This is a genomic window from Frigoribacterium sp. CFBP 8754, assembly GCF_014841815.1.
In the GTDB taxonomy this organism is placed as follows: domain Bacteria; phylum Actinomycetota; class Actinomycetes; order Actinomycetales; family Microbacteriaceae; genus Frigoribacterium; species Frigoribacterium endophyticum.
The window spans coordinates 1-84828 of the sequence record NZ_JACYUO010000007.1 but is presented as its reverse complement, the minus strand read 5'-3'; the positions used below and the strand labels follow the sequence as shown (position 1 = coordinate 84828).

Sequence of the window (84828 nt, the reverse complement as noted above, 5' to 3'; positions counted from 1 at the left end):
CCCGCACCACGACGAGGCCCCCCGCAGCACCAACTGCAGGGGGCCTCGCCCGTCCTCCCGCACCGGTCGGGCCCCGAGGCGTCAGGGCGCCGACACTGCCTGCCCGTCGAGCCAGGCGCCGACCTCGTCGGCCCGGAGGGCGTCGCCGAGCGACCGCACCCCCTCAGGGTCGAGCGAGACGTAGGACTGGCCGTCGTCGGAGACTCCTCCGCCCGCGGTCGGCACCGTCGTGGTGCGGATGCCCGACGGCGACAGGTCGCGGAGCCCCCAGCCGATCTCGACGAGCCGCCGCGGCGTCAGGCCCGGGTCGACGGCGAGGTGCTCAGTGGCCACGCCGACGAAGCCGCTCACCGCCACCGGGTCACTGAGCGTGCCCCGGTCGAGCAGCCCGCTCACGAGCCCGCGGACGAAGGCCTGCTGGTTGCGCGCCCGCTGGTGGTCGGCGTCGGCGAAGGGCGCCCGGGCCCGCACGAAGTCGAGCGCCCGGTCGCCGGCGAGGTGGTTCACGCCCGCGTCGAAGTCGTGGCCGCCGGCCGAGAACGAGCGCTCGGAGACGACGTCGACCCCGCCGAGCGCCTCGCTCATGCCGGCGAAGCCCTCGAAGCCGACCGTCGCGACGTGGTCGACCCGCACCCCGAGCAGGGCCTCGACCGTCTCGACGACCAGCGGCACCCCGCCCCAGGCGTGGGCGGCGTTGATCTTGGCGGAGCCGTGGCCGGGCACGTCGACCCACGAGTCGCGCAGCACGGACAGCACCACCACCTCGCTGCGGTCGGCCGGGACGCGCACGAGCATCACGGTGTCGGTGCGGGAGGCGGGGGTCGCGACGCCCGGAGCGGCGTCGGTCGGCGACGTGCCGGCCGAGTCGGTGCCGAGCAGCAGGACGGTCAGGGCGCCGCTCTCGTCGACCGGCGGCCGTCCGAGCTCGGAGGGGAACGCCCGGTCGATGGTCGTCGCCCGGTCGTCGAAGGTCGAGACCAGGTGCGCGGCGAACCCCGCGACCACGAGGGCGACGACGGTCGGCACGCCGACCAGCACGGCCGCGGCCGCGGCGAGCGCCGTGGTCCAGGGGCGGCGCGGCGGACGCGGAGCCCGACCGGTGCGCGGCACCCGGGGTGCACGGGGCGCGCGGGGTGCGCGGGCAGGCCGCGCCGCGCGGCGCGACCCGCTCACCGGGTCACCTGCTCGGCCGCGTAGGCGTCGCCCAGCACGGTGGTGACGAACTCGGGGAAGGTCTGCTGCGACGCGTCGAACAGCTCGCCGTTGACGAGCACGGTCGGCGTGCCGCGGAGCGACTCGAGGTCGTCGGTCGGCAGCGGCCCCGCGAAGGCGCGGGCCGTGGCGGCGCCGACCCAGGGCACGAAGCGCCGCTCGTCGATGCACTCGGCGAGCGCGGCGGCGTCGTCGACCCCGTCGAGGCCCGTGACGAGGGCGGCGAGCTGCTCGTCGGTCAGACCACGGTCGCCGGGGGCCGGCTGGGCGAGGAAGAGCGTGTCGGAGGCGCGCCAGAACTGGTCGGGCGACAGGTCGGCCACGCACAGGGCCGCCCCCGCCGCGCGCGACGCGTAGCGGGCCCCGCGCGACGAGCCGTCGGTGATCGCGACGGGGTGCACGCGGACGGTCGCGGCCCCGGTCGTGACGAGCTGCTCGAGGTAGGCGGCGTTCTCGAGCTCGAAGTCCTTGCAGGCGGGGCAGTGGTAGTCGACCCAGACCACGACGTCGGCGACGTCACGGGCGGCCGGCGCCGGCTCGGCCGAGGGGGCCTCCCCCGCCGGGCGCGGCGCGCTCCGCTCGACGAGCATGCCCGTGCCCACGCGCACCCCGTCGTCGGCGACGTTCGCCGGCACGGCCGTCGCGGGGGCCGGGCCGACCGCGGTCACGAGGGCCAGGGCCGCGGCGGTGACGAGCGCGACCCCGCCGGCGAGGACGCCGGCGCGCACGAGCAGCGTCCCGCCCCGCTCACGACGCTGCTCGCGGAGGCGCACCTCGCGCGCCTTGGCCCGCAGCGCCTCGCGCCGGGCGGCGTGGCTGCTGCGTCGGGCGCTCGGGCCCCGGGGAGTCGCGGTGCCGGCGGCGCGGTCGGGCTGCGGGCCCCGCCGAGGGTCGGGTCGGGCGTCGGGAAGAGGGTCGGGGTGCGGGTTCTCGCCGGGCATGAGGGCCTTCCAGGAGCGGATCGATCCTCACATCGTATTTCACATGGTTCACGTCAGCAACCACCACGTCAGCACCTCGTACGTCAGCACCCCGCACGGCAGCACCCCGCACGGCAGCACCCCGCAGGCGACCAGCGGCACGGGAGCACCGCGTGCCCCGACGACGACGCGGGAGGCACGGGCCAGCCGACCCGCGCCTCCCGCGCTCCGTGCTGCACGGCGACGCCCCGGCACGAGGCGCCGCCGCGGTCTCAGTCGGCCGAGCTCCGCTCGAGGCCGTTGGCCCGCGCGACGCCGCCGTACCAGCGGGCGCTCGGCTTGGGGGTGCGCTCGAAGGTGTCGCGGTCCCAGGCGATCAGGCCGAAGGTGGGGCGGAAGCCGCTGGCCCACTCGTAGTTGTCGAGCGCGCTCCAGTGCTGGTAGCCCAGCACCTCGACGCCCTCCGCGATGGTGTCGTGGACGCCCTCGAGGGCGCCCTGCGTGTACGCGATGCGCCGGGCGTCGTCGGCGGTCGCGATGCCGTTCTCCGTCACCATGACGGGCACGTGGCCGCTGAGCTCCCACGCGCTGCGGATGCCCTCGGCGGCGGCCGGCGGCCAGAACTCCCAGCCGGTCAGCGTCGTCTCGAGCCCCTCGGCGACCGGGCGCGGCCCCTCGGGGCCGACGAAGGTCTGCGTGTAGGCCTGCACGCCGACGAAGTCGTCGCCCGCCGCCATCTCGCTGTACCAGTCGTCGCGCACGTAGCCGTACTCGCGGGTGGCCTCGGCGGCGCCGGGCTCGTCGACGGCCTTGAACGCCTGCGTCGCGACCGTCCAGCCCGACTTGAGGCCGTCGACCTGCGACAGCACCTCGCGACTGCGCTTGTGCGAGGCGAGCAGCGCGTCGGCCACCTGCAGGTCAGGATTCGGCAGGCCGTAGGCCACGAGGTTCGCGGCGTCCTCGCCGCCGGCGAGCATGGCGGCGATGTTCGGCTCGTTGATCGTGCAGACGTAGCGCACGCCCTCGCTGACGACCGGCAGCGCCAGCTCCGTGTAGCGGGCGAAGAGGTCGGCCGCGTCGGGGGCGCGCCAGAAGCCGTCGCGCTCGAACCAGCGCGGCACGGTGAAGTGCATCAGCGTGACGATCGGCTCGATGCCGAACTCGTGGCACGTCTCGACCATGCGGCGGTAGTGCGCGATCTGGGCCTTGCTGACGAACCCGCGCTCGGGCTCGATGCGCGCCCACTCGATGCTGAACCGGTAGCTGTTCAGCCCCAGCTCGGCGAGCAGCCGGATGTCGTCGCGGAACCGGTGGTAGCTGTCGGCCGCGTCGCCGCTCGGCTCGACGATGGTCGTGCCGGGCGTGTGCTCGTGCTGCCACCAGTTCGACGCGACGTTGCCGCCCTCGATCTGGTGGGCGGCGGTCGCGGCGCCCCAGAGGAAGCCGTCGGGGAAGGTCAGCACAGGGTGGTTCCTTTCGAGGGGAGGTCAGGAGGCGCGGGTCAGCGACCCGAGGACGCGCGACCCGAGGACGCGCGCGCCGCCGCGGCCGCCGCGTGGGTCCGCCGCGGGTTCGGCACCGCGTCGAGCAGCTGGATCGTGTACGGGTCGGTCGGTCGCTGGAGCACCTCCGCCGTGGCCCCGCGCTCGACGACGGCGCCGTCGTGCAGCACCATCACGTGGTCGGTGATCAGCCGCGCGCTCAGCAGGTCGTGGGTGATGTAGAGCAGCGAGACGCCCCACTGCTCGCGGAGGTCCTCGAGCAGCGCGAGCACGCCGGCCCGCAGCGAGACGTCGAGCATCGAGACCGGCTCGTCGGCGATGATCACCTGCGGGTCGCTCGCGAGCGCCCGGGCGATGACGACGCGCTGCCGCTGCCCGCCGGAGAGCTGGTGCGGCAGCTTCGCCGCGAACTGCTCGACCGGCGTCAGGCCGACCGTCTCGAGCAGTTCGAGGACCCGGCCCCGCGCCTCCTGCCCCCTCAGCCCGGTGAAGTTCACGACGGGGCGCGTCAGCGTGTACTCGACGGTGTGCAGCGGGTTCAGCGCGGCGTACGGGTCCTGGAAGACCATCTGCACGTCGCTGCGGAAGCTGCGCAGCGCCCTGCCGCGCAGCGACGTCACGTCGGTGTCGCCGAACGTGACGCTGCCGCTGGTGGGCGCCTCGACGCCGGTGACGAGCTTCGCGATCGTGCTCTTGCCCGAGCCGCTCTGCCCGACCAGGGCCAGCGACTGCCCCGGCTCGAGTGTGAACGACACGTCGCGGACGGCCCGCACGGGCTCGTCGCCACGGCGGGGAGGCGCGTAGGTCTTGCTGACGCCGCTCACGACGATCGCGCTCTGGGCGACCTTCGTGCTGCGCGTGCTGACGCTCGGCACGCTCGTGGTCGTGTCGACGCGCCGCTCGCCCCGGGCCCGGCGCAGCGAGCGGTCCTCGAAGCCGGGCAGCGACACCGTCTCGGCGCGCGGGTCGGCGTAGTGCGAGAGCAGCATCCGCGTGTACTCGTGCTGCGGGGCGGCGAGCACGTCGGCGCTCGTGCCGTCCTCGACGATGCGGCCCTCGTGCATGACGAGCACGCGCTCGGTCGCCTCGAGCACGATGCCGAGGTCGTGGCTGATCAGCACGGCCGTGAAGCCCTCGCTCTGCTGCAGCGAGATGATCGTGTCCATCACAGCGTGCTGCACGAGCACGTCGAGCGCCGTCGTCGGCTCGTCGAACACCATCAGCTGCGGCTCGAGCGAGAGGGCCAGGGCGATCGAGACGCGCTGGCGCATGCCGCCCGACAGCTCGCCGGGGAAGCGCGCCAGCACGCCGGGGTCGAGCTCGACCTTGGCGATCAGCTCGGCGGCCCTGCTGTGCCAGCGGTCGCGCGGCACGTGGCCGTGGGCCTTGAAGACGTCGACGAAGTGGTTGCGGATCGTCCGCACCGGGTTCAGTGCGTTCATGCCCGACTGCAGCACCATCGCGAAGCCGCCCTGCCGCTGCTGCCTCAGGGCCTCGGTGCCGAGGTCGCGCACGTCGGCGCCGTCGAACCAGATGCTGCCGCCGTTCGTGCGGGCCGGGGGCTTCTGCAGCCGCGTCAGCGCGTAGCCGAGCGTCGACTTGCCCGAGCCGGACTCGCCGACCAGGCCGACGAACTCGCCGCGGCGCAGCTGGAACGACACGTGGTCGACGGCCTGCACCGGCTCGGCGCCGGCGCTCTCGTAGACGACGCTGAGGTCGCGGACGTCGAGGAGCACGTCGCCCGAGGTGGACGAGCCCGAGGACGGTCCGGAGGCGGTGGGCTGGTTCGTGAGGTCCCTGACGGTCATGCGCGCGCCTCCTTCTTCTCCTGCTTCGCGCCTTCGCGGAGCCGGGGGTTGCCGACGGCGTCGACGCCGAAGTTGATCAGGGTCAGGCTCATCGCCAGCAGGGCGATGCAGAGGCCCGGGGCGAACAGCAGGATCCACTGCCCGGTGAGCAGGGCGTTCGAGTTCTGCGCCCAGTAGAGGATCGTTCCCCAGCTGACGATCGACGAGTCGCCGAGCCCCAGGAACTCGAGGCCGGCCTCGGCGAGGATCGCACTGGTCGCGGCGCCGAAGAACGAGCCCGTGATCAGCGACGTCATGTTGGGCAGGATCTCGCGGAACACGATGCGCCCCGAGCTCTCGCCCGAGAACCGCGCCGCCGTGACGAAGTCTCGCGAGCGCAGCGACTGCGTCTGGCTGCGCAGCACGCGCGCGCCCCAGGCCCAGCCGGTGATGACGATCACCGCGAGGATCACCGCGATGCCGCCGTTCTGCAGGTACGCCGCGATGACGATCATGAGGGGCAGGCCCGGGATCACGAGGAACAGGTTCACGATGAACCCGACGACGTCGCCGCCGAAGCCCTTCATGTAGCCCCAGCTGAGCCCGATCGCGACGGCGACCAGCGTCGACAGCACCCCGGCGACGACCCCGACGAACACGCTGATGCGGGCGCCGTGGATCAGCTGGCTGAGGACGTCCTCGCCGGCCGCCGTGGTGCCCATCCAGTGGGCCCAGCTGGCGTCGGCGTTGCGCTCGAAGCCGTTCTCGCTGCCGCCGTAGGGGGCGAGCAGCGGGGCGAAGACCGCGACGAGCACGAACACGCCGAAGATGACGACGCCGATCTTCGCCTTGGGGTTCGACCAGATGGTCGCGGCCATGCGGCCGACGGTGAGCCAGCGACTGGGCGCCTTCTGCTCGGCGGGGCCGGTGGGAGGCGCGCCCTCGGGCAGGTGGACGGACACGGTGGAGGTCATCGGCGGGTCCTTGGGTCGAGCACGCCGTACAAGATGTCGACGAGGAAGTTGGCGACGAGCACGCTGACCGTGATCATCAGGAAGAGGGCCTGCATCAGCGGGTAGTCCTGGCCGATGACGGCGTTGAACAGCAGGTAGCCGATGCCGGGGTAGCCGAAGACCTGCTCGACCAGGATCGACCCGCCGACGACGCCGCCGAGGGCGAGGCCGAAGCCGGTCAGGTTGGGCAGGATCGCGTTGCGGGCGGCGTAGCGCACGGCCACGGTGCGGCCCTTGAGGCCGTTCGCCTCGGCGAAGGTGACGTAGTCGTCGCCGAGCGTCGAGATCATCGCGTTGCGCATGCCGAGGATCCAGCCGCCGAGGCTGGTCAGCAGGATCGTGATCGCCGGCAGCACGGCGTGCAGCAGCGCGTCGCCGACGAAGGCCGGCGTGAACCCGGGCGTCGTCGTCGCGCCGTAGGCGCCCGTGGTCGGGAACCAGTGCAGCACGTAGCCGAGGAAGAAGAGCAGCAGCAGGGCCGTCCAGAAGTACGGGAAGGTGCTCATGAAGCTGCCCGACAGGGTGGGCAGCGAGTCGAGCCAGGTGCCGCGCTTCCACGCCGCCGCGACACCGATCAGGGTGCCGAGCACGAAGGCGATGACCGTGCAGACCCCGACGAGGATCAGCGTGAACGGCAGCGCCTGGCCGACGAGGTGGCCGACCGTCTCGGGGAAGAACGTGTAGCTCGTGCCGAAGTCGAGACGCACGACCTGCCCGAGGTACGCGACGTACTGCTGCAGGACGTTGCCGGTCGGGACGCCGAGCTGGGCCTCGATGGCGGCGCGGGTAGCGTCGGAGACGGGGCCGTTCTGCGAGAGCTTCGCGATCGCGGCGTCGGTGGGGCTGCCGGGCATGAGCCTCGGCAGGATGAAGTTGAGCGTGACCGCGGCCCACAGCGTGAGCACGAAGAGTCCGAGCTTCTGGGCGACGTACCTCACTGGTCGCTGCCTTCCTGGTCGACGCGCTTCAGCTTCGTGAAGATCAGCAGCGGTGCCTGGTCGTAGTTCTGGGGGGCCATGTACGGGTCGTCGGCGCTCGGCCAGCCGGTGAACTTCGCGTCGTTGAAGAGGCCCCAGAGGCCGCCGTAGTAGAGGCCGATCACGGGCATCTGGTCGTAGACGACGTTCTGCAGCTCGTGGCTGAGCCGCTGCTGGTCGGCCGGGTCGGTCGAGGCGCGCCACTCGGCGAGCAGCTCGTCGACCGCGGGGTCGCTGAACCGCTCGAAGTTGTTGGCGGTGGTCTCGCCGACCGGCGTCGCGAAGTCGCTGTTCAGCAGGTTGTTGAACGCCTGGTACACGTTGCCGTTGCCCATGCCGCCCATCGCCATGTCGAACTCGCCGTTCGCGATGGCCGATTGGTAGCCGGCGGGCTGGGGAGCCTGCACCTGCACGTCGATGCCGATCAGCCCCAGCTGGCGCCGCACCTCCTGCACGGCCCGCAGCCAGTCGGTGTAGCCGTTGGCCGTGGTGATCGTGATGCGCAGCTGCTGGCCGTCGGGCCCGACGAGCTGGTCGCCCCGCAGGGCGTAGCCGGAGGCGGCGAAGGCGGCGAGGGCCGCGTCGCGGTCCTGCTCGATGACGCCGCCGTTGGGGATGCTCGGGTCGAGGTCGTCCTGTTGGTTCGGCAGGATGAGCCCGGTCTGGCCGGCCGGCTCGAGGTAGCCCTGGGTGGCGGTCTCGGCGATGCGGGCCCGGTCGAGCGCCAGGGCGATGCCGCGGCGCACGTTCACGTCGTCGAACGGCGCCTTGGTGAGGTTCGGCACGAGTCCGATCACGCCGCCCGGCGGGAACCAGAAGGTGTTGTCGGGGCTGGCGGCGCCCCAGGTGCCCTCGACGTCGCTGATGAACGAGTACGACCAGTCGTAGCCCCGCGTGACGGTGTCGAGCTGGTTGTTCGTCGCGGGCAGGATGAGGTGGCCGATCTCGATCTTCTCCGCCTGCCAGTAGGTCTCGTTCTTGTCCATCGAGTACTGCTGGGGCGAGTAGTTGCCGAGCGTGAAGGGGCCGGTGCCGACCGGGTCGGGGTTGCGGAAGGTCGCCGGGTCGTCGACCTGCGACCAGAGGTGCTCGGGCACGATCGTCGTCTGGCCGATGATCTCCATCGCGGGCACGTCGTCGGTCTGCAGGTGGAAGACGACGTGGTCGCCCTCGGTCTCGATCGACTCGATGTGCTGCCAGGCGCCCTTGATGTCGAGCGACGGGGCCGCCTTGATCAGGTCGAACGTGTAGACCACGTCGGCCGGCGTCATCGGCGTGCCGTCGGACCACTCGACGCCGCTGCGGATCGTCATGTCGACCGTGCGGGCGTCGGGCAGCGTGGTCTCGCTCGCGAGCCACGGCGTGATCTCGCCGTCGAGCGGGTTGATCTCGAGCAGCGGCTCGTAGATCCAGGTGGAGGCGGTGCGCTTGTTCGTGAGGAACGGGTTGAAGTTCCGCTCGAACTGCGGGTTGCCCTTGTCGGCGTTGATCAGCATCGTGTCGGCGCCGATCGTCGGGTCGGGCTGGCTGCGGATCTGGATGCTGCAGCCGGCCAGCAGCGCGGTGGCCGCGAGGGCGGCGACCGCGGTGCGCACGAGCGTGCGGGGTCTTGACGTGAGCTTCATCGCCACGGGTCTCTCATTCGTCGTCGAGGTGAGCTCCGCCAGTGTAAGCGCATACATGACGCGGATGCAACGGGACTGGTCGGTCCCGGACCGGACGCGCGGTGCCGAGTGGTCGCGATCTGCTGCTCCCGGGCGGGCGGGGCAGCAGATCGCGACCACTCGGCGGGGCGGGAGGGGCGGGAGGCGGGGCGGGAGGGGGGTGGTTCGAGGTCGAGAGAGGGGGAGGCGCGCGGCCGGCCGGCCACGCCATGATCGGAGGGTGCGCGGATGACGCGCACCGCGCCTCCCGCGGTCGTCGCCTCCTGGCCGCCGGGGCACCGGGCGTGCCGATCGCCCGTGGGAGCCCCCGTGATCACGTCGTCGCACCTGACCGCCCTGCGCTCCACGCTGCCGCTCGTCGAGGCGCGCGCCGCGGCGATCGCCGACGACTTCTACGCCCGGCTCTTCGCCGACCGGCCCGACCTGCTCCGCGACCAGTTCAACCGCGGCGACCAGGCCCAGGGGCGGCAGCAGCGCGAGCTCGCCCTGACGATCGTCACCGTCGCCCGCGACGTGGTGGGGACGCAGGTGGGCAGCGGGCCGGCGGGCTCGGCGACCGGCCCGGCCGTGCCCGTCGCGCCGTGGGCCTCGCCGGCGCCGAGCCCCTGGGCCGTGCGGGTCGCCGCCCGCGAGACCCTGTCGCGCCTCGCCCAGCGGCACGCGGCCATCGGCGTCACCCGCGACGAGCACGACGTCTTCGAGCGGCACCTCCGCGACGCCTTCGCGGCCGCCCTCGGCGACGACTGGACGGGCGTCGTGGTCGACGCCTGGCTCGCGCTCTGGCGGCAGACCCGCGACGAGCTCGTCGCCGCGGTCGAGCGCACCTACCGCGCCGCCGACCTCGAGCCCGGGGAGGACTGGCGCGAGGCCCTCGTGACCGAGCGCCGCGTCGAGGCGGAGGACGTCGTCGCCCTCACCCTCGTCTCGGCCGACAGCGAGGCGCTGCCGACCTACCGCGCCGGGCAGTTCGCGTCGATCCAGGTGACGCTGCCCGACGGGGCACGGCAGATCCGGCAGTACAGCCTGCGCGGCGGCTCCGACGAGCAGTGGCGGGTCAGCGCCCGCGTGCTCGGCGGGGTGCCCGAGCTCGGCCTGCCGCCCGGCGAGGTCTCGAACCACCTGCTCCGGCACGTCGCGGTCGGCGACGTCGTCTCGGTCTCGCCGCCGATCGGGTCGCTGACGATCGACGAGCTCGACGACTCCCCCCTGGTCTTCGTCTCGGCCGGCATCGGCTGCACGCCCGTGCTCGGCATGCTCGACCACCTCGTGCGCACCGACCCCCGGCGGCAGGTGACGGTGCTGCACTTCGAGCGCACGCCCGAGCGGCACGCGCACCGCGCCGAGCTGGAGGCGCTGGTCGCGGCCATGCCGGCCGGACGCCTCCGCGTCAGCTACACCCAGGGCAGCCTGAGCGCCGTCACGGCGCTCGCCGAGGCGTCGCTCGACGGGCCGGGCGTCTACCTCGACCCGATCGACCTCGACACCGTCGACCTGACCACTCAGCACCGCGTGTTCCTCTGCGGGCCGGTGCCGTTCATGGCGATCGCGCGGAACGCCCTCATCGCGCACGGGGTGCCGGCCTCGCGGGTGCACCACTTCGTCTTCGGGCCCGACGACGGGAGCGTGACCGGCGTCGACACCGGGCAGCGCGGGGCGCGGGGGCGGTAGCGGGGCGGCGCCGCAGCGGCGCGGCTCGGCGGCGGCGTTCTCCGCCCCGACCGTCCCACCGAACCACCGACTGATCAATGAACCACGTCACGACGTGGTTCATTGATCAGTCGGTGGTTCGGGGTGCAGCCTGCGCGGGGCGGGGCGGGGCGGGGCGGGGTGCGGGGGCGGCGCGGCCGCGGCGCGCGGCAGCGGCGCGGCGCGCTCAGACCGCGGGGCAGCTCTCGCGGAGCAGCACCTCGACGGGCAGCGTGACGCGCTGCGGAGGTGCACCGGGGTCGGTCAGCCGGGTCACGATGCTCCGCACCGCCACACGGCCGAGGTCGCCCATCGGCTGGCGCACCGTCGTCAGCCGCGGCGTCGAGAAGCGCCCGGCCTCGATGCCGTCGAAGCCGGTGACGAGCACCTGCCCGGGCACCGCCACCCCGTGCTCGGCGAGCACCTCGAGCAGGCCGAGCGCGGTCTGGTCGTTGGCGCAGACGACCGCGCGCGGGAGCGGTGCGCCCGACGCGAGCAGCGACTCCCCCGCCCGTCGCCCCCCGTCGCGCGAGAAGTCGCCCCGCTCGACCCGGACGGCCACGGGCTCCGGCGCGGCCGCGACGGCCTCGTCGAAGCCGCGGTGGCGGTCGGCCTCGTCGGGCGAGTCGGTGGGCCCGGTGACGTAGGCGACGTCGCGCACCCGGTGCCCCTCGAGCACGAACGCGGTGAGCGCCCGCATGCCCGCGACGTTGTCGACGCTGACGTGGTCGAGCTGGTCGCCCGGGCGGGAGTCGGCGAGCACGACCACGGGGATCCGCCGCGAGACGTGCGCGAGGAGGTCGTCGGGCACGGTCTGTGCCAGGACGGCGAGGCCGTCGACCCGGCCGGCGATGTCGTTCAGCATCACCTCGCGGCTCGAGCCGCGGCCGGCCGCGACCATGAGGGCGAAGCCGCGGCGCCACGACTCGACCTCGGCCCCGCGCAGCACCTCGTCGAAGTAGAGGGTCGCCGGGCTGGGGGTGGACGACGTCGGGGCGTCGACGCGGAGGGCGCCCCGGCCCGCCGAGTCGTCGACGAGCGGGATCCGGCCGGGGTCGACCACGCGAGCCCAGTCGGGCTCGGGCTCGTCGATGCCGTCGTGCCCGGGCAGGAAGAGGCCCAGCACGCCGTGCCGGCGCCCGGCGAGGCCGCGGGCGGCGCCGCTCGGCACGTAGCCGAGGCTGCGGACGGACTCCAGCACGCGGGTGCGGGTCTCGGGGCGGACGTCGTCCGGCCGCCGCAGCACCCGCGAGACCGTCGCGATCGACACGCCCGCGTGGGCGGCCACGTCGTAGACGGTCGGGGCCTTGGTCACGGAGTCCTTCCGACGGTGGCGGGCACCGGACCATCCTAGGTCGGGGGTCGGCTCCCGGGCCGGGCCCGCGCCTCCGCCCGTCCTGCTCGCTCGCTCGCTCGCTCGCTCGGCGAGGCGACGCCTCCCGGGGCCCGCCCCGCCGCCCGGCCCCGGGACGAGTCGTCTCGTCGGGCCCGGGCGGGAGGCGCGGCGTCAGACGGCGGGGAGCTGCAGCACCTGCCCCACCTCGATGCGGTCGGGGTCGGGCACCGTGTCGAGGTTGGCTCCGGCGAGGGTCACCCAGCCGCCGGGGATCGCCCGCTCGGTCGCGATGGAGTCGAGGCTCTGGCCCGCCGCCACCGTGTAGGTCTCGCCGCTCGTCGGCACGGCCGCGATCGTCGGGGCGGGCGGCGCCGCGGGCGCCGCGGGGGCGGCGGCGCGCGACGAGCCGCTGCCCGACGCCGAGCCCGACGACGGCGCAGCCGCCGCGGCCCTCGGTGCGGGTGCGGGGGCGGGCGACGCGGCCTGCGGGGCGGCGCCGCTCGTGCCGTTCAGCCCGAGCTTCGCCGAGCAGGAGGGCCAGGCGCCCCAGCCCTGGGAGGCGAGCACGCGCTCGGCGACGGCGATCTGCTCGCCCTTGCTGGCGGAGGCGGCGCTGCCCGAGCCGCCGTAGGCGGACCAGGTGCTCGGGCTGAACTGCAGCCCGCCCGAGTAGCCGTTGCCGGTGTCGATCGACCAGTTGCCCCCGCTCTCGCAGGCGGCGATCGCGTCCCAGGTGGAGACGTCGGCGGCGCTCGCGGGCGCGGCGGCGAGGCCGACCCCGCCCCCGGTCAGGGCGACGAGGGCCGCCCCGCCGAGCAGGGCGCGGGCCCGGCCGACGCGACGCGGCGCGCGGGCGGCGGGGCCCGCCACGGCGGCGGGGTCGCCGGGCGAGGTCGAGGTGGTGCGGGAGGCGCGGGTGCTGCGGGTCGTGCGTGTCATGTCGTTGCTCCGGTCGAGGTCACCCCGGCACGGCCGCGCGGACACGGCCGCCGCTGCCCGCCTCTGGTCAGATCAGGTCCGTCGGCGGCGTCCGCTCGCAGGGCAGCGGGGGTGACGAGCGGCGCCGTGTGGCCTGCGCCGCCCCGATCGGGCCGACGCACCACGTGCCCCTGAGCGGGACGGTCGCCCACGGTAGCCACGCCCGCGACGGGGTCCAACTCCGACGGGGCGGTCTGCCCCGGGGGCGCGGGCGGTTCTCCACAGGCCGATCCGCGCCTCCCCGGGGATCGCCCCGCGACCCTCCGAGGTCGCTGGGCGTCCGCCCCGACGACGGTGCCGGCCCGTTACGCGACGTGACGGGCTCCCCGGTGGCGGTCACCGCGCCTCCGTACGCTCGTCACATGGCCACCGGCGACACGATCTCGAACCTGCTCGACGAGCGACGCACCTTCCCCGCCCCGGCGGCCCTCGCGGCGACGGCGAACGTCACGAGCGCCGAGCACGCGCGCGCCGCGGCCGATCCGGTCGCCTTCTGGGAGGAGCAGGCGCACCGCCTCGACTGGGAGACCCCCTGGCACACCGCCCACACCTGGCGCCCGGTCGAGGAGCTGCCCGACGGCGGCCTCACCGTGCCCGAGGCGACCTGGTTCGCCGGCGGCCGCCTCAACGTCGCCGTCAACTGCGTCGACCGGCACGTCGCGGCCGGCCGCGGCGAGAAGGTCGCCCTGCACGTCGAGGGCGAGCCCGGCGACCGCCGCGACGTCACCTACGCGCAGCTGCAGCGCGAGGTCGTGAAGGCCGCGAACGGGCTCCGCAGCCTCGGCGTCGGGAAGGGCGACCGCGTCGTCGTCTACCTCCCCGTGATCGCCGAGACGATCGTCGTCACGCTCGCGATCGCCCGGATCGGGGCGATCCACTCGCTCGTCTTCGGCGGGTTCTCGGGCGAGGCGCTGAAGTTCCGCGTCGAGGACACGGGGGCGAAGCTGCTCGTGACCACCGACGGGCAGTTCCGTCGGGGAGGCGCGGTGCCGGTCAAGGCCGCCGCCGACCACGCGGTGAGCGGCGAGAACCAGGTCGAGCACGTGCTCGTCGTGCGGCGCACGGGCGACCAGACCCCCGACGTGCCGTGGACGGAGGGCCGCGACCTGTGGTGGAACGACCTCGTCGACGCGCAGCCCGACACCGACGAGCCGGAGGCGTTCGACGCCGAGACCCCGCTCTTCATCATGTACACGAGCGGCACGACGGGGAAGCCGAAGGGCCTCGTGCACACGAGCGGCGGCTACCTCACCGCCGCGAGCTGGACCCACTGGGCCGTCTTCGACGCGAAGCCCGACGACGTGCACTGGTGCACGGCCGACCTCGCCTGGGTCACCGCCCACACCTACGAGATCTACGGCCCGCTGTCGAACGGGCTCACGCAGGTGATCTACGAGGGCACCCCCGACACCCCGCACCCCGGCCGGCACCTCGAGATCATCGAGCGCTACGGCGTGACCACCTACTACACGGCCCCGACGCTCGTGCGGACGCTGTCGTCGTGGTTCCCCGACGGCCTGCCCGACACGTGGGACCTCAGCACCCTGCGCCTCCTCGGCACCGTCGGCGAGGCCATCAACCCGGAGGCGTGGGTCTGGTTCCACGAGCAGCTCGGCCGGGGCGAGTGCCCGATCGTCGACACCTGGTGGCAGTCCGAGACCGGCGCGGCCGTGATGGCCCCGCTGCCGGGCGTCGACACGCTCAAGCCGGGGTCGTCGCTGCGGGCGCTGCCGGGCGTCGCGACCGCGGTCGTCGACGAGCACGGCCATCGCGTGCCGAACGGCTCGGGCGGCTACCTCGTCGTGCAGCAGGCGCCGCCGTCGCTGGCCAGGACGGTCTGGGGCGACCCCGAGCGGTACCGCGACAGCTACTGGACGCAGTTCCGCGAGCAGGGCTGGTTCGCGAGCGGCGACGGGGCCAAGTACGACTCCGACGGCGACATCTGGGTGCTCGGCCGCGTCGACGACGTCATCAACGTGTCGGGCCACCGGCTGTCGACGATCGAGGTCGAGTCGTCGCTCGTCGCCCACCCCCTCGTCGCGGAGGCCGCCGTCGTCGGGGTCGCCGACGAGCGCACCGGCCAGGCGATCGCCGCGTTCGTCGTGCCCGCGGCACGGCCCGAGGGAGGCGCGGTGCGCGACGCCGGCTCCGCCGACGAACCGCAGGTCTGGGCCCCGCTCTCGGGGTCGCTCTCCGCCGCGCTGCGGGCGCACGTCGCCGAACAGATCGGCCCGATCGCGAAGCCCGCGACCGTCGTCGTCGTGCCCGACCTGCCGAAGACCCGCTCGGGCAAGATCATGCGCCGGCTGCTCGGCGACATCGTCGACGGCCGGCCGCTCGGCGACACGACGAGCCTGCAGGACTCGACGGTGCCCGACCGCGTCGCGGCCGTCCGCGCGNCGTGGTTCGTGGGCGCGGCCGGGCGGCGAGCCCGCCCGGCTGTGCCCGTCTCGGCGTCAGGCCGAGCGGCGGCGCCTGAGCGCGAGCAGCAGCCCTCCGGCGGCGAGCAGCAGCACGCCGAGGCCCCCGGCCGCGAGGAGTCGCGGGTCGGCTCCCGTGAACGCCAGCGGGTCGTCCGCACGGTCGCGCGGCGTCGTCGCGGCGGGTGCCGCCGTGCCGGGGCGCGGTGCCGTGCCCGAGGTGGGACCGGCGCCGGGAGCGACCGGCATCGCGCCTCCCGCACCCGGAACCGTGGGCAGCTCGGGCGCGCCCGGCGTACCCGGATCGCCCGGGGCCCCGGGGGTGCCCGGGTCGACCGCCGCGGCGACGACCGTGAGGGTGCTCACGCCCGATCGAGACTGGGCCCCGTACGGGTCGGTGACCGTGACGAACCAGCCGAGGCTGCCGAGCGGTGCGTCGGGCCAGGCGAGAGAGGCCTCGGTGCCGCTCGCGACGTCGGCGACGCTCCCGATCAGCTGAGGCGTCTGCACCTCGGCCGTGAAGGAGTTCGTGCGCAGCGTCTTGGTGCGCGGGTCGATGCCGGCCGTGGCGTAGGGCACCACGAACTCCTGGTGCACGGGCTCGAGCGAGGGGTCGTCGCTGTCGTAGTCGTCGAGCGACGGCGAGTACGTGCGCACCGTGATCTGCTCGCCGACGTTGTCGAAGTGCATCAGGCGCAGGTAGCCGAGACCGCCCTCGGGCAGGCCCTGGTAGTCGAAGAGCATCTGCGTCACGGTGCGCTCGGCCACGCCGTCGCCGTCGTCGTCGAACTGGTCGTAGCGCGTGAAGGCGTCGTGGTAGTGCCCCGACATCACCATCATGACGTTGGGGTTCGTCGCGACGACCTCGTCGTAGATGCGCTGCGGCACGGGGCCGAGGCCGCCGGTCGTGAGCATGTACTCGTGCAGGTTGATGATCGCCTTGCGCTCGGGGTACTGCGCGAGCACCTCGTTCATCCAGGCGATCTGGGCGTCGCCCGGCGCCCAGCCCATCGACAGCACCAGCAGGTCGACGCCGCCCGTGCTGACGAGGTCGTAGTGCCCGCGGTTGTCGAGGTGGCCGCCGCCGTACCAGGGGTTCGCCGCGTACCGCTGTTCGCCGAACCACTGCGAGTAGTACGTGTAGTCGTCGTTCTTCTGGTCGACGTCGTGGTTGCCGGCCAGCACGCCGTAGGGCAGGCCGGCGGCGTCGAGCCGGTCGTACTGGGCGTCGGCCCGCTGCCACTGCTCGGGCACGGTGCCGTCGTCGACGATGTCGCCGGTGTGGAAGAGGTACTGCAGGTTGAGGTCGTCGCGCTCCTCGAGCAGGTAGTCGTGGATCGCCACCTGGTGCTTGTAGTTCGCCGGGTCGGCGTTGTAGTACTGCGTGTCCGACTCCCACGCGAGCGTGAAGTCGTAGGCCGAGCGGGGGGTGTCGGCGGCGTTGCGGGGCGTGACCGGGGTGTCGCGCGTCGAGCGGGGAGCCCCGGCGAAGCCCTCCGAGTGCTGCACGAGGACCGTCATCGCGCCGTCCGCCGCCACGTGGTCGGCGGAGGCGACCGTGGCGGTGAGGGCGAACTCGACGTCGTCGGGGTCGGTGGTGACCACGCGGTCGACCTCCTCCCAGGCGCCGGTCGTGACGTCGCGCACGTACATCAGCACCTTGGCGCCGGTGTCGGCCGAGCCCGTCCAGGTCAGCCTCGTCTGGTGCTCCGGGCCGGCCTCGGCCGGCACCGCCACGTCGAAGACCTGGTACGGCAGAGCCGTGTCGGAGCTGATCTCGGTGTCGACGCCGTCCACCCCGCCGATGGCCTCGACCTCGGCCGTGCTGAGGGCACGGGCGCCCGCCGCGGCGGCCGGGGTCTCGCCGTCGACCTGCGTCGCGACGTCGGTCGTGCCGACGCGGCTCGTGACGCCGCCGTTCGCCGCGTCGAGCTCCCAGCCGCGCGAGAAGTCGACGCGCAGGGCGTCGCCGCTCGGGTCGTCGACCCGGGCTCGCAGCTCCACCTCGCCCTCGGTCACCTCCGCGCCGTCGACCGGCAGCACGGGCTGGCCCGACGGCTGCTCGACCGGCGTCGTGAACGGCACGTCGGTGCGGGTGACGTTGCCGACGGCGTCGGTCGCCGTCAGCGAGAGCAGGTGCTCGCCGCCGGGGAGGTCGACCGAGGAGGCGCGGAACGGCAGCTGCACCGCCTCCCCGTCCAGCGTGGTCACGAACGTCGCCACGCCCGAGCCGGTGTCGGTCGCCGTGCCGGTGAGGAGGAACTCGCCGCGGTACTCGACGCCCTGCTGCACGTCGGTCGCGACCGCGGGCGCGGTGTTGTCGACGAGGACCGTCCTCGAGAGCGAGCCGCCGCCTCCCGCCGTCGTGGCCGTGACGACGTGGGCGCCGTCGGCGACGCCCGTGGTGTCCCAGTCGTGCGAGAGGGCGCCGAACGCGTCGTCGGGCACGGTGAAGACCGCGTCGAACGAGTCGAGCTTGCCGGCGCTGTCGCCCATCTGCAGCACGCGGGCGGGGTCGTCGTAGCCGGCGGGGCGGAGCGTCCTGCCGTCGGGCAGCACGAGCCGGAGGCCCTGGATCGTGAAGTCGTCGTTGTTCTCGGGGCTGATCTCGGGCGCGGCCTTGGTGCCGGCCCAGACGCTCAGTGTCAGGGGCTCGCCGGGGCGCACGGCGTCGAGGGGCACCTTCGTGGTGATGGTCTCGGTGCCCTCGAAGATGCCGTCGTCGAAGATCGTCAGCACCTCGCTGCCGAGCAGCACCCCGTTGCGGAAGTAGGTGTTGACCCCGCCCGCCTCGAAGGCGAAGTACGCCTCACGCTCGAGCGCGCGCTCGACGTCGACGACCGGAGCGCCGTCGATCTGGAGGGCCACGTCGGGCGGCGTCGCCGTGCCGGCGGCGGCGATCGGCACGGTGCCCCGGAGGCCCTGGCCCTCGGCGACGTTCAGCCGCACCGGTGCGTCGTCACGACCGCCGATCGTCACGGTGCGGACGGGCGTCGTGGTGGTGTTCGAGCCGTCGGTGACCTCGAGCGAGTACCGCAGCCAGCTCTTGCCGTACAGGTCGACGCCCGGCACCGACCAGGTGTAGGTGTCACGGGGCCCCGCGGTGGCGGCGGGGTCGGCCCGGGTGCCGACCAGGTCGACGACGACGGGCTCGGCGTCGACGTCGTTCTCGGCGGTGAGGCGGGCCGAGAGCACGCCGGAGTCGTCGGTGACGGTGAAGGTCACGTCGAACGGCTGCGTCGGGTCGTCGACGGAGGCGGCGGTGCCGTCGACGACGACCGGCGCGACCGTGTCGACGGGCGTCACGACGAGGCCGGCGGGCACCTGGTCGGCGGTGACCGTGCCGGGGCTCGCGGGGGCCTTCCGCAGCAGCACCTGCTTCGTCGGGTCGGCGGCGTCGGGCCCGTACTGGATCCCCTGGTCGGGGTCGACGTCGTCGCGCCCCGCCACGAGCCCGTAGTGCGCGCGGTTGAGGGCGACGCCGCTGTTCGTGACGACCTCCATGCCGCGGGCCGAGCCGTTGGCCATGCCGGCCGAGGCGACGTCGAGCAGCTGGCCGTCGCGCAGCGACGAGCCGAAGTGGGAGTTGAAATCGGCGCGCGTGAGGGCGGCGTTCTGCCCGTTGCGGACCCACAGCACGAGGGTGTCGCCGGGGGCGATCGTCGCGGCGCGGGGCGTCGAGGGCCAGAGCACGGTCGACGAGTTCTGCGCCTCGTCGATCGGGTACAGGTAGCGCAGCGAGTAGTCAGACCAGTCGATCGGGCGGTCGGTGCCGTTGTAGAGCTCGACGTACTCGTAGCCGTCGGCGCTGCCGACGTTCGTGGAGTCGGGCAGCAGCTCGGTCACCTGCAGGGCGGCCGCGCGGATTCTCGGGTCGGGCTGCGGGGTCGGTGCGGGAGCCGGGGTGGTCGGCTCGGGCGTGGGCTCAGGGGCCGGGGGCTCGGGCGACGGCTCGGGAGCGGGCGTGGGCTCGGGGGCCGGCGTGGCCGGGCCGCCGAGCTGCGCGGGGTCGACCGTGCCGGGCGTCGGGGCGGCCTTCGAGCCGACGAGCAGAGCGCCGGGCTGACCGGCGTCGGCGGGGCGCGCGAACTGTGCGACGGTCCCCGCCGAGACGGAGCCGGTCGGGTAGAACGACCACGAGACGGCCGTGCCGCCGGCGTCCACGACCCGGACGCCGCGGCCGCCGCCGTTCGCCATGCCGGCCTGCCCGGTGACGCGCACCACGGGGTACGACGTGGGCGCGCCTCCCGTGCCTGCCCACGCGGCCCGGAACTCGTCGACGGTGCGCGCCGTGCTGTCGACGGCTCCCGAGGCGTAGCTCAGCCACAGCACGACCGGCACGCCGGGGGGCAGCACCGTCCCCGCCGGGGCGACGAGGGGCACGTCGCGGGCACGGTCGTCGGAGTCGACGTACGTGTAGGCGAGCGAGACGCCGCCGTCGCCGAGCACCACGTCGGACGCGGTCGTGTTGACGACCTCGACGTACTCGAAGTCGTCGGCCCCGACGCCGTCGGGGGCGATCTCGGTGACGAGCACGTCGCCGACGGGAGGCGCGGCCTGGGCCGGCACCGCGCCCCCGGCGACGAGGGCCGCGGCGAGGGCGGCAGCGGACAGTGTGGCGAGGCGACGACGCATCTGTGGAGTTCCCCTGGATCGACTGGCAGTGCGCCATGACCCTAGGGAGGCCGATCGACGGGCGGGTGAACGACGGGTGTCGCCTCCGTGCGCGGCGATGTCGGAGGCCTCCGCCAGGCTGGTGACAGCGAGACGGAGGACGAGATGGCTGACGGGGAGAACGTGGGGCGCCGGTTCGACGACCGCACCGGCGAGGTGGTGCTCGACGCGGTCATGAGGTGGCCAGAGTGGGTGCACCGGCGCGTCGAGAGCGTCCAGCCGCTCGAGGGGGACCGAGGGCGCATCCGCCACTCGATCGACTGCACGCCGCCCCCTGACCCTCGTCTCGCGTACGACCCGGGCGACCGGCGGCGACGGCTGAGCCGCGTCGAGGGTGACGCCCTGGTGCCCCTGGCGATGGTGGCGAAGGGGCCGATGCGGCAGTTCGACGCCGTCGGGAGCGACGGTGCGGCCCTGCCGCTGCTGACGATGAGCGACGGCCGCGAGATCGCTCTCCACGTGCTCCGGTGGGCTCTCGGTCGTGAGGGGATCCTGCCCGGCCCCTCGATCGACAGGGCGCTGAGAGCGATCGTCGGTCCCCGAGGGCCGCGGCTCACGGCCCAGATCGACGCCCTCGTCACCGGGGGCCGCTGGGGCGCCGACAGGCTCTGGGGCGACGGCGCCGTCAGCCTCGAGCTCAGTGACCTCATCCGCGACCTCGGCAGCAACTTCCTGCTGGTCGCACTCGTGCCGGCCACGCAGCTGGGCCGACGCCAGGTCGTGAAGTTCTCCTTCCACTGGAGCGTCCAGCTCCCCGCCGACGCCTCGGTGGGCGCCCGTCTCGCCCGCCCCCTGGCGGCGTTCGGGCTCAGGACGACGACCCTCGCCGTGCCCATGATGAACGCCTCGGACACGGAGTCCTACCACCTGGAGTTCCGGACACCTCCCGAGCTGGACTGCATCTCCCTCTCGCTCGCCGGGTCGTCGTCCGAGACCGCCACGGACACCTCGGGTCAGGCGATCGCCCACGCACACGGTCGGTTCGAGACCGGACACGCGGCCACCGCGGAGGTCGAGCTGCTGGTGCGACGGCGCGGAGCCTGGCGTGCCACGTGGGGGGCCGCCGTCGTGACCGCGATCGTCTCCGTCCTCGCCGTGGCGCTGCCCGGCGCGGCCGAGGTCCTCCGTGACAGCGGCAACGGGGGGTCGGCGCTCATGCTGGCGGCTCCTGCACTCCTCATCGGGCTCGCGGCCGCACGCCGGGAGAGCTCGCTGTCGTCGTGGTTGCTGAGCCCGCTGCGGTCGGTGACGATCGGCTTCGCGCTCGGGCTCTTCGCGATGGCGGGCAGCATCGTCGGTGGCCTCACGTCCCCGTGGATCGACCTGCTCTGGTGGGCGATGGCGGCCGTCTCGTCGGTCGTCGCGCTCGTGCTGTCGTACGGTGCGGTCTCTGCCTCCGCTCGGCGTGCACGAGCGGTCGCGAGGTACCCTGTCCCTGACCACGAACGCACCCCCGAGGGAGAACGACATGTCGACCGCTGACGCTCGCACGCCCCAGCCGCAGAAGTCCGGCCCGTCCGTTCGGTGGGGAACGGTCAGCAGCATCGCGGGTGCCCGCACCGGCACGACCTCACAGTCCACGAGCGCAGCGGCGGCGAACCTCCGCAGCACGTCGTCGCGCGTCGGCAAGGGCCGCAGGGGCTGACTCCGACTCGTCGGGGCGTCCGCGGAGCTGCTGCGCGCCTCCTGACCGCCCGGCCGGGGGCTGGTGCCGCCCAGCCGGGGCTGCTTGGCTGGGGGGCATGTCCATCTCCACCACGGCCGAGAAGGCCGACCTCCTCCGCTCGCTGCACGTGCCGGGCGACCCGCTGATCGTCACGAACGTCTGGGACAGCATCACCGCCCGCGTCGTGGCCGGCGCACCGGGCGTGAAGGCCCTGGCCACCGCCTCCCACTCGATCTCCGAGGCGCACGGCGTCGAGGACGGCGAGGGGCTCGACGTCGACGAGATGCTCGCCGCCGCCCGGATCATCGTCCGCTCGGTCGACCTGCCCGTCTCGGTCGACTTCGAGAAGGCCTACGCGACCGACGCCTCCGGCACCTTCGACAACGTGTTCCGCCTCATCGAGGAGGGCGCCGCCGGCCTCAACCTCGAAGACAGCATCGGCCAGGCCAAGGCCCCGCTCTACGACATCGACACCCAGGTCTCGAAGGTCGCCGCGGCCCGCCGCGCCGGTGACCGCGCGGGCGTGCCGATCGTCGTCAACGCCCGGGTCGACGCCCTGGCCGGCGACCCTGACAGCTTCGACGACGCGGTCACCCGCGCCAACGCCTACCTCGACGCGGGAGCCGACTGCGCCTTCGTGCTCGGCCTCGGCACGGAAGACCTCGTGAAGCGCGCCCTCGACGAGATCCACGGGAAGATCAGCGTGATCTCGGGGCCGACGTCGGTGCCGCTCGCCCGCCTCGCCGAGCTCGGCGTCTCGCGCGTGAGCTTCGGGCCGATGTCGATGGGCCTGACGCTGTCGCACCTCCGCGACGCGGCGACACGCCTCACCGCCCGCGAGGAGTACCCGGCGGAGCTCGGCTTCTCGTTCTGAGCCGCGCCCAGACCGGGTGACGCCCGGGAGGGCTGATCCACTCCGGAGTGGATCAGCCCTCCCGGGCCCGACGCCGTCGCACCGCGAGCACCGCGACCGCGACCGCTGCCACGCCCCCGAGCAGCACCAGCACGACCACACCGGCCGGCGACCCCGCCACCGAGCCGACGACCGCCCAGAGCACCGCGAACCCGACGGTGGCGTAGATCAGCGCCCACGCCGCGCACCCGGGCAGCATCGCGACGAGGTACACGGGCCACCGCATCCTCGACGCCCCCGCGGCCGCGTTCATCACGGTCTGCAGCCCCACGGTCAGGAAGCTCAGCGTGACCGCGGGAGGCCCCCAGCGGGCCAGCACCCGCGACGCCCGCGCGACGCCCGGCCCGTCGACCCAGCGGCCCCACCTCGTCGAGGCGGCTCCTCGTCGCGCGCCCCGCGCCAACCAGTAGGTCGCCTGGGCCCGGCAGACGACGATCGCGAACAGCGCCGCCACGAGCCCGCCGAACGGCAGGCCGGCCAGGCGCTCGAGCACGGTGCCCCCTCGGGTGACGCGGTCAGGTCAGGTCAGTTCGCGCCTGGTCTGTCCAGGTCACGTCGATGCTAGGTCGACCCGCCCGGGAGGCGCCCGGGACGGACGACGACCGAGGGCCCCTGCACGACAACTGTCGCTCAGAGGCCCTCGGTCGAGAGAGATCGGGCACCGGTCACGCCGGCCCGGGCGCCTCAGCTCCGGTCGCGCCGCTCGCGGCGCTCCTTCCCGTCGGGCAGGGCGTCGGCGTCGGCGTCGGGCCGGTCGTCGTCCGCGGGGCGCTCGCGGCCCTCGCGACGCTCGCGCGCCTCCTGCTCGGCGATCGACGCGGCCGCGGCCTGCCGCAGGCGCATCCCGTCGAGCTCGTCCTGCGCCTCCTGGGCCTTCTTCTTGTCGCTCTGCTTCGTGTCGCGCGGCGGCAGCAGGATGTCCTTCTCCGCCTCCATGCCGGCCTGCAGCTCACGGCCGCGCTCGATCTCGGCGTCGAACTCGGCGCCGAAGAGCAGGGCGTTGTTCGTGATCCAGAGCCAGAGCAGGAAGACGATGACGGCACCGAGCGAGCCGTACGTCTTGTTGTAGTTCGAGAAGTTGCTCACGTAGAAGCCGAAGCCGACGCTGGCGATCATCCAGATGGCGATGGCGAGCAGCGAGCCCATGCTGATCCAGCGGAACTTCGGCTGCTTGACGTTCGGCGAGAAGTAGAAGAGCACCGCGACGACCACCACGATGATGACGAGCAGCACCGGCCACTTGACGATGCCCCAGACGAAGACCGCCGTCGAGCCGAGGCCGATCACGTCGCCCACGGCCTGGGCCACGTCGCCGCTCAGCACGAGGATGAGGCCCGCGACGACGACGAGCACGACCGTGACGGCCGTGATCGCGAGGTTCGTGGGGCGCAGCTTCCAGATCGGTCGGCCCTCGTCGATCTCGTACACCCGGTTCATGGCACGGCCGAAGGCCCCGACGTAGCCGGACGCCGACCAGAGGGCACCGAGCACGCCGACGACGAAGGTGATCCCCGCCGCGGGCGACATGGTCACCTCGCGGATCGGGTCGCGCAGCGTCTCGGCGACCGAGCCGCCGCCGAGCTGGGTGAGCAGCTGGAGAACGGTGTCCGTGGTCTGCTCAGCCTGGCCGAAGAGGCCGAGCACCGACACGATCGCGAGCAGCGCCGGGAAGAGGGCGAGCACGGCGTAGTAGGTGAGGGCCGCCGCCAGGTCGGTGCACTGGTCGGAGGTGAACTCGCGGAGGGTCTTCTTGAGCACGTAGCCCCACGAGGGCTTGTGCAGGTCGTTGGGGCTGTCGGGCTTGCGCGCGTCGTCGGGGTCGGGAGCCTGCTGCTCGCGCTCGGTGCTGCTCTGCGCCATGGTGTTGTCCTTCGTTCTGGGGGACGCCCTGGGGTGAGGGGTGCCCACCAGCGCGACGGGGCAGCCGTCAGGCGGGGGGCTGGAGGTGGGGTGGGGGAAGGAGAGGGAGATGCTGGAGTCGCGGCGCCGGTCAGCGCCGCGACTCCCGCACCCGGGGCCCTAGCGTCGAGCGATCCGCACGACGCCGGCCACGACCGAGGCGAGTCCGACGACCCCGGCGACGCCCGCGGCCACCACGGGCCGCGGGTCGTCGTGCCAGCGCCGGGAGACGCTGTCGCGGAGGCGGCGGGCGTGCGCCGGCACGCTCAGCTTGTCCTCGATCGCGTCGAGGGTGCGGGCGAACTCCTCGCGGGTGCGCGCCACGTCGAGCTCGAGCTCGGGGATGCTCGGGGCGGACTCGTCGGAGCCCGCACCGTCGCCGAGGCGACCGTCGCGGCGGTCGCCGGAGTCGTCCCGGCTCACGAGCCGGTGCCCTTGAGCGCGGCGACGTCCGCCTTGACGTTCTCGACGGTCTTCTCCGGCACGGGCGGCACGCCCTTCTTCAGCGCCTTGACTCCGAGCAGCGCGAGGACGGCCGTGACGACCAGCAGCACGCCGGCCACGATCAGGGCGGCGAGCCATGGGGCGACGACCGTCGCGAGGCCGAGGATGCCCGCGGTGATGAGCACGGCGAGCAGGAAGAAGCCGAACAGCGCGGCCCCGACCAGCAGGCCCGCGCCGACGCCGGCCTCCTTGAGCTTGGTGGCGAGCTCCTTCTTGGCCAGCGCGATCTCGCCGCGGATCAACCGCGAGATGAGGTCGGGCAGGCTGCCGAGGAGCGACCCGAGCGACCGCTTGGTGCTCTGGTCAGGTGCCTTGAGGTCACTCACCGGCGTTCACGCCCGGGAGCGGGCCCGAGCCGGGCTCGCCCTTGCCCTTGGCGCCACGACCGGCGTCCTTGACCGCGTCGGCAGCGTCCGAGGCCTTGGACTCGGCCTTGTCGGCCAGCGCGCCGACCTTGTCCGCGACGTCGGAGTCGCCCGACTTCGAGGCGACCGACTTGGCCTTGGCGGCCGCGTCGCCCGCGACCTCCTGGATCTTCTTGCCGACCACGGGGGCGTTCTCCTTGACGAAGCCCTCCGCCTGCTGGACGGTCTTCTGCACGTTCGGGTTCTCCCACAGGCTCTCGGCCTGCGACTTGATCTTGACGTACGCGCCACGGCCCGCGCGGGCGCCGAGGACGTAGCCGACTGCCGCTCCGGCGACGAAGAGGATCTTGCCCTTCATGAGTGCTCCTTGGGTCAGACCCGCTCACGGCGGGTGTCGAGATGTCTGGGGACCACGCTGGCACGTTCGCGCCCGGGCCGACCAGATCCGCGACTCCTACCGCTCGTGGTCGAGCACCCGGGCCTCGGTCGCGACGCCCGCGGCGACGCCCCGGTCGGGCGGGAGCAGGCCGAGGGCGCGCCGGAGGGTCCAGCCCGGCAGCCCCGCCGCGGCGAGCGCCGCCTCCATCAGCCGGACGACGCACCAGCCGAGCAGCGCGACGACGATGGCGTTGCGCGCCGCGAGCGCCAGCACGGCGGCGGGCTGCAGGTCGATCAGCTCGCGGTACATCACCGGGAAGACGAGGGTCGTGAGTCCGGCCGCCCACGCGGTCAGGCGGGCCGGCACGCGGAAGAGGTCGGGGCGCTGCGCGAGGCCGACGGCCACCACCGGGGCGATCCAGAGCATGTACTGCGGCGAGCCGACCTTGTTGAACACGACGAAGGTCGTCGTCAGGGTCAGGGCGCCGAGCAGCACGAGCTGGACCTCGTCGCCCGAGGTCGAGCGGCGGGCCCCCGGCAGTCCGAACGCGGCGACGGCGAGCAGGGCGAGCAGCGCCAGCACCACCCCGAGCATGAGCTCGGTGCTGCCGTTGATCGCCCAGGTGTCGCCCGGCCCCATGACCTCCCGGGTCGCGAGGGCGACGTTCTGGTAGACGGACGCCCCCGGCACGCGGAGCATGGCCATCCACACCCACGGGGTCGAGAGCGGCGCCTCGAGCTGGAGGCCGCGGCTCGACTGGGTGCTGATGAACGTGTCGATCCGGCTCAGGCCGCCGCCGAGCGCGACGGCCGCGGCGACGCCCGCCGTCACCAGGAGGGCGGAGCGCACGACCGTCGAGCGGCGCCGCGAGGCGACCATGACCGCCGCGATCACGGCCGCCGGCCAGACCTTTATCCACGTCGCGCCGGCGAGCAGGAGGCCCGCGACGCGGGGGCGCCGGGCGAGCAGCACCAGGGCCATGAGCACCATGGGCGCGCTGAACCCCTCGAGGCGGAGGAAGGCCACCGGGCTGAGCAGGAAGAGCACGAGCAGCCACCACCAGGCGGCCGGGGTCTCGACGGTGCGGCGGCCCCGGTCGGTCAGCACCCAGAGCGAGACGCCGTTCAGCAGCGTCAGCATCACCAGCCAGACGAACTGGTACATCGACTCGCCGAGCACGTTCGGCAGCACGATGGGCAGCAGGGCCCCCGCCGGGTAGACCCAGGTGAAGTCGAGCACCGGCCACGACCCCGAGCTCAGGGCGTCGGTGGCCCAGGTGCGGTACAGCGGCAGGTCGCCGCTCACGCCGCCGGAGAGCATGAGGGGCGTCAGGGCCAGGAAGAGCGCGGCGTGCAGGGCCACGAACGTCCACCACAGCCCGTGCGGGTGCTGACGCACCCACCGCCGCCGGGACGCCAGCCGGCCGGCCAGGTCGCGGAGGGCGCGCGCGGGCCGCCGGCGCTCGGGGGTGCGGGAGGTCTGCGTGCTCACGGGCCGAAGATACGGCCAGGACCTTTCGCCCGGGTGAACTCGGGGCCACATCGGTCCGATCTCATCCGCGCGACGGAGCGGCCCTCCGCCGATCGGCCGTCCGACCCCGCGGGTCGGCGACGCCGCCGGTCGGCCGAGCCCCCGGGGAGTCGCGGGTCAGCCGAGCGCGACCCACCAGATCAGCAGCATGGTCACCACGAACCCCGACACGAAGTTCAGCGTCAGGAACCGCTTCCACCCCCGGTTGACCCCCTCCGCGTCGGCGTCGGCGACGTTCCACCACGGCGCGCAGCTGATCGCGTAGGCGACCGGGAGGAGCGCGGCGAACGGCCCCGGGGTGTCGGTGAAGGTCATCAGCAGCGCCGCGAGCAGGTACGCGACGACCGAGAGCCGCACGGTCGTGCGGGCGCCGAAGACCGTCGCGATCGACGCGATGCCGCCCTCGCGGTCGGCGATGACGTCCTGCACGGCCCCGAAGGCGTGGCTGGCCGTGCCCCAGAGGAAGAACGCGCCGAGCAGGGCCCACAGCGCGGGCGTGACGTCGGCCCCGGCGAGCACGAGGCCGTAGACGGCGGGGCTCACGAAGTGCGTGCTCGAGGTGACCGAGTCGACGACCGGGCGCTCCTTGAAGCGCAGGCGCGGGGCCGAGTAGGCGACGACGGCGAAGACGCTGACCGCCAGCACGAGCCAGCTCAGCGGACTGCCGACGGCGACCAGGAAGACCAGGAAGGGCACGTTCGTGACGACCGCCGCGACCAGCGTGGGCCGGTGCATGCTGCGGTCGAGCAGCGCCCCCTCGACGCCGCCCTTGCGGGGGTTGCGCAGATCGCTCTCGTAGTCGAAGACGTCGTTGATGCCGTACATCGCGAGGTTGTACGGCACGAGGAAGTAGACGGTGCCGACGATCGCGACGAGCCACGGCACCGCGGTGACGTCGTAGCTCGTGCCGCCGTCGGGCGTGCTGCTGCTCGCGGCGCTCAGCAGGTAGGCGGCGGCGAACGGGAACGCGGTGTTGATCCAGCTGAGGGGTCGCGACGACCAGGCCAGGGCGCGCAGGGTGGCGATCACCGCGACTCCTCCGGTCCTGCGGCGGGCTGGGCCGGCCGCACCGGCCCAGCCCGTCGGGCCGGTCGCTCGAGCGACGGCTCGCGGGCCGGGCGGCGGCCGCCGAGCAGCGTCCAGACGCTCGGCAGCAGCACGAGCGCCGCGACGGAGTAGGCGAAGTCCTCGAGCGGGGCGACGCCGAGCTTCGCGCCGCTGATGCGGGACTCGTCGTAGCCGACCAGGCCGACGCCGATCATGACGTTGTCGAAGACGGCTGTCATCACGAGCAGCACGACGGTCGTGAGCCCGGCGGCGCGGACGACCTCGGCGCGGTCGCGGGCCCCCGAGGAGGCGCGCCCCCGTGCCCGGAGCCGGTGCAGCAGCAGCGCCGCGGCCGCGGTCACGGCCACGAGCCCGAGGAAGACGGCGTTCACCGCCCAGTACGTCACGCGCGCGCCCCCTCGCGGCGGGCGGCGAGCGCCCCGAGCGCGAGGCGCGCCCCGGAGTGCAGGTTCATCGTCAGCCAGCAGAGCAGCACGAGGAAGAAGACCTCCTCGAGCGGCAGCTCGGGCGCCAGCTGCACGCCCGTCATGAACGACGTCTCGCCGCGGAAGAAGATGCCGAGGTCGATGCCGACGACGTCCCAGACCAGGAAGAAGGCGACGCCGACGAGCAGCGTCACCGCCGCGCGCCAGCCGTCGCGCCAGAAGAACAGCGTGAAGCGGCGGTCGAGCGCCGCCATGCCGGCGAGCGAGATCAGCAGGGCGACGAGGTAGGCGGCGCCCATCAGGCCGTTCCGGCGGCGGCCGGCGCGGCGGGGGCCCCGGCCTCGGCGGCGGGCTCGGGCAGCGGCTCGGTGCTCGTGTCGCCGCGCATGTTCTTGAGCAGCACCTCGGCGCTGATCAGGCACATCGGCAGGCCGATGCCGGGGCGCGACGAGCCGCCGACGTAGAACAGGTTCCGCACGTGCTCGGAGGTGTTGCCGGCGCGGAACATCGCGCTCTGGTCGAGCGTGTGCGCCGGGCCGAGCATGCTGCCCTGCCAGGCGTTGACGTCGTCGACGAAGTCGCGCGGCCCGCGGGTGCGCCGCAGCACGACCCGCGACGCGAGGTCGGGCACGCCCGCCCAGCGGCTGATCTGGTCGATCACCTGGTCGGCGAGGCGCTCGACCATCGGGTCGCCGTCGCCGTCGACGTCGCCGCGGCCGAGCGCGGGGTCGGCGGGCAGCGGCACGAGCACGAAGAGGTTGGTCTGGCCCTCGGGCGCCGTCGACGGGTCGATCGTGCTCGGCTTGCAGACGTAGAGCGACGGCGGCTCGGGGATCCGCTTGTCGTCGCCGAAGATCCGCTCGAAGTTCTCGTGCCAGTCGCGGGCGAAGAACAGCGAGTGGTGCTCGAGCTCGGGCAGCTCGCCCTCGACGCCGAGGTAGACGAGCAGGGCGCTCGGGCCGGGGTCGCGGCCGTGCCAGTACTTCTCGTCGTAGGTGCGCAGCGAGCGGGGCAGGAGGCGCGTCTCGGTGTGGTGCAGGTCGGCCGCGCTGACGACGGTGTCGGCCTCGAGGGCGTGCTCCGCGCCTCCCGCGTCCGTGTACTCGACGCCCGTGGCCCGCGCCGTCGGCACCCGCGGGCGACCCCGTCGGGGCGCGGGGTCGGCCTCGACGGCCGTCGTGATGCGCGTGACCGAGGCGCCGGTGACGATCGTGACCCCGGCGTCGCGGGCGACCGCGGCGATGCGCTCGATGACCGTCGTCAGCCCGCCCTGCGGGTACAGCACCCCGTCGTCGAGGTCGAGGGTGCTCATCAGGTGGTACATGCTCGGTGTGCGGAACGGCGACGAGCCGAGGAAGACCGCGGGGTAGTCGAGGATCTGCTTGAGGCGCGGCTCGCTGACGGTCTTCGACGCGAAGGTGTCCAGGTCTTGCAGGAGGAGCCGGGCGAGCTTGGGCAGCCGCACGACGACGTCGCCGCGGAGCAGCGGCGACACGCTCTCGAAGCTCGTGTAGAGGAACCGCTGCTTCGCCATCTCGTACGTGTCGCGGGCCGAGCGGAGGTAGCGGCGCATCCGCTCGCCGCTGCCGGGCTCGACGCTCTCGAACAGCGCGACGTTGCGCTCGAGGCCGAGCGGCACGTCGATCGGGGCCGGGTCGTCGTCGCCGGGCTCGGCGCCCGGCTCGAAGAAGACGCGGTAGCCGGGGTCGAGCGCGACGAGGTCGAGCTGCTCGTCGGCGCTCGTGCCCATCAGCCTGAAGAAGTGGTCGAAGACCTCGGGCATGAGGTACCAGCTCGGGCCGAGGTCGAAGCGGAAGCCGTCGCTCGCCCAGCTGCCCGCGCGGCCGCCGACGGCGTCGTTCTTCTCGAGCACCGTGACGTCGTGGCCCTCGCGGGCGAGCAGCGCCGCCGAGGCGAGGCCGCTGATGCCGCCGCCGATCACGACCACCCGGCGGCCGTGCCGCTCGACCGTCGTCGCGCCGGTGGTGGACTTCAGCCAGGGTGTGCTCACGAAGGGGCTCCGTCGGTCGGGGTGGTGCTCGGGGTGCGGGCGGGCGGCACGGCCACGACGCGGCCGACCGCGGCGCCGGCCGCGATGCGCAGCTTCACCGGGTTCGGCACGCGGACGCGCGCCCGGATCAGCGAGGAGGCGGGGGTCGCCTCGAGCCGTCGGTTCAGCTCGGCGAACAGGCCGTGGGCCAGCGCCACCGCGCGCCGCGACGACGCGGGCAGCACGGGGATGATCTCGCCGGCGACCCGCAGGTCGTCGTCGATGTCGTCGACGAGCCGCCGCTTGGTCGCCTCGTCGAAGGTGTCGACGTCGACGCCGGGGAAGTAGCTGCGGCCCAGGTGCTCGAAGTCCGCCGCGAGGTCGCGGAGGAAGTTGACCTTCTGGAAGGCGGCACCGAGACGGCAGGCGCCCTCGTCGAGGGCGGCGCGCGTGCTGGCGGGGTAGCCGTGCCCGACGAGGAAGGCGCGGAGGCACATCAGGCCGACGACCTCGGCCGAGCCGTAGATGTACCGACGGAACGACTCGTCGTCGTGCTCGCGGGCGCTGAGGTCGGCCCGCATCGAGGCGAAGAAGGGCCGCGTGAGCTCGGTGCCGAAGCCCGTGGCCCGGGCGGTGCGCGCGAAGGCGTGCACGACGAGGTCGGAGCTGAAGCCCTCCGCGAGCGCCCGCTCGGTCGTGGCCTCGTAGTCGTCGAGGCACCGGCCCGCGGCCTCGACGTCGAGCCCGGCCTCGGCGGCGGGGCCGTCGACGATCTCGTCGGCCACGCGGACGAGCGCGTAGACGTTCTCGACGTGCTGCCGCACGTCGGACCCGAGGAGGCGCGAGGCCAGCCCGAAGGAGGTCGAGTACCGGCGGATCACGCCGGCCGCGGTCTGGTCGGCCACCGCGTCGTAGAGCGAGAGGCCGGTCACCGCACGCGCTCCAGGACGGTCGCGACGACGGGGGTCAGGGCCTCGCGGAGCGCGTCGCCCACGGCCGGGCCGTCGAGCACGGCGAGCGCGCGGCGGGCGTGCTGCTCGACGAGGGACTCGGCGAACGCGCGGGCGCCGCACGCCTCGAGCCGGGAGCGCACGTGCTCCGCCTCGGCCTCGGTGAGGTCGGCCTTGCCGATGAACGGACGGATCGCGAACCACTCGTCGGTCGTGGCCGCGTGGGCGACGATGACGGTGCGCTTGCCCTCGCGGAGGTCGCCGAGGGTCGTCTTGCCGGTGTCGGCCCCGAGGCCGAAGACGCCGAGCAGGTCGTCGACCACCTGGTAGGCGACGCCGACCTCGCGACCGAACTCGCCGACCGCGTCGACGACGGCGTCGGGGGCGCCGGCGAGCACGGCGCCGGCCTGCAGCGGGGCCTCGAACGAGTAGACCGCGGTCTTGGCGCGCTCCATGTCGAGGATCTCGGCGACCGTCGGCACCTCGGGCGAGAGCGACAGCTCGACGTCGACCATCTCGCCGCCCGCGCTGACGAAGATCGCCTCGTCGAGGATGTCGAGGAGGCGCGCCCGCACGCCGCCCTCGCACCGGACGTCGAGCAGCAGCCGGCTGGCCCCGGCGAGCGCGAGGTCGCCCGCGATGACGGCGGCCGACATGCCGCGGTGCTCGGCGGCGGGGGTGGGGATGCCCGCCGTCGTGGCGGTGTCGCGGTAGCTGCCGGAGACGTTGGGGATGCCGCGGCGCGAGAAGTCGCGGTCGATGACGTCGTCGTGGACGATCAGGGCCGTGTGCAGCAGCTCGAAGGAGGCCGCGACGCCGGCGACGGCCTCGTCGTCGGTGCCGCCGAGGGCGTCGTAGGCGGTGAAGACCATGCGGGGCCGGAAGCGCTTGCCGCCGACCGTGTTGCGCTCGAGCACCGACCAGAGCTCGACGTAGCGACGGCCCACGAGCGCGGCCCGGCGCTCGGCCAGCCGGAAGAAGTCGTCGAGGACGACCTCGACACGCTCGTGTCGGGCGCGCGCGCCGCCGCGCAGCTGTTGAGCGTCCACAGAGGGCAGACTACCTCCCATGGAACTCGGCGAACGCGCTCATGCTCAGCCTCTCGACAGCCCTCCTGCAGGGTCTGATCAGGAGATGGTGGTCCTGCTCGACGAGGCCGGCGAGCCCGTCGGCAGCACGCCGAAGGCCACCGTGCACACGACGACGACGCCGCTGCACCTCGCCTTCAGCTGCCACGTCGTCGACGAGCGGGGCCGCGTGCTCGTCACCCGCCGTGCCCTGTCGAAGAAGACCTGGCCCGGCGTCTGGACCAACTCGTTCTGCGGCCACCCCGCGCCCGGCGAGACCCCGGAGGAGGCCGTCTACCGCCGCGCATCGCAGGAGCTCGGCATCGAGGTGGCCGACGTCAGCGTGATCCTGCCGGAGTTCCGGTACGTCGCGACCGACGCCTCCGGCATCGTCGAGAACGAGATCTGCCCGGTGTTCACCGCCCGCGCGGTCGGCGTGCCCGACCCCTCGCCCGACGAGGTCGCCGAGTGGGCCTGGCTCGAGCCCGAGGCGCTCCGCGGGGCCGTCGAGGCGGCGCCCTTCGCCTTCAGCCCGTGGCTGGGGTGGCAGCTGGCCGCCTGGCCGGCGACGGCGGCCTGACCGGGCCGACCCGCGCCTCCTGCCCTGCCGGGGCCCGCCCCGGGCAGCACGACGACGGCGCCGCCACCTCCTGGGAGGTGACGGCGCCGTCGTCGTGTGCGGGCGGGCTCAGCGCGGGCGGAGCGTCGCCGCGGCGGGGCAGTCGAAGGGGTCGCGGGCGGCAAGGCCGACGCGGTTGAGGTAGCGGATGACGATCCCGTACGACTTGATCGCCGTGGTCTCGGCGTAGGGGATGTCGTGCTTCGCGCAGTGCTCCTTGACGAGCAGGCTCGCGGCGCGCAGGTGCGGGCGGGCCATGCTCGGGAAGAGGTGGTGCTCGATCTGGAAGTTCAGGCCGCCCATGAACGCGGTCGAGAAGCGACCGGTGATGTTGCGCGAGGTGAGCACCTGCTTGCTGAGGAAGTCGACCTTCGCGCCCTCGGGGATGATCGGCATGCCCTTGTGGTTCGGGGCGAACGACGAGCCCATGTAGAGGCCGAAGACGGCCATCTGCACGCCGATGAAGGCGAACGCCATGCCGACGGGCAGGAACGCGAAGACGACGGCGAAGTAGGCGATCATGCGCCCGGCGATCAGCGACACCTCGAGGGCGCGGCCCTCGACCTTCTCCTTCGTCAGCAGCACCTTGATCGAGTGCACGTGGAGGTTGACGCCCTCGCCGAGCAGCAGGGGGAAGAAGAACCAGCCCTGGCGACGCGTCAGCTGGCGCATCAGGCCGGTCTGCTTCGCCGCGTCCTCCTCCAGGAAGGAGACCGTGTCGAACGCGATGTCCGGGTCCTTGCCCTTGGTGTTCGGGTTGGCGTGGTGGCGCGTGTGCTTCGACATCCACCACGCGTAGCTCATGCCGACGACGCCGGCGGCGAGCACGCGGCCCACCTTGTCGTTGCGCGTGCCCGAGTCGAACACCTGGCGGTGCGCGGCCTCGTGCGTGAGGAAGGCGAACTGGGTGAGGATGACGCCGAGCGCGGCCGCGATGAGCAGCTGGAACCAGCTCGAGCCGAGCAGGACGAAGCCGGTCGCCGCGCCGAGCAGGCAGACGACGAGCACGACGAAGACGGTGACGTAGAACCCGGTCCGACGGCGGAGCAGCCCTGCTTCGCGCACCGACGCCAGGAGCGTCGAGTAGGTGCTGGTCGGCTTGCTGGCCGATCCGGGCACGGTCGGACGGAACCCGGCCGGAGCCGAGGGGGCGATGGAGGTCATGCAGCTCCCGCGATGGTGGACTTCCCAGCCAGTGGTGGTGAGCATGCGCCCTCGGATGGGACGACCGTAGGGGCCGGGGCTGGGCATCGGTAGGGAGATCGCCGCGTGTCACCCTGTCCCCTCCGGGTGGTCCTGGCCACGACCGCCCAGGTGATCCTCGCCTCCCGGGGCCCTCGCCCCTGGTGATACTGACATCCGGCATGTCACCATGGACGGATGACGGCCTCGCTCCCTGACTCCCCCGCCCCGCTCGTCGGCCTCGTGCACGGCTGCCCGCCCGCGCCCCTGGCCCTGCCCGGGCTCGACGAGGCGGGCGCGGCGGGGGTCGGGGCGGGCATCCGGGAGCTCGTCGCGGCGCCCTGCGGCGGGCCGTGCGACGGGGCCACGACGCTCGAGGTGCGGGGGCTCGGCGGGTGGGGCCTCGACGGGTGGGCGCCGCGCCTCCCCGGCGCGCACCCCGTGGCCGTGCCGCCCGGCGCCCGCGTCGACGGGCTCTCCGCCGAGCACGACGGGCCGGTGCGGCACGGTCTCGTCACCCTCGTCGAGGCCCGGCGGGGGACTGCGGGAGGCGCGGGGTCGCCGCAGCTCCACCACCGCCTCCTCGTCCGCGGGCGCTCCGACGTGCCCCTCGTGCTGGAGCTCCTCAGCGACCTGCGTCGCGACCCGTCCCGGGGCTGGCGGGCCGCCTCCGTCGCCGCCGTGCGCCTCAGCGCCCTGCCGCAGGGCGTCGCGATCGACGAACCGGGGCCGGACGGCGCCGACGACTGCCTGCGCCTGCTCGCCGGGCGGCTCGTCTCGCTGAGCCTCGTCTCGACGGGGATGCTCCAGGCGCGGCGGCCCGGCCGGGTCGGGGGCCTGGCCGGCCACCCGGCGGGCCGCGTCCGCCCCGCCCCGGCTCCGGCCGTGGGCGCCGCCCGGAGGTGGGCTGTCAGCGAGGGGCGGTAAACTCGGGCCGTCTGCTCGGCGTCGCCGGGCCCGCCCCCGTCGAAGAAGGTCCCCCGTGCCTGCTGCTGCCGCGCCCTCCCCCGGGCCGACCGAGCCCCGGCCGAGCGACCCCGCGACCACCGTCCACGAGGCCGGTGCGCGCGGCCGTGACCGGCCCGTCGGCCGCGTCGACCTCGCCGTCTCGGCGCCCCGCTACTGGCCCGTGCCGATCCTGCGGGCCGTCCCGGCGATCGCCCTCGGCGTCGCCATCACGTTCTCGCCCGACCACTCGCCGCGCGTGGGCCTGCTCGCCCTCGGCGTCGCGGGCGTCGTCGGCGGCCTCGTGCTCGCCCTCGGGTCGCTCCGCCGGCTCGACGACCCGTCGAGCCGCACCCTCGGCCTCGTGCAGGGCCTCGTCAGCCTCGTCGTGGGCGCCCTGGCCCTCGCGTTCTCGGGCAGCGGCCTGCCGGCGCTCGTCGCCCTCGTCACCACCTTCGCGCTCGTCACGGGCGCGCTCGAGCTCGTCACCGGGCTGCGTCGCCGTCGACGCACCCCCCTGGCCCGCGACTGGACCACCGTCGGCGCGATGACGCTCCTGCTGGCCCTCGCCTTCCTCGTCGTCCCGCCCGACTACGCCGAGCAGCTCGGCGGCGTGGAGCAGATCGAGGGCGTGCTCACGTCGTCGACCGTGCTCGTGGGCCTGCTCGGCGCGTGGGGAGCGGTGGTCGGGGTCTACCTCGTCATCGCCGGCCTCTCGCTCAAGTGGCAGACGGGCGCCGACGCGGCGACCGACGCCGCCCCCCAGACCAGTGCAGACGGAGTACAGCACCCATGACACAGCCCAGCTGGCGCGACCGCGTCCGCCCCGCCGAGTTCCTCGGCCTCAGCGCCGTCTTCGCGGTGTTCGTCGGGGTCGTCGTGCTCATGACGACCCGCGAGCTCGACCTCGCGCTGATCTTCCTCTGCATCGGCTTCATCGTCGCGCTCGTCGTCATCGCGATGCTCGCCCTCGCGGCCAAGCCGAACGACGACGAGCAGCACGAGATCGACGAGAGCGGCGGGTCGCGAGGCCACTGAGCCCACGCAGCGCGGCGCCGCGCCGCGGCCCCCGAGCTCGGGGGCCGCGGCCCGGCGGCTAGGCCAGGCGGTCGACGAGCTGCGACGCGATGCCGGTGTAGCCGGCGGGGGTCAGCGCCACGAGGCGCGCCTTCGCGTCGGCGCCGATGTCGAGCCCCTCGACGAAGGCCACGAGCTCGGCCTGGCCGACCCGGCGGCCGCGGGTGAGCTCCTTGAGCATCGCGTAGGGGTCGGCGATCGACGAGCGGCCGGCGACGACCTCGGCACGGACGACCGTCTGGATCGCCTCGCCGAGCACCTCCCAGTTGCCCTCGAGGTCGGCCTCGAGCGCGGCGGTGCCGACGGCGATCTCGCCGAGCCCGCGGCGCAGGTTGTCGAGGGCGAGCATCGAGTGGCCGAAGGCGACGCCGATGTTGCGCTGCGTCGACGAGTCGGTGAGGTCGCGCTGCTGGCGTGAGGTGACGAGCGTCGCGGCGAGCGAGTCGAGCAGGGCGCAGGAGAGCTCGAGGTTCGCCTCGGCGTTCTCGAACCGGATCGGGTTGATCTTGTGGGGCATCGTCGACGAGCCGGTCGAGCCCGCGATCGGGATCTGCGTGAAGTACCCCATCGAGATGTAGGTCCAGATGTCGGTCGCGAGGTTGTGCAGGACGCGGTTGACGTGCGCGACCCGCGAGTAGAGCTCGGCCTGCCAGTCGTGCGACTCGATCTGGGTGGTCAGCGGGTTCCAGGTGAGGCCGAGGCGCTCCTCGACGAACTCGCGCGAGACCTCGGGCCAGTCGGCCGACGGGTCGGCGACGACGTGGGCGGAGAAGGTGCCGGTGGCGCCGCTGAACTTGCCGAGGTACTCGGTGCCCTCGATCTGCGCGCGGAGGCGCCGGAGGCGGTGCACGAAGACCGCGAACTCCTTGCCGACGGTCGTCGGGGTCGCGGGCTGGCCGTGGGTGTGGGCCAGCATGGGCACGTCGCGGGCCTCCGTCGCCCAGCCGGCGAGCGCCTCCTGCACGGCGTCGAACGCGGGGAGCCAGACCTCGGTCACCGCCTGCTTCACGGTGAGGGCGTACGAGAGGTTGTTGATGTCCTCGCTGGTGCACGCGAAGTGCGTCAGCTCGGCGATGCCCTCGAGGCCGAGGTCGGCGAGACGGGCGCGCACGTAGTACTCGACGGCCTTGACGTCGTGGCGGGTGGTGGCCTCGAGGCCCGCGAGCTCGTCGATGGCCTCCTGCCCGAAGTCGGTGACGACGGCGCGCAGCGCGGCCTTCTGCCCCTCGTCGAGCGGAGACGAGCCGAAGGCGCGGCGGTCGGTCTGGGCGATCAGCCACTCGACCTCGACGTGCACCCGCGCCCGGTTGAGGCCGGCCTCGCTGAGGTGGTCGCCGAGCAGGCCGACGGAGGCGCGGTACCGGCCGTCGAGGGGGCTGAGGGGCTGAGGGGGCAACGTCATGAGGGTCCCTTGCGGAGTGCGGGTTCGATCTGGCGGAAGAGGGCGGTGCAGGCACGCTCGACCGTCGCGAGCACGCTGTCGAACATCGCGGGGTCGGAGTAGTAGGGGTCGGGCACGTCGGTGCCGACGGGCTCGCCTCCGCTCGCCCGGTCGAACGACAGCAGCAGCTGCACCTTCGACCGGTCGGCCTCGTTCGTCGCCCACGACCGCAGCACCCGCTCGTGACCCCTGTCCAACGCGACCACGAGGTCGTAGCGCGCGAAGTCGGCGGTCTCGAACTGCCTCGCCCGGTGCCGCTGACCATCGTAGCCGCGGGCCGCGAGGGCACTCACGGTGCGCGGGTCGGCCCCCTCGCCGACGTGCCAGTCGCCCGTGCCGGCCGAGGTCACCTCGAGGGCGTCGCCCAGCCCGGCCCGGCGCGCGACCTCGCGCAGCACGATCTCCGCCATGGGCGACCGGCAGATGTTGCCGGTGCAGACGAAGCAGACGCGGAAGCGGTTCACCGCCGACGGTCGCGCGGCTCGACGACGGGCCGCACGACGATGCCGATCAGCCAGGCGACGATCGCGAGCACGAGGGCGCCGAGCACGCCCCACCAGAATCCGTCGACCTGCAGGCCGAAGCCGATGACGTCGGAGACCGCGGCGACGATCACCAGCAGGAGCCCGTTGACGATCAGCGAGAGCAGGCCGAGCGTGAGCACGTAGAGGGGGAACGCGACCACGCGGATGACGGTGCCGACGACGCCGTTGACGACGCCGAAGATCAGGGCGACGAGGAGGTAGGTGAGCACCGTCTCGGTCGTGCCCTCCGACCCGTACGCGTCGACGCTCACCCCCGAGACCAGTGACGTGGTCGCCCAGAGGGCGAGGGCGTTGATCAGCAGCCGCACGACGAATCGGGTCATGGCCCCATCATGCCGACCCCGCCCCGCGCGCGGTAGTCGCCGACCGCCTCCGCCCGCCCTAAGGTGGCCGGGTGACCAGTCCCGTGCGCCTCCGCCCCGAGATCGCGGCGCTGCCGCCCTACCGCCAGGGGAAGCAGGCCGCCGCCGACGCGTTCAAGCTGTCGTCGAACGAGAACCCGTTCGAGCCGCTGCCCGGCGTCGTCGAGGCGCTGCGCGGCGCGGTCGCCGTCAACCGCTACCCCGACGCCAGCGCCTCCGCCCTGCGGGCCGCCCTCGCCGAGAAATGGGGCGTCACCACCGACGAGGTCCACGTCGGCGCCGGGTCGGTGTCGCTGCTCAACCAGTTCGTGCTCGCCGCCGCGGCGCCCGGCGACGAGGTCGTCTACGCCTGGCGCTCGTTCGAGGCCTACCCGGGCATCGTCACCGTCTCGGGCGCGACGAGCGTGCCGGTGCCGCTGCGGACCGACGGCAGCCACGACCTCGACGCCATGGCCGCCGCCGTCACCGACCGCACCCGCCTCGTCATCGTCTGCTCGCCCAACAACCCGACCGGCACGACCGTGAGCACCCACGACTTCGAGACGTTCATGGCCGCGGTGCCGAACGACCTCCTCGTCGTGCTCGACGAGGCCTACGCCGAGTTCGTCACGGCCGACGACGCCGTCCGCGGCGGGTCGCTCACCGAGCGCCACCCCAACCTCGTCGTGCTGCGCACCTTCTCGAAGGCGTACGGGCTGGCGGCCCTCCGCGTCGGGTACGCGATCGGCGCCTCCTCGGTGCTCGACGCCGCCCGCGCGACCGCCATCCCCCTCTCGGTCACCGAGCAGGGGCAGGCCGCCGCGCTCGCCTCGCTCGCGCTCGAGGGCGAGCTGCTCAGCCGGGTCGCCCGCCTCGCGACCCTGCGCGACCAGGTGCGCCAGGCCCTGCTCGACCAGGGCTGGTCGGTGCCCGACGCCCAGGGCAACTTCGTCTGGCTCGCCACGGGCGACGACACGGCCCGCGCCGCCGAGGTGTTCGAGCGGCACGGCATCGTCGTGCGCGCCTTCGCCCCGGAGGGCCTCCGCATCACGATCGGCGAGCCCGCGTCGGTCGACGGGCTGCTGCGCGCGGCGCGCGAGCTGCGCGGCGACACATCCTCCTGACGGCATGTGGGCCTGAGTAGATTGGACCCCATGTCCTCCACCGAAGCGGGCCGCGACGTGACGACGATCCAGCTGCTGAGCCCCACGGGCGAGCGGGTCGACTCCGACGCCTCGGCCGAGTTCCAGCCCTACGTCGACGCGCTCACCGACGACCAGCTGCGCGCGTTCCACCGCGACATGGTGCTGACCCGGCGCTTCGACGTCGAGGCCGCCGCTCTCGCCCGCCAGGGCCAGCTCGCCCTCTGGGTGCCGAGCCACGGCCAGGAGGGCGCCCAGATCGGGCTCGCGCACGCGACCCGCCCGCAGGACCACCTCTTCCCGTCGTACCGCGAGCACGCCGTCGCGCTCAGCCGCGGCGTCGACCCCGTCGACATCCTGCGCCTGCTGCGCGGCCACACGCACGGCGGCTGGAACCCCGCCGAGCACCACAACTTCCACGTGTACACGCTCGTGATCGGCTCGCAGACCCTGCACGCCACGGGCTACGCGATGGGCCTCACGCTCGACGGCAAGGCCGGCACCGGCGACGTCGAGACCGACCAGGCCGTCGTCACGTTCTTCGGCGACGGCGCGACCAGCCAGGGCGACGTCAGCGAGGCGCTGGTCTTCGCGGCGAGCTTCCAGACGCCCGAGCTGTTCTTCCTGCAGAACAACCAGTGGGCCATCAGCGTGCCGGTCTCGCGCCAGTCGCGCACCCCGCTCGTGCACCGCGCCGGCGGCTTCGGCATCCCCGGCACCCAGATCGACGGCAACGACGTGCTCGCCTCGTACGCCGTCAGCCGCCGCGACCTCGACGCCGCCCGCACGGGCGGCGGCCCGCGCTTCATCGAGGCGATGACCTACCGCGTCGGGGCGCACACCTCCTCCGACGACCCCACGAAGTACCGCACCGACGACGAGCTGCAGGGCTGGATCGCCCGAGACCCGATCGCCCGCTTCGAGACCTACCTGAAGGGCCTCGGCGAGACCGACGCCTTCCTCGCCGAGCTCGCCGTCGAGTGCGACGACCTGGGCGCCGACATCCGCCGCCGCACCACCACGCTGCCGAAGCCCGAGATCGGCCTGATGTTCGACCACGTCTACAGCGAGCCGCACCCGCTGATGGCCGAGCAGAAGGAGTGGCTGGCCCGCTACGAGCAGTCGTTCGGCCCGGCCGCCGACGCACCCACCGACGGAGCACGTTCATGACCGACACCGCTGACCGCACCGGCACCGCTGACCGCACCGAGACCGCGACCGCGGCCGGCGTCGACGACCCGACCCGCGACTCCCGCGTGTCCATGCCGCTCGGCAAGGCGATCACCGCCGGCCTCCGCAAGGCCATGGCCGACGACCCGCGCGTGCTGCTCATGGGCGAGGACATCGGCACGCTCGGCGGCGTCTTCCGCGTCACCGAAGGGCTGCAGGCCGAGTTCGGGGCGAGCCGGGTCATCGACACCCCGCTCGCCGAGTCGGGCATCGTCGGCACCGCGATCGGCCTCGCGATGGGCGGCTTCCGCCCCGTCTGCGAGATCCAGTTCGACGGCTTCATCTACCCGGGCTTCGACCAGATCACCTCGCAGCTCGCGAAGATGACCAACCGGCACGAGGGCGACCTGCAGATGCCCGTCGTCATCCGGGTGCCCTACGGCGGGCACATCGGCGCCGTCGAGCACCACCAGGAGAGCCCCGAGGCGTACTTCGCGCACACCGCGGGCCTCCGCGTCGTCAGCCCGAGCACGCCGCACGACGCCTACTGGATGATCCAGGAGGCCGTCGCCTCGAACGACCCGGTGATGTTCTTCGAGCCGAAGAGCCGCTACTGGCCCAAGGGCGAGGTCGACCTCAGCGACCCGCAGGCGCCGCTGCACGCCAGCCGCGTCGTGCGGACCGGCACCGAGGTGACCCTGCTCGGCCACGGCGCCATGGTCAGCGTGCTGCTGCAGGCCGCCGAGATCGCCGCCGCCGAGGGCATCTCGGTCGAGGTCGTCGACCTGCGCTCGCTGTCGCCCGTCGACTACGGCCCGATCCTCGAGTCGGTGCGCAAGACCGGCCGCCTCGTCGTCGCGCAGGAGGCCCCCGGCTTCGTCAGCGTCGGCTCCGAGATCGCCGCGACCGTCGCCGAGAAGGCCTTCTACTCGCTCGAGGCGCCGGTGCTGCGCGTCAGCGGCTTCGACACGCCCTTCCCGCCCGCCAAGCTCGAGACCCTGTACCTGCCCGACGCCGACCGGGTCCTCGAGGCCGTCGACCGGGCGCTCGCGTACTGAGCGTCCGCCCCCCGGCGCGCCCGCCGCGCGCCGCTCCGCACCCCGGGCCCCGGCCCCACCGCGTCACGAGGAGTCACCCCGCATGAGTTCAGAGTTCGCCCTCCCCGACGTCGGCGAGGGCCTCACCGAGGCCGAGATCGTCGAGTGGAAGGTCGCCGCGGGCGACACCGTGGCGATCAACCAGGTGCTGGTCGAGATCGAGACCGCCAAGTCGCTCGTCGAGCTGCCCTCGCCGTTCGCCGGCGTGGTCGAGAGCATCCTCGTCAGCTCGGGCGACACCGTCGACGTCGGCACCCCGATCATCACCATCGGCGACGGCACCGCACCGACCACCCCCGGCGACCGCGCCGCCCAGGCCGAGTCGCTCGAGTCGGGCGGCATGGCCCGCACCGCGCAGATCATCGCGCAGGAGGAGGAGGCCCTCTCCGAGCAGCGGGCCCGCCACCTCGAGAACGCGGTCGACCCGGTCGCCGTCAGCGCGCCTCCGGCCGCTGCCGCTCCCGCCGCGCCTGCAGGAGTCGCGGTGCAGGCCCCGGCCCCGGTCGCCTCCGCCGCCGCCCCCTCCCCTGCGGCCCCGGTCGCCGCCCCGGCGGCCCCCGCCGCCCCCGCGGCCTCCGCCCCCGTGGCCGACGACAGCGGCTCGGGCGCGGTGCTCGTGGGCTACGGCGCCGCCGGCGGCCACGGCCAGACGCGTCGTCGCCAGCCCAGCAAGGGGCAGGTCGACGCGCGCCAGCTGCGCATCGCCGAGCAGGGCCGTCGCCGCCCCGCGACCTCGGTGCCCGCCGCGCAGGCGCTGCCCATCATCGCCAAGCCGCCGATCCGCAAGCTCGCGAAAGACCTGGAGGTCGACCTCACGCTCGTCCAGCCCACCGGCCTCGCCGGCGAGGTGACCCGCGACGACGTCATCCGCCACGCCAAGCAGGCAAGCGTCTTCCGCAACATCGAGACGCCCGAGTGGGGCGAGGAGCGCGTCGAGCGGATCCCGGTCAAGGGCGTCCGCAAGGCCATCGCCGCCGCGATGACGTCGTCGGCCTACACGGCCCCGCACGTCAGCCTGTTCGTCGACGTCGACGCCACCCGCACGATGGAGTTCGTCAAGCGCCTCAAGGCGTCGCCGCAGTTCGCCGGCGTCAAGGTCTCGCCGCTGCTCATCATGGCGAAGGCGATCATCTGGGCCGTGCGCCGCAACCCGATGGTGAACTCGGCCTGGACCGACCGCGAGATCCTCGTGCGGCACTTCGTCAACCTCGGCATCGCCGCGGCCACGCCGCGCGGGCTGATCGTGCCGAACGTCAAGGAGGCCCAGTCGATGAGCCTGCTCGAGCTGGCCCAGGCTCTCGAGCAGCTGACGCTGACGGCCCGCGACGGCAAGACGACCCCGGCCGACATGCGCGACGGCACGATCACCATCACGAACATCGGCGTCTTCGGCATGGACACCGGCACGCCCATCCTGAACCCCGGCGAGGTGGCCATCGTCGCGCTCGGCACGATCAAGCCCAAGGCCTGGGTCGTCGACGGCGAGGTGCGCTCGCGCATGGTGACGACGATCGGTGCGAGCTTCGACCACCGCGTGGTCGACGGCGACGTCGCCAGCCGCTTCGTCGCCGACGTCGCGAGCGTGCTCGAGGAGCCGGCGCTGCTGCTCGACTGAGCGCGGGCCCGGGGAGGCGAGCCGCGCCTCCTCGTTTTGACAATCATTATCAGTAGCAATAGCGTGGCCGTCATGACCTCGCGACGCGCCCTGCCCCTCCTCGCCCTGCCCGCCGCCGCGGCCCTCGTGCTCGCCGGCTGCTCGGGCGGCGACCAGGGCGCGGGCGCGCCGACCGCCGACGACGGCATCTCGATCGTCGCCTCGACGAACGTCTACGGCGACATCGCGAAGACCGTGGGCGGCGACGACGTCGACGTCACCAGCGTGATCAGCGACGCCTCGCAGGACCCGCACTCGTTCGAGGCCGACGCCCGCACCCAGCTCGCCGTCTCGAAGGCCGACGTCGTCATCGAGAACGGCGGCGGCTACGACGACTTCGTCGACACGCTCGTCGACGCCAGCGGCACGAGCGCGACCGTGCTGAACGCGGTCGAGATCTCCGGGCTCGACCCCGACGACGAGGCCGGCCACTCCGACGACGAGCACGGCGACGACGAGCACAGCGACGAGGCGAGCGACGAGGCCACCGCCGGGGGCGACGACCACGGTCACGACCACGGCGAGTTCAACGAGCACGTCTTCTACAGCCTGCCGAGCATGGCCGCGCTCGCGACGGCGATCGCCGACGAGCTGGGCAGCCTCGACCCCTCGAACGCCGACGCCTACACCGCGAACGCCGAGTCGTTCGGCGAGCAGATCGCCGACCTGGAGGCGCAGGCGGCGGAGGTCGAGACCGCCCACGGCGGCGAGTCGGTCGCCTACACCGAGCCCGTGCCCGGCTACCTCTTCGACGCCATGGGGCTCGAGAACGTCACGCCGGAGGCCTTCTCGGAGGCGATCGAGGAGGGCACCGACGTCTCCCCCGCCGTGCTCAACGAGACCCTGCAGCTCTTCTCGGGCGGCGGCGTCGACCTCCTCGCCTACAACGAGCAGACCTCGAGCCCCGAGACCGAGCAGGTCGAGACGGCGGCCACCGACGCCGGCGTCGCGATCGTGCCGGTCACGGAGCTGCTCCCGTCGGGGGATGATTACGTCTCGTGGCAGCAGAGCAACATCGACGCGATCAAGGCGGCACTCGACCAGTGACACCCGGCCCCACCGACTCCCCCGTCGCCGCCGCCCCCGCCCCCTCGGGCACGGGCGGCGGCGACGCCGTGCTGCGCCTCCGCGACGCGGGCGTGCGGTTCGGCGACCGCGTGCTGTGGCAGGGGCTCGACCTCGACGTCGCGCCGGGCGAGTTCGTCGCCGTGCTCGGGCCGAACGGCGCGGGCAAGACCACCATGCTCCGGACGATCCTCGGCCAGCAGCAGCTCACCAGCGGCAGCATCGAGTTCCTCGGCCAGGCCGTCGGCCGCGGCCACCGCCGCATCGGCTACGTGCCGCAGCAGCGCCTGATGGAGTCGGGCACGCCGCTCCGCACCCGCGACATGATCGCGCTCGGCGTCACGGGCCACCGCTGGGGGCTCCGCCGGGAGTCGGCGGCCGAGCGCGCCGCCGTCGACCGCCTCGTCGAGGAGGTGGGCGCCGCCTCCTTCGCCTCCGCGCCGGTCGCGACCCTGTCGGGCGGCGAGCAGCAGCGCGCCCGTGTCGGCCAGGCCCTCGCCGCCGATCCCGCCCTGCTGCTCTGCGACGAGCCGCTGATCTCGCTCGACCTGCGCCACCAGCGCGGCGTCACCGAGCTCATCGACCGCCAGCGCAGGGCCCGCGACGCCGCGGTCGTGTTCGTCACGCACGACGTCAACCCCATCCTCGACGTGGTCGACCGGGTGCTCTACCTCGCCGGCGGCTCGTTCCGCGTCGGCACGCCCGACGAGGTGCTGCGCGCCGACGTGCTGTCGGAGCTGTACGGCACGCCGGTCGACGTGATCCGCACCATGGGCCGCATCGTGATCGTCGGCGGCCACGGCCACGACGACCACCACGTCGACGAGCCCGCCGACGACGAGGGAGGAGATCGATGACCGACCTCTGGTCGCAGTTGTTCTCGTTCCAGGACTTCGGCGAGCTCGTCGTGCTGGTGCGCAACTCGATCATCGCCGGGGCCGTGCTCGGCCTCGTCGGAGGGCTCATCGGCCCGTTCGTCGTGACGCGCAACCTGCCCTTCGCGGTGCACGGCATCAGCGAGCTGTCGTTCGCGGGCGCCTCCGCGGCGCTCCTGCTCGGCGCGAACGTCGTCGGGGGCTCCCTCGTCGGCAGCGTCGTCGCGGCGATGCTGATCGGGCTGCTCGGTGCCCGCGCCCGGGAGCGGAACTCGATCATCGCGGTGCTGATGCCGTTCGGGCTGGGCCTCGGCATCCTCTTCCTCGCGCTCTACAAGGGCCGCTCGGCCAACAAGTTCGGCCTGCTCACCGGGCAGATCGTGTCGGTCGACAATCCCCAGCTCGGCTGGCTCGTCGGCATCTCGGCCGTGGTGATCGTCGTGCTGCTCGTCATCTGGCGACCCCTGACCTTCGCGAGCGTCGACCCCGACGTCGCCGCCGCCGCCGGCGTGCCGGTGCGCGCGCTCGGGCTGCTGTTCATGCTCGTGCTCGGGCTCGCCGTCGCCGTGTCGGTGCAGGTGATCGGGGCGCTGCTCGTGCTGTCGCTGCTCGTCACCCCGGCCGCGGCCGCCCTGCGCGTGACCGTGAACCCTCGGCTCGTGCCGCTGCTCAGCGTCGCCTTCGCCGTGACCTCGGTCGTCGGCGGGATCCTGCTCGCCCTCGGCGGCGGGCTGCCGATCAGCCCCTACGTGACGACGATCTCGTTCGCCATCTGGCTCGTCTGCCGCGTCGTCGGGCGGGGCCGGGAGCGCGCGGGGTCGCGCGGCGGGGCGACGCCCAGCCGACGCCGAGGCACGCCGGTACCCTCGACACCGACGAAGGAGGCCTGACGTGGTCGTGAAGCGCAACACCTGGCAGCGGGAGGCCGTGCGCGAGGCGCTCGGCAGCAGCGAGGGCTTCGTCAGCGCGCAGTCCCTGCACACCCAGCTCCGCGACTCCGGCTCCCCGATCGGGCTGGCGACCGTCTACCGAGCGCTCTCCGACCTGGCCGCCGACGGCTCGGCCGACTCGCTGCAGCAGGAGGGCGAGAGCCTCTACCGCGCCTGCACGCCGGGCACGCACCACCACCACCTCATCTGTCGCGTCTGCGGCACCACGGTCGAGATCGAGGCCGACGCGGTCGAGACCTGGGCCCGTCAGGTCGCCGCGCAGCACGGCTTCACCGAGGCGCAGCACATCGTCGACGTCTTCGGCCTGTGCGCGGCGTGCTCGGCCGAGAAGGCCGCCGGGCGCGACCCCGTCGTGACGCGGGGCGGTCTCCGCAGTTGACCCCGGCCGGGCGTGTCGCGTAGGCTCTCCCTTTGGTTGGGCGCTATCTGCGCCCATGTGCACCGCCCCCCAGCACCATCCGCCCGGTCTCACGACCGAGCACCGCCCGGTCTCACGATCGGGCAGGGGGACCGGCGCGCCGACAAGTGACCTTGGGTAGGGGCTCCGGCTCCTACGGTACCTACGGAGGAAACCATGGCAGCAACCTGCCAGGTGACCGGAGCCATCCCCGGTTTCGGCCACAACATCTCGCACTCGCACCGACGCACCAAGCGTCGTTTCGACCCCAACATCCAGAAGAAGACGTACTACGTGCCGTCGCTTCGTCGCAACGTCACCCTGCAGCTCAGCGCCAAGGGCATCAAGGTGATCGACGCTCGTGGCATCGAGAAGGTCGTCAAGGACCTCCTCGCGCGTGGGGAGAAGATCTGATGGCACGTCAGCAGGACGTTCGTCCCATCATCAAGCTCCGCTCGACGGCGGGCACCGGCTTCACGTACGTGACCAAGAAGAACCGTCGCAACAACCCCGATCGCCTCGTGCTGAAGAAGTACGACCCCGTGATCCGCAAGCACGTCGAATTCCGCGAGGAGCGCTAACCATGGCCAAGAAGAGCAAGATCGCCAAGAACGACCAGCGCGCCGTCATCGTCGCTCGCTACGCCGAGAAGCGTCTCGAGCTGAAGAAGGCCCTCGTCGACCCCGCCGGCACCGACGAGAGCCGCGAGGCCGCTCGTCTCGGCCTGCAGAAGCTGCCCCGCGACGCGTCGCCGGTCCGCCTCCGCAACCGCGACGCGATCGACGGTCGCCCCCGTGGCCACCTCAAGGAGTACGGCATCAGCCGTGTCCGCTTCCGCGACATGGCACACCGAGGCGAGCTTCCGGGCATCACGAAGTCTTCCTGGTAGGTTCGAGCCGTTTCCCCGGGGCCTCGGCCCCGGGGGGCCCGAACTCCACGGGCACGGTGGACACCGTGCCTCGTCTCACCGAACGAAGTCCGAGGAGGACACCACATGGCTGACAAGTCACTGAACCGCACCGAGCTCGTCGCAGCTGTCGCTTCCGAGTCCGGCCAGAGCCAGGCCGCCGTCAGCGGCGTCGTCGACGCGTTCTTCTCCGTCGTCTCGAAGTCGGTCGCCGACGGCACCAAGGTGACCATCCCCGGCTGGATCGCCTTCGAGAAGACCCACCGCGCCGCCCGCACGGGCCGCAACCCGCAGACGGGCGAGGCCCTCGAGATCGCCGCGAGCGACTCGGTCAAGGTCAGCGCCGGCAGCAAGCTGAAGGCTGCGGTCAAGTAGTCCTCCGCTCCTCACGGAGCACCCCGGAAGGGGCGGCGACCTCGGTCGCCGCCCCTTCCGTGCGTCCGGCGGCGGGTCGCTCGTCGCCGAGCGATCGGCCGCCGACTCCCAGTCGACCCGACCTAAGCTAGGCCTCGATGACCAGGATCACCCGCGCCTCCGGTCCCGCACTGCTCGTGCTGGTGGCGTTCCTCTCGCTGCTGGCGGCCCTGCAGTTCGGCGGCGCGGCAGACGCGCCGCTCGTCGTCGACCCCGGCGAGGCCGTCCGGTGGGGGCTGCCCATCGCGAAGATGCTGAACAACGTCACCGCCGCGGTCACCATCGGCACGCTCTTCCTCACCTGCTTCGCGCTGTCGCGGAAGGAGGCCGAGTTCGAACGGGCCATGGACATCGCCGCGGGCGCTGCCGGCGCCTGGACCGTCGCCTCCGCGGCCACCGCCTTCTTCACCTTCCTCAGCGTCGCCAACGTGCCGGTCACCGTCGACGACCAGTTCGGGCGCACGCTCGCCTTCTTCCTCACGAACACCGAGCTCGGCGTCGCCTGGCTGACCACGACCCTCATCGCCGCCGGCGTCACGGTGCTCGCCTTCGCGCTGCGGAACATCTGGTCGCTCGTCGCCCTGACGCTGCTGGCCATGGGCGGGCTCATCCCCATCGCCCAGCAGGGCCACGCCGCCGGCGCGAGCGGGCACGACGCCGCCGTGACCGACCTCGCCCTCCACCTCGAGGGCGCCTCGGTCTGGCTCGGCGGGCTCGTCGCCCTGGTGCTGCTGCGCCCCACGCTCGAGAAGGGCCGCATCGGCGTCGTCCTCGCCCGCTACTCCACCGTGGCGATCATCTGCTTCGTCGTCGTCGCGGTCTCCGGCGTCGGCAGCGCGGCCCTCCGCCTCGGTGACTGGGCCGCCCTGACCACCGGCTACGGCGTGCTGGTGCTCGTGAAGACGCTCGCCCTCGTGGCCCTCGGCCTCTTCGGCGTCGTCCAGCGCCGCTGGCTCGTCGCGCGCATGTCGACGCACCCCGCGGCGACCAACCGCTTCTTCTGGTGGTTCGTCTCGGCCGAGCTCGCCTTCATGGGCCTCGCCTCGGGCGTCGCCGCGGCCCTCGGCCGCACGGCCACGCCGGTCGAGCAGGTCGTCGCGACCGACCTCGCCGACCCGACGCCCGCCGAGATCCTCACCGAGGAGGTGCTGCCGCGCGAGCTGACGCCGCTGCGGTACCTCACGGAGTGGAACCCGGACCTGCTCTGGGCCCTGCTCTGCGCCTTCGGCATCTTCTTCTACGTGGCCGGCGTCGTCCGGCTGCGACGCCGCGGCGACCAGTGGTCGCTCGGCCGCACCGTGTCGTGGATCGCCGGCCTCGTCGTGCTCTTCTACATCACCTGCGGCGCCCCGAACGTCTACGAGGAGTACCTCTTCAGCATGCACATGCTGGCGCACATGGCGCTCGGCATGGTCGTGCCGGTGCTGCTCGTGCCGGGAGCCCCCGTCACGCTGGCGCTGCGCGCGATCCGCAAGCGACAGGACGGCACGCGGGGCCCCCGCGAGTGGATCATGGTCCTGGTGCACTCGACGTACGCCCACGTCATCAGCAACCCGATCGTCTCGGCGGTGCTCTTCGCCGGCTCGCTGTTCGTCTTCTACTACACGTCGCTGTTCAGCTGGGCCACGACGACCCACCTCGGGCACTACTGGATGATCGTGCACTTCCTGATCGTCGGGTACCTCTTCGTGCAGTCGATGATCGGCATCGATCCGGTCAAGGGCCGCCTGCCCTACCCGATGCGGCTGCTGGTGCTGCTCGCGACGATGGCGTTCCACGCCTTCTTCGGGCTGAGCATCATGACGAGCACGTCGCTCTTCCTCGCCGACTGGTACGGCGCCATGGGCCGCACCTGGGGCGCGACGCCGATGGCGGACCAGTACGCGGCGGGCGGCATCGCCTGGAGCGTCGGCGAGATCCCCACCGTCTCGCTCGCGATCGCGGTCGCGATCATGTGGAGCCGCAGCGACAGCCGCGAGGCCAAGCGCAAGGACCGCCAGGCCGAGCGCGACGGCGACGCCGAGCTCGACGCGTACAACGAGCAGCTCGGGGTGCTGGCGCGGAGCGACCGCCGGGGCTGAGCGCTCCCCGACGGCCGGCCCCGCGCCTCCCCCCGGCCCTCTCGCCCGCGGCGCCGGGGCCTGCCGGAGGCGCGGTGCTCGCTAGGCGAGCATCTCGCGCACCAGGGGCACCACCTTCGTGCCGTACAGCTCGATGCTGCGCATCATCGCCTCGTGCGGCAGGCGCCCCATGCTGTACCGCATGTCGAAGCGCGTCGCGCCGAGCAGCGCCATGTTCCCCGCGATCTTCGCCGCGACCGTCTCGGGCGAGCCGACGTAGAGGGCCCCGTCGGGGCCGGCGCTCTGCTCGTACTGGGCGCGCGAGTAGGGGGGCCAGCCGCGCTCGCGACCGAGCTGGTTCGTCTGCGCCTCCTGGTACGGGTACAGCAGCTCCTTCGCCTCGTCGTCGGTCTCGAGCACGAAGCCGGGCGAGTGCATCGCGATGGGCTGCGGCTCCTTGCCGAACTCGGTCAGGGCCCGGCGGTAGAGGTCGGCGTAGGGCGCGAACTGGGCGGGCTGGCCGCCGATGATGGCGAGGAAGAGCGGCAGGCCGTAGTGCGCGGCGCGGATCACCGACTGCGGCGACCCGCCGACGCCGACCCAGGTCTTCAGGGTGCCGCTCTCGGGGCGCGGGTAGACCCACTGCTCGCTGAGGGCACCGCGCTTCGTGCCCGTCCAGGTGACGGGCTCGTCCTTCAGCAGCTCGGCGAAGAGCTGGATCTTCTCCTCGAAGAGCACCTCGTAGTCCTGCAGGTCGAGGCCGAAGAGCGGGAACGACTCGGTGAACGAGCCGCGCCCGAGGATGACCTCGGCCCGCCCGTTCGACAGGGCGTCGACGGTGGCGAAGCGCTCGTAGACCCGGACGGGGTCGTCGCTGCTGAGCACGGTCACGGCCGAGCCCATGCGGATGGTCTCGGTGCGCGCCGCGATCGCGGCGAGCACGACCTCGGGGGCGCTGACGGCGAAGTCGACGCGGTGGTGCTCGCCGACGCCGATGAAGTCGAGGCCGACCTGGTCGGCGAGCACGGCCTGGTCGACCAGGTCGCGGATCGACTGCGCGTGCGAGACGAGCTGGCCGGCGTCGGCGGCCCCGGCCGGGCGCTCGGTGACGTCGCCGAAGGTGTCGAGTCCGAACTCGAGGGGGTGTGCCATGGGGTGCGCTCCATTTCCATGCGTTTGCATCATGCTAGCGGGGCAACCCGGGGAGGCGCCTCCCCATTCCGACGGATCGCGGTCAGCCGCCGAGGCGGTCGAGCGGGACCCCGCCGAGGAGGTCGAGCGGGTTCTCCGCGAGCCGGCGGGTGATGCCCGAGCGGACGGCGCGGCCCGCCTCGGTCGCCGGCTTGCGGTGCGCCTGGGCGGCGATCGCGACGCCGAACTCCGCCGCGAAGCCCGTGCGCGGCACCCGCTCGACGAGGGCCGCGACGAACGCGGGCCCCCAGTCGTCGCCGCCCACCCCGCTGACGTCGAGGCTCGTGGCCCTCTCGAGCAGGTGCCCCTCGGCGTCGAGCTCGGCCGACACCGCCGGCCACATGTGGCGCACGACGACCTCGCCGAGGCGCCGCTGGCGGTCGTCGTCCCAGCCGGCGCCCGCCGCGAAGACGCGCGCCACGTCGCCGCCCGCACGCTCGAAGGCGACCTCGTGGCTGTCGAACGACGCGACGAGGCCGAGGTCGTGCAGCAGCGACGCGGCGTACAGCAGCTCCGGGTCGAAGGCCACCCCCTCGCGGCGCCCGAGCTCGGCCGCGAGCACCCACGACCGCTCGCTGTGGCCGAGCAGGGCGGCGGAGGCGTGGGCGGCCGCCACGGCGCGCGAGCGCGCGGCCACGACGGTGGGAGGCGCGAGCAGCTGCTCGACGCGGGCGGCGGCGGGGGCGGGGGCGGAGGTCATGCAGCGACCCTACGAGTGGACACGGGCGCCGACGAGTGGCAGCATCGCCACGAGACGCACCGTTCCTGCCAAGCACGACCACCTCGAGGAGACCCGTGGAGCCCCTGACCGTCGCCACCCTCGTCGCCGACGGCGTCGCCCCCTTCGAGTTCGGGGTGCTCTGCGAGGTCTTCGGCCTCGACCGCCGCGCCGCCGGCGGCCCCGCCTTCGAGCACCGGGTCGTCACCGAGCGCCCCGGCCTCGTGCGCACGAACCAGGGCTTCTCGATCACGGTCGAGCTGGGGCTCGACGCCGCCGAGGGCGCCGACGTCATCTGCGTGCCCGCCCTCGGCACCGGCCCCGACGCCCTCTCCCCCGCGGCCCTCGACCTGATCCGCCGCGCCGAGGCCCGCGGCGCGTGGCTGATCAGCGTCTGCAGCGGCGCCTTCGTGCTCGCGGCGGCGGGCGTGCTCGACGGCCGCCGCGCCACCACGCACTGGATGTACGCCGACCGCCTCGCCGCCGAGCACCCCGCCGTCACCGTCGACCCCGACGTGCTCTTCGTCGAGGACCGCCGCGTCATCACCGGGGCCGGCACCGCGGCCGGCATCGACGCCTGCCTGCACTTCGTCCGCCGGGTGGCCGGCGCGGCCGCCGCGAACGTCGTCGCCCGCCGCATGGTGGTGCCCCCGCACCGCGACGGCGGCCAGAGCCAGTTCATCGAGACCCCGCTGCCGGCCGAGCCCGACACCTCGCTCGCTCCCCTCACGGCGTGGGTGCTCGAGCACCTCGACGAGGAGCTCCCGGTGGAGTCGCTGGCCGCGCGGGTGCACATGTCGCCGCGGACGTTCGCCCGGCGCTTCCGGGCCGAGCGGGGCACGACGCCCGCGGCCTGGGTGACGAGGCAGCGCCTCCTGCGGGCCCAGCAGCTGCTCGAGACGACGTCGCTCGGGCTCGACGCGATCGCGGCGAGCGTCGGCTTCGGGTCGTCGGCCGTGCTGCGGCACCACTTCGGGCGCGTGCTCGGCACGACGCCGCGGGCGTACCGGGCGACGTTCGCCGGGCGCGCGCCGCTGCGGCAGGCCGGCTAGGCGGCTGCGGGCGCCGGCGCCGGCGCCGCCGTGCTCTCGCGCCGCACCAGGTACGTCGCGAGGTCGAGCCGGGTCGGCCGCCCCGCGGTGCCGCCGAGCACGAGCCGCGTCGCCTCCTGCGCCATCTCGCGGAGCGGCTGGTGCACGGTGGTGAGGCGGGGGCTCGTCCACTCGGCGAGCGGCAGGTCGTCGTAGCCGACGACGGAGAGGTCGTCGGGCACGGCGAGGCCGAGCGAGCGGGCCGCGTCGAAGACGCCCAGCGCCTGGAGGTCGCTGCCCGCGAAGATCGCGGTGGGGGGCTCGGGCAGGCGGAGCATGCGCATCGCCGCCTCGCGGCCGCCGCCGACCTGGAAGTCGCCGAACGCGACGTGCCGCTCGTCGACGGCGACGCCCGCGGCGCCCATCGCCGATCGGTAGCCGTCGAGCCGGGCGAGCGAGCACATCATGTCGTCGGGGCCCGTGATCGCGGCGATCCGCCGGTGGCCGAGCTCGAGCAGGTGCCGGGTGGCGGCCATGCCCCCCGACCAGTTGGCCGAGCCCACCGAGGGCACGTCGGGCGCGGGGTCGCCGGCGGGGTCGACGATCACGAAGGGGATGTCGCGCGAGCGCAGCTGGGCGGTCTGCGACTCCCCCAGGTCGGAGAAGACCAGCACCACGCCGGCCGGTCGACGGCGCAGCACCCCGTCGACCCAGCCCGCGTCGGGCGAGTGCCGGTCGCCGCTCTGGGTGAGCACGACGCTGAGGCCGCGAGCGCGGGCGACGTCCTCCACGCCGCGGATGATCTCGAGCGCCCAGGCCGAGTCGAGCTCGTGGAAGACCAGCTCGACGAGGGTGGACGACCGCGAGGGCGAGGGCCGGCGGCGGTAGCCGCGGTCCTCGAGCAGGGCCTCGACGCGGGCGCGGGTGCTCGCCGATACATCCGCCCGCGCGTTCAACACTTTCGAGATCGTCGACAGCGAGACACCGGCCTCGTCGGCCACCTCGGCCAGCGTCGTCCGGGGTGCGGCGTCGAGCTCGTCCATCCGGTGATCGTAGCTGGCGGTCGGCGGCGCCCGCCATTTGTGGTCTGCGACAACCTATTGACCTCGGGGGCGCCTCCTGCCTATGCTTCGACCGTCCGGCACTCATTTCGGGCAAATCACCGAAACTTTCGGAAGGTGTTCAACGATGAACAGTTCATCCCCCCGCTCCCGGCGACTGCGGCGGTCGCTCGCGGTCGTCGCGACGCTCGCCACCGGCGCGCTCCTCGCCGGCTGCTCCGGCGGCTCCGGCGCCGAGAGCCGCCCGGAGAACGAGATCCACGTCGCGGTCTACGGCGACGCCACCAACAAGGTCGAGGAGGCGGTGGTCGCGAAGTTCAACGAGACCAGCGACGTCAAGGCCGTGCTGGACGTCATCCCCGGCGCGAACTACCAGCAGAAGCTGCAGACGATCATCGACACGGACAGCGCGCCCGACGTCTTCTTCAACTGGGGCGGCGGCAGCATCAAGCCGTTCGTCGACGCCGACCTGCTGCTGCCGCTCGACGACATGATCGCCGACGACCCGCAGCTGGAGGAGGCCTTCCTGCCCTCGGTCTTCGACACGGCCCGCTTCGACGACAAGGCCTACGGGGTGCCGATGCGCGGCACGCAGCCCGTGATGCTCTTCTACAACAAGAGCGTGCTCGCCGACGCCGGCATCGCCGTGCCCGAGACGTGGGACGACCTGATGGCGGCCGTCGAGACGCTGAAGGGCGCCGGGGTCACCCCGATCGCGCTCGGCGGCGGCGACCAGTGGCCGACCCAGATGTGGTTCCAGTACGCGTACGACCGCGTCGCCGGGCCCGAGCTGTTCCAGTCGGCCCTCGACGGCGACGCCGACGCCTGGGCCAGCGACGACAGCAGGGAGGCGCTCGGCATGCTGCGCGACCTCGTCGACGCCGGCGGCTTCGGCACGAACTTCGACTCGGTCAAGTTCACCGACGGCGGCTCGCCCGCCCTGCTCCGCACCGGCAAGGCCGCGTTCGAGCTGATGGGCTCGTGGGAGTACTCGACCCAGCAGAACGAGGACCCGGAGTTCGCCGCGACCGACCTCGGCTACACGACCTTCCCGACCGTCGAAGGCGGCAAGGGCGACCCGGCCAACCTGGCTGGCAACACGAACAACTTCTACTCGGTCATCAAGGGCACGCGGTACCCCGACGCCGTCGAGGACTTCCTGAAGATCATGTACAGCGACGAGTTCGTGCAGCAGCAGCTCGCGATCGGCAACCTGCCGACCACGACGAACACGCCCGACTTCCTGTCGACGGCGGCCGACCCGGCCTACTCGCAGTACCAGTTCGACCTCGTGGCCGACGCCCCGTCGTTCCAGCTCTCGTGGGACCAGGCCTACCCGCCCGCCGCGATGACGCCGATCCACACCGCCGTCGCGCAGTACTTCAGCGGCACCCTCGACGAGGACGGCTTCATCGCCGCCATGCAGGCGCTGCAGGCTCCGTGATGTCGTCCGCCACCGCTCGTCGCGGGGCGCTCGGGTCGACCGGCACGGCTCGCCGTGCCGGTCGGCCCCGGACGGGGCAGGCCGCCGTCGGCCGGCCCGGCTCCGTCTGGGCGCTGCCCGCCACCGTCTTCTTCGGGCTCTTCGCCCTCGTGCCGCTCGTCGCCACGGTCTGGATGTCGTTCGTCACCTGGGGCGGAATCGGCGACCCCCGGTTCGTCGGCCTCGACAACTGGACCCGCATCGGCCAGGACTCCCTGCTGCTCAAGAGCATCGGGCTGACCGTCGTGCTCGTGCTGCTCTCGATCGCCGTGCAGACCCCGGTCTCGCTCCTCCTCGGGGTCTGGGCCGCCGGCCAGCAGCGCGCCCGCGCCGCCGTCGTCGCGATCTGGTTCATCCCCCTGCTGCTCTCGTCGGCCGCCATCTCGGTGCTCTGGCGAGCGCTGCTCGACCCCAACTTCGGCATCCCCGGCAGCGCGCCCTGGCTCTTCGGCGACGGCAACCTGTTCGGCCACCAGGGCACGGCGATCGCGGTGCTCGTGTTCGTCAGCACCTGGCAGTACACGCCGTTCCACACGCTGATCTACCAGGGCGGCGCGCGCGGCATCCCGGCCGTGCTCTACCAGGCGGCCTCGCTCGACGGCGCCGGCATGGTGCGCCAGTTCTTCAGCATCACGCTGCCGCAGCTCAAGAACACCGTGGTCACGTCGCTGATCCTCATGCTCGTCGGCGGCCTCACCACCTTCGAGACCGTGCTGATCCTCACCAACGGCGGCCCCGGCACCGACACGCTCGTCTCGCCGCTGTACATGTACCAGAAGGCCTTCTCGTCGTTCGACTTCGGCGGCGCCAGCGTCATCGCGGTCGCGCTCGTGATCGTCGCGACGGCGATCTCGTTGATCGTCGTCAAGTTCTCGGGCTACGGCGAGATGCGCTCCCAGGCAGAAGGAGTCTGATGACCACCCGACCCAACTGGATCGCCGGCACCCTGGCCGCGATCTGGCTCGCCGTCGTGGCCCTGCCGCTCTACGCGATGGTCACGGCCACCCTGCAGACCCGCACCGGCTACGCCGCGAACGGCCCGCTCTCGCTGCCGTTCGGCGACTTCACGCTCTCGAACTACGTCGACGCCTTCGACACCGGCTTCGCCCAGTACTTCCTCAACACGCTGTTCGTCACGGTCGCCGTGGTGCTCGTCGTGCTGCTGCTCGTGCCGCCGCTCGCCTACGCGATCGTGCGCAGCACCTCGCCGCTCGTGCGGGGCGTCTTCCGCGTCTTCCTGCTCGGGCTCGCGGTGCCGGCGCAGGCCGTGATCGTGCCGATCTTCTACCTGATCTCCGTCGCCGGGCTGTACGACAACCTCCTCGGGGTCATCCTGCCGACCGCGGCGTTCGCGCTGCCGGTCTGCACGCTCATCCTGTCGGGCGTCATGCGCGACATCTCGCCCGAGCTCTACGAGGCGATGTCGATGGACGGCGCGACGCCGTTCCGCGCGTTCTTCCGGCTCGTGCTGCCGCTCTCGAAGGGCGGCCTCGCGACGATCGTCGTGTTCTCGGCGCTCCAGGCGTGGAACGGCTTCCTCTTCCCCCTGATCCTCACGCAGTCCGACGACACCCGCGTCGTCACGCTCGGACTCTTCAACTTCCAGACCCAGTACGGCGTGAACATCCCCGGCCTCCTGGCCGCGGTGGTGCTCTCGATGATCCCGATCCTCGTGCTCTACCTCTTCGCGCGTCGCGCGCTGGTGCAGGGCCTCATCGGAGTAGGCGGCAAGTGACATGACCAGCACCACCAGCACCAGCACCAGCACGAGCGCCGGCATCGGCGCCGGCGCCCCGGCGGCGGGAGGGGCGGCGGCGGAGCCGGCCCGCGCCTCCTCGTCGGCCCCCCTCGACGGCCCCTGGCGCGACCCGGCCCTGCCGGCCGCGGAGCGCGCCGCGGCCCTCGTCGCGGCGATGACCCCGGAGGAGAAGATCGCCCAGCTGTTCGGCATCTGGGTCGGCGCCTCGGCCGACGGCGCCGAGGTCGCCCCGCACCAGCACGACATGGCCGAGCCCGTCTCGCTCGACGAGCTGCTGCCGACCGGCCTCGGGCAGCTGACGCGCCCCTTCGGCACGGCCCCGGTCGAGGCCGTGGCCGGCGCCCGCTCGCTGGCCCGCACCCAGCGCACCATCGTCGAGAGCGGCCGCTTCGGCGTGCCGGCCCTCGCGCACGAGGAGTGCCTCGCGGGCTTCGCGGCCTGGGGCGCCACCGCGTACCCGGTGCCGCTCTCGTGGGGCGCCTCCTTCGACCCGGAGCTCGTCCGCGAGATGGCGGCGCGCATCGGCGACGACCTGCGCTCGGTCGGCGTGCACCAGGGGCTCGCCCCCGTGCTCGACGTCGTGCGCGACGCCCGGTGGGGCCGCGTGGAGGAGACCATCGGGGAGGACCCGCACCTCGTGGGCACCGTCGCCACCGCCTACGTGCAGGGGCTCGAGAGCGCCGGCGTCGTCGCGACGCTCAAGCACTTCGCCGGCTACTCGGCGTCGCGCGCGGGCCGCAACCTCGCCCCCGTCTCGATGGGGCGGCGCGAGCTCGCCGACGTCGTGCTGCCGCCGTTCGAGATGGCCGTGGCCCTCGGCGGCGTGCGGAGCGTCATGCACGCCTACACCGACATCGACGGGGTGCCCTCAGCCGCCGACGAGTCGCTGCTTACCGGGCTGCTGCGCGACACCTGGGGCTTCGACGGCACCGTCGTCGCCGACTACTTCGGCGTCGCCTTCCTCGAGACGCTGCACGGCGTCGCGGGCTCGCGGGCCGAGGCGGCGGGGCTGGCCCTCGCCGCCGGCGTCGACGTCGAGCTGCCCACGGTCGACGCGTTCGGGCCCGCCCTCGTCGCCGCCGTGCGCGCCGGCGAGGTCGACGAGGCCCTGATCGACCGGGCCGCGCTCCGCGTGCTGACCCAGAAGGCCGAGCTCGGGCTGCTCGACCCCGGGTGGGACCCGGAGGCGCCCCTCGCCCGCGCCGACGACATCGACCTCGACACGGCCGGCAACCGCGCCCTCGCCCGGCGGCTCGCCGACGAGGCCGTCGTGCTGCTGCGCAACGACGGGGTGCTGCCGCTCGCCGGGGCGCTGCCGCTGACCGGGGCCGGCTCGGCCTCCGGCGTCGGCCGGGGCTCCGAGGCCGGCCGGGGCACCGCCCCGCGCCTCGCCGTGGTCGGCCCGAACGCCGACACCTCCGCGGCGCTGCTCGGCTGCTACTCCTTCCCGGCGCACGTGGGGTCGCAGCACCCCGACGTCGCGGTCGGCATCGAGCTGCCCACCTTCGCGGAGCGCCTGCGGGAGGCGGTGCCCGGCCTGGGCGCGGTCGTCGCGGGCTGCGACGTGGACGGGACGGACGCCTCGGGCATCCCCGCCGCCGTCGACGCCGCCCGCGACGCCGACGTCGCGCTCGTCGTGCTCGGCGACCGCGCCGGCCTCTTCGGCCGCGGCACGAGCGGCGAGGGCTGCGACGCCGTCGACCTCACGCTGCCCGGCGTGCAGCAGCAGCTGCTCGACGCCGTGCTCGACACCGGCACGCCGACCGTGGTCGTGCTCTTCACCGGGCGCCCCTACGCCCTCGGCCGTGCCGTCACGGAGGCGGCCGCGGTCGTGCAGGCGTTCTTCCCCGGCGAGGAGGGCGCGGCGGCGGTCGTCGACGTGCTCACCGGCGCGACCACGCCGTCGGGCCGGCTGCCCGTGAGCGTGCCCGCCCACCCGGGTGCCCAGCCCTCGACCTACCTGCAGAGCCCGCTCGCCGCGCGGTCGGCCGTGTCGGACGTCGACCCGACGCCGGCCTTCGGCTTCGGGCACGGGCTGTCGTACACGACCTTCGACTGGGACGTCGTCGTGCCCGGCGGCGGCGACGGGCCGCTGCGCGTGCCGACCGTCGGCGAGGTCGCGCTCGAGGTGACCGTGCACAACACCGGCGACCGGATCGGGGCCGATGTCGTGCAGGTCTACCTGCACGACCCGGTGGCCGAGACGGTCCGGCCGGGGCAGCGGCTGGTCGCCTACGGGCGCACCCCGCAGCTCGCGCCCGGCGAGCAGGCCGTGCTCGAGATCGTGGTGCCGGTCGACCTCGCCTCGGCGACCGGTCGCGACGGCCTGCGGCGCATCGAGACGGGGGCCCTGCAGCTGCGGGTCGCCCGCTCGAGCAGCGACGTCGTCGCCGCGGTCGACGTCGAGGTGACCGGGGAGGCGCGGGTCGTCGACCACACCCGCCGCCTGACCTCGGTGGTGACGGTGCGCTGAGGCACCGGGCCCCCGCCGTGGTGCGCGGGGGCGAGGGGACGGAGGGGGCGGTGCTGTGGAGGCGCCGCCCCCTCCGGCGTGCGCGGGCCCGCGCGAGGCGACCCGCGCCTCCCGCGGGCCTCATCGAGGTGACCCGATCTGGGCCCTCGGCACCGTCCAGGGCCCAGATCACGTCTCCTCGGGGTCAGCCCTTCGTCGCGCCGGCCAGCAGGCCGCGCACGAAGAAGCGCTGCAGGGCGAAGAACACGATCAGCGGCACGATGATCGAGATGAACGCGCCCGCCGTGAGCAGTTCCCACGACTGGCCGTACGAGCCCGAGAGGTCCTGCAGGGCCTTCGTGATCGGCAGCCCCTCGCCCGACGTGAACACCGTCGCGACGAGCAGGTCGTTCCAGACCCACAAGAACTGGAAGATGCCGAAGGAGGCGATGGCCGGCATCGACAACGGCAGCACGATGCGGAAGAAGACCTGGCCGTGCCCCGCGCCGTCCATGCGCGCAGCCTCGATGACCTCGGCCGGGATCTCGCTGATGAAGTTGTGCAGCATGAAGATGGCCAGCGGCAGCGCGAAGATCGTGTGCGCGATCCACACCTTGGCGAACGAGCCGTCGAGCCCGTTCACCCCGAGGCCGGGGAGGATGTACAGCCCGCCGATGACGAGCCCGTCCGAGAACAGGCGCAGCAGCGGCACGAGGGCCATCTGGATCGGCACGATCTGCAGGGCGAACACCAGCACGAACATCGTGTTGCGGCCCTTGAAGTCGATCCAGGCGAACGCGTAGGCCGCGAGGCTCGCGATCGTGATCGGGATCAGCGCCGCGGGCAGCGTGATGACGAGCGAGTTGAGGAAGGCCTTGCCGAGGGTCAGGCTGTCGCCCGAGTTCAGCGCGTTGACGTAGTTGTCGAGCGTGAAGCCGGGGTTGGCGAAGACCGTCCACCAGCCCGTCGTCTTGATGTCGGTCGCGGGGCGGAACGACGAGATGAAGAGGCCGGCGGTGGGCAGGGTCCAGATCACGGCGATGATCAGCGCGGCGATGGTCGCCCCGCGGCTCGTCGTGCCCTTCTTCAGCTTGCCGCTGGAGTTCTCGATCTTCGCGACGCCGCGCTTCAGCTGGCTCTCGGTGCGAGGGGGGACGGCGACCCCGACCGGGGTGGGCGTGGCGGTCATCGGATCTCCCTCTGCTTCTGGATCTGGCGGGCGTTGTAGATCACGATCGGCAGCACCAGGACGAACAGGATGACGGCCAGCGCCGAGCTGTAGCCGGTGCGGCTGCCGAGCTGGAACTGGCGCACCATCTCGAACGCGAGGATGGTCGTGTCGTTGCGGCCGCCGGTCATCGCCGAGACGATGTCGTAGACCTTGAGCGAGGCGATCGAGATCGTCGTGAGCACCACGATGATCGTCGTGCGGATGCCCGGCACCGTGATGTGGCGGAAGGCCTGGAAGCCGTTGGTGCCGTCGAGCGACGCCGCCTCGAGCTGCTCGGCGGGGACGCCCTTGATGGCGGCGGAGAGCACCGTCATCGCGAAGCCGGCCTGGGTCCAGATCAGCACGATCACGAGCAGCAGGGTGTTCCAGGGCTCGAGCCCCAGCCAGTCGACGGGCTGGCCGCCGAACGCGACCAGGACGCCGTTCAGGAGGCCGATCTGCTCGCCCTGGCGGATGTCGTAGAAGAACTTGAAGATGATCGACGCACCGACGAACGAGATCGCCATCGGCATGAAGACCAGCAGCTTGAGGACCTTCTCGCCGCGGCTCTTGTCGATGAACACGGCGTAGGCGAGGCCGATGGCCGTCGCCGTGATCGGGGCGAGCAGCACCCAGACCAGCGTGTTGCCGAAGGCGGTGAGGCCGTCGGGGCTCGTGAAGACCCAGATGAAGTTGTCGATGCCGGCGAAGCCGGAGCCGTCGTTCTTCATGAAGGCCTGGCCGGCCGTGGTGATCGTCGGGTAGATCAGGCCGATGATGAGGAAGAAGACCGCGGGGGCCATGAAGGCGATCAGCTGCAGCGAGTAGCCGGAGCCGCGCTTCGAGCGGTAGTCGAGCAGGAACAGCCCGCCGCCGAGCACGGCCGCGACGACCGCGACCCACATCACCGAGTTGTAGAGGCCGAACGCGAGGAGCACCACGACCGGGACGAGCACGCAGACCGCGAGCCGGAGGATCGTGTACTGGAGGCCGCGACGCGGGGCGAACTCGACGAAGACGAGCACGATGCCGACGAGCGCGGTGAAGGCGATCAGGATCAGGGGGATCTGCGCCAGGGGCGGGACACCCGCCAACCACTGGAAGAAGCTGGACATCGCTGTCCTTTCGGGGACGGGTCAGGGGCCGCCGACGAACGACGGCCCCTGACGGAAGGACGACTAGGAGGTGTAGCCGGCCTGGATCTCCTCGAGGACCGAGTCGGTGTCGGTGCCGTCGATCCAGTCGACCATGCCCTTCCAGAAGCTGTCGGAGCCGACCGACTTGGGCATCAGGTCGGAGCCGTCGAAGCGGAAGGTGGTGTCGGTGCCCTGGAGGATCTCCACGGCGCTCTTCAGCAGGTCGCTGCCGGCGTTCTCCGGGTCGAGGCCCTGGTTGGCGGAGATGACGCCGCCGAGCGAGACGCGGCTGTTGGCCCAGTCGGCGCTGGCGAGGTACGCCTGCACCTTCGCGGTGTCGTCGTCGTTCGAGAACGCGGCGACGAACTCGCCGCCACCGGTGACGGCGGCGGGGTCGCCCTCCTCCATCGGCGGGGTGAGGAAGGCCCAGACGTCGCCGTCCTCGGCGACGGTGGCGGGCTGGCCCTCGGCGTTGTTCGCCGCGGTCAGGAAGCCCTCGAAGAACGAGGCCTGGTGGGTCAGGGCGCAGCTGCCGTTCGCGACGTTGGTCGCGACGTCGCCGAACGCGGTCGAGTTGATCGACTTCACGTCGCCGTAGCCGGCGTTGACGAGCGTCGGGTCGAGGAGGATCTCGCCGACCGCGTCGAAGGCCGACTTGATCTCGGGGTCGGTGAACTTCGTGTCGCCGGCGACCCACGAGTCGTAGGCGTCAGGGCCGGCCTCGCGCAGCACGAGGTCCTCGACCCAGTCGGTGCCGGGCCAGCCCGAGGCCTCGCCCGAGTTGAAGCCGGCGCACCACGACGGGCCGCCGGTCTTCTCCTGGATGGTCTTCGACAGCGCGACGAGGTCGTCGTACGTCTTCGGGACCTCGACGCCCCACTCCTTGAACTTCGCCGGCGAGTACCAGACGTAGCCCTTGACGCTGGCCATGAGGGGCGCGCCGTACTGGGTGCCGTCGACCTGACCGTACTTCTGCCAGTCCTCCGACCAGCCCTCCTTGACGTTGGCGAGGGCGTCGGCGGGGAGCTCCTGCACCTTGCCGGACTTGACCGTGTCGGCCAGCAGGCCGGGCTGCGGGAAGATCGCGAGGTCGGGGGTGTCGCCGCCCTGGACCTTGATGCCGATCTGCTTCTCGAACTCCTTGTCGCCCGTGTACTTGATCTCGATGTCGTTCTCCTTCTCCCAGTCCGCCCAGGACTGCTCGAGGAGGGTCGCTTCGTCGCCGTTGATCGTGCCGTAGACGTTCACGACGCCGTCGGCGGTGCCGACCGACCCGCCGGCTCCGCCGCCGGCGTTGGGGTCGTTGGGGTCGGAGCTGCCGGAGCAGCCGACCAACAGGAGGCTCGTGGCGGCCAGGAAGGCCATCCCGCCGGTGACGCGGCGGTTCAGGGGTGCTCGCATGGGGTTCTCCTCATTGAGTGGTGCGGCGGGCGATCGCTCGTGCTGTCGAGCGGACCGTCGACGTGTCGTCATCGACGCGCGTCGACGATGAGTGTCACACACCGTGCGGAGGCGCGCAACCGCGCCTAGGAGCGTGTCGGCGGAGCGGAGCTGCCGCGCACCGTGAGCCGCGGCGCGACGAGCAGGTGCGGCGCCTCGCCGCGGCGGTCCTCGATGGCGGCGACGAGGTCGTCGACGGCCGCGGCGGCGATCTCGTCGCCCGGCGGCGACACCGTGGTCAGGGGCGGGGAGGTCATGTCGGCGGCCAGGTCGCCGATGCTCAGCGCGACGACGGTGACGTCGTCGGGCACGCGACAGCCGGCGAGCGCGGCGGCCTGGACGAAGCCGGCGAGCGCCATCTCGTTGAAGGCGAGCACGGCCGTCGGGCGCGGCACCAGCGCGGCGAACGCGGCGAACGCCTCCCGCCCGCCGCGCACGGAGGTGTCGGCGTGGACCACCTCGACCCGCAGGCCCCGGTCGCGGACCGGCCCCGCGAGCGCCCGCGTCGTCCGCGTCAGCGGGCCCGAGCCCCGCTCGAGCGCGCCGAGGCCCTGGCTGAGGAAGAACAGGTGCTCGTGCCCGAGGTCGGCGACGTGGTCGACGGCGAGCCGGCCCATCGCCTCGTAGTCGGCGTCGACGAACCAGAGGCGGCTCGCGTCGTCGGGCCGACCGATGTTGGTGAAGGGCACCCCGGCACGCTCGAGCACCTCGACGCGGGCGTCGGTCGAGGTCAGCTCCATGAGGATCACGCCGTCGACGAGCCGCTCGCTGACGAGGCTGCCGAGCCCCTCGACGTCGCCGATCGGGTTCGACCAGAGCAGCAGGTGGTAGCCGCACGACCGGGCGCGCTCGGTGGCGGCGGCGACGTACTCGAACTCGGACGACGTCACGCCGCGGGGGCTGGACGGGTAGTGCAGGGCGAGGATCCCGCCGCGGGAGCCGGCGAGGCCGCGGGCGAAGGCGTTCGGGGTGTAGTCGAGCTCGGCCATCGCGCGCTCGACGCGCTGCCGGGTCGCCTCCGAGATGGTGCGCCGACCGCTGATCGCGTACGAGACGGTGCTCGACGAGACCCCGGCGAGGCGCGCCACGTCGTCACGGGTCGCACCCATGGCATCCACCTCGATCGGTCGTGCGTCGCAGGACAGGAGCGGCGACGCAGGCGCTCCCCCGGTGCACGACTGTGCGATCGGCGGCGAGGTCATCATGCGCAACGGCTGACGATTTGTCCAACCTGAGTTCTGCCCACTTCCGCGACCGCGAGCGCCCGGAGCGGACGGCCCGGTCAGCCGACGGTGCGGGAGGCGCGGTGCAGCACGAGCTGACCGGGCCCGTCGACCGCGGCGCCCCAGACCACGCCGACGAACCCGCCGGCCGTCTCGGTGCTGACGACCCGCGCCTCCGCCCGGGCCCGCAGCAGCTCGGCCGGCGGCCCGCCCGCGGGGTCGACGACGAGCGCGACGAGGTCGTAGGCGTCGCCCCGGCAGGAGGCGCGGAGCAGCATCTCGACACCACCCGAGCCGGTCTCCTCCACCGTGGCGCCGGCGATCTCGCGGTCGACGCCGGTCTCGCGCGCCACGATCCGCACGCGGAGGCCGTCGCCGTCGAGCCCGCGCACGACCTCGACGCGGAGGTCGGCCGCCCCGGACTGCCGCACGACGAGGCCCGCCGCTCCGCCCGGCCCCGGCCGCGCCGTGACGGCCAGCTCGAGCGTCTCGTGGTGGTCGCGCTGCCGCGCCCCGACGAACCCCGGCACGCCGGTCGGGTCGTGCAGGCGGGCGGCGCCGGCGCCGTCGAGCACCAGGCCGTCGGAGCCAGGCACCGCGAAGGAGGGCGCCCCGCGCACCGAGAGCCACGCCGCGTCGAGGGGCCGGGAGCCCCTCAGGTCGTCGACCCGCGCCTCCGGCACGCGGGGCCCGTGCCCGACGACCGCGTCGTCGAGCTGGCCGACGCCGGCGTTGACGACGGGGCGGTCGTCCTCCCACGTGACCCGGGCGAGGAAGGTCTCGCGGCCGAGCACCGTGTGGCCGCCGACCGGGCGCATGCCGAGCACGGTGGCGCGCCACTCGCCGTCGGGCAGCTCGACGAGGTCGGCGTGGCCGACGGCGACGACCGGGTGCCCCTGCCCGAGGTGCCGGTGCGTCAGCAGCGGGCCGCGCGGGTCGACCTCGTACGGCCCGGTGACGGCGCGCGAGCGGGCGGCGACGACGGCGTGCGCCCGCTCGGTGCCGCCCTCGGCGGTGACGAGGTGGAACCAGCCGTCGCGCTCGACCAGGTGCGGCCCCTCGCTCCAGACGGCGCCGCGCTGCGCGGCCGTCCAGACGACGTGCTCGGGCCCCGTCAGCCGCAGCGTGTCGGGGTCGAGCTCGCGCAGCCAGATCTCGGTCTCGCCCTCGTACGAGCCGGGGTCGCGGAGGCGCGTGCCGAGCCACCAGACGCGGTCGCGCCGACCGCCCGGCCGCGCCTCGAAGAACAGCGCCGGGTCGATGCCCTCGGCGCCCTCGACGACGACCGGGTCGGACCACGGGCCGGCCGGGTCGTCGGCCGTGCAGGCGAACGACCCCGGCCGGTCGCCGCCGACCACCGTGCTGACGAGCCACCAGCGCCCGAGGCCGTGCCGCAGCGTGGGCGCGTAGGCCCCGCCGCTGTCGGGCACGCCGGCCAGGTCCAGGGCGCCGGGCCGGGTGACGACCGAGCCCCGCGCCTCCCAGGTCAGCAGGTCGCTCGAGGAGGAGAGCGCGACGGAGGGCCAGTACTCGAAGGTCGACGTCGCGAGCCAGACCACGTCGTCGCCGGGCGCCCGGCAGACGCTCGGGTCGGGGTGGAAGCCCGGCAGCACCGGCGTCGCGCGGGGCCGGGCGGAGGCGGTGGTCGGGTCGGCAGCGAGGGGCACGTCGGCGGGCACGACGGCGAGCATAGCCGCGGTGAGCCCGGCTCATCTCGATCCGGTAACGGTCTCCGAGGCCCTTGCGCCGACGATCAGGGCGCGTATATGTTCCGAGAGCCAACAAATACCCCGACGCCACCCACGTCGGTTCGAGCACTACAGCGAAGTACCCGCTCGATCTGGTCCGGTTCGACGACGAACCACCGCCCGGCACGCCCTCGACGAGGCGACCGGAGCGGCGTCGCCCGGGCAGATCCCACCGAAAGGATCCGCACCATGACCACAGCAAGGAAGCTCTCCGTCGCGGCCCTCACGGTCGGCCTCGTGGCCGGCCTCGCGGCCTGCGCACCCGCCGGCTCCTCCGGCGGCGGCGGGGGCGACGACGCCTCCGGCACCGAGTGCAACGTCGGCATCAGCATGCCCACCCGCAGCCTCGAGCGCTGGATCAACGACGGCGAGGGCCTCAAGGAGAAGCTCGAGGGCGACGGCTGCACCGTCGACCTGCAGTACGCCGACAACAAGACCGACCAGCAGATCAGCCAGATCCAGAACCAGGTCGCCGGGGGCGCGAAGATCCTCGTCGTCGCCGCCATCGACGGGCAGACCCTCGGCCCGGCGCTCGAGGACGCGAAGTCGCAGGACGCCACCGTCATCGCCTACGACCGACTGATCAACGGCACCGAGGCCGTCGACTACTACGCCACCTTCGACAACTACAAGGTCGGCCAGCTGCAGGGCCAGTACATCGAGGAGCAGCTCGGCCTCGCCGACGGCGAGAAGGGCCCCTTCACGATGGAGCCGTTCGCCGGCAGCCCCGACGACAACAACGCCGGCTTCTTCTTCGCCGGCGCGTGGGACGTCCTGCAGCCCTACGTCGAGAGCGGCGCGCTCGTCGTGCCGAGCGGCAAGGCCCCTGCCGACGACGACGGCTGGAAGGCCATCGGCATCCTCGGCTGGGGCTCGGACGACGCCCAGGCCGAGATGGACAACCGGCTGCAGTCGTTCTACACGGGCGGCGAGAAGGTCGACGTGGTCCTGTCGCCGAACGACAGCCTCGCGCTCGGCATCGAGGCCTCCCTCGACGCCGCCGGCTACCAGCCGGGCTCGGACTGGCCCATCATCACCGGCCAGGACGCCGACGTCGCCAACGTCAAGGCGATCCTCGCCGACCAGCAGTCGATGACCGTCTGGAAGGACACCCGCGAGCTCGGCACCCAGGTGCAGGCGATGGTGGCGGCCATCGTCGCGGGCGACGAGGTCGAGACGAACGACACCGACACGTACGACAACGGCGAGAAGGTCGTCCCCGCGTACCTGCTCGACCCGGTGGTCGTCACCAAGGACGACGTGCAGGGCACGCTCGTCGACTCGGGCTTCGTCGACGCCTCCGACGTCGGTNAACGACGTCATCCTGCAGATGACCGACATCGTCAAGGAGTTCGGCGCCGTCCGGGCCCTCGACGGCGTCTCGGTGAGCGTGCAGCGCGGCGAGGTGCACGCGGTCTGCGGCGAGAACGGGGCCGGCAAGTCGACCCTGATGAAGGTGCTCTCGGGCGTCTACCCGCACGGCAGCTTCGACGGCACGATCGAGATCGACGGCAGTCCCGTCCGCTACTCGTCCATCAACGACTCCGAGCGCGACGGCGTGGTGATCATCCACCAGGAGCTCGCGCTCAGCCCGTTCCTCTCCATCGCCGAGAACATCTTCCTCGGCAACGAGGTGCAGCGCGCCGGGGTCATCGACTGGAACCGCACCAACCTCGAGGCCTCGAAGCTGCTCGCGCGGGTCGGCCTCGCCGAGAGCCCGGTCACCAAGGTGCTCGAGCTCGGAGTCGGCAAGCAGCAGCTCGTCGAGATCGCGAAGGCGCTCTCGAAGGAGGTGAAGCTCCTCATCCTCGACGAGCCGACCGCGGCCCTCAACGACGACGACTCGGCCCACCTGCTCGGCCTGATCGACCAGCTGCGCGAGCAGGGCATCACGTCGATCATCATCAGCCACAAGCTCGGCGAGATCCGGGCGATCGCCGACACCGTCACGGTCATCCGCGACGGCAAGACCATCGAGTCGTTCCCCGTCGTCGACACCCCCGAGATCGAGACCCGCATCATCCGAGCGATGGTCGGGCGCCCGCTCGACAGCCAGTTCCCGCCGCGGGTGCCCGACATCGGCGCCGAGAAGCTGCGCGTCGAGGACTGGACCGTGCACCACCCGGTCGACTCCGAGCGGCTCGTCGTCGACCACGCGTCGTTCCACGTGCGGGCGGGCGAGGTCGTCGGCTTCGCCGGCCTGATGGGCGCCGGGCGCACCGAGCTGGCGATGAGCCTCTTCGGCCGGTCGTACGGCACCGACATCTCGGGCCGCGTCTACAAGGACGGCACCGAGATCCAGACCCGCACGGTCGGCGAGGCCATCAAGAACGGCATCGCCTACGTCACTGAGGACCGCAAGCGCTACGGCCTCAACCTCATCGGCAGCATCACGGTGAACGTCTCGGCCGCCGCCCTCGGCAAGCTCGCGAAGCTCGGCGTCATCGACCGCAACCGCGAGTACGCCGTGGCCGACGACTACCGGAAGCAGATGAACATCAAGACCCCCACGGTCTCGGCGATCGTCGGCAACCTGTCGGGCGGCAACCAACAGAAGGTCGTCCTGAGCAAGTGGATCTACTCGGGCCCCGACGTGCTCATCCTCGACGAGCCCACCCGGGGCATCGACGTCGGGGCCAAGTACGAGATCTACGGGATCATCGCCGAGATGGCGGCCCAGGGGAAGGCCGTCATCGTCATCTCGAGCGAGCTGCCGGAGCTGATCGGCCTCTCCGACCGGATCTACACCATCGCGGAGGGCCGCCTCACGGCCGAGCTCTCGCGCGCCGACGCCAGCCAGGAAGAGCTGATGCGCCACATGACCGCGACCAGGACCCTAGGAGCAGAAGCCTCGTGACCACCACCGCACCTCCTCGCCCCTCCGCACCGCCGCCGGCACCCGCGCCGGTGCCGGGCGCCAAGCGCCGCCTCCGCATCGACATGCGCCAGTACGGCATCCTCGCCGCGCTGCTGGTGATCGTGCTGCTCTTCCAGGTGCTGACCGAGGGCCGGCTGCTCTACCCCGGCAACGTCAGCAACCTCATCCAGCAGAACGCCTACGTGCTGATCCTCGCGATCGGCATGGTGATCGTCATCATCGCCGGGCACATCGACCTCTCGGTCGGCTCGGTCGTCGCGACCGTCGGCGCCGTCGCCGCGCTCGCCATGAACGACTGGGGGCTGCCCTGGGGCGCCGCCGTCGCGCTCTCGCTGCTCGTCGGCGCGCTGATCGGCGCGTGGCAGGGCTTCTGGGTCGCGTTCGTCGGGATCCCGGCGTTCATCGTCACCCTCGCCGGCATGCTCGTCTTCCGCGGCGTCGCCCTCGTGCTGCTGACCGGCGGAACGATCAGCGGCCTGCCCCGCTCGTTCAACGCGATCGGCTCGGGCACCCTGCCGACCACGGGCCAGCCCGACCTGTTCACGCTCGGCATCGGGCTGCTCGCCTCGGCGGGCCTGATCGCCCAGCAGCTGCGGGCCCGCGCGAACCTCCGCCGCCTCGAGCTGCCCCGCGAGCGCGCCGTGTCGTTCGTGCTGAAGATCGCCATCGCCGTCGCCGCGATCATGTACCTCTGCTACCTGCTGGCGTACAACCGCGGGACGCCGATCATCCTCATCATCCTGGCGACGCTGGTGCTGCTGTACTCGTTCCTGCTGACGCGGACCGTGTTCGGCCGCCACGTCTACGCCATGGGCGGCAACCTGTTCGCCGCGATGATGTCGGGCGTCAAGACGAAGTGGGTCACCTTCGGCATCTTCGTCAACATGGGACTGCTCGCCGGCCTCGCCGGCGTCGTCAGCACCGCCCGCGCCGGCAGCGCCGTCGCCTCGGCCGGCCAGAGCTTCGAGCTCGACGCGATCGCCGCGGTGTTCATCGGCGGCGCGGCCGTGCAGGGCGGCATCGGCACCGTCGTCGGGGCCGTCATCGGCGGGCTCGTGATGGGCGTGCTGAACCAGGGGCTGTCGATCCTCTCGGTCGACGCCGCCTGGCAGCAGGTCATCAAGGGGCTCGTGCTGCTGCTGGCCGTCGCGTTCGACGTGTACAGCAAGCGGCGCCGCCGGTAGGAGGCGCGGGTCGGCCCCCGCGGGGCCGGCCCGGCCGCCTGCGCCGAGCTCCCGACACCCCGTCCTCGCACGGGAACCCCGCCGCGGCGGGGTTCCCGTGCGAGGACGGGGTTCGTCGTCTGCGCGGGGCGTGGGCGCGCGGGCGCGGGGGCGCGAGGCGAGGCGCGGGGCGACGCGCGCGCGTCAGCGGTAGTGCTGCTCGCCGCGGGCGGCGGCGGCGACCACGTCGGCGACGCGCGCGGCGCGGGTCTCGGGGCGCTTGAGGGCCGCGAGGCGGAAGTAGGTCCGGAAGCGCACGGTCTTCGTGAGCGTCGCCCAGTGCGCGGCGGCCGCGGGGTCGGCGTCGAGGGCGGCCTGGAGGTCGGGCGGGGCGACCGCGTCCTTCTGACGGTAGGCCGCCTCCCACCGGCCGTCGGCCTTCGCACGGTCGACCTCGGCCTGGCCCGCGGGGAGCATCCGCCCCTCCGCGACGAGGCGCGCGACGTGGTCGCGGTTGACCTGCGACCACGGGCTCGCACGGCGCCGCGGCTGGAAGGCCGTCAGCAGGAAGTCGTCGTCGACGCGCTGGGACTGGCCGTCGATCCAGCCGTGGCAGAGCGCGACGTCGAGGGCCTCCGACCAGGTCATGCCGACCCGGGCGGAGGACTTCTTGCGCAGCAGGAGCCGGACGCCGTCGGGGTGGGCGACCGTCTCGAGGTAGTGCACCCACTGCGGCTCGGTGAGGTGCAGGGCGGGCTTGTCGGCGACGCTGACCATGGGGCGACGGTAGCGGGTGCGACCGACGCCGGGCGAGGTGCGGCGCGGGAGCGCAGCGCGGGAGGCACCACGTACTCGCCTGCGAACCACGCCGCGGCGTGGTTCCGGTGCGAGGACGTGGTGCCTCGCGGGGCGACGCGGGCCGCGCGAGCCCGCTGCCGCGGCGGGACGACGCGATCTGGGGCCTCGGCGGTGGCGTGGGCCCAGAACGCGGCACCCCGGTGAGGCAGGTGGCCGCCGCCGGGCGGCAACGGCACGCGCCGCCGGCCTTGACCACCACCCCCGGGCGGGGGTAGAAAGAACACGTGCATGACAACGCTGTCATCGATGACAGGCGTCGTCGTCGTGCTCGGCCGTACCAGCGGCCGGCGGCAGGCCCCCGGGCCGCCGCACCCCCGATCACGGGTCGACAGCAGGAGAGTGACGATGGCGTCAGGTCGTGTCCGCACGGACGAGCAGCAGCGCAGGGGCGCGAGCTGGAGGCGGAGTTCCGCGAAGCAGCAGGCACGACGGGCGGGGGTGATCACCACCGCGATCGCCCTGGCCGTCACGGGCGCCCTCACCGGCGCCGGCCCCGCGGCCGCCGCACCGGGCGGCTCCGGCAGCTCCGGTGACGCCCGCGGCGGAGACGCCCGCGCCGCCGCGGTCGCGGGCAGCGACTGGCGCACGAGCTTCGAGGCCGCCGACGCGCAGCCGCTCGCCAGCACGCCCCTCACCGACGTCGACCCCGGGTCGGCCTCGGTCGCCCCGAGCGAGAACGTCTCCGGCTCGACCGGCCTCCCCGCCGGCAGCCTGCTCGGCCACGTGACCGAGGTCACCGCCACCGCCGAGAACGCCCCCGGCGAGGTCGCGATCAACCTCACCGACGGCAACGCGGCGAGCAAGTGGCTCGCCTTCGAGCGCACCGCCTCGATCACCTACCTGCTCGACTCGCCGCAGACCGCGGCCGAGTTCTCGCTCACCAGCGGCGGCGACGCCCCCACCCGCGACCCCCGCGACGTGACCCTCCAGGGGTCGGCCGACGGCGGATCCACCTGGACGCCGATCACGACCCTCAGCGGCATCACCTTCGCGAGCCGCGGCGCCACGAACGAGTACGCCGTCACCACGCCCGGCGCGTACGACGCGTACCGCCTCGACATCACGGCCAACGCCGGTGCGGGGCTGACCCAGCTCGCGGACTGGAGCCTGGGCGACGGGACCGACACCGCGCCTCCGGCCGGCCCGATGGTGACCGTCGTCGGCACCGGCCCGGTCAGCGGCCCGAACATGAAGCCGGGCGTCGGCTTCAGCGGCACCCGCTCGCTGCGATACGCCGGCGAGCACACGACCGACGGCCCCGCCCGTGCGACGAACGTGCTCTACGACGACCTCGACCTGCTCATCGGCGACGACACCGTCTTCTCGTACAAGGTCTTCCCCGAGCTCGGCGGCGACCTGCAGTACCCGGCCACCTACGCCGCCGTCGACCTGCAGCTCAGCGACGGCTCGCTCGTCAGCGCGGCCGACGGCGTCGTCGACGGCCAGGGCGGCGGCACCTCCGCCGCCGACCAGGGCGCCGCGAAGATCCTCTACGCCGACCAGTGGAACTCGGTGCAGGTGCCCCTGGGCGACCTGGCCGGCCAGACCGTCGAGCGCGTGCTGTTCACCTACGACAACGACGGCGGCACGGCCGACACGCGCTTCCAGGGCTGGGTCGACGACCTCGACCTCGACCCGGCGCCCGCCCGCGTCGACGGCAGCAGCCTCGTCGCGCACGTCGACACGCGTCGCGGCACCAACGCGACCGGCGGCTTCTCGCGGGGCAACAACGTCCCGGCGGCCACCGTGCCGAACGGCTTCAACTTCTGGACGCCGATGACGAACGCGTCGAGCCAGTCGTGGCTGTACGACTACGCCCGCGGCAACGACGCGCAGAACCTCCCCCGCCTGCAGGGCCTCGGCGTCTCGCACGAGCCGAGCCCGTGGATGGGCGACCGGAACCAGCTCGCGATCCTCCCGTCGACCACCGTCGCGGGTGCGGGAGGCGCGGGGGCGCCCGACGCCTCGCTCGCCACCCGGGCCCTCCAGTTCGACCACGGGGCCGAGGTCGCGCGACCGGACCTCTACAGCGTCGCCACCACGAGCGGCCTCGAGGCCGCCGTCACGCCGACCGACCACGGCGCCGTGCTGCGCTTCGCCTTCCCCGAGACCGCGGGCACCGACCCCGGCAGCACCACCCGGGCCGGCAGCGTCATCGTCGACCGCGTCGCCGGCAGCTCGGGCCTCACGGTCTCGGCCGACGGCCGCGTCAGCGGCTGGGTCGAGAACGGCTCCGGCCTCTCGGCCGGCGCCAGCCGCATGTTCGTCTCCGGCACGTTCGACCGCACGCCCACCTCGGTCGGCACCGCGGCGGGCGACCGCGACGGCGCCCGCTACGCCTCGTTCGACGCCACGGCGCCGAGCGGCGACAGCCCCGCCGGCGTCGTCGAGCTGCGCCTCGCGACGTCGTTCATCTCGGCCGCGCAGGCCACGCGCAACCTCGACCTCGAGGTCACCGGCCGCAGCTTCGACGAGGTGCGCGGCGCCGCCGAGCAGCTCTGGAACGACCGCCTCGGCGTCATCACCGTCGAGGGGGCGCGCGACGACCAGCTGGCCACCCTCTACGGCAGCCTCTACCGCCTCAACATGTACCCGAACTCGCAGTTCGAGAACACGGGCACGGCCTCGGCGCCCGACTACCGGTACGCCAGCCCCGTCGCGCCGAAGGAGGGCGCGGCGACCGACACGACGACGAACGCGCAGGTGAAGGCCGGCAAGATCTACGTCAACAACGGCTTCTGGGACACCTACCGCACCGTCTGGCCCGCCTACTCGATGCTCTACCCGGAGGTCGCGAGCGAGCTCATGGACGGCTTCGTGCAGCAGTACCGCGACTCCGGCTGGATCGCGCGCTGGTCGAGCCCCGGCTACGCCGACCTCATGACCGGCACCAGCTCGGACGTCGCGTTCGCCGACTCCTACCTGAAGGGCGCCGTCAGCGGCGACCTCGCGCTCGAGGCCTACGACGCCGCGCTCAAGAACGCGTCGGTGCAGCCCACCGAGAGCGGCGTCGGCCGGAAGGGCCTCGACCAGTCGCTCTTCCTCGGCTACACGCCGGCGAGCACCGGCGAGAGCGTCTCGTGGGGCCTCGAGGGCAACATCAACGACTTCGGGCTCGGCCGGATGGCGGCGGTGCTCGCCGACGACCCGGCCACCCCGGAGGCGCGGCGTGCGCAGCTGAGGGAGGAGTCGGCCTGGCTGCTCGACCGGTCGCGCGACTACGTGGACCTGTTCGACCCCGCGGTCGGCTTCTTCCAGGCCCGGAACGCCGACGGCACCTTCGCCGAGTCGCCCGACACCTTCGACCCCGAGTCGTGGGGCGGCGCGTACACGGAGACGAACGGCTGGAACTTCGCCTTCCACGCCCCGTTCGACGTGGCCGGCCTGGCCGCGCTCTACGGCGGCTCGGACGGGCTCGACGCCAAGCTGGCCGAGTTCTACGCGACCCCGGAGGACGCGGACAAGCCCGGCGGGTACGGCGGCGTGATCCACGAGATGCTGGAGGCGCGCGACGTCCGGATCGGGCAGCTCGGCATGAGCAACCAGGTCTCGCACCACATCCCCTACGTCTCGGCGGCGAACGGCGACCCCGCGACCACGCAGCGCGTCGTCCGCGAGATCACGCAGCGGCTCTTCGTCGGCAGCGACATCGGCCAGGGCTACCCCGGCGACGAGGACAACGGCGAGATGTCGTCGTGGTACCTGTTCTCGGCGCTCGGCTTCTACCCGCTCGCCATGGGCACCGACTCGTACACGATCGGCTCGCCGCTGTTCGACGAGGCGACCATCCACCTCGGGTCGGGCCGCGAGTTCACGGTGCGCGCCGAGGGCAACTCGAACGAGGCCGTGTACGTGCAGTCGGCCCGGCTGAACGGCGCGGCGATCGACACCGTCTCGCTCAGCCAGGACGACGTCGCGGCCGGCGGCGTGCTCGACCTGACGATGGGCACCCGGCCGAGCACGTGGGCGGCGCACGCCCCCGAGCCCGTCGAGGTGCCGGTGCCCCTCGTCGACGCGACGACGGCCGGCCAGGGCGTGCTGAGCTCGAGCGACGGGACGGTCGTCGACCGCCTCGCCGACGACTCGGCCCGCACCGCGGTCGCCTTCGACGCACCCGACGCGGCGGTCACCTGGCGCTCGGCGTCGGGGCCGGTCACGGTCTCGCGCTACACGCTGACGAACGGCCCCGCCGGCTCGGCGGCGCCCACCGGCTGGGCCCTCGAGGGCTCGACCGACGGCACCACCTGGCTGCCGCTCGACGAGCGCGCCGCGCAGACCTTCCCGTCGGCGCTGCAGACCAGGCCGTTCACGGTCACCGACCCGCGGCCGTTCACCTGGTACCGGCTGACGGCCACCGGCACGACCGACGGGCGCGCGATGACGCTCTCCGAGCTCGAGCTGATGGCCGACACCACGGCACCCGCCGGGGAGTTCACGCTGACCGGCAAGCCGGGCCTGACGAGCGAGGCGGGGGCCGAGTTCTCGGGCTCCGTGGCGACCGTGACCCGCGCCTCCGGCGGGGCAGGAGGCGGCGGTGACGCCCCCGAGGGCCTCACTGCGACGGTCGACTGGCTCGACGGCGAGGGCCCGCAGGGCGCGGCCCTCACGCCCACCGCCCTCGGCGGCTGGGACGTCACGGCGCCGGCGCACGTGTTCGACGCGCCGGGCACCTACACGGCGATCGTCACGGCGACCGACGGCACCGAGTCGGCGTCGACCACCGCCGACGTCGTGGTGACCCGCACCGCCCCCTCGCTGGTCGGCGCGTTCGACAGCGTCTGCCTCGGCGAGCCGGGCCAGGCCGCGAACTGCGACTACCTGCAGAACGGGCTGAAGCGGCAGTCGCTCGCGGAGAAGGGCTTCGTGCAGGGCACCACGGTGGCCGTGCCCGGCACCGCGCTGACGTTCGACCTGCCGGCGATCCCGGCGGGCGAGCCCGACAACGCGACCGGCGCGGGCCAGGTGCTGCCGCTCGAGCTCGGCGACGACGTCACCCAGCTGTCGGTGATCGGCACGGCGAACGAGCGGGCCCAGCAGACGGTCGGCACGCTGACCTTCGACGACGGCTCGACCCAGCCCTTCCCGATCGAGTTCGGCGACTGGACGGCCGGGGTCACCACCCCGGCGTTCGGCAACGTCGTCGTCGCGACCTCGGACGGCCGCACGAACGGGGCGAACGGCTCGGACGGAGCGGTGGCGGGCGTCTACGCCACGGCCCCGGTCACGCTGCCGACCGGCAAGACGGCGGTCTCGCTGACCCTGCCGGTGCAGACGGGCGACCCGCGGGCCGCCGGGCGGATCCACGTGTTCGCGCTGGCGACCGACGGCACGCGCCTCGCGCCCCCGGCCGACCTCGTGGTGACCGGGACGGCCGCGGGCCTCACGGGCACGGCGGGCGTCGAGGTCGCGGGCGAGCTCGCGACGGTGACGGGCGGCGTCGGCGACGCGGCCGACGGCGCCGTCACGGCGACCGTGAACTGGGGCGACGGCACGGCCGTCACCGCGGGCACGGTCGCGGGCGGGGCCGTCTCGGGAGCGCACACCTGGGCGCTGCCGGGCACGTACACGGTGACGGTCACGGTCGACGACGGGCGGTCGGGCGCCTCGGCGACGACCACCGTCACGGTCGCGGCGGCGCCGGTCGAGCCGGAGGAGCCGGGCGAGCCGGGGAACCCCGGCAACCCCGGGAACCCGGGCAACCCGGGCGACCCCGGGAACCCCGGCAACCCCGGCAACCCCGGCGGCCCCGGCGCGTGGACGCCGTCGCTGCGGGTGCTCGCCGACTCCGCCACGCGCGGCACGATGGTTCCGGTCGAGGGCGCGGGCTTCGCGCCCGGCGAGACCGTCTCGCTGACGCTGTTCAGCGACCCGATCGCGCTCGGCACCCTCACCGCGGGCGCCGACGGCCTGGTCAGCGGCTCGTTCACCGTGCCGGCCGGCGCCGTCACCGGTGCCCACGAGGTGGAGGCCCTGGGAGGCACGTCGCAGGCAGCCGTCCGCGTCGCCTTCTCGGTGGTCGACACGGCACCGTCCGCGACCGGCGTGGCCCCGCTGCGTCCGGGCTCGTACGACGGGTCGCTCGCCTACACGGGCGGCCGGCCGGAGTCGCCCGTCAACGGCGGGCTCGTCGCCGGCGTCCTGCTCGCGGCCGGGGCGCTCGCCCTGGCGATCGAGGCGGCGCGACGTCGGCGCCGCCACCTGCTGGCCGTCGGCGACGACGCCTAGCGGCCGGGGCGGCGGGCGAGTCCCGCCGCCCCGCTCACCCTGAGCGCAGAGACCCCCGTGCCCGCACGGGGGTCTCTGTCGTTCCGCGGAGTCGCGCCGGCCGCGCCCCCGGAGAAGAACCACGTCCTCGCTGCCGAACCAGGCCGCGGCGCGGTTCGGCTGCGAGGACGTGGTTCGTCAGTGCGGGCAGCGGCGTGCGGCGTGCGGCGGCGGGCGGCGGGCAGCGGGCAGCGCGACGCGTCAGCGCCAGCTGACGCCGGGCGCGACCTCGCCCGAGCCGCGCGGCACGAGCCGGGTCGGCACCACGACGCACCGCGGGGGCTCCCCGGCCGCGAGGGCGAGCCGCGCCGCCTGGCGCCCCATCTCGACGGTGTCGTGCGCGACGACCGTCACGCCGAGCACGTCGGCGAGGTCGAAGTCGTCGAAGCCGACGAGCGCCGGCGGCACCGCGAGGCCGCGCAGCGCCGAGAGCGTGCCCGTCGTGACGCGGTTGTTGCTCGCGAAGAGGGCGGTGGGAGGCTCGGGCAGCGCGAGCAGGTCGCTCACGCCCGAGCGGGCCGAGGCCGCGTCGTGCCGGTCCTCGCGCACCCACCGGCGCCAGTCGTCGACGCCCGCCGCGGTCATCGCCTCGCCGAAGCCGGTGAGCCGTTCGTGGTGCGTCGAGAGCCGCGAGAAGTCGCCGACGAAGCCGATCCGTCGGTGCCCGTGGGCGAGCAGGTGCTCGACGGCCGTGCGGGCTCCGGCGACGCTGTCGAGCAGCACGGTGTCGGCCTCGAGCCCGACCGGCGGGCGGTCGACGAGCACGACGCGGACGCCGCGCTCCTGCACCGAGGCGAGCTCCGCGTGGGAGGCGCGGGTCGAGACCACGACGAGCGCCCGCACCTGGCGCGAGACGAGCTCGTCGACCAGCTCGCGCTCCCGCACCGGGTCCTCGTCGGTGCTGGCCACGACGAGCTGCATGCCGTGGCCCCGCAGCTCCTGCTCGATCCCGGACGCGATCGCCGCGTAGAACGGGTTGGCGAGGTCGCCGGTGACGAAGCCGACCACGCTGGAGCGGATGCCGCGGCGCAGCATGCTGGCCATGCTGTTCAGGCGGAAGCCGAGGGCGTCGGCGGCCTCGACCACGCGCCTCCTCGTCTCCTCCGCGACGTGCGGCTCGCCGTTCACGGCGCGCGACGCGGTCTTGAGGCTGACGCCGGCGCGGGCGGCGACGTCGACGAGCGTCACGGCTGCTCGGGGGGCCGCGGAGGCCCCCGTCAGCGCGCCAGCCTGCTCGTCGCCCGGGATCATCGGCACAGTATGGCAGCGCGGCCGATGCGGACCCGGGGCGTTCGCCGGGACCGGGGCGGGAGCCCTGCCGGGCGGCCGACCCGCGACTCCCCCCGGCCGCGGAGCGCTACTGGAAGGTGATCTGGTCGTCCGTGCCGATCGTCATCTGGTAGCTGACGGTGAACGGGACGTCCTCGTCGATCGTGTAGCGGCGGCCGTCGAAGAGCGACTGGGCCTCGACGACGAGGTGGGCGGTGCCGGGGGTCTCCTGCACGAGCCACTGGCTGGGCGTCGCCGACGGCACGACGGCGAGCTGCGGGTGCTCGACCATCGACCAGACGGGGTCGCTCGTGACGCGGTCGTCGACCTGGCGGCCGAACGGGCAGCCCGCGGGCAGCAGCACCGACTGCGTGACGCAGGTGTCGTCGAGCTGGTCGTCGAGCTGGCCCTGCAGCTCCTCCGCGAAGGAGGCGCGGGCCACGGTCGCCACGGTCGCCGACGAGGTCGAGCCCACGCCGAGCACGCTCGCCTCGACCGTCGGCGCCTCGAGCCAGGTGCTCTCGTGCGACAGCTCGAAGCGCGAGGGGGCGAGCACCGTGAAGCGCGTCGCGACGTCGCCGCCGGCGGTCGTGACGACGCGGCCGTCGACCGTGAAGCGGGGGTCGTGCTCGGGCGTCACGCTGAGGATGGCCGTCGGCGGCTGTGCGAAGCGCCAGGCCTGGAAGACGCCGAAGCGCGTGCCCGCCCGGGTGAGCACGAACTGCGACTGCCCCTCGACGCCGTCGAGCGTGTAGCCGAGGGTGACCGTGCGCGTGCCGTCGCCGAGCGAGAGCTGCGAGACCTCGTGCACGTCCTCCAGGCCGCCGAGCGAGGGCACGTCGAGCAGGGAGTCCTCGAGCTCGTCGGTCTGCTCGACGCCCGCGAGGGTCAGGGCGCTCGAGGTGTCGCCGCGGTCGACGGCGTCGAGGTAGCCGCGCGCGAAGCCGGCGGCGCCGTAGAGGGTCGCGTTGAGCGCCGACACGGTCACGACGAACCCGATCACGACGAGGAGGGCGGCCCCGCCCCAGATCGCGACGAACGGCCAGCGGCGCAGGGCGGGTCTCCTCTCCCCCACAGCAGAAGACATCTCCACAGCATAGGTCGGAGCAGGTCACGGCGAGCCGTGCCCGAGAGGAGTCGCGGGTAGATTGGGTGCTCCGGCCGCGGTCGCCGGGGCCGGTCGCCCCGGCCTCGCCGCGCCTCCCCCTCGCCCCTGATCAGCCTCGTGCCCCGGAAGGTCGTCCCGCCCGTGCCAGTCGCCCTCTCCGCCGAGCAGCAGGCCGTCTTCGACGCGATCGAGAACTCGCGCGAGAACGTCTTCGTGACGGGCCGCGCGGGCACCGGCAAGTCGACGCTGCTCAACCACCTGTCGTGGAACACCTCGAAGCAGATCGTCATCTGCGCGCCCACCGGGGTCGCGGCGCTGAACGTCGGCGGGCAGACGATCCACTCGCTCTTCCGCCTCTCGATCGGCCTGATCGCCGACCACGACATCGAGCAGAAGAGCGAGCTGCGAAAGCTGCTCAACACGATCGACACGCTCGTCATCGACGAGGTCTCGATGGTCAACGCCGACCTGATGGACGCGATCGACCGCTCGCTGCGCCAGGCGCGCCAGCGCCGCGCCGAGCCCTTCGGCGGCGTGCAGGTCGTGCTGTTCGGCGACCCGTACCAGCTGCCCCCGGTGCCGGGCGACCTGGAGGAGAAGTCGTACTTCCGCGACAACTACCGGTCGATGTGGTTCTTCGACGCGCACGTCTGGCAGGAGGCCTCGCTGCGCATCTACGAGCTGGCGTTCATCCACCGGCAGACGGCGGGCGACTTCAAGGAGATGCTGAACGCGGTGCGGCACGGGCGCGTGACGGCCGAGATCGCCGGGGCGCTGAACGCGGCCGGGGCGCGGCCCGCTCCGACCGACGGCTCGGCGATCACGCTCGCGACGCGCAACGACACCGTGACCCGCATCAACAAGGTCGAGCTCGAGCGGCTGCCCGGGCGCGTGCTGACGGCGCGCGCCGAGGTGAGCGGCGAGTTCGGCGGCCGGGCCTACCCCGCCGACGACGCGCTCGAGCTGAAGCCGGGGGCGCGGGTGATGTTCCTGCGCAACGACCCCGACCAGCGCTGGGTGAACGGCACGACCGGCACGGTGACGAAGGTGCGAGAAACCGTCTTCGTCGAGGTCGACGGCGAGGAGCACGAGGTGCAGCCGGCGGTGTGGGAGAAGTTCGCGTACTCGTGGTCGGCGACGACGAAGCAGCTGAAGAAGGACGTCGTGGCGGAGTTCACGCAGTTCCCGCTGCGGCTGGCGTGGGCCGTGACGATCCACAAGTCGCAGGGCAAGACGTACGACAGCGCGGTCGTCGACCTCGGGTCACGGGTGTTCAGCGCGGGGCAGACCTACGTCGCGCTGAGCCGCATCACGACCCTCGAGGGCCTCTACCTGACGCGGCCGCTGCGGCCGGCGGACATCATCGTCGACCTCGACGTGCGGCGCTTCATGAGCCAGTCGACGCGCGTGCCCGCGATCCGCGCCGCCGAGGACGCCGCGACCGCGTAGCGCCCGGGTCCGCGCGCACCGGCGCGGCACCGTACTCACGGAGACACCCCCTTCTCGCACGGGAACCCCGCCGCGGCGGGGTTCGCGTGCGAGAACGGGGTTCGTGAGCGAGGAGGGGCGCCCGCGCCGGCGCGCTACGCGGCGGCGGCGGCCTTCGCGGCGGCGAGCTCGACGAAGAGCTCGGTGCTGAAGCGGTAGGCGACCACGACCTCGTCGATCACGCGCTCGCGCTCGTCGGCGGTCCAGTCGACCGCGTCGAGCTGCTGACGGTAGGTGCCCTTGAACTCCTTCGGGCGGGCGATCTCGGCGAAGAGGAAGAACCCGACGCCGTTCGTCTCGAAGCCGAACTGGCGCTGCATCAGCGTGCGGATGATCTGGCAGCCCGACAGGTCGCCGAGGTAGCGCGTGTAGTGGTGCGCGATGAACCCGCCCACCCACGCGGAGGCGCTCTCGATGCGGGCCACGTACCGGGCCGTCACGGGCAGGGGCTCGATGCGGCGCCTCCACCCCTCGCCCAGGAGGAACTCGAGGTCGGCGCGGATCGCGGGCAGCCGCGTCAGCGCCGGCGACAGGAACGGCCGGGCGACGGAGTCGCCCGCCCACCGCTCGGCGACGCGCTCCAGGGCCTCGTAGACGAAGTGGTGCTGCGCGAGCATCTGCACGTAGTCGTCGCGGGTGCCGCGGCCGGTCATCAGGTCGGTCATGAACGAGCAGCCCGCGTCGACGCCGGAGGCGCTGGCCGAGGTGCGCTCACGGAGGGCCTGCGAGAAGGGGATGACGACGGACATCGCTCCCACCTCCGATCCGGTCGGCGACCCGGCACGAGGCCGGTTAGGTGAGCCTAACCATAGCCGGGGAGGCGCGGGTCGGCCAGGGCCGCGCCCTGGAGTCCGCCGTGAACGTGCGCCCTAGCGGCGGCCCCGCCGGGAGCTGCGGCTCAGCGGCGGCGACGACGCTCGGCGCCGACCGCGGTCAGCACGAGCAGCGCGCCGGCGACGAGGTGCGTGACGTCGTCGCCGAGGTTGAGCGCGAGGTAGTTCGCCTCGGTGTCGCGCACCAGGAACCCGGCGACGCCGAAGACGACGAAGAGCAGGCCCACCGCGAGGTTGATCGAACGGGCGGCGGCACGGCCCGAGGCGCCGGCGATGATGAGCGCGGCACCGGTCAGCACCCAGATGACGATGAGGGCCGGGTTCACGTTCCACGGCCCGAGGGGCGCGCCCTCGGTGCTGACGAACGAGCCCATGTCCTCCGCGAAGAACCCGACGGCACCGAGCAGCAGCACGACGGTGCCGATCGTCAGGGCCAGCGCGCGGTTCGGCGACTCGCGGATCGTAGGCTCGTAGGCGGCGGGCGTCGTCGTGGTCGTCATCCCTCGATCATGCCAGGTGGGCCGGGGGCCGCGCACGGCGCGCTGGCCCGCGGGAGGCGCGGTGCCATGATCAGGGGCATGCCCCCGCTCCGCCTCGTGGTCGCCGTCAACCCCTCCGCCTCGACCGGCCGCCGCCGCGGGGTCGGCGACGGCGTCGTCGCCGCCCTCCGCGACGCGGGCCACACGGTGGCGCCCCTGCAGGAGGAGTCGCACGCGGCCCTCGTCGACGCCGTCCGCCGCGAGCTCGACCGGGGCGCCGACGCCCTGGTCGTCGTCGGCGGGGACGGCATGGTCGCCCTGGGCGTCGACCTCGTGGCCGGGACGCCGGTCGGGCTGGGGGTCGTGCCGACCGGCACCGGCAACGACATGGCCCGGGCCCTCGGGCTGCCCCACGACGACGTGGCGGCCGCCACGCGCCTCCTCGTCCACCGCCTCGAGCGACCCGCGACCGTGATCGACGCCGGCCGGGTGACGCGCGGCGACGAGTCGACCTGGTTCGGCTGCATGCTCTCGGCCGGCTTCGACGCCGTCGTCAACGAGCGCGCGAACCGCCTGCGCTGGCCGAGGGGCCGTCGACGCTACGACCTGGCGCTCGCGCTCGAGCTGCTCGCGCTGCGCCACCTCTCGTACCGGCTGGAGATCGACGGCGTCGCGTCGGAGGTGCGGGGCACCCTGGTCAGCGTCGGCAACGGCCAGTCGTTCGGCGGCGGCATGCGGGTGCTGCCGCACGCGCGGCTCGACGACGGGCTGCTCGACGTGCTCGTCGTCGAGCGGCTCACCCGGCTTCAGTTCGTGCGGCTGTTCGCGCGGGTCGCCGCCGGGACGCACCTCGACGACCCGCGGGTGCACGTCCACCGGGCCCGACGGGTGGTGATCGAGTCGGACGACGTCGTCGCCTACGCCGACGGCGAGCGGATCGGCGCGCTGCCCGTCACGGTCGAGGTCGCGCCCGGGGCGCTCCGGGTCTACGGCGGGCCCGGCCTCTGAGGCGGTGCCGGGTGGGGTGCGGACTGCCGCACCTGACCGTCTCCTGAGAGCGACGAGCGGGACCAATCCATGTCGGTCCCGGTGGCGAATCCCTTGCACCCCACCGGGAACCACAGAAAAGGACCTGATCATGAACGCCTTCACCCGCAAGCGCATCACCAAGGTCGGCCTCGGCCTCGTCGCCTCCGGCGCACTCGTCTTCTCGCTCGCCGCCTGCTCGAT

General features: G+C 73.3%; 69 protein-coding genes and 2 pseudogenes. 32 read left to right on the top strand and 39 right to left on the bottom strand.

Translation table 11 applies throughout. The annotated features are described in order from the left end of the window. Nucleotides 1–81: 81 nt before the first annotated feature. The 7 genes from IFT72_RS14505 to IFT72_RS14475 all read right to left on the bottom strand — a co-directional run bounded on the left by IFT72_RS14505 (nt 82) and on the right by IFT72_RS14475 (nt 9036). Nucleotides 82–1110 (bottom strand): LCP family protein, encoded by a 1029-nt coding sequence (locus IFT72_RS14505; protein WP_192046851.1) that lies wholly within the window; start codon nt 1108–1110, stop codon nt 82–84. A gap of 59 nt (nt 1111–1169) precedes the next feature. Further along, nucleotides 1170–2153: a thioredoxin domain-containing protein gene (locus IFT72_RS14500; RefSeq protein WP_192046850.1), complete on the bottom strand. Its 984-nt coding sequence runs from the start codon at nt 2151–2153 to the stop codon at nt 1170–1172. Nucleotides 2154–2404: 251 nt separating this feature from the next. Continuing rightward, nucleotides 2405–3595 (bottom strand): family 1 glycosylhydrolase, encoded by a 1191-nt coding sequence (locus IFT72_RS14495; protein WP_192046849.1) that lies wholly within the window; start codon nt 3593–3595, stop codon nt 2405–2407. A 38-nt stretch (nt 3596–3633) separates the two neighbouring features. Further along, the gene (locus IFT72_RS14490; protein ID WP_192046848.1) at nt 3634–5442 is read right to left on the bottom strand and encodes an ABC transporter ATP-binding protein; all 1809 of its coding nucleotides are present in this window, start codon (nt 5440–5442) and stop codon (nt 3634–3636) included. Next, nucleotides 5439–6395 carry an ABC transporter permease gene (locus IFT72_RS14485; RefSeq protein WP_056058724.1) on the bottom strand — a complete coding sequence of 319 codons (957 nt, stop codon included), beginning with the start codon at nt 6393–6395 and terminating at the stop codon, nt 5439–5441. The genes IFT72_RS14490 and IFT72_RS14485 overlap by 4 nt, the downstream gene beginning before the upstream one ends. Beyond that, on the bottom strand, nt 6392–7372 hold the full coding sequence (locus tag IFT72_RS14480) for an ABC transporter permease (protein ID WP_056058720.1): 981 nt from the start codon (nt 7370–7372) through the stop codon (nt 6392–6394). Before IFT72_RS14480 ends, IFT72_RS14485 begins: the two co-directional genes overlap by 4 nt. After that, nucleotides 7369–9036, bottom strand: a complete 1668-nt coding sequence (locus tag IFT72_RS14475) for an ABC transporter substrate-binding protein (protein ID WP_192046858.1) — start codon at nt 9034–9036, stop codon at nt 7369–7371. The genes IFT72_RS14480 and IFT72_RS14475 overlap by 4 nt, the downstream gene beginning before the upstream one ends. 267 nt (nt 9037–9303) lie before the next feature. Here IFT72_RS14475 and IFT72_RS14470 point away from each other — a divergent pair, with 267 nt between their 5' ends. Then, entirely contained in the window at nt 9304–10743 is a 1440-nt protein-coding gene (locus tag IFT72_RS14470) for an FAD-binding oxidoreductase (RefSeq protein ID WP_192046847.1), read from the top strand. A gap of 205 nt (nt 10744–10948) precedes the next feature. Here the strand turns inward: IFT72_RS14470 and IFT72_RS14465 are convergent, their stop codons facing one another. Continuing rightward, a complete protein-coding gene (locus tag IFT72_RS14465; RefSeq protein ID WP_192046846.1) occupies nt 10949–12076 on the bottom strand; it encodes a substrate-binding domain-containing protein in 1128 nt (375 codons plus the stop codon). 192 nt (nt 12077–12268) lie between these two features. Then, nucleotides 12269–13036: a transglycosylase family protein gene (locus tag IFT72_RS14460; RefSeq protein WP_192046845.1), complete on the bottom strand. Its 768-nt coding sequence runs from the start codon at nt 13034–13036 to the stop codon at nt 12269–12271. 401 nt (nt 13037–13437) lie between these two features. Between IFT72_RS14460 and acs the strand changes: the two are divergent. Continuing rightward, a pseudogene (gene acs / locus IFT72_RS14455) lies at nt 13438–15474 on the top strand (acetate--CoA ligase); the annotation flags it as partial. A 57-nt stretch (nt 15475–15531) separates the two neighbouring features. Here acs and IFT72_RS14450 read toward each other — a convergent pair. Then, a complete protein-coding gene (locus IFT72_RS14450) occupies nt 15532–20130 on the bottom strand; it encodes a metallophosphoesterase (protein ID WP_192046844.1) in 4599 nt (1532 codons plus the stop codon). A gap of 144 nt (nt 20131–20274) precedes the next feature. Here IFT72_RS14450 and IFT72_RS14445 point away from each other — a divergent pair, with 144 nt between their 5' ends. Both IFT72_RS14445 and IFT72_RS14440 read left to right on the top strand, forming a co-directional pair. After that, nucleotides 20275–21651 (top strand): hypothetical protein, encoded by a 1377-nt coding sequence (locus tag IFT72_RS14445; protein WP_192046843.1) that lies wholly within the window; start codon nt 20275–20277, stop codon nt 21649–21651. Nucleotides 21652–21911: 260 nt separating this feature from the next. Then, entirely contained in the window at nt 21912–22709 is a 798-nt protein-coding gene (locus IFT72_RS14440) for an isocitrate lyase/phosphoenolpyruvate mutase family protein (RefSeq protein WP_167261551.1), read from the top strand. A gap of 52 nt (nt 22710–22761) precedes the next feature. On the opposite strand, the gene IFT72_RS14435 is transcribed toward IFT72_RS14440, so the two are convergent. The 12 genes from IFT72_RS14435 to IFT72_RS14380 form a co-directional block, all read right to left on the bottom strand. Beyond that, nucleotides 22762–23241: a DedA family protein gene (locus tag IFT72_RS14435; protein WP_185230973.1), complete on the bottom strand. Its 480-nt coding sequence runs from the start codon at nt 23239–23241 to the stop codon at nt 22762–22764. A 191-nt stretch (nt 23242–23432) separates the two neighbouring features. Then, nucleotides 23433–24608 (bottom strand): YihY/virulence factor BrkB family protein, encoded by a 1176-nt coding sequence (locus IFT72_RS14430; RefSeq protein WP_197981552.1) that lies wholly within the window; start codon nt 24606–24608, stop codon nt 23433–23435. 159 nt (nt 24609–24767) lie between these two features. Beyond that, nucleotides 24768–25070, bottom strand: coding sequence for a DUF3618 domain-containing protein (locus IFT72_RS16210; protein WP_192046842.1), 303 nt, complete (start codon nt 25068–25070; stop codon nt 24768–24770). After that, a complete protein-coding gene (locus IFT72_RS14420) occupies nt 25067–25477 on the bottom strand; it encodes a phage holin family protein (protein WP_185230969.1) in 411 nt (136 codons plus the stop codon). The genes IFT72_RS16210 and IFT72_RS14420 overlap by 4 nt, the downstream gene beginning before the upstream one ends. Continuing rightward, entirely contained in the window at nt 25470–25874 is a 405-nt protein-coding gene (locus IFT72_RS14415) for a hypothetical protein (RefSeq protein WP_056058699.1), read from the bottom strand. Before IFT72_RS14415 ends, IFT72_RS14420 begins: the two co-directional genes overlap by 8 nt. Before the next feature lie 96 nt (nt 25875–25970). Further along, a complete protein-coding gene (locus tag IFT72_RS14410) occupies nt 25971–27386 on the bottom strand; it encodes a glycosyltransferase 87 family protein (RefSeq protein WP_192046841.1) in 1416 nt (471 codons plus the stop codon). A gap of 156 nt (nt 27387–27542) precedes the next feature. Beyond that, nucleotides 27543–28454 (bottom strand): prenyltransferase, encoded by a 912-nt coding sequence (locus IFT72_RS14405; RefSeq protein WP_056058691.1) that lies wholly within the window; start codon nt 28452–28454, stop codon nt 27543–27545. Next, entirely contained in the window at nt 28451–28879 is a 429-nt protein-coding gene (locus IFT72_RS14400) for a lycopene cyclase domain-containing protein (protein ID WP_192046840.1), read from the bottom strand. The genes IFT72_RS14405 and IFT72_RS14400 overlap by 4 nt, the downstream gene beginning before the upstream one ends. After that, nucleotides 28876–29217: a lycopene cyclase domain-containing protein gene (locus IFT72_RS14395; protein ID WP_192046839.1), complete on the bottom strand. Its 342-nt coding sequence runs from the start codon at nt 29215–29217 to the stop codon at nt 28876–28878. Before IFT72_RS14395 ends, IFT72_RS14400 begins: the two co-directional genes overlap by 4 nt. Continuing rightward, nucleotides 29217–30929, bottom strand: a complete 1713-nt coding sequence (crtI, locus tag IFT72_RS14390) for a phytoene desaturase family protein (RefSeq protein ID WP_371741308.1) — start codon at nt 30927–30929, stop codon at nt 29217–29219. Before crtI ends, IFT72_RS14395 begins: the two co-directional genes overlap by 1 nt. After that, nucleotides 30926–31840, bottom strand: coding sequence for a phytoene/squalene synthase family protein (locus IFT72_RS14385; protein ID WP_185230962.1), 915 nt, complete (start codon nt 31838–31840; stop codon nt 30926–30928). The genes crtI and IFT72_RS14385 overlap by 4 nt, the downstream gene beginning before the upstream one ends. Beyond that, on the bottom strand, nt 31837–32907 hold the full coding sequence (locus tag IFT72_RS14380; protein ID WP_371741307.1) for a polyprenyl synthetase family protein: 1071 nt from the start codon (nt 32905–32907) through the stop codon (nt 31837–31839). The genes IFT72_RS14385 and IFT72_RS14380 overlap by 4 nt, the downstream gene beginning before the upstream one ends. Before the next feature lie 85 nt (nt 32908–32992). On the opposite strand from IFT72_RS14380, the gene idi reads away from it, so the two are divergent. Continuing rightward, a complete protein-coding gene (gene idi, locus IFT72_RS14375; protein WP_056058678.1) occupies nt 32993–33505 on the top strand; it encodes an isopentenyl-diphosphate Delta-isomerase in 513 nt (170 codons plus the stop codon). A gap of 108 nt (nt 33506–33613) precedes the next feature. On the opposite strand, the gene IFT72_RS14370 is transcribed toward idi, so the two are convergent. Continuing rightward, nucleotides 33614–34708, bottom strand: a complete 1095-nt coding sequence (locus IFT72_RS14370) for an acyl-CoA desaturase (protein ID WP_056058675.1) — start codon at nt 34706–34708, stop codon at nt 33614–33616. A gap of 216 nt (nt 34709–34924) precedes the next feature. On the opposite strand from IFT72_RS14370, the gene IFT72_RS14365 reads away from it, so the two are divergent. Genes IFT72_RS14365 through IFT72_RS14355 form a run of 3 tightly spaced genes read left to right on the top strand, consistent with a single transcriptional unit; the run spans nt 34925 to nt 36709 of the window. Then, nucleotides 34925–35653, top strand: coding sequence for a hypothetical protein (locus IFT72_RS14365; RefSeq protein WP_192046837.1), 729 nt, complete (start codon nt 34925–34927; stop codon nt 35651–35653). Nucleotides 35654–35708: 55 nt separating this feature from the next. Next, a complete protein-coding gene (locus IFT72_RS14360; RefSeq protein WP_371741306.1) occupies nt 35709–36467 on the top strand; it encodes a DUF308 domain-containing protein in 759 nt (252 codons plus the stop codon). Next, nucleotides 36464–36709 (top strand): hypothetical protein, encoded by a 246-nt coding sequence (locus IFT72_RS14355; protein WP_056058669.1) that lies wholly within the window; start codon nt 36464–36466, stop codon nt 36707–36709. Before IFT72_RS14360 ends, IFT72_RS14355 begins: the two co-directional genes overlap by 4 nt. Before the next feature lie 58 nt (nt 36710–36767). Here IFT72_RS14355 and purB read toward each other — a convergent pair whose 3' ends face one another. The 3 genes from purB to IFT72_RS14340 are packed head-to-tail and all read right to left on the bottom strand — an operon-like array spanning nt 36768 to nt 39057. Further along, nucleotides 36768–38150 (bottom strand): adenylosuccinate lyase, encoded by a 1383-nt coding sequence (gene purB, locus IFT72_RS14350; RefSeq protein ID WP_056058666.1) that lies wholly within the window; start codon nt 38148–38150, stop codon nt 36768–36770. Next, nucleotides 38147–38653 carry a low molecular weight protein-tyrosine-phosphatase gene (locus IFT72_RS14345; RefSeq protein ID WP_371741305.1) on the bottom strand — a complete coding sequence of 169 codons (507 nt, stop codon included), beginning with the start codon at nt 38651–38653 and terminating at the stop codon, nt 38147–38149. The genes purB and IFT72_RS14345 overlap by 4 nt, the downstream gene beginning before the upstream one ends. Next, nucleotides 38650–39057 (bottom strand): phage holin family protein, encoded by a 408-nt coding sequence (locus IFT72_RS14340; protein WP_056058658.1) that lies wholly within the window; start codon nt 39055–39057, stop codon nt 38650–38652. Before IFT72_RS14340 ends, IFT72_RS14345 begins: the two co-directional genes overlap by 4 nt. Before the next feature lie 71 nt (nt 39058–39128). Between IFT72_RS14340 and IFT72_RS14335 the strand changes: the two genes are divergently transcribed. From IFT72_RS14335 to IFT72_RS14275, 13 genes are all read left to right on the top strand, one after another. Next, nucleotides 39129–40199: a histidinol-phosphate transaminase gene (locus IFT72_RS14335; protein ID WP_371741304.1), complete on the top strand. Its 1071-nt coding sequence runs from the start codon at nt 39129–39131 to the stop codon at nt 40197–40199. 30 nt (nt 40200–40229) lie between these two features. Next, nucleotides 40230–41387 (top strand): thiamine pyrophosphate-dependent dehydrogenase E1 component subunit alpha, encoded by a 1158-nt coding sequence (locus IFT72_RS14330; protein WP_167261525.1) that lies wholly within the window; start codon nt 40230–40232, stop codon nt 41385–41387. 92 nt (nt 41388–41479) lie between these two features. Further along, nucleotides 41480–42445 (top strand): alpha-ketoacid dehydrogenase subunit beta, encoded by a 966-nt coding sequence (locus IFT72_RS14325; RefSeq protein ID WP_056059303.1) that lies wholly within the window; start codon nt 41480–41482, stop codon nt 42443–42445. An 82-nt stretch (nt 42446–42527) separates the two neighbouring features. Continuing rightward, complete coding sequence (locus tag IFT72_RS14320) at nt 42528–44099, top strand: dihydrolipoamide acetyltransferase family protein (RefSeq protein ID WP_192046836.1); 1572 nt, start codon at nt 42528–42530, stop codon at nt 44097–44099. Nucleotides 44100–44171: 72 nt separating this feature from the next. Beyond that, nucleotides 44172–45185, top strand: a complete 1014-nt coding sequence (locus tag IFT72_RS14315) for a metal ABC transporter solute-binding protein, Zn/Mn family (protein ID WP_192046835.1) — start codon at nt 44172–44174, stop codon at nt 45183–45185. Beyond that, on the top strand, nt 45182–46060 hold the full coding sequence (locus IFT72_RS14310) for a metal ABC transporter ATP-binding protein (protein ID WP_167261519.1): 879 nt from the start codon (nt 45182–45184) through the stop codon (nt 46058–46060). The genes IFT72_RS14315 and IFT72_RS14310 overlap by 4 nt, the downstream gene beginning before the upstream one ends. Then, nucleotides 46057–46968: a metal ABC transporter permease gene (locus IFT72_RS14305; RefSeq protein ID WP_167261517.1), complete on the top strand. Its 912-nt coding sequence runs from the start codon at nt 46057–46059 to the stop codon at nt 46966–46968. Before IFT72_RS14310 ends, IFT72_RS14305 begins: the two co-directional genes overlap by 4 nt. A gap of 7 nt (nt 46969–46975) precedes the next feature. Next, a complete protein-coding gene (locus IFT72_RS14300; RefSeq protein ID WP_056059296.1) occupies nt 46976–47407 on the top strand; it encodes a Fur family transcriptional regulator in 432 nt (143 codons plus the stop codon). 195 nt (nt 47408–47602) lie between these two features. Then, nucleotides 47603–47839: a 50S ribosomal protein L28 gene (gene rpmB / locus IFT72_RS14295; protein WP_056058641.1), complete on the top strand. Its 237-nt coding sequence runs from the start codon at nt 47603–47605 to the stop codon at nt 47837–47839. After that, nucleotides 47839–48006, top strand: coding sequence for a 50S ribosomal protein L33 (gene rpmG, locus IFT72_RS14290; RefSeq protein WP_043595944.1), 168 nt, complete (start codon nt 47839–47841; stop codon nt 48004–48006). The genes rpmB and rpmG overlap by 1 nt, the downstream gene beginning before the upstream one ends. 2 nt (nt 48007–48008) lie before the next feature. Next, nucleotides 48009–48314, top strand: coding sequence for a 30S ribosomal protein S14 (gene rpsN / locus IFT72_RS14285; RefSeq protein WP_056058637.1), 306 nt, complete (start codon nt 48009–48011; stop codon nt 48312–48314). 105 nt (nt 48315–48419) lie between these two features. Beyond that, nucleotides 48420–48707: an HU family DNA-binding protein gene (locus IFT72_RS14280; RefSeq protein ID WP_043595940.1), complete on the top strand. Its 288-nt coding sequence runs from the start codon at nt 48420–48422 to the stop codon at nt 48705–48707. 137 nt (nt 48708–48844) lie between these two features. Then, nucleotides 48845–50827 (top strand): cytochrome c oxidase assembly protein, encoded by a 1983-nt coding sequence (locus IFT72_RS14275; protein WP_192046834.1) that lies wholly within the window; start codon nt 48845–48847, stop codon nt 50825–50827. Between the two features lie 81 nt (nt 50828–50908). On the opposite strand, the gene IFT72_RS14270 is transcribed toward IFT72_RS14275, so the two are convergent. Then, a complete protein-coding gene (locus IFT72_RS14270; protein ID WP_056058631.1) occupies nt 50909–51958 on the bottom strand; it encodes an LLM class flavin-dependent oxidoreductase in 1050 nt (349 codons plus the stop codon). An 82-nt stretch (nt 51959–52040) separates the two neighbouring features. After that, the gene (locus IFT72_RS14265; RefSeq protein ID WP_192046833.1) at nt 52041–52697 is read right to left on the bottom strand and encodes an HD domain-containing protein; all 657 of its coding nucleotides are present in this window, start codon (nt 52695–52697) and stop codon (nt 52041–52043) included. A gap of 95 nt (nt 52698–52792) precedes the next feature. Here IFT72_RS14265 and IFT72_RS14260 point away from each other — a divergent pair, with 95 nt between their 5' ends. Continuing rightward, nucleotides 52793–53767, top strand: coding sequence for a GlxA family transcriptional regulator (locus IFT72_RS14260; protein WP_255465158.1), 975 nt, complete (start codon nt 52793–52795; stop codon nt 53765–53767). On the opposite strand, the gene IFT72_RS14255 is transcribed toward IFT72_RS14260, so the two are convergent. Next, nucleotides 53764–54789 carry a LacI family DNA-binding transcriptional regulator gene (locus IFT72_RS14255; RefSeq protein WP_192046832.1) on the bottom strand — a complete coding sequence of 342 codons (1026 nt, stop codon included), beginning with the start codon at nt 54787–54789 and terminating at the stop codon, nt 53764–53766. The two genes, IFT72_RS14260 and IFT72_RS14255, sit on opposite strands and share 4 nt — an antisense overlap. A gap of 145 nt (nt 54790–54934) precedes the next feature. Here IFT72_RS14255 and IFT72_RS14250 point away from each other — a divergent pair, with 145 nt between their 5' ends. The 4 genes from IFT72_RS14250 to IFT72_RS14235 are packed head-to-tail and all read left to right on the top strand — an operon-like array spanning nt 54935 to nt 60522. Then, a complete protein-coding gene (locus tag IFT72_RS14250; protein WP_185230942.1) occupies nt 54935–56251 on the top strand; it encodes an ABC transporter substrate-binding protein in 1317 nt (438 codons plus the stop codon). Next, nucleotides 56251–57204, top strand: a complete 954-nt coding sequence (locus tag IFT72_RS14245; RefSeq protein WP_082514744.1) for a carbohydrate ABC transporter permease — start codon at nt 56251–56253, stop codon at nt 57202–57204. The genes IFT72_RS14250 and IFT72_RS14245 overlap by 1 nt, the downstream gene beginning before the upstream one ends. Then, nucleotides 57204–58025: a carbohydrate ABC transporter permease gene (locus IFT72_RS14240; protein ID WP_056058617.1), complete on the top strand. Its 822-nt coding sequence runs from the start codon at nt 57204–57206 to the stop codon at nt 58023–58025. Before IFT72_RS14245 ends, IFT72_RS14240 begins: the two co-directional genes overlap by 1 nt. A gap of 1 nt (nt 58026) precedes the next feature. Then, a complete protein-coding gene (locus tag IFT72_RS14235; protein ID WP_192046831.1) occupies nt 58027–60522 on the top strand; it encodes a beta-glucosidase in 2496 nt (831 codons plus the stop codon). Nucleotides 60523–60706: 184 nt separating this feature from the next. Here IFT72_RS14235 and IFT72_RS14230 read toward each other — a convergent pair whose 3' ends face one another. The 5 genes from IFT72_RS14230 to IFT72_RS14210 all read right to left on the bottom strand — a co-directional run bounded on the left by IFT72_RS14230 (nt 60707) and on the right by IFT72_RS14210 (nt 67189). Then, nucleotides 60707–61690, bottom strand: a complete 984-nt coding sequence (locus IFT72_RS14230) for a carbohydrate ABC transporter permease (RefSeq protein WP_056058608.1) — start codon at nt 61688–61690, stop codon at nt 60707–60709. Next, nucleotides 61687–62826: a carbohydrate ABC transporter permease gene (locus tag IFT72_RS14225; protein WP_192046830.1), complete on the bottom strand. Its 1140-nt coding sequence runs from the start codon at nt 62824–62826 to the stop codon at nt 61687–61689. Before IFT72_RS14225 ends, IFT72_RS14230 begins: the two co-directional genes overlap by 4 nt. A gap of 63 nt (nt 62827–62889) precedes the next feature. Then, nucleotides 62890–64248: an ABC transporter substrate-binding protein gene (locus IFT72_RS14220; protein ID WP_244634582.1), complete on the bottom strand. Its 1359-nt coding sequence runs from the start codon at nt 64246–64248 to the stop codon at nt 62890–62892. Between the two features lie 125 nt (nt 64249–64373). Beyond that, entirely contained in the window at nt 64374–65396 is a 1023-nt protein-coding gene (locus IFT72_RS14215) for a LacI family DNA-binding transcriptional regulator (protein WP_056058599.1), read from the bottom strand. 173 nt (nt 65397–65569) lie between these two features. Continuing rightward, nucleotides 65570–67189 carry a glycoside hydrolase family 43 protein gene (locus IFT72_RS14210; protein WP_192046829.1) on the bottom strand — a complete coding sequence of 540 codons (1620 nt, stop codon included), beginning with the start codon at nt 67187–67189 and terminating at the stop codon, nt 65570–65572. Nucleotides 67190–67447: 258 nt separating this feature from the next. Between IFT72_RS14210 and chvE the strand changes: the two are divergent. From chvE to mmsB, 3 genes and pseudogenes are all read left to right on the top strand, one after another. Then, a pseudogene (chvE, locus tag IFT72_RS14205) lies at nt 67448–68569 on the top strand (multiple monosaccharide ABC transporter substrate-binding protein); the annotation flags it as partial. A 1-nt stretch (nt 68570) separates the two neighbouring features. Then, nucleotides 68571–70115 (top strand): multiple monosaccharide ABC transporter ATP-binding protein (mmsA, locus tag IFT72_RS14200; protein WP_244634580.1); only part of this gene is annotated, 1545 nt, incomplete at its 5' end. Between the two features lie 83 nt (nt 70116–70198). Then, nucleotides 70199–71320, top strand: a complete 1122-nt coding sequence (gene mmsB, locus IFT72_RS14195; protein WP_197981555.1) for a multiple monosaccharide ABC transporter permease — start codon at nt 70199–70201, stop codon at nt 71318–71320. A gap of 183 nt (nt 71321–71503) precedes the next feature. Here mmsB and IFT72_RS14190 read toward each other — a convergent pair whose 3' ends face one another. After that, the gene (locus tag IFT72_RS14190; RefSeq protein ID WP_056058584.1) at nt 71504–72076 is read right to left on the bottom strand and encodes a YdeI family protein; all 573 of its coding nucleotides are present in this window, start codon (nt 72074–72076) and stop codon (nt 71504–71506) included. A gap of 519 nt (nt 72077–72595) precedes the next feature. Here IFT72_RS14190 and IFT72_RS16205 point away from each other — a divergent pair. Beyond that, a complete protein-coding gene (locus IFT72_RS16205; RefSeq protein WP_371741303.1) occupies nt 72596–78382 on the top strand; it encodes a GH92 family glycosyl hydrolase in 5787 nt (1928 codons plus the stop codon). A 240-nt stretch (nt 78383–78622) separates the two neighbouring features. Here the strand turns inward: IFT72_RS16205 and IFT72_RS14175 are convergent, their stop codons facing one another. Together IFT72_RS14175 and IFT72_RS14170 are read right to left on the bottom strand one after the other, a co-directional pair. Continuing rightward, nucleotides 78623–79672: a LacI family DNA-binding transcriptional regulator gene (locus tag IFT72_RS14175; protein ID WP_082514682.1), complete on the bottom strand. Its 1050-nt coding sequence runs from the start codon at nt 79670–79672 to the stop codon at nt 78623–78625. 106 nt (nt 79673–79778) lie between these two features. Further along, nucleotides 79779–80777 (bottom strand): hypothetical protein, encoded by a 999-nt coding sequence (locus IFT72_RS14170; protein ID WP_192046827.1) that lies wholly within the window; start codon nt 80775–80777, stop codon nt 79779–79781. A 162-nt stretch (nt 80778–80939) separates the two neighbouring features. Between IFT72_RS14170 and IFT72_RS14165 the strand changes: the two genes are divergently transcribed. After that, a complete protein-coding gene (locus IFT72_RS14165; RefSeq protein WP_192046826.1) occupies nt 80940–82247 on the top strand; it encodes an AAA family ATPase in 1308 nt (435 codons plus the stop codon). 134 nt (nt 82248–82381) lie between these two features. Here the strand turns inward: IFT72_RS14165 and IFT72_RS14160 are convergent, their stop codons facing one another. Continuing rightward, a complete protein-coding gene (locus tag IFT72_RS14160; protein WP_056058575.1) occupies nt 82382–83035 on the bottom strand; it encodes a heme oxygenase (biliverdin-producing) in 654 nt (217 codons plus the stop codon). A 149-nt stretch (nt 83036–83184) separates the two neighbouring features. Beyond that, nucleotides 83185–83619, bottom strand: coding sequence for a DUF4383 domain-containing protein (locus IFT72_RS14155; protein ID WP_082514681.1), 435 nt, complete (start codon nt 83617–83619; stop codon nt 83185–83187). 78 nt (nt 83620–83697) lie between these two features. Here IFT72_RS14155 and IFT72_RS14150 point away from each other — a divergent pair, with 78 nt between their 5' ends. Further along, on the top strand, nt 83698–84606 hold the full coding sequence (locus IFT72_RS14150) for a diacylglycerol kinase family protein (RefSeq protein WP_185230920.1): 909 nt from the start codon (nt 83698–83700) through the stop codon (nt 84604–84606). The last annotated feature ends 222 nt before the right edge of the window (nt 84607–84828 follow it).

Bases quoted from the DNA above. Each gene is read 5' to 3' on its own strand.
- idi (WP_056058678.1), top strand. From the start codon at position 32,993: ATGGTGGTCCTGCTCGACGAGGCCGGCGAGCCCGTCGGCAGCACGCCG.
- IFT72_RS14270 (WP_056058631.1), bottom strand. From the start codon at position 51,958: ATGGCACACCCCCTCGAGTTCGGACTCGACACCTTCGGCGACGTCACC.
- purB (WP_056058666.1), bottom strand. From the start codon at position 38,150: ATGACGTTGCCCCCTCAGCCCCTCAGCCCCCTCGACGGCCGGTACCGC.
- IFT72_RS14280 (WP_043595940.1), top strand. From the start codon at position 48,420: ATGGCTGACAAGTCACTGAACCGCACCGAGCTCGTCGCAGCTGTCGCT.
- IFT72_RS14220 (WP_244634582.1), bottom strand. From the start codon at position 64,248: ATGCGAGCACCCCTGAACCGCCGCGTCACCGGCGGGATGGCCTTCCTG.
- IFT72_RS14370 (WP_056058675.1), bottom strand. From the start codon at position 34,708: ATGACCTCCATCGCCCCCTCGGCTCCGGCCGGGTTCCGTCCGACCGTG.
- IFT72_RS14445 (WP_192046843.1), top strand. From the start codon at position 20,275: ATGGCTGACGGGGAGAACGTGGGGCGCCGGTTCGACGACCGCACCGGC.
- IFT72_RS14500 (WP_192046850.1), bottom strand. From the start codon at position 2,153: ATGCCCGGCGAGAACCCGCACCCCGACCCTCTTCCCGACGCCCGACCC.
- rpmB (WP_056058641.1), top strand. From the start codon at position 47,603: ATGGCAGCAACCTGCCAGGTGACCGGAGCCATCCCCGGTTTCGGCCAC.
- IFT72_RS14225 (WP_192046830.1), bottom strand. From the start codon at position 62,826: ATGTCCAGCTTCTTCCAGTGGTTGGCGGGTGTCCCGCCCCTGGCGCAG.
- IFT72_RS14460 (WP_192046845.1), bottom strand. From the start codon at position 13,036: ATGACACGCACGACCCGCAGCACCCGCGCCTCCCGCACCACCTCGACC.
- IFT72_RS14215 (WP_056058599.1), bottom strand. From the start codon at position 65,396: ATGGGTGCGACCCGTGACGACGTGGCGCGCCTCGCCGGGGTCTCGTCG.
- IFT72_RS14325 (WP_056059303.1), top strand. From the start codon at position 41,480: ATGCCGCTCGGCAAGGCGATCACCGCCGGCCTCCGCAAGGCCATGGCC.
- IFT72_RS14485 (WP_056058724.1), bottom strand. From the start codon at position 6,395: ATGACCTCCACCGTGTCCGTCCACCTGCCCGAGGGCGCGCCTCCCACC.
- IFT72_RS14250 (WP_185230942.1), top strand. From the start codon at position 54,935: ATGAACAGTTCATCCCCCCGCTCCCGGCGACTGCGGCGGTCGCTCGCG.
- IFT72_RS14440 (WP_167261551.1), top strand. From the start codon at position 21,912: ATGTCCATCTCCACCACGGCCGAGAAGGCCGACCTCCTCCGCTCGCTG.
- IFT72_RS14340 (WP_056058658.1), bottom strand. From the start codon at position 39,057: ATGACCCGATTCGTCGTGCGGCTGCTGATCAACGCCCTCGCCCTCTGG.
- IFT72_RS14160 (WP_056058575.1), bottom strand. From the start codon at position 83,035: ATGTCCGTCGTCATCCCCTTCTCGCAGGCCCTCCGTGAGCGCACCTCG.
- IFT72_RS14175 (WP_082514682.1), bottom strand. From the start codon at position 79,672: ATGATCCCGGGCGACGAGCAGGCTGGCGCGCTGACGGGGGCCTCCGCG.
- IFT72_RS14170 (WP_192046827.1), bottom strand. From the start codon at position 80,777: ATGTCTTCTGCTGTGGGGGAGAGGAGACCCGCCCTGCGCCGCTGGCCG.
- IFT72_RS14240 (WP_056058617.1), top strand. From the start codon at position 57,204: ATGACCACCCGACCCAACTGGATCGCCGGCACCCTGGCCGCGATCTGG.
- IFT72_RS14235 (WP_192046831.1), top strand. From the start codon at position 58,027: ATGACCAGCACCACCAGCACCAGCACCAGCACGAGCGCCGGCATCGGC.
- IFT72_RS14365 (WP_192046837.1), top strand. From the start codon at position 34,925: ATGACGGCCTCGCTCCCTGACTCCCCCGCCCCGCTCGTCGGCCTCGTG.
- IFT72_RS14265 (WP_192046833.1), bottom strand. From the start codon at position 52,697: ATGACCTCCGCCCCCGCCCCCGCCGCCGCCCGCGTCGAGCAGCTGCTC.
- IFT72_RS14470 (WP_192046847.1), top strand. From the start codon at position 9,304: ATGACGCGCACCGCGCCTCCCGCGGTCGTCGCCTCCTGGCCGCCGGGG.
- IFT72_RS14275 (WP_192046834.1), top strand. From the start codon at position 48,845: ATGACCAGGATCACCCGCGCCTCCGGTCCCGCACTGCTCGTGCTGGTG.
- mmsB (WP_197981555.1), top strand. From the start codon at position 70,199: ATGCGCCAGTACGGCATCCTCGCCGCGCTGCTGGTGATCGTGCTGCTC.
- rpmG (WP_043595944.1), top strand. From the start codon at position 47,839: ATGGCACGTCAGCAGGACGTTCGTCCCATCATCAAGCTCCGCTCGACG.
- IFT72_RS14395 (WP_192046839.1), bottom strand. From the start codon at position 29,217: ATGGGCGCCGCCTACCTCGTCGCCCTGCTGATCTCGCTCGCCGGCATG.
- IFT72_RS14255 (WP_192046832.1), bottom strand. From the start codon at position 54,789: ATGGACGAGCTCGACGCCGCACCCCGGACGACGCTGGCCGAGGTGGCC.
- IFT72_RS14475 (WP_192046858.1), bottom strand. From the start codon at position 9,036: ATGAAGCTCACGTCAAGACCCCGCACGCTCGTGCGCACCGCGGTCGCC.
- IFT72_RS14430 (WP_197981552.1), bottom strand. From the start codon at position 24,608: ATGGCGCAGAGCAGCACCGAGCGCGAGCAGCAGGCTCCCGACCCCGAC.
- IFT72_RS14315 (WP_192046835.1), top strand. From the start codon at position 44,172: ATGACCTCGCGACGCGCCCTGCCCCTCCTCGCCCTGCCCGCCGCCGCG.
- IFT72_RS14450 (WP_192046844.1), bottom strand. From the start codon at position 20,130: ATGCGTCGTCGCCTCGCCACACTGTCCGCTGCCGCCCTCGCCGCGGCC.
- IFT72_RS14305 (WP_167261517.1), top strand. From the start codon at position 46,057: ATGACCGACCTCTGGTCGCAGTTGTTCTCGTTCCAGGACTTCGGCGAG.
- IFT72_RS14490 (WP_192046848.1), bottom strand. From the start codon at position 5,442: ATGACCGTCAGGGACCTCACGAACCAGCCCACCGCCTCCGGACCGTCC.
- IFT72_RS14355 (WP_056058669.1), top strand. From the start codon at position 36,464: ATGACACAGCCCAGCTGGCGCGACCGCGTCCGCCCCGCCGAGTTCCTC.
- IFT72_RS14415 (WP_056058699.1), bottom strand. From the start codon at position 25,874: ATGAAGGGCAAGATCCTCTTCGTCGCCGGAGCGGCAGTCGGCTACGTC.
- IFT72_RS14320 (WP_192046836.1), top strand. From the start codon at position 42,528: ATGAGTTCAGAGTTCGCCCTCCCCGACGTCGGCGAGGGCCTCACCGAG.
- IFT72_RS14230 (WP_056058608.1), bottom strand. From the start codon at position 61,690: ATGACCGCCACGCCCACCCCGGTCGGGGTCGCCGTCCCCCCTCGCACC.
- IFT72_RS14330 (WP_167261525.1), top strand. From the start codon at position 40,230: ATGTCCTCCACCGAAGCGGGCCGCGACGTGACGACGATCCAGCTGCTG.
- rpsN (WP_056058637.1), top strand. From the start codon at position 48,009: ATGGCCAAGAAGAGCAAGATCGCCAAGAACGACCAGCGCGCCGTCATC.
- IFT72_RS14245 (WP_082514744.1), top strand. From the start codon at position 56,251: ATGTCGTCCGCCACCGCTCGTCGCGGGGCGCTCGGGTCGACCGGCACG.
- IFT72_RS14150 (WP_185230920.1), top strand. From the start codon at position 83,698: ATGCCCCCGCTCCGCCTCGTGGTCGCCGTCAACCCCTCCGCCTCGACC.
- IFT72_RS14190 (WP_056058584.1), bottom strand. From the start codon at position 72,076: ATGGTCAGCGTCGCCGACAAGCCCGCCCTGCACCTCACCGAGCCGCAG.
- IFT72_RS14155 (WP_082514681.1), bottom strand. From the start codon at position 83,619: ATGACGACCACGACGACGCCCGCCGCCTACGAGCCTACGATCCGCGAG.